The 83,178-nt window shown below is 73.5% G+C and carries 55 protein-coding genes, 1 tRNA gene and 2 pseudogenes; 40 read left to right on the top strand and 18 right to left on the bottom strand.

Annotation, left to right across the window (positions count from 1 at the left end):
* The coding region (locus D7318_RS09400) for a transposase (protein WP_183091485.1) at positions 1-299 on the top strand (299 nt) is incomplete at its 5' end.
* On the opposite strand, the gene D7318_RS34770 is transcribed toward D7318_RS09400, so the two are convergent.
* Together D7318_RS34770 and D7318_RS34765 are read right to left on the bottom strand one after the other, a co-directional pair.
* Entirely contained in the window at positions 296-700 is a 405-nt protein-coding gene (locus D7318_RS34770) for a WHG domain-containing protein (protein WP_230423574.1), read from the bottom strand. The genes D7318_RS09400 and D7318_RS34770 overlap by 4 nt on opposite strands.
* Positions 583-993 carry a TetR/AcrR family transcriptional regulator gene (locus tag D7318_RS34765; RefSeq protein WP_230423554.1) on the bottom strand — a complete coding sequence of 137 codons (411 nt, stop codon included), beginning with the start codon at positions 991-993 and terminating at the stop codon, positions 583-585. Before D7318_RS34765 ends, D7318_RS34770 begins: the two co-directional genes overlap by 118 nt.
* A gap of 187 nt (positions 994-1,180) precedes the next feature.
* Here D7318_RS34765 and D7318_RS09390 point away from each other — a divergent pair, with 187 nt between their 5' ends.
* From D7318_RS09390 to D7318_RS09380, 3 genes are all read left to right on the top strand, one after another.
* Positions 1,181-2,566 carry an EF-hand domain-containing protein gene (locus D7318_RS09390; RefSeq protein ID WP_120696404.1) on the top strand — a complete coding sequence of 462 codons (1,386 nt, stop codon included), beginning with the start codon at positions 1,181-1,183 and terminating at the stop codon, positions 2,564-2,566.
* Positions 2,567-3,808: 1,242 nt separating this feature from the next.
* Positions 3,809-5,680: a sialidase gene (locus D7318_RS09385; protein ID WP_120696403.1), complete on the top strand. Its 1,872-nt coding sequence runs from the start codon at positions 3,809-3,811 to the stop codon at positions 5,678-5,680.
* A 177-nt stretch (positions 5,681-5,857) separates the two neighbouring features.
* A complete protein-coding gene (locus D7318_RS09380) occupies positions 5,858-6,529 on the top strand; it encodes a lytic polysaccharide monooxygenase auxiliary activity family 9 protein (protein WP_120696402.1) in 672 nt (223 codons plus the stop codon).
* Positions 6,530-6,611: 82 nt separating this feature from the next.
* On the opposite strand, the pseudogene D7318_RS09375 reads toward D7318_RS09380, so the two are convergent.
* A pseudogene (locus D7318_RS09375) lies at positions 6,612-6,812 on the bottom strand (VOC family protein); the annotation flags it as partial.
* A 51-nt stretch (positions 6,813-6,863) separates the two neighbouring features.
* On the opposite strand from D7318_RS09375, the gene D7318_RS09370 reads away from it, so the two are divergent.
* The 5 genes from D7318_RS09370 (at position 6,864) to lysA (ending at position 11,180) form a co-directional block, all read left to right on the top strand.
* On the top strand, positions 6,864-7,682 hold the full coding sequence (locus D7318_RS09370) for an alpha/beta fold hydrolase (protein ID WP_120696401.1): 819 nt from the start codon (positions 6,864-6,866) through the stop codon (positions 7,680-7,682).
* A 30-nt stretch (positions 7,683-7,712) separates the two neighbouring features.
* Entirely contained in the window at positions 7,713-8,594 is an 882-nt protein-coding gene (locus D7318_RS09365) for an LLM class flavin-dependent oxidoreductase (RefSeq protein WP_120696400.1), read from the top strand.
* Positions 8,595-8,650: 56 nt separating this feature from the next.
* Positions 8,651-9,349 carry a GNAT family N-acetyltransferase gene (locus D7318_RS09360; protein WP_120696399.1) on the top strand — a complete coding sequence of 233 codons (699 nt, stop codon included), beginning with the start codon at positions 8,651-8,653 and terminating at the stop codon, positions 9,347-9,349.
* A gap of 168 nt (positions 9,350-9,517) precedes the next feature.
* Positions 9,518-9,841, top strand: a complete 324-nt coding sequence (locus tag D7318_RS09355) for an SAV_915 family protein (protein ID WP_120696398.1) — start codon at positions 9,518-9,520, stop codon at positions 9,839-9,841.
* Between the two features lie 16 nt (positions 9,842-9,857).
* A complete protein-coding gene (lysA, locus tag D7318_RS09350; protein WP_120696397.1) occupies positions 9,858-11,180 on the top strand; it encodes a diaminopimelate decarboxylase in 1,323 nt (440 codons plus the stop codon).
* Between the two features lie 16 nt (positions 11,181-11,196).
* On the opposite strand, the gene D7318_RS09345 is transcribed toward lysA, so the two are convergent.
* Positions 11,197-13,980, bottom strand: a complete 2,784-nt coding sequence (locus tag D7318_RS09345; RefSeq protein ID WP_120696396.1) for a tetratricopeptide repeat protein — start codon at positions 13,978-13,980, stop codon at positions 11,197-11,199.
* 154 nt (positions 13,981-14,134) lie between these two features.
* Between D7318_RS09345 and D7318_RS09340 the strand changes: the two genes are divergently transcribed.
* Together D7318_RS09340 and D7318_RS09335 are read left to right on the top strand one after the other, a co-directional pair.
* Positions 14,135-15,067, top strand: coding sequence for a hypothetical protein (locus D7318_RS09340; RefSeq protein ID WP_120696395.1), 933 nt, complete (start codon positions 14,135-14,137; stop codon positions 15,065-15,067).
* Between the two features lie 159 nt (positions 15,068-15,226).
* Complete coding sequence (locus D7318_RS09335; protein ID WP_120696394.1) at positions 15,227-16,186, top strand: hypothetical protein; 960 nt, start codon at positions 15,227-15,229, stop codon at positions 16,184-16,186.
* A 99-nt stretch (positions 16,187-16,285) separates the two neighbouring features.
* On the opposite strand, the gene D7318_RS09330 is transcribed toward D7318_RS09335, so the two are convergent.
* Positions 16,286-16,717, bottom strand: a complete 432-nt coding sequence (locus D7318_RS09330; RefSeq protein ID WP_120696393.1) for a nitroreductase family deazaflavin-dependent oxidoreductase — start codon at positions 16,715-16,717, stop codon at positions 16,286-16,288.
* 238 nt (positions 16,718-16,955) lie between these two features.
* On the opposite strand from D7318_RS09330, the gene D7318_RS09325 reads away from it, so the two are divergent.
* The 3 genes from D7318_RS09325 (at position 16,956) to D7318_RS09315 (ending at position 21,244) form a co-directional block, all read left to right on the top strand.
* Positions 16,956-18,191, top strand: a complete 1,236-nt coding sequence (locus tag D7318_RS09325) for a beta-ketoacyl-[acyl-carrier-protein] synthase family protein (protein WP_268987336.1) — start codon at positions 16,956-16,958, stop codon at positions 18,189-18,191.
* Between the two features lie 600 nt (positions 18,192-18,791).
* Positions 18,792-19,976, top strand: a complete 1,185-nt coding sequence (locus D7318_RS09320) for a ThuA domain-containing protein (RefSeq protein ID WP_408055462.1) — start codon at positions 18,792-18,794, stop codon at positions 19,974-19,976.
* Between the two features lie 344 nt (positions 19,977-20,320).
* Complete coding sequence (locus tag D7318_RS09315; protein WP_329604640.1) at positions 20,321-21,244, top strand: aminoglycoside phosphotransferase family protein; 924 nt, start codon at positions 20,321-20,323, stop codon at positions 21,242-21,244.
* Positions 21,245-21,340: 96 nt separating this feature from the next.
* Here D7318_RS09315 and D7318_RS09310 read toward each other — a convergent pair whose 3' ends face one another.
* From D7318_RS09310 to D7318_RS09295, 4 genes are read right to left on the bottom strand one after another with little or no spacing between them, the layout of a single operon-like run.
* On the bottom strand, positions 21,341-21,838 hold the full coding sequence (locus D7318_RS09310) for a hypothetical protein (RefSeq protein ID WP_120696389.1): 498 nt from the start codon (positions 21,836-21,838) through the stop codon (positions 21,341-21,343).
* 16 nt (positions 21,839-21,854) lie between these two features.
* Positions 21,855-23,996 carry a site-specific integrase gene (locus D7318_RS09305; protein ID WP_120696388.1) on the bottom strand — a complete coding sequence of 714 codons (2,142 nt, stop codon included), beginning with the start codon at positions 23,994-23,996 and terminating at the stop codon, positions 21,855-21,857.
* Positions 23,993-25,750, bottom strand: coding sequence for a hypothetical protein (locus tag D7318_RS09300; protein WP_120696387.1), 1,758 nt, complete (start codon positions 25,748-25,750; stop codon positions 23,993-23,995). The genes D7318_RS09305 and D7318_RS09300 overlap by 4 nt, the downstream gene beginning before the upstream one ends.
* On the bottom strand, positions 25,750-27,210 hold the full coding sequence (locus D7318_RS09295) for a site-specific integrase (RefSeq protein ID WP_120696386.1): 1,461 nt from the start codon (positions 27,208-27,210) through the stop codon (positions 25,750-25,752). The genes D7318_RS09300 and D7318_RS09295 overlap by 1 nt, the downstream gene beginning before the upstream one ends.
* Before the next feature lie 90 nt (positions 27,211-27,300).
* On the opposite strand from D7318_RS09295, the gene D7318_RS09290 reads away from it, so the two are divergent.
* The gene (locus D7318_RS09290; protein WP_268987337.1) at positions 27,301-27,891 is read left to right on the top strand and encodes a discoidin domain-containing protein; all 591 of its coding nucleotides are present in this window, start codon (positions 27,301-27,303) and stop codon (positions 27,889-27,891) included.
* Between the two features lie 126 nt (positions 27,892-28,017).
* On the opposite strand, the gene D7318_RS09285 is transcribed toward D7318_RS09290, so the two are convergent.
* A complete protein-coding gene (locus tag D7318_RS09285; protein WP_120696384.1) occupies positions 28,018-28,398 on the bottom strand; it encodes a DUF3140 domain-containing protein in 381 nt (126 codons plus the stop codon).
* 192 nt (positions 28,399-28,590) lie between these two features.
* Here D7318_RS09285 and D7318_RS09280 point away from each other — a divergent pair, with 192 nt between their 5' ends.
* The 9 genes from D7318_RS09280 to D7318_RS09240 all read left to right on the top strand — a co-directional run bounded on the left by D7318_RS09280 (position 28,591) and on the right by D7318_RS09240 (position 38,810).
* Positions 28,591-29,943 (top strand): erythromycin esterase family protein, encoded by a 1,353-nt coding sequence (locus D7318_RS09280; protein WP_230423553.1) that lies wholly within the window; start codon positions 28,591-28,593, stop codon positions 29,941-29,943.
* Between the two features lie 782 nt (positions 29,944-30,725).
* Positions 30,726-30,920: a hypothetical protein gene (locus tag D7318_RS09275; RefSeq protein WP_113688856.1), complete on the top strand. Its 195-nt coding sequence runs from the start codon at positions 30,726-30,728 to the stop codon at positions 30,918-30,920.
* A 128-nt stretch (positions 30,921-31,048) separates the two neighbouring features.
* A complete protein-coding gene (locus D7318_RS09270; protein WP_113688855.1) occupies positions 31,049-31,240 on the top strand; it encodes a hypothetical protein in 192 nt (63 codons plus the stop codon).
* A gap of 334 nt (positions 31,241-31,574) precedes the next feature.
* A complete protein-coding gene (locus tag D7318_RS09265) occupies positions 31,575-33,311 on the top strand; it encodes an alpha/beta fold hydrolase (protein WP_120696383.1) in 1,737 nt (578 codons plus the stop codon).
* Complete coding sequence (locus D7318_RS09260; RefSeq protein WP_120696382.1) at positions 33,308-33,886, top strand: hypothetical protein; 579 nt, start codon at positions 33,308-33,310, stop codon at positions 33,884-33,886. Before D7318_RS09265 ends, D7318_RS09260 begins: the two co-directional genes overlap by 4 nt.
* A gap of 54 nt (positions 33,887-33,940) precedes the next feature.
* Positions 33,941-34,711 (top strand): class I SAM-dependent methyltransferase, encoded by a 771-nt coding sequence (locus tag D7318_RS09255; protein ID WP_120696381.1) that lies wholly within the window; start codon positions 33,941-33,943, stop codon positions 34,709-34,711.
* Between the two features lie 18 nt (positions 34,712-34,729).
* Positions 34,730-36,481 (top strand): ABC transporter ATP-binding protein, encoded by a 1,752-nt coding sequence (locus tag D7318_RS09250; protein ID WP_120696380.1) that lies wholly within the window; start codon positions 34,730-34,732, stop codon positions 36,479-36,481.
* A complete protein-coding gene (locus tag D7318_RS09245; protein ID WP_120696379.1) occupies positions 36,478-37,962 on the top strand; it encodes a phytoene desaturase family protein in 1,485 nt (494 codons plus the stop codon). The genes D7318_RS09250 and D7318_RS09245 overlap by 4 nt, the downstream gene beginning before the upstream one ends.
* On the top strand, positions 37,959-38,810 hold the full coding sequence (locus D7318_RS09240) for a nuclear transport factor 2 family protein (RefSeq protein ID WP_120696378.1): 852 nt from the start codon (positions 37,959-37,961) through the stop codon (positions 38,808-38,810). Before D7318_RS09245 ends, D7318_RS09240 begins: the two co-directional genes overlap by 4 nt.
* A gap of 33 nt (positions 38,811-38,843) precedes the next feature.
* Here D7318_RS09240 and D7318_RS09235 read toward each other — a convergent pair whose 3' ends face one another.
* The gene (locus tag D7318_RS09235) at positions 38,844-39,668 is read right to left on the bottom strand and encodes a M23 family metallopeptidase (protein WP_408055461.1); all 825 of its coding nucleotides are present in this window, start codon (positions 39,666-39,668) and stop codon (positions 38,844-38,846) included.
* Positions 39,669-39,819: 151 nt separating this feature from the next.
* Between D7318_RS09235 and D7318_RS09230 the strand changes: the two genes are divergently transcribed.
* The 10 genes from D7318_RS09230 (at position 39,820) to D7318_RS09185 (ending at position 67,278) form a co-directional block, all read left to right on the top strand.
* Complete coding sequence (locus D7318_RS09230) at positions 39,820-40,872, top strand: 3-oxoacyl-ACP synthase (RefSeq protein ID WP_408055460.1); 1,053 nt, start codon at positions 39,820-39,822, stop codon at positions 40,870-40,872.
* A complete protein-coding gene (locus D7318_RS09225; protein ID WP_120696377.1) occupies positions 40,869-41,186 on the top strand; it encodes an acyl carrier protein in 318 nt (105 codons plus the stop codon). The genes D7318_RS09230 and D7318_RS09225 overlap by 4 nt, the downstream gene beginning before the upstream one ends.
* Positions 41,170-42,318, top strand: a complete 1,149-nt coding sequence (locus D7318_RS09220; RefSeq protein WP_120696376.1) for an acyl-CoA dehydrogenase family protein — start codon at positions 41,170-41,172, stop codon at positions 42,316-42,318. The genes D7318_RS09225 and D7318_RS09220 overlap by 17 nt, the downstream gene beginning before the upstream one ends.
* Positions 42,318-43,373, top strand: a complete 1,056-nt coding sequence (locus D7318_RS09215) for an HAD-IIIC family phosphatase (RefSeq protein WP_120696375.1) — start codon at positions 42,318-42,320, stop codon at positions 43,371-43,373. The genes D7318_RS09220 and D7318_RS09215 overlap by 1 nt, the downstream gene beginning before the upstream one ends.
* A 12-nt stretch (positions 43,374-43,385) precedes the next feature.
* The gene (locus D7318_RS09210) at positions 43,386-45,323 is read left to right on the top strand and encodes a non-ribosomal peptide synthetase (RefSeq protein WP_120696374.1); all 1,938 of its coding nucleotides are present in this window, start codon (positions 43,386-43,388) and stop codon (positions 45,321-45,323) included.
* Between the two features lie 42 nt (positions 45,324-45,365).
* Positions 45,366-49,865, top strand: a complete 4,500-nt coding sequence (locus D7318_RS09205; RefSeq protein ID WP_120696373.1) for a condensation domain-containing protein — start codon at positions 45,366-45,368, stop codon at positions 49,863-49,865.
* A 71-nt stretch (positions 49,866-49,936) separates the two neighbouring features.
* Complete coding sequence (locus D7318_RS09200) at positions 49,937-50,863, top strand: 3-hydroxyacyl-CoA dehydrogenase family protein (RefSeq protein ID WP_268987335.1); 927 nt, start codon at positions 49,937-49,939, stop codon at positions 50,861-50,863.
* Positions 50,856-57,785: a non-ribosomal peptide synthetase gene (locus D7318_RS09195; RefSeq protein ID WP_120696372.1), complete on the top strand. Its 6,930-nt coding sequence runs from the start codon at positions 50,856-50,858 to the stop codon at positions 57,783-57,785. The genes D7318_RS09200 and D7318_RS09195 overlap by 8 nt, the downstream gene beginning before the upstream one ends.
* Positions 57,782-67,072, top strand: a complete 9,291-nt coding sequence (locus D7318_RS09190) for a non-ribosomal peptide synthetase (RefSeq protein ID WP_120696371.1) — start codon at positions 57,782-57,784, stop codon at positions 67,070-67,072. Before D7318_RS09195 ends, D7318_RS09190 begins: the two co-directional genes overlap by 4 nt.
* The gene (locus D7318_RS09185) at positions 67,069-67,278 is read left to right on the top strand and encodes an MbtH family protein (protein ID WP_120696370.1); all 210 of its coding nucleotides are present in this window, start codon (positions 67,069-67,071) and stop codon (positions 67,276-67,278) included. Before D7318_RS09190 ends, D7318_RS09185 begins: the two co-directional genes overlap by 4 nt.
* Before the next feature lie 53 nt (positions 67,279-67,331).
* On the opposite strand, the gene D7318_RS09180 is transcribed toward D7318_RS09185, so the two are convergent.
* The 3 genes from D7318_RS09180 to D7318_RS09170 all read right to left on the bottom strand — a co-directional run bounded on the left by D7318_RS09180 (position 67,332) and on the right by D7318_RS09170 (position 70,150).
* The gene (locus D7318_RS09180) at positions 67,332-67,877 is read right to left on the bottom strand and encodes an ArsR/SmtB family transcription factor (protein WP_120696369.1); all 546 of its coding nucleotides are present in this window, start codon (positions 67,875-67,877) and stop codon (positions 67,332-67,334) included.
* A 109-nt stretch (positions 67,878-67,986) separates the two neighbouring features.
* Positions 67,987-69,294: a M14 family metallopeptidase gene (locus tag D7318_RS09175; protein WP_120696368.1), complete on the bottom strand. Its 1,308-nt coding sequence runs from the start codon at positions 69,292-69,294 to the stop codon at positions 67,987-67,989.
* A 109-nt stretch (positions 69,295-69,403) separates the two neighbouring features.
* Entirely contained in the window at positions 69,404-70,150 is a 747-nt protein-coding gene (locus tag D7318_RS09170; protein ID WP_183091615.1) for a DUF4232 domain-containing protein, read from the bottom strand.
* 173 nt (positions 70,151-70,323) lie between these two features.
* Between D7318_RS09170 and D7318_RS09165 the strand changes: the two genes are divergently transcribed.
* Positions 70,324-71,463: a helix-turn-helix domain-containing protein gene (locus D7318_RS09165; RefSeq protein WP_120696366.1), complete on the top strand. Its 1,140-nt coding sequence runs from the start codon at positions 70,324-70,326 to the stop codon at positions 71,461-71,463.
* 59 nt (positions 71,464-71,522) lie between these two features.
* Here the strand turns inward: D7318_RS09165 and D7318_RS09160 are convergent, their stop codons facing one another.
* Positions 71,523-71,774, bottom strand: a complete 252-nt coding sequence (locus tag D7318_RS09160) for a hypothetical protein (protein ID WP_120696365.1) — start codon at positions 71,772-71,774, stop codon at positions 71,523-71,525.
* Positions 71,775-71,976: 202 nt separating this feature from the next.
* On the opposite strand from D7318_RS09160, the pseudogene D7318_RS33820 reads away from it, so the two are divergent.
* Positions 71,977-73,617: pseudogene (locus tag D7318_RS33820) on the top strand (alpha/beta hydrolase); the annotation flags it as partial.
* A 101-nt stretch (positions 73,618-73,718) separates the two neighbouring features.
* Here the strand turns inward: D7318_RS33820 and D7318_RS33355 are convergent.
* Positions 73,719-74,960, bottom strand: a complete 1,242-nt coding sequence (locus tag D7318_RS33355) for a DMT family transporter (protein ID WP_220729564.1) — start codon at positions 74,958-74,960, stop codon at positions 73,719-73,721.
* A 1,283-nt stretch (positions 74,961-76,243) separates the two neighbouring features.
* Here D7318_RS33355 and D7318_RS09145 point away from each other — a divergent pair.
* Genes D7318_RS09145 through D7318_RS09135 form a run of 3 tightly spaced genes read left to right on the top strand, consistent with a single transcriptional unit; the run spans position 76,244 to position 79,563 of the window.
* On the top strand, positions 76,244-76,513 hold the full coding sequence (locus D7318_RS09145; protein ID WP_120696362.1) for a hypothetical protein: 270 nt from the start codon (positions 76,244-76,246) through the stop codon (positions 76,511-76,513).
* A complete protein-coding gene (locus D7318_RS09140) occupies positions 76,506-77,120 on the top strand; it encodes a DUF6879 family protein (RefSeq protein WP_120696361.1) in 615 nt (204 codons plus the stop codon). The genes D7318_RS09145 and D7318_RS09140 overlap by 8 nt, the downstream gene beginning before the upstream one ends.
* A 10-nt stretch (positions 77,121-77,130) precedes the next feature.
* Positions 77,131-79,563 (top strand): ATP-binding protein, encoded by a 2,433-nt coding sequence (locus D7318_RS09135; RefSeq protein ID WP_120696360.1) that lies wholly within the window; start codon positions 77,131-77,133, stop codon positions 79,561-79,563.
* On the opposite strand, the gene D7318_RS09130 is transcribed toward D7318_RS09135, so the two are convergent.
* Together D7318_RS09130 and D7318_RS09125 are read right to left on the bottom strand one after the other, a co-directional pair.
* Positions 79,538-80,374, bottom strand: coding sequence for a methionyl-tRNA formyltransferase (locus tag D7318_RS09130; protein ID WP_120696441.1), 837 nt, complete (start codon positions 80,372-80,374; stop codon positions 79,538-79,540). The two genes, D7318_RS09135 and D7318_RS09130, sit on opposite strands and share 26 nt — an antisense overlap.
* An 862-nt stretch (positions 80,375-81,236) precedes the next feature.
* Positions 81,237-81,312, bottom strand: a tRNA-Arg gene (locus D7318_RS09125).
* 249 nt (positions 81,313-81,561) lie between these two features.
* Between D7318_RS09125 and D7318_RS09120 the strand changes: the two genes are divergently transcribed.
* Positions 81,562-83,172, top strand: coding sequence for an ATP-binding protein (locus tag D7318_RS09120; RefSeq protein ID WP_120696359.1), 1,611 nt, complete (start codon positions 81,562-81,564; stop codon positions 83,170-83,172).
* Positions 83,173-83,178 lie beyond the last annotated feature (6 nt).

Below are 83,178 nucleotides of genomic sequence, written 5' to 3'. Positions count from 1 at the left end.
CCACCCACAAGACCCCCGCGATCAAGAAGTGGCTGCTGGCCCACCCCCGGTTCCACCTGCACTTCACACCGACCGGCTCGTCCTGGCTGAACCTTGTCGAGCGATGGTTCGCCGAACTGACCAACAAACAGATACGGCGTGGCGTTCACAGGTCCGTCCAGGCCCTGGAGAAAGACATCCGTAACTGGATCGCCGCCTGGAACACCGACCCGAAGCCCTATGTCTGGACGAAGAGCGCAGACGAGATCCTCGAACGCCTCGCCAGCTATCTGAACAGAATTCCTGACTCAGGACACTAGGGCGCGGCCCGCTCCAGCCCCAACGACCGGACCAGATCCAGCATTTCGGCGCGGTGCAGGGCGGCGGGGTTCCCGGCGACCGGATGGATGTGACCGTCGATCTCCAACGCCACAAGCCCGTGCATCCGCCCCCACACGCGCAGGGCGAGCGCCGCGGCGGCCGGGGGCACATCCGGGAGATCGGCCCGGATCTTGGCGACATAGCCGGGGTTGAGGTCGGACCACGCCATGTCTTCCGGCTGGTGGCGGCGGGCCTGGGGCCACGCGGCGGCCACGAGGCGGGTCAGCTCACGGCACACGCGGCGCGCCGTGCGGTCCACGGGGCCGTCCTCGGGCGGCCGGTAGCCGGGACGGGGTGGCCGTAGAACAGCCGGAAGCTCTCGGGGTGTTGGAGCGCCCACTCCCTCAACGCACCGCCCCACGCCAGGAGTCTGCCGCCCGGGTCGTTCTCCGGCACGGCGTTGCTCGCGCTCTCCAGCGCCTCGGCGAGCGAGGCGGCGATCCCGCTGATCAGCTCGGTGATCAGATCGTCCCTGGTCGGGAAGTAGCTGTAGATCGCGCGCGCGGTCATGCCCATCTCGCGCGCGATGCCGCGCAACGAGATCGCCCCTGGCCCCGCATCGGCCAGCTGCCGCAGCGCGATGGCCTTGATCTCCCGGGTCGTCTCCGCCCGCAGCCGCTCCCGGCGGCTCATGACGCCCCCGACGGCTTCGCACCGCCGGACTGAAGGGGCGGGCTCAACACCCTTGTCCCGAAGGGCTGTTCGCCCGAACGAGTGGTTTGGGGGCGATCGCGCCACCCCGCCCTTCGGCGGCGCGGTTGGGTGTGGCTGCGCGCCGCGGATCCTTCCTGGCGCCGCGGCCACACCCTGGGAGGCGTTCATGACCTATCCCGATTCATTGTTGCGGCGCACCCTCGGAGAGCGGCGCATCGCGCTGGTCGCCTGGCGGCTCCTCGTGCTCCAGGTCGCGCACCCCGCCGTCGCCGCGGGCATGAGCGACTGGTCCACCTACCGCGCCCACCCGTGGCGCCGCGTCCAGCACACGATGGACAGCGGGCGGCGGCTGTTCTTCGCCGACCTGGACTCGTTGCGGCGCGAGGTCGCGCGCCTCGACCGCGCGCACCGGCGCATCCACGGCACCGACGCCTCCGGCCGCGCGTACTCGGCGGAGGCGCCCGAGGTGCGCGTGTGGGTGCTCGTGACGCTCTACGAGGCGATGACCGCGCTGCGCCAGCTGTCGGGCAGGCCGTTCACCCCCGCCGAACTCGACGTGCTCTACGGGGAGTTCCGCGCCACGGTCGCCGAGTTCGGGCTGCCGGACGGCCTGTGGCCGCCGACCGCTGCCGATGTGCCCGGGTATGTCGAGCGCACCATCCGCGAACGCCTCGAGGACGGGCCCGAGGTCCGCCACCTGCTGTACGGCATCCTGCGCGAGGCGCCGCGCCCCGGGCGGCTCGGGCGCCTGGGGCCCGCGTGGCCGGTGCTGCGCGCGCTCACCGCGTGGACGGTGGCGACGTTGACCGTGGCCGATCTGCCGCCCGCCTTCCGCGAACGCTTCGGGATCGGGCGCGGGCGCCGCGCCGCCGCGCTGTCGTGGGCGGCCCACCGCGGGGCGCGGCACGTCATGACGCGGCTGCCGGACCGGTGGCGTTACCGCGTTCCGCCGGGCGCCGACGGCCCCGCCGTCCGCCACGCCCCCCGGCACCGCCGCGCCCGCGCACGGGTGCGCGACACGCGCCCCGCGCGGCTCGACGCGTTCTTCCGGCAGGTCATCGACCAGACGGGCGACGGGCGCATCGGCGTCGCCGACCTGCGGGCGATGGCCCATAACGTGTGCTGGCCACTGGAGTTGAGCGCCGAGCGCGAGAGCGAGGTCCACGCGGCGTTCGACACGTGGTGGCGGCAGATGAGCGCCACGATGGACGCCGACGGGGACGGGCGCATCACCCGCGCGGAGTTCGTGGCCGCCACGTTGGCCGGGGTCGACCGCGACCCCGAGTACCTCACGAAGGGGCTGCACGTCGCGGTGCGCGCGATGTTCCGCGCGGCGGACGCGGACGGCGGCGGCCACCTGTGCGCGGACGAATACCGCGCCCTCTTCGGCGGAACGCGGGTGCATCCGGCCGAACTCAACGATGGATTCCGCGAGTTGGATGTCGACGGCGATGGGCGGATCACGGAGGAGGAGTTTGTCCTGGCGTTCACGGGCTATTTCACCGGGGTGGGGGATTCGGTGCCGGGAGCGCGAATGTTCGGGCGGGCATAGGGGGTTGCACCTGCTCTGCGAGCGGCTGCGACGGCGGCTACGGGCTGGACGTCCTCCCGTTCGCCGTCTGCCGAGTGTCGGGTGTTGTGGTGGGTGCGGGTCAGGGCTGGCACCTACGGGGGAGGGGGCGTCGGGTGTGCGGCCGTCTCGGTAAACGGTCGGTCTCGTCGCTGGTTGGGACCGTTCGCCGAACGGGCGTGGCCGCGACGGTAGTTGGCGGCCGTTTTCCCGGTGGTCGGTTGCGGTGGCGCGCACCCTTCGGGCCTGCCCTGGCCGCCCGAAGCGTTTTCATTCTTGATGTCCGACGAGCTTATGTAGCGCGCCGGTGCTTATCCGCAGCTTATGCCGGGGCGGGTGCTCTTCTGAAACGGGGCACGTTCTGTTCAACACAAAGTGTGCCCTGTTTCAGAAGAGGTCCCGTCCCCGCGTAAGCGGGACATAAAGCCCGGCGGGCCCGCTGAACGAGGCGCGCCCCGGCCCCGGACCGGCCCGCTCCATAAGCTCAACGTGCGTGCGGTGAACGACGAGAGCGGCGGCCAGGGCAGGCCCGAAGGGTGCGCGCCACCCCAGCCGACCACGCAGAAGTCGGCCACCCGCAAACAGTCAGCGGCCGCGCCCGGCTGGCGAACGGCCCCCGCCCACAACGACACCTGCCGGTTACCGGGACGGCCGCTCACCCGACGCCCCCCTCCCGTAGGTGCCCATCGGTGACCCGCACTCCAGAAGACAGGACTCCGGCCGACGGCAAGAACCACCGGACCCTCGGCAGCCGCCTCACAGGTCACCCCAAAGAAGCAAGACCCCCCGCCGACGGCAAGAACCACCGGATCCTCGGCAGCCGCCTCACACGGCACCCCGCAGCAGCAGCCCCGGCAGCCGCCCCCACCCCAACCCCAAAGAAGCAAGACCCCCGGCCGACGGCAAGAACCCCCGGACCCTCGGCAGCCGCTGCACAAGGCACCCCGCAGCAGCAGCCCCCGGCAGCCGCCCCCACCCCACCCCAAAGAAGCAAGACCCCCGCCGACGGCAAGAACCACCCCTCCCCACCGCACCCCCACAACGCCGCACCCCCACACCCACCCGCACCCCAACGGCGAAGCCCCGCAGGGAAACTTGTTCCGGGACTCCCCGCCTCTCCTTGACAGCGCCCACCTGCGGCAACACACTCGGCGCCGGGACGAGAGAGCGCTCTCTCAGTTGAGCCGCGCGTCACCCCCACCCATCCGTCCCACAGGAGACCCCATGTGCCCAGCCATGGAAGAGAAGCCGCCGACGCCGCCCGCCCTGTCACGTCGGGCCGTGACCGGGCTCGGTGCGGCCGCGCTCGCCGCCGCGCCGTTGCTCGGTGTCGCCGCGGCCGGTCAGGCCGGCGCCGCCCCCACGCCGAGGGGGCGGGGCCGGTCCCTGCCGAGGGCCGCGGCAGACCCGTTCGACCCGGACTTCGGGCCCAACGTCCTGGTGTTCGACCCGGGGTTGAGCCAGGCCGAGATGCAGAGCCGCCTCGACGCCATCTCCGCGCAGATGCACACCAACCAGTTCGGCACCGAGCGCCACGCCGTCCTGCTGCGCCCGGGAAGCTACGACCTCGACATCAACCTCCGCTTCTACACTCAGATCCTGGGCCTCGGCCTTCACCCCGACGACGTCAACGTCAACGGCCACTGCCGCGTCGAGGCCGACTGGCTCCAGCAGGGTGACAACCCCGACAACCTCGGCAACGCCACCCAGAACTTCTGGCGCTGCGCCGAGAACTTCTCCGTCACCGTGCCGTCGGGCGAGATCGAACGTTGGGCCGTCTCCCAGGCCGCGCCCTACCGCCGCATGCATCTGCGGGGAATCGGCGCGCAGTTGTGGAACGGCTACGACGGCTGGGCCAGCGGCGGCCTGCTGGCCGACACACGAGTTGACGGGTTCGTGGAGTCCGGCTCGCAGCAGCAGTGGCTCACCCGCAACAGCGAACTCGGCGCCTGGAGCGGCTCCGTGTGGAACATGGTGTTCGTCGGCTCCCGCGGCGTTCCCGGCGACAACTTCCCCAACCCCTCGCACACCGTGGTCGGCGAGACGCCGGTGATCCGCGAGAAGCCGTTCCTGTATGTCGAAGGCTCGGGCGCGTACAGCGTGTTCGTGCCCGCGCTGCGCCGCAACGCCGTCGGCGTCAGCTGGGGCGGCGGCCAGCCCGCGGGGGAGTCGATCTCGCTGAGCGAGTTCACGATCGTGCACCCCGGCGACCCGGTCGCGGAGATCAACGCCGCGCTCCGGGCGGGTCAGCACCTGCTGTTCACGCCCGGCGTGCACCACCTGGACGGGGCGATCGAGGTCGACAACCCCGACACCGTTCTGCTGGGCCTGGGTCTGGCCACGCTCGTTCCCGACACCGGCCAGCCCGCCATCCGCGTCGCCGACGTGGACGGGGTGCGGCTCGCGGGGCTGCTGATCGACGCGGGCTCGGTCAACTCGCCCACCCTGCTGGAAGTTGGACCCGAGGGCGCGTCCGCGAGCCACGCGGACAACCCCGTGTCGCTGCACGACATGTTCTTCCGCGTCGGCGGCTCGCACGTCGGCCGCGCCACCGTCAGCCTCACCGTCAACAGCAACGACGTCATCGGCGACCACCTCTGGGTCTGGCGCGCCGACCACGGCAACTCCGGCACCTGGGGCTGGACGGTCAGCACGGGCCGCAACGGCGTGATCGTCAACGGCGACAACGTCACGATGTACGGCCTCTTCGTCGAGCACTACCAGGAGTACAACCTCATCTGGAACGGCAACGGCGGCCGCACGTACTTCTTCCAGAACGAGATGCCCTACGACCCGCCGGACCAGGCCGCGTGGGGATCGAGCGGCGGCGGCAGCCTCGGCTGGGCGTCGTACAAGGTGGCGGACTCGGTGACATCCCACGAGGCGTGGGGAGTCGGCGCCTACTGCTTCTTCAATGTCAACCCCGCTGTCACCGCGTCGCGCGGCTTCGAGGTGCCCGACAACGCGGGCGTCCGCTTCCACCACCTGGTCGCGGTCTCCCTCGGCGGCGTCGGCACGATCAACCGGGTGATCAACGAGAGCGGCGGCACGGCCAATACGGCCACCCAGGTGCAGTATTGGGTCAACCACCCGTAGACGGCGGCGGGTTGGCGGCGGTGGGCGCGCGTCGCCCACCGCCGCCGAGCGGGCGGACGTTTTCCGACCCGTTGATGGCGCACACGTTTCGGCGCTGTGTCATGGGGTAATGCCACGGTAATATGGGAGCGCTCCCATCCCGGAAGTCCCCACTGCCGGAATACGGAGACCGCAACGATGCATCTTCACGTCAACGCCGCGTCACCTCGCTGGGCCGTCCGCGCCCTGCTGGCCGCCCTGTCCGCGGCGCTGCTCGTCCTCACCCCGTGGAGCGGCGGGACCGCCTCCGCCCACGGCTCGGTCGTCGACCCCGCCTCCCGCAACTACGGCTGCTGGCAGCGCTGGGGCAGCGACCACCTGAACCCGGGCATGGCTCAGGAAGACCCGATGTGCTACCAGGCATGGCAGGACAACCCCAACGCCATGTGGAACTGGAACGGCCTCTACCGCAACAACGTCGGCGGGAACCACCAGGGCCAGGTTCCCAACGGCCAGCTGTGCAGCGGTGGCCGCACCGAGGGGGGCCGCTACAACTCCCTCGACACGGTGGGCAACTGGAAGAAGACCCAGGTGGGCGGCAACTTCACCATCCGCCTGGACGACCAGGCGAGCCACGGCGCCGACTACTTCCAGGTCTATGTGACCAGGCAGGGCTTCAACCCCAATACGCAGCCGCTGAGTTGGAGCAACCTGGAGCTGGTCGAGGAGACCGGCCGCTACGGCCCCGCGACGACGTACAACATCCCCGTGAGCGTCTCGGGCCGCAGCGGTGACCACATCGTGTACACGGTCTGGCAGGCCAGCCACATGGACCAGGTGTACTACCTGTGCAGCGACGTGACGTTCTGAGCCACCAGGCACCGGACGAACGCCACTGAGCCGCACCGCCCCAGGGCCCCGCCGGACACCCACGCGTCCGGCGGGGCTCGTGTCAGCGGTGGCTGAGCACGTTGACCACCCGGCCGTTGGGGTCGTGGACGAAGAACCGGCGCACGCCCCACTCCTCGTCCCGCAAGGGGTGCACGATCTCGGCGCCGCTTTCCCGCATGGCCGCGTAGGCCGCGTCGACGTCATCCACCTCGACGCTCATGTCGGGCGCGACCGGGGCGGTCCTGTCGCCGGTCATCAGCGTGTCCCCTCGACGGGTGTGCTCCCGGCCAGGGGTGTGTGGCAGGGTCGGGGGGTGTCTCAGCCTTTCGACGGTCGGGCCTCCGCCTTCGCCACCGCGCCCGACGGGACCCGTATCGCGTATCAAGTGGCGGGCGAGGGACCGCCGTTGCTGCTGCTGAGTGGGCAGTCCAACAGCCATCGGTGGTGGGATCCGGTGCGGGGCGGGTTCGAGGGCGCGTATCGCACCATCACCGTGGACCACCGGGGGACCGGGGCGAGTGACAAGCCCGATCGGCCTTACCGCACCGAGGAGATGGCCGAGGACGCGCTCGCGGTGCTGGATGCCGTCGGCGTTGAACGGGCCCATGTCTACGGCACGTCGATGGGCGGGCGCATCGCGCAGTGGCTGGCCGCGCGGCATCCGGAGCGGGTGCGCGGGCTGGTGCTCGGCTGCACGTCGCCGGGCGGCCGCCTCGCGGTGGAGCGCGGCGACGACGTCAGGGCGTCGCTGGGCGCGGCGGATCCGCGGGCGGTGTTGAGGGCGTTGCTCGCGCTCATGTACACGCCGGAGTGGCTGGCGTCGCACCGGGGCCCTTTCACCACGGTCGGCGACCCGGGGATGCCGCCGTTCGCCCGCCGCCGCCACCTGGGGGCGAGCAACCGGCACGACGCGTGGAACGTCCTGCCGTCGATCAGCGCGCCGACGCTCGTCGTGCACGGCACCGACGACCTGCTCAACCCGACGGCCAACGCGCCGCTGCTCGCCGGTCGAATCCCGGGCGCGCGGCTCGAGTTGATCCCGGGGGCGCGGCACGCGTACTTCGAGGAGTTCGCGGACGTGGCGACGCCGCTGGTGCTCGACTTCCTCGCCGGGGTGCCCGTCGACCGATGAGTTCGGCGGGCGCGCCAGGTCCCCAAGGGCATGAGCGTTCCACGCATCGGCTTCGGGCTTCCCACCTTCGGGCCCGACGCGGGTCCCGAGGGGGTGGTGACGGTCGCGGCGGCCGTTGAAGAGGCAGGTTTCCACAGTGTGTCGGTGACCGAGCGGTTGCTGCTGCCCACGCGTTCCGACGGGGCGAACGGGGCGAACGGGGCGGGGCTGCCCGCCCCGCATGTGTGGGAGCCGCTCGAGGTGCTGACGTGGGCGGCGGCGCACACGTTGCGCGTGCGGCTCCTCACGGCGGTCGTCAACGCCATCTTCCAGCCGCCGATCGTGCTGGCCAGACGCCTGGCCACGCTGGACCGGCTGTCGCGGGGCCGCCTCGACGCGGGCCTTGGGCAGGGCGGGGGCGGCACGCCGGAGACGGGGTTCGGCCTGGCCGAGGAGTTCGAGGCGGCCGGGGTGCCGCGCGGGCGGCGCGGGGCGGGGTTCGTCGAGCACATCGCGGCCATGCGGGCGTGCTGGGGCCCCGACCCGGTGGAGTTCGCGGGCGAGCGCTACCGGATCCCCGCGTCGCTGGTCGGCCCGAAGCCGTGGGGCGAGCGCGTGCCGGTCCTGCTCGGCGCGTTGACCCGCCCCACGGTCGAACGGGCCGCGCGCCTCGCCGACGGCGTGATCCTCGTGGTCGACGACTGGGCAAGGGCGCGCGAGCCCATCCGCTGGTACCGCGACGCGGGCGGCACGGGCTCCGTGGTGACGCCGCTCGCCAGGGATTACCCGGGGTCGTTCATCGACGCCGCGCTCTCCGACCTGGAGTGGGCGGCGGCCGAGGGCGTGGACGAGGTGCACTTCGCCCTCGGGCGCTCAGGGCTCCACCCCGAACGCCAGGCGGACCTGGTGCTGACGCTGGCCGAGCGGCTGTGACGGGCCGACCCGGCGGCGCGCTCAACGTCCCGGCCGTCACTCGCGTCTCATCAGACATGGGAATTCATGCCGTGGGCGAGGTCTGGGTGGCTGAGGCGGACGATCTGGACGCGGCGGCGGTCGCGCTGGGGGAGGCCGCGGTGGACGAGGAGGTGAGCCGCTGGGTCACCCCCGACGAGGCGGCGCGCAGGCGGCGCGCCACCGACGCCCGTGTGGACACGGCGCGTTGGCTGGACGGCGCGCGGCGCGGTGGCGCGCTGCTGCTGGTCGCGGGCGACGGCGGCGCGGTCGCGGGCCTGGCGCTGTGGCAGTGGGTGGACGGCGGCCAGGAGCCGGATGCGGCGGCGGCGGACGAGGAGGGCGACAACGGCGGCGAGGGCGGCGAGGGCGGCGAGGGCGCGGCGTCGCTCGCCGCGGTGTACGGGAGCGAGGGGCTGGCGCGCCTGGCGACGGTGGGCGAGCTGGTCGCGGCGCGCCACCCGGCGGACGAGCCGCACTGGTACCTGGCGCAGATGGCGGTCGTTCCGCACCAGCGCGGGCGCGGCCTGGGCGGCGCGCTGCTGCGGCACGGGCTCGACCGGGCGGACGGGGAGGGGCGCGCGGCGTATCTGGAGGCCAGCTCCCCGCGCAACCGCGCCCTGTACGCGCGCCATGGCTTCGACCCGCTGGGCGACCCGATCCCGCTGCCGGACGGCGGCCCCGTGCTCCAGCCGATGTGGCGCCCGGCGCGCAACGGCGGGGAGCGCCCTGCCTGAGGGGCGCGCGCCCCGCGCGCGACCCGGCGTGAGGGCGGCGTCAACGGTGGCGCGTCCGCCGTCAAGGACGTGTCATCGACCGGCTCATTCCGGGCGTACCCGGTGAAGCTTGACCGCACGGGCCGCCGAAACCGGCGGCCCGTCGACCGTCGAGCAGGGAGCCTCGATATGAACGACCTGGACGTGAACGACGACGAGCCCGCCGATCATGGGGCCCACGCCTGGCCCTACTACGTGCCCGTCAGGCCCGGTCCCTCGGGCTTCTCCACCGTCCGTACCTTCCGCACGCCGCTGGGCGAGCGCACCGTCGCGGCGTTCACCAGCGCCGAGCGCCTGACCGCCGCCCTCGGCCCTTGGCAGCGTTGGGCGACGCTGGGCGAGGACGCGCTGCGCGCGCTGGTCGCGCCCCTCGGCGTGCGCCGCCTCACCATCGACCCCCAGCTCTCGGCGCCCGCCGTGCGCGACGAGCCCCGCACCGCCGTCGCGGCGTGATGAGGAGAGACCCCTCATGATCACCGAACAGCCGGTGGCCCGGCACGGCGACCTCTCCGTCTGGCCGGATTCGGCGCGGTATGAAGAGGCCAGCCTCATGGTGGGCGGCGTCGGCCTCACCGAGATCGCCGAGCACTACGGCACCCCCACCTATGTTCTCGACGAGGCGGAGGTGCGCGGGCGCGCCCGCGCGTATCGCGAGGCGCTGCCCGACGCCGATGTCTACTACGCCGCGAAGGCGTTCCTGTGCCGCGCCCTGCTGCGCTGGCTCGACGAGGAGCGGCTCGGCCTCGACGTCTGCTCGGCTGGCGAGCTCGAGCTCGCCGTCGTCGCGGGCTTCCCGACCGAGCGGATGATCCTGCACGGCAACGCCAAGAGCCCGGACGACCTGCGCGCCGCCCTGCGCCTCGGCGTGGGCCGCATCGTCATCGACAACGCCGCGGAGATCCCGCGCCTCGCCACCCATGTGCCCACGGGCGCACGGCAGAAGGTGCTGGTCCGCGTGGTCCCAGGGGTGGCCGCTGGCAGCCACGAGAAGGTGCGCACCGGCACCGATGACCAGCAGTTCGGGATGTCGCTCGCGGATGGCTCGGTGCAGCACGCCATCGGTCGCGTCCTCGCCCAGCCCGAGCTCGAACTCATCGGCCTGCACTGCCACTTGGGCTCACAGATCACCAGCGTCAAGCCCTATCTGCTCGCGGTGCGCCGCCTGGTCGGGCTGCTCGCCCGCGTGCGTGACCGGCACGGGGTGACGCTGCCCGAGCTGAACGTCGGCGGCGGCCACGGCGTCGCCTACCGGACCGGCGACGAGGCGCTCGACCGGGTGGCCCTGGCCCGACGGATCAGGGAGGAGCTGCGCGCGGGCTGCGCCGCCAACGGTCTTGCCGTTCCACGCCTGGCCGTCGAGCCGGGGCGGGCGATCGTCGGCCCCGCGGGGGTGGTGATCTACCGGGTGCTCTCGGTGAAACGGACCGGCTCGCGGACGTTCGTCGCCGTCGACGGCGGCATGTCCGACAATCCGAGGCCCGCGCTGTACGGGGTGCGGTACGAGCCTCGGTTGATCGGGCGCCGTTCCACGGCGCGGGAGCGGCTGGTGACCGTGGTGGGGCGGCACTGCGAGGCGGGCGATGTGCTGGTGCCCGAGGCGCCGCTGCCGTGCGACATCCGCCCCGGCGACCTGCTCGCCATGCCGGTGGCGGGCGCGTATCACCTGTCGATGGCGGCGAGTTACAACCTGATCGGGCGCCCGCCCGTGGTCGCGGTCGCCGGGGGCCATGCCCGCCTGCTGGTCCGCCGCGAGTCCCTGGCCGACCTGCGCCACCGCGACATCGGGCTGTAGTCGGGCGGCAAGGGGGTCATGCTCCTTCGAGGCGGCGGGCCAGCGGGTCGAGGCGGGCGGCGTCGAGGGAGAGCAACCGGCCGAGCCCGCCGAGAAGTTCGAGGACATGGCTCGCGTGAGACGGGTCGGGCTCGGTGGCGAGGAAGCGGTCCAGATATCCGGCGGCGTCGGCCCACTCCGAGGCGGCACAGGCCAGCAGGAAGAGGTTGCCGAGGGCGGCGTCGTTCTCGCCGCCCGCCAGGGCCTCGAACAGGATCTCCCGTGCGGCGCGGGTGTGTTCGTCGGCCCCCGGGCGCCCGGCCAGCCGGTGGGCGATGCCCCGCAGGCCATGCGCCCAGGCGTTGCGCGGCTCCCGTTCAACGGCCTCCGCGAGGTCGGCAAGCGCCTCCTCGTACCGGCCGAGCATGAGCCGTGCCTCGCCCCGCCCGGCGTATGCCCAGTCGTCGGGGGCGAGCGCGAGCGCCCGGTCGTAGTCGGCCACGGCCTCGTCGAACTCCCCGCGTTCAAGGCGGAGATGGCCACGATCCGCAAGCAGCGACGCCTCGTCGGGGTCGGCCTCGACGGCTCGGTCGTAGACGGCGAGCGCCCCGTCGAGGTCGTCGATCCGCCAGAGGAACGAGGCCCGAGTGCCCAGGACTTCCGCGTCGCTCGGGTCAAGCTCGGCCGCCCGGTCGTGGTCGGCGTGCGCCTTGTCGAGCCGCCCCAACTTCTCGTGGACATAGGCGCGCAGGCTCAACGCCCGGGCGTTGTCGGGGGCGAGCGCGAGTGCCCGGTCGAAGCCGGTCAGCGCCTCCTCGTAACGGCCGAGGTGCCACAGGGACAAGGCCCGCCACAGCGGGGCCTCGGCGTCGTCGGGGTCGACCTCGGTGACGCGGTCCCAGGCGGCGATCGCCTCCTCGTGGCGTTCCAGGATGAAGAGGATCCGGGCGCGCAGGGTGAGGTTTAGGGAGTGGGGCGCGAGCCGAGCCGCCTCGTCGGCGTCCTCGAGCGCCTCCTCGGGGCGGCCGAGCCCGGCCAGGGCGGCGGCGCGGTTTCCCCAGGCCCAGTGCTGCGCGGGGTCGAGGCGGATGGCCACCGAGCAGTCGGCGATGGCCTGTTCGAGGGCGTCGACCCAACGGTGGTGCTGAGCGCGGACGACATGGGCCAGGGCCCGCACCGGCGGGGCGAGGCCGGGGGCCGCGATGAGGTGGGTGAGGGCGGCGATCACCTCGGCCGGGTCGTCCTCGCAGGTCAGCCGGTCGGCCCACATGGTCAGCAGGGAGCGTTCGGCGTCGTCGCCCGCTCGGCGCAGCAGGTCGGCCCAGCGGCGCAGCGCCGCCGCGCTCCTGTCGGCCGCGTGGACGGCCTCGGCGAGGGCGCCCGCGAGCGCCGCGTCCGGGTCCGCGCACAGGCGGTGGTAGGCCTCATGGCCGCGCAGCTCGCGCCAGTGGGAGCGGGACCAGTCGTCGCCCTCGGGGAACGCTGCCGCGCGCCGGGCCGCGAACGCCTCGGCCAGCGCGGTGTGTTGGGCCCTCCAGTGGCCCGGGGAGTGGGTGCGCTGGTGGCGCAGCATCAGGGCGCGCACGGTCTCGTGGTAGCGGAAGCGGCCCTCGCGGTGCTCCACGAACGGCAGGGCGCGCAGCCAGTCGTAGTGGTCGGCCGCCGCCTCGCTGGCCACGGCGCGGTAGACGTCCTCGTCGAGCTGGAGCGGCAGCGCGCAGTCCAGGGCCGCCGCGCGGCGGTCGGGGTCGGTGACCCACGTGAGGAATCGCCCCACGGCCGTCTCGGTCGGATCGGCGACCTCGCCGGGCGACGAGGGGTGGGGCTGGGCGAGCATGTCGAGCAGCACGGGCAGGCGCCCGGAGAGCCGCAGGATCAGCTCCACCGTGGGCTCGTCGGTCACGCCGCGCGCGGTGAGCAGCGCGCGGGCCTCCTCGTCGGTGAAGACGTCGAGCGGCACCTCGGCCGCCAGGTCCGCCCAGTCGCGCCAGTGGCCGCTGTCGGGCCTGCCCTGCCCGGAGATGACCATGGCGACATTGGGCTCGAGGGTGCCCAGGGTCTCCTCGTAGACGACCGTGCGCAGCCATGCGTCGAGCGTCGGGCCGACGCGCTCGTAGACGTCGAAGAAGAGGACGAGCAGGCTGTGTTCGCGGGCGACGGCCGCGAGGTCGGCCAGGAAGACGGGGGTCAGCGCGGCGAGCGGGTCGAGCACGAGCCGCACGTCGTCGTGCCCGCGCAGCCGCCCGGCGAGTGCGGAGCGCATCCGGTCGGTGCCCAGCGCCACGCTCGTGGGGTCGAGCGCCCCGGCGAGTGCGCCGATCCCGGGGAGCGCGCCGAGGCCGACCAGGGCGGCCTGGGTCGCGACCACGCTGCCCGCCGACGGTGACGGCACGGCGCCCGGGTCGCCGGGCGGTGGCTCGGTGGGCTGGCCGCGTTCCGCCTCGTGGAGCCGCTGCCGGTACTCGGCGAGCCGCTTGTCGAACGACCTCAACGGGCTTCCGGCACGCTTGAGTTGGTCGCTGATCGCCGCCATGGCCTCGATCGGGCCCCGCGTCTCGTCGGCCACCAGGGCGGTGAGGGCGCCGCGTTCGCGCGCCATGTGCTCCCACTGCCGCACGAGCGAGGTCTTGCCGACGCCGCCGTTGCCCCTGACGCGGTACAGGAACTGGAAGCCGGGGTCCGAGGGATCGCGCGCCAGATTGCCCCGGAACGCTTCTAACTCGCCCTGCCGCCCCACGAATCCGTCGCGCCTCCGGCGCCGGATCAGCTCCTGCCGTGTCAGCCGCCGCTCCGCCAACTGCCCGTCCCCCTCCCCGGCCATGGGCGCACCACGCTACCCAATGCGCCGCCTCCACGGGACCCGCGCGCCAGCCGCGCCTATACCCGGCCGGGGTATGCGTTTGGACTTGACTTATACCCTCGGGGGGTATTGGGTGAACGCCCGGAACGGAACACGGAACGAGGGAGAGGCAGCCATGAACACCGCGACCAGAGTGGGCGCCTTCGGGGCCGGGATCGTCCTGGCCTTCGGCGCGGCGTTCGGCCTCGGCCGCGTCGTCGACCCGGTGACCGAGGACGAGCCCGAGCCCGCCGCCCACGCCGCGGACCACGCCCCCGACGAGGGGAACGACGACGGGAACGGGGAGGCGCACGGCGACGGTCATGGCGAGCAGGCCGCGGCCGAGGCCCCCGGCGGGCTCCAGGTCTCCGAGCGCGGCTACACCCTGGCCCCGCCCGCCGAGGCCCTGCCCGCGGGCGAGGAGACCGACTTCCGCTTCCGCGTCCTCGGACCCGAGGGCGAGCCGCTGACGGCGTACGACACGAGCCATGAGAAGGACATGCACCTGATCGTGGTCCGCCGCGACCTCTCGGGGTTCCAGCACGTCCACCCGACGCTCGGCGAGGACGGCACCTGGAGCGTTCCGCTGACGTTCCCGGCCGGGGGCACCTACCGGGTCTTCGCCGACTTCGAGCCCGCGGGCGACGCGGACGGCGGGCTGACGCTGGGCGCCGACGTGGCCGTCGCGGGCGAGTACGCGCCCGAGCCGCTGCCCGAGCCCGCGCACACCGCGACCGTCGACGGATACACCGTCACCCTGGACGGCGCGTTGAACGAGGGCGAGGAGAGCGAGCTGACCCTCTCCGTCAGCAGGGAAGGGCGGCCGGTCACCGATATCGAGCCCTACCTCGGCGCCGATGGCCACTTGGTCGTGCTGCGCTCGGGCGACCTCGCGTATCTCCACGCCCACCCGGGCGAGTTGGCGGGCGGCCCGGACATCACGTTCCACACGCGGGCGCCAAGTGCCGGGACCTACCGCCTCTTTCTCGACTTCCAGCACGAAGGAGTCGTGCGCACCGCGGAGTTCACGGTGACCACGGGCGACCATGGGCACGGCGACGGCGCCTGAACGCCGGGCCGCTGCTTCGGCCCCGCCCGGGTGAGGCGTTGAACGGTCCCGATTGTTCCGTTCGGGTGGTCAGGGGGGTGTGGGTGCCTCTGATGGCTTCCGCGGCGATTTAGCATCCGTTCTGATCATGTCCAGAAGGATCGCCCGACGGGAGCAAGTGTGCGCACGCGTAGGAACACCGCAGGGAACGGTGGGTCGAGACGTCTTCTCGGCCGAGCCGCCGTCCTGATCGCCGCGGCCTCGGCCGCCGTCCTCCCGGGGGCGGGCACCGTGCTCGCGCAACCCGGCGGGGACCGGCCGATCCACTCCGTCCCCTCGGGCGACCTGCCCCAGCCCGCCCCCAGGACGGAGGTGATCTACGACTCGATCCCCGAGGAGCTTCCCCCGCACGTGGCGTCGCTCGGCTATCAGGCGACCGGCACGAGCGAGTTCGGTGACGAGGTGGGCTTCGGGTCCGAGGGGAACCGCAAGCTGAAGTCCATCGAGGTCGTGCTCTCCAGCTGGGCCTGCGAGGCGGGCCGCTGGAACACCACCGACTGCTTCTCCTCGCCCGACGTGACGTTCGACCACCCGATCACGATCAACGTCTACGAGGTCGACAACTCGGGCCCCACCCCCGTGCCCGGCACGCTGCTCGCCAGCCAGACCGACGTCGCCACCATCCCGTACCGCCCCTCCGCCAACCCCGTCAAGTGCACCGGAGTTGACGCGGGGCGGTGGTACGACGCGACGACCGGGACGTGCAACGACGGCATCGCCCACCCCGTCGTCTTCGACTTCGGCGGCACCCTGCTCCTGCCCGACGAGATCATCTGGACGGTGGCGTTCGACACCAGCAGCTACGGCGCCGAGCCCATCGGCACCGGCACCGCGTGCTTCGCCACCGCCCAGGGCTGCCCGTACGACGCGCTGAACGTCGGCGCCCAGACGTTCCCAGGCGCGCCCTACGCGGGCATCGACATCGAGGCGGACGCGGCGTTCCTCGACCCGGTCTCGGCGGCGTCCTACTGCGACGCGGGCGCGGGCGGCACCGGAGTCCTCCGCTGGGACGCGCCCTGCTGGGCCGACAACGGGCCACTCGCCAGGATCACGGCGACGGAGTTCGAGGGCAGGGAGTAAACGAGTAAACGAGTAAACGAGTAAACAAGGAGGAGTGGACAGGAAGGTTGACGGCGCGGACGAGCGGTCCGCGCCGTTTCCCCTTCTCGGGGGCGGCGCTCAGGAGCGCTCGAGGATGACGACCGGGATCTCGCGGGTGGTCTTCTTCTGGTAGGCGTCGTAGTCGGGCCAGATGTCCGCCATCAGCGGCCACAGGCGGGCGCGCTCCTCCGCCGTCGCCGTGCGGGCCGTCGCCGTGAACGCCTCGGCGCCGACCTGCACCTCGACCCGCGGCTCGGCCTCCAGGTTCAGGTACCAGGAGGGGTGGGCGGGCTTGCCGCCCTGCGAGCCGACGACCACATACGCGTCGCCGTCGCGGCCGTAGATGAGCGCGGTCCTGCGCAGCAGCCCTGACCTGCGGCCCTTGGTGGTGAGCAGCAGCGTGGGGGTCCCGCGCCACAGATGGCCCTCGCGGCCGCCGGACTCCACATAGACGCGGATGTGTTCCTTGACCCACTCGGTCGGGCTGTCGTGGACCTGGGCGTCTGCCATGGGGCGCCTCCTCGTTCTCGGTGTGCGGTGCTGTCGATCCGGGTGAACGCGCCCGGCGCGGCCCCCATTCCGCCGCCCGCCCCCGCTCCCCGGGGGGCCTCGGCCCGGGGTGCGGGGGCGGACGCAAAGCCGTGTCTCCGGTGGCCGCCTCCCGAGCCCGCTCTTACGCTACGTGAGCACACCACCACCAGGGATGACGACGCCTCGAACGGCTGTCGGCGCCACGGAAGGAGCCCTTGTGCCACCCTCCGCACACCCGGTCGCCGTGACCGGCATCGGCATGCTCACCCCGGCGGGGAACACTCCCGAGGAGACCTGGACGGGGCTGTGCCGCGGCAGGAGCCTGGCGCGCAGGGATCCCGTGCTCGCCGGGCTGCCGGTGGACATCTCGTGCCGGGTCGAGGGGTTCGACGCCGTCGCCGCGCACGGGCGGGTGACCGCCCGGCGCCTCGACCGCTTCGCCCATCTGGCCCTCGCGGCCGCCAGGGGCGCGGTCGCCGACGCCAAGCTCGACCCGGCCACGTGGTCGGGTGAACGGGTCGCGGTGATCCTGGGCGTCGGCAGCAACAGTCTGGAGACCTACGCCGAGGAGTTCGCCAGGCTCGCCGCGGGGCGCCCTGCCGCGGTCTCGCCGATGGCGCTGCCACGCAGCGTCCCCAACATGGTCGCCGGAACAGTGGCGATCGACCTCAACGCCCGCGGCCCCGGGTTCACGGTGGCCAGCGCGTGCGCGTCGGGGGCGACGGCGATCGGCGTGGCCCGCGACCTGCTGCTCGCCGGGGCGTGCGACATCGCGGTGGCGGGCGGCAGCGAGTCGGGGCGGGCGCGCATGACGGCCACGTGCTTCGCCCGGATGGGCGCCCTGTCCCGCCGCACCGCCGAACCCGAGGCCGCCGCCCGCCCTTTCGACGTCGAACGCGACGGCTTCGTGCTCGCCGAGGGCGCCGCGGCGCTCGTGCTGGAGCGCCAGGACCACGCCCTGCGCCGGGGCGCGCAGGCTCGCGCGCTCCTGCGCGGCTACGCGGCCACAAGCGACGCGCACCACCCGGTGGCGCCCGACCCCGAGGGCGCGGGCGCGGAACGTGCGCTGCGCGCCGCCCTGTCCGACGCCGGATGCGCCCCGCGCGACATCGGCCAGATCACCGCGCACGGCACGTCGACCCCGGCGGGGGACGCGGCCGAGGCGCTGGCGCTGCTGCGGGCGTTCGACGGCGCGCCGCCGCCGGTCACCGCGCCCAAGGGCGCGCTCGGCCACTGCCTCGGCGCGGCGGGCGCGATCGGCGCGGCGCTCACGGTGCTCGCGCTCGAACGCCAGGAGATCCCGCCCACCGCCAACCTCCGCGCCCAGGACCCGGCACTCGCGCTCGACGTCGTCACGGGCCACCGCCCCCGCCCGGCCCCGGTCGAGGCGGCGGTCTCGAACGCGTTCGGCTTCGGCGGCCAGAACGCGGTACTCGTACTCACGCGAGGCTAGTGCGCTGCGCGGCTGAGCCGTTGTGGTGCGGGTGCGCTGCGCGGCTGAGCCGTTGTGGTGCGGCCTGTGTTGTGGGGTGCGGTGACGGTGTGTCTCGGTGATGAGGGCCGTTCGCCGAACGCGGTGGCTGGGCACGGTCGTTGGCGGCCTCCATGTCGTGCGCCTTTGCGGGTGCGCGCACCCTTGGGAGAGCGCTCTCCAGCACACCTGAGGGGAGAGCGCTCTCCCGGGCGGCGTGCGCGTCGCCACGGGCCCACCGGAGCGGGGATCATCGGGCTTGGGAGAGCGCTCTCCGCCCCGCGGCGAACCGCCACCAGTGGAGAGCGCTCTCCCAGCCACCCGCTTCTCGGTCCCCCCGGGCGGGCCAGGTGTACGCCGCGTCCGCCGCGGCACTTTGTCCGGTCGGGAGATGAAGTCGGCCCGGATTCCGCCGAAGTGGTTCCGCGCGGGGGCGATCGTCGCTACCTTCGGTGGTGTACCGATCGGCGGCCGGGCCCCGGTCCCCCTCTCCGCCCCCGGCGCCGCCCCACCCGTGGCGCGACGGCGCGCGCCTGTGCAACTGCCGGATGAACAGCCCCCGTTGACTCACGGAGGACGCACGTGCACAGGAAACTCCGAAGGCTCTCCGCTGCCGTGATGGGCTCGTTGCTCGCCCTGACGGGCGCGCTCACCGCCCAGGCCCACGTTCCCGAGCGCGCCACCACCGAGGCGCCCGCGCCCGTGGCCGCGCCGCTGACCGATGTCCTGGTGTTCTCCAAGACCGCCGGATACCGGCACGACGCCATCCCCGCCGGGATCGCCGCCATCGAACGGCTGGGCGCCGACAACGGGTTCACCGTCACCGCCACCGAGGACGCGGGCGCGTTCACCCCCGACAACCTCGCCCGCTACCAGGCCGTCGTCTGGCTCTCCACCACGGGCGATGTCCTCGACGACGCCCAACAGGCCGCGTTCGAGGGCTACATGGCGGACGGCGGCGGCTATGTCGGCATCCACGCCGCGGCCGACACCGAGTACGACTGGCCCTGGTACGGCAGTCTTGTCGGCGCGTGGTTCGCGTCGCACCCCGCGACCCAGCAGGCCACCCTCGTCGTGGAGGACCGCTCCAACGACTCGACCTCCCACCTCCCCGAGCGCTGGACCCGCACCGACGAGTGGTACGACTACCGCGCCAACCCCCGGGAGAACGTAGGGGTGTTGGCCAGCCTCGACGAGTCGTCCTACTCCGGTGGCGCGATGGGCGGCGACCACCCCATCACGTGGTGCCACGACTACGGGGGCGGCCGCTCCTGGTACACCGGGCTCGGGCACACCGTCGAGTCCTACGCCGACCCCGCGTTCACCACGATGCTGCTCGGCGGGATCCGGATCGCCTCGGGCGCGCGGGCCGCCGACTGCCGTCCGGAGAGCGGCTACACGCCACTGTTCGACGGCACACAGGCCAGCCTCGACGCGTGGCGGCAGGCGGGCCCAGGGGGGTTCACGCTGGAGGACGGCACGCTCACGTCGTTCGGCGGCATGGGGCTGCTGTGGTACCCGGTCACGCCGTTCTCCGACTACTCGCTCAAGGTCGACTGGATGATGCCGGGCGACGACAACGGCGGGGTGTTCATCGGCTTCCCCGACCCGGGCGACGATCCGTGGGCGCCCGTGGACGCGGGCCATGAGATCCAGATCGACGCGAGCGACGCCGACCCGAGCCGCACCACGGGCAGCGTCTACAGCTTCGCCGCCCCCGACGCGGCGGCCCGCGACGCGGCGCTCAACCCCCCTGGGCCGTTGTGACGGCAGACCTCGTGTCCCATGCAGGTCATGTCGCTTTACGCGAGGGTCGAGAGTCCCTGTCGTGTCGCGCTGCAGCGAGGCATGTTGTCCCTTTGTCCTGCACGACTGCGTGACTGAGATCACGTCTGCGTGGGGGCCGCTACGTCAGCTGGAACGATAGGTGAAGGTGGGGGTTCTGGCACAGGGGCCTTCCATGTAGGGGGGTTGGGATCAGTTGCGGACGGCGAGGGGCCGTTCACGCGTGCCGCTGACCTGTGGTTTCCCAGCCCGCTCAAGGTCATTTCCCGGGCGCCTGGTGATTGTTCCCCGAAGCGGCCCCGCCTCCCGCGCGGAACGGCGTCGATATGCGTGTGCATGGCGGCAGTTCGGGGGTGCAAGCTACCGGGGTGAATATGGAAGAGGTCGGCGCACGGTTGGTAGGTCGATTCGGCCCCGGGGCCGAGGGGTGGCTCGCTGAGGTTCCGAACCTCGCTACGCGGCTGGCCGCGCGGTGGGGTTTCGTGCTCGGTGAACTGTTCGAGAGTGGAGCCTCCTCTGTCGTCTTGCGCTGTCAATGGCCTGACGGGAGGCCAGCAGTTCTAAAACTCAGTCCGGACCGGTCACTGTTGACCAAGCAGGAGGAGATGCTGCGCGTGTTCGCGCCGTCGGGTCGGGTGCCGACCGTACTGTCTGCCGACGCGGAGGCCGGGGCGATGGTGTTGGAGGAGGTCCTGCCCGGCACCGTGGCCGAGGACATGTCGCAGACGTCATTGCCGCAGCAGTGGGGAGAGTTGCTTGCCGCACTGCACGCTGTGGCCCCACCCGCGCACTGGCCACTGGATCTGCGCGGTCGGTTTGACGAAGCCTTCGTCCGGATCGGCCGACGGCTGTCCGAGCCAGCCATCGGCGCACGGATCGACCAGGCCGCGTGGCAGCGGGCGATACGGCGCTGTGAGGGGTTGCTGGACAGTCAGGCCAGGGTCGTATTGCTGCACGGCGATCTGCATCTCGGCAACGTCCTGGGCGGCGGCCCGTCGCGCGGTCTGATCGCGATCGACCCCAAGGCATGCGTGGGCGACCCATGCTTCGACGCCGTCGACTACGTGGTGGCGGGCGCCGGACAAGAGGGTGTCGAGGCCCGTTGCCAGCGGGTGGCGACCGCGTGCGGGCTCGATGGGGACCGGTTGTATGCCTGGAGCCGAGTGATCGCACCAATGGCAGCTATCGCACACCTCACCTATGACGGTCCAGAGCCCGTGATCGACGAACTACTCGCCCTGTCTCGCTGATCCCACGCGAGTATCAGTTCGGCCCGGCGAGGGAGTACGGCAGGCCATGCCGGCGGGCTCCCTCGCCGTGTTCGGACACGTCGATCGGCGTCAGGCTCAGCTGCACGATCCGTACGGGGCCCTGCCGGGACGGGCGGCGGGCAGGCGGCGGACGTTGCCGAGGGCTGCGGCCTGTTCCCGTAGACGCACGATCTCGTCGTGCTGTGCGGCCAAGCGGGAGACGGCGAGTTCCTTGAACGTTGTGAGCTCCGCAACGCACTCGTCCTGCTGAGCCAGACGTTCCTTGAGCTCGTCGACCTTGGCCTTGAGCCGCTCGATCTGCGAGATCCGCGGGTCGACGACTTCTCCGGCCTCCTGCAGAGTACGAAGGCGCCGCTCGAACTCTTCGGCGAGGTGCTGGTAGGGGCCGGGGCGGATGGTGCCGTCATGGTTCTTCTTCGGGTAGAACGCGGTGCGGGTCACGCCAGCTTCGGTGGCCAGTGTCTTCAGGTCGCAGCTGCCGCCGGGCGGGAGGTTACCCTTCAGGAGCCGGTCCATCGCGGCCCGGACAGCCTGCTCGTTGCGGGCGCGGGTCTCTGCGCTGATTCGAGCCATGAGGTGGGGTTTCTCCTTACGCAGCGGCGGCGTCGATCGAGGCCAGGACCTGCACGTCTCGGTCCAAGTCGGCTTGCAGTCGAGCCTTTTCGGTCTTGTGGTCGCGGCCGATCGATCCGATGAAGACCTGCTTGGTCCGCACGCTCTCGGCCCACACCGGGCGGTGGCAGGGATGGTGGGTGGCCTGCGGGCAGCGGGCGGAATCGCACATGCCCGCCAGCGGCTTCGTCGCGTTCGGTGTGCCGGCCAGCTTCAGGCACAACGCCTTGGAGGGGTCGATGAACCAGCAGTAGTTCGCCACCCCCAGGTGCAGGCCGCCGGCGACCTCGGTGAGGAGCGCTCTGACCTCCTGGTCGCTGCCGACGACCGTGGGGTCCTCGGCGGTAGCGCGGGCCAGCTTCCCGTCGACGCTGGCGAAGAAGCTGATCAGATCGCGGGCGCCGGGACCTGACGGCATCTCGCCCTGCTGGTAGCGTCGGTACTCGGCCAGCATGAGGTCCTTGTTACGCTCCGCCTCCTCGGCGTTGACCTCCGCGAGGAACTTGGCCTGTGCCCCGCCCGGACGGGCCGCATATCCTTCCGTTGTCACCACAGACAAGTGCTTGAGCTGCACCTTTGCGGCGAGCAGGCCACCGGGGTGGTAGGCGATCTCCAAGGCGAGTGTGCGCCTGAGCATCCTCGTTGTGAGTTGTCGCTCCGGGATCGGAGCCAGTCCCAGCGCCTGTCCCGCGGGGCCGTTGACCCACTGGCGGAACAGCGTGAAGCGGTCGTTGTCGAGTGGCGAGGTGAGCAGGGGATCACCGATCTCGGCGCCCGGGCCCAGGAGCTGCTCGGCGACTTCTGCCGCCTGGTATGCCTCCCAGATCACGACCCACTCGTCAGGCACACCGCCCAGAGGTTTTCCCTTGATGACTCGGCTCGCCAGCTTATACCTCTTCAGCCCCGGGCCGGCCTCGATCGGGGGGACGCGGCAACCCACATTCATCTCGCGCAGTTCGCTCTGGCGCATACCGGAGAGCGCCACGATGACCACGTGCGAGGCGGTCTTCACCACGCCGGTGAGCGCCCGCAGGCCGCGCTCGGAGAGCGGTTTTGACCAGGGTGCCTCGCCCTGGCCGTCGGCTCGCTCCACCATGTCGGCCCCGCGGCAGAACGGTTCCTCGATCCCGACGGCGTCCACCGCCTTTTCCAGGACGTCGCGCACCGACTCCAATATGGAGGGGCTGATCTCCCACCGGCCGGCTTCCGCGGCGAGGGCGTAGAGGTTGACCTTGCCCAACGGATCGTCCTTGCTGATCCACTTCCTGGTCTTGGCCCAGGTGACGTTCCGGTCGAAGGGACGTCGCTCTTCGACATGGCGGCGAATGACCGCCTCGAGTTCGCCCCGATCAATCCGTGCTGCGGGCAGCGATGCCCGGTGGGCGACATAGCGCCGCTTGGCGTCAAGTTCGCGCAGGAGGTGCGGGGCCAGGGTCTGGACGAGGTAGAGGGCTGCACCCAGGAGCGGCTGGAACGTCGGATCCGCGACCGGCGGCGTCTTGTTCGCGTTGCCGCTGGGCTTGCTGGTGGCCTGTCCCGCGAACGGCCGCAGCCCGGGGTGATAGCGGTCGGTGGTGAACAACTCGCTGTAACGGGCCAGGCCGGTGATCGTCAGCTCGACGGCTCTGCGGATGCTGGGGCGGTCGTGTGTCTTCTTGCCGTCGGGGCGGTGGGTGGCGCGATACTGGGCGAAAGACTTGCAGTGATGTTCAGTGACTTCGCCGAGCTCGGTGACCCCTTGGGCGGTCAGCCAGTTCAGCCACCGGACCAGTTCCAGCAGCTCGGCGTAGAGGCCGTTGACGACGCGGACCGTCCGGCTGGCGTACGGCAGCGTCCGTACGGCTTCGTGCCCGGGGGCCATCTGCGCGCCGATGTACTCCTTGGCCACCGTCTTCCACCGCTCATTGATGATCCCCGAGAAGTCCAGCCGCCTTGCGCACTTCGACACGTAGGCGGGGATGCCGATGACCTGGGTGAAGACCCAGACGTCGTCCTCGAAGACCGAGCGGGCCGCCCCGATAGGGAGGACGAAGTCGGCCAGGCCGCAGATGTCAGCCCCGGCGAAGGGCGACGGCACGGTTCCGGACAGCGGGACCCCGGGATGGGCGATGGTGCTCACAGGGTGCTCTCCTCGGGCAGGAGCGGTATCTCGGCGTCGGTGTCGGTGACGTGGGCAGCAGCCGCAGCGAGCTGCGTGGGGTCGTACTTGACCAGGACTTCCTCGATGTGCTGGGCGTAGTGGCCGAAGACGGCCATGAACTGCGCGGCGGGCATCTGCTGCCACTGCCGGGCGAAGAACGCCTTCATGCGCAGCAGGTTCGCCGCGTGCCGCGGCGTGAACAGAGCGAGTGGACACAGAAGGCACACCCAGGGGCGAGCCGGACACGGCTTTCCCTTCGGGCCGTGCACGCCGGCGGTCGGATCGGCGCAGGACGCCACGAACACATCTCGCTGCCCACCCACGAGCTCGGCGATCGCCCGATCATCCAACTCCAGTTCGCTGACCAGCTGCGGGAACTGACGGGCCAGGTCGGCGACTTGCTCGTCCGACAGCACCATGGGCGCTTGGCCCCGGCGGAGCAGATCGCCCTGGGCCTGCTCGACGATGTCCTCCAGGGCGCTCTTCTGGGCCTCGGTCATCGCGGACAGGTAGTGGTCGCCTTCCACTCCCGGTGTGTGGTTGGGGTCGATCGTCGAGCGCCGGCTGCCGATCCAGGAAGAGCGGTCCCGATGGGACTCGAACGTCGTGCGGATCCGGTGACGGTGCATCACGACCGGCGCCCCGTTGGCGTCGACCACCCCCGCGTCCCGGGACCAGTCGACGACGGTGGACTTGTAGGGGCGCCCGTACCTCCACGGCCCCAGGCCCTCGTCGCCCGCGCGACGCGAGGCGTAGGCGAGCCACAGCCACAGCCCGTTGCGCAGCCGCGGTGGGCAGAGCGACCTCGCCAGTTCGGCATACTCAAGCCACCGTTCCAACAGCCGCACGGCCTTGCTCGGCAGCGTGATGCTCTCCTCGGACGTACGGCCCTTGACATAGCGGACCAGCACCGCGTTGTCGCCGGCCCAGTCAAGGCCATCGACGCCCAGATCGGCGATGCCGTCCGGCACGATGCCGCTATACACGCCGAACAACACCTGGTAGGCGATGACGACGCGAGGGCTGGGGAAGAGCGCTTCGCGGGCTTCCACGAAGAATCGCTGGCGGTCACGGCCGATCCGATGGCGCATCTTCTCGTGCGAGATGTCGGCGCGTTCGCCCAACTCCCGGGTCGTCACCGGGCCGTGGTGCACCATGAACCAGAAGATGTTCTCTCTCGTCCAGCCGTGCACGTACGGGTCCTGGCCGGCTTCCGCCGTGGCTCTGGCCGCCCGGTACGCAGCCCATGACTCCTTGGCTATCCTGCGGGCTGCACGAGTCAGCCCTGCCCAGGCAACTTCGTCGTACGGCGGCAGCGGCTCACTGTTCGGATGCCGGTTGTAAAGACGCCCTCGGACAAGCTCCCGGATGTCCGGAGCCAGCACGGAGGTCTCAGCGTCCAGCGCGGCGAGCATGCGGCGGCTCTCCGACTCCCTTCGATTTCCCGCCTCCCACCACAGGGCTGCGAGTCCGGTGCGGGTCAGCTCGGCCACTCCGCCCCGATGACCACGCTTCTCCAGTTCGCCGACGAACCAGTCGATGGTCCCCTTGTACTTTTCCGCGGTCCGGTGCGAATCACCCGGGCCGTGTGGGTGCATGAGGTAGACCAGGCCCGTCAGCAACTCGCGGACCAGCACGGGGTTCACCGAGTCGTCGACGTTCAGGGTCGACGTGGTGCCGCGGGTGAACGTGCAGAACAGCCGCAGAGGGTTCTCCAGTATCTCCGCGGGCATCAGAAATCGTCCTCATCGAAGTCGTCGAACTCGGCATCGGCCTCGCGTTCGGCCCCGGCGAGCAGACCGTGGTCGTGGCCCGCGCGTTCGTATGCCTCGCGGTAGATCCGGGCGGTATCCAGGCGGCGGAGGTACACCTCCGTGGTGAGGGTGCTGGTATGACCGAGGAGGTCACGCAAGATCATCACCGGGTCGTTCTTGCGCAGGTAGAGCGCCAGGGCCGCGTCCGCGTCGGTGTCCCTGACAAGCTTCGCGACCTGGGCGTAGTAGCCGCCGATCAGCATCTCGAGTGTCCTGATCGCGAACGTATGACGGCATCGGTGAGGGGCCGTATGCGGGAAACGCGGATCGAATCGATCCCTGATCCGCTCCGAGGTCCGCTTGAAGACGGTCGGCCAGTCGCGAAACGGACTCCCGTCACTCTGTACGGCCAGCAGCATCGATCCGCCCTCCGGCCGGACCAGACACCGGCGTTCCCGCGGCGTCAACTCGGCCCACAGCACGCGCTCGCCCTCGGCCCGGCCACCGACCTCGTCTGCCTCGGTCACCACCAGAGGCGACCCCCACTTGGCCGGCGGTACCCATGACGAGCGAGCCACCGCCACGGCACGCTGCAGCCGCAAGTACTGGTGCAGCCGGGCGAGTGGGTCGTATGTCGTCCACGTGGTCCGGAACTTCCGACCCTTCGTGACTCCGGCCGGCACTGGCACCCAGATCGGCAGCTCTGTCCGGCGGGGCGGCAGCCGCGGAACCTCGCACTCCAGCATGTACGTGAACTCCTGCCGCCGCAGCCCGCTGGACAACACATAGCCACCCACTGCCGCGTTGCGTGCCGTCGTCCGGCCCCGGTAGAGGGCATCCTCGGCGCCGTCCGGGCGCAGACCGCCCAGCCCCTTCAGGAACGTGTCCTCGAAGTCCTTCTCGAAGTACTTGATCGTCACGTGGGGCTTCGGCGTCCGCCGCTTGGAGAGGTTCACCGACTGCAGGTGCACCTGATCGCCGTACGACGTGACGGCCTGCTTGTAGGTAAACGGCACCGCGGTCGTGAGTTCTTCGCCCTCGGCCCACCCATAGAACAGGGACAGGATGCTCATGTGCTGGTTCCAGGTGGATGCGGCGAACCGTTCCTTTAGCGGGCCGCACGCGCGGTGCACTGCGTAGGCGCTCAGGCCGCGCCTCAACTCGCTGCGGGTATCGAAGAGTTGGATGCCCCGGCCACCCAGGAAGATCGCCCAGTCCCGCACAACCCGAACGTAGGTCTCCCAGGAGTTCGGGGCCGGGCAGCCGTTCGCCGGGAGTTCCTGGGCCCACCGGTTGATCACGGTTGTGACGCGAGGGCCAGCCGAGTCCTCGAAGAGGAGGTCGTCGTCAAGCAGGATCGGCATCCGGTCCGGGATGACCGGCTGACTCGACAGCCCCCAGGACTCCCAGGTGGCAGAGGAGAAGAACGTCATCAGCATGGCGGGGACCGTACCTACGCGACTCAAGCGACTGCAAAGCGCAAACGCGCTGGTCACCAGGACGTGGGGCGGCAATGAGACGCTGCAGTTCTGCTCACAGAAGGCTCCTGGAACAGTTACGAGATCACCGTGCGGGGCCAGCGGATCGAGGTGTACCTCAACGGCGTGCGCGTCAACGAGTACACCAGCGCCCGCGACATCGCCCTCGGCCACATCGGCGTGCAGAACGACGGCGAGGGGCTCGACATCCACTACCGCGACATCCGGATCCGGCACGAAGGCGCGCAGTCGACCGACCTCGCGCGCGGCCGCCCCGTCGAGGTCACGAGCGTCGAGCCGGGCAGCGGGCACGTGGGCGCCAACGCGGTGGACGGCGACCCCGCCACCCGCTGGGGCAGCGCGTACGCCGACCCGCAGTCGATCACCGTCGACCTCGGCGCCGAACACGCCCTCACCGGCGTCCGGTTGGCGTGGGAGACCGCGTACGCCAGGGCGTACACGATCGAGACGTCGGTCGACGGCGTCACCTGGGAGACCGTCCACACCGCGACGGCGGGCGACGGGGGCCTGGACGAGATCGCGCTGGACGGCACCGTCGCGCGCCATGTGCGCCTCACGGGCACCGAACGCGCCACGCAGTGGGGCTACTCGCTGTGGGACCTCGCCGTGTTCGGCGACTGACCCCCGCACCGCGACCCCCGCGACCCCCGCGACGACCGCGACCCCCGCGACCACCACGGTCACCGCGACGGCCCACCGACCCGCCCCGGTCGCCCATCCGGGGCGGGTCGGCCGTGCGAGCGGCCCTCACCGCTGGTCGACGCGCGAGTACCCGTCGTCCGAGGCCAGGGGCTTGAGCGGGTCGTGACCCACGGTCATCAGGCGGTGACGCCAGTCGGCCGGGCCTGGCCTCGGGTCCAGGTCGTCCGTGCCGCGCTCCGCGGTGACGATGCCGACGACCTCGCGCATGACGTCGATGTCGTCGTCGGTGAGGTCCCTGCGGCGCTTGCCCAGGATCTCGAGCACCCCGCGCCCCGTGCGCGTCCCCGCCTGGTCGGGAAGCTCCTCGGAGTCCTCCCCCGCCGACAGGGTCATCAGCCAGTCGTTCAGCTCGCGCGAGGTCATGTTCACCACGGCCTGGAACTCGTTCCAGAGGTCGTCGAGGTCCCGCTCCGCGATGTCGGCCATGTCGATCTCCTTCCGTTCCGGCGCGGTGGGCACCGGGGCCCGCTGGCGTTCGGAGAGGCGTGCGCCGGGGCGCGGGTGCCCAGGCGTGCGCGGGTGAAACGGGTTACGCATGTGGCGTGCCGGGATACCCGGGGGTCGGCGGCGACCGCGGTGACCTCGGCGGCGACCGCGGTGACCGAGGAGGCATGGGCGATGGCACGCGGCATGGACGGATCCCCCGGGGGCATGGCGACGGCGGCGCGGGACGAGGCGTTCCCCCTGGCGGGTCCGCGCTCGCTCGATCCCCTGCTTGAGCGGATCGGCGACGCCAGGTATGTCGCGATCGGCGAGGCGTCGCACGGCACCGCCGACTTCTACCGGTGGCGCGCCGACCTCACGCGGCGGCTGATCGAGGAGAAGGGCTTCTCGTTCGTCGCGGTGGAGGGCGACTGGCCCGACTGCCACGTGCTGCACCAGAGCGTCACCGGGGCCCCTGGCGCGCCCGACGACCCGGCGGCGGTGCTCGACGCGTTCGAACGCTGGCCCCGGTGGATGTGGGCCAACACGGAGGTCGTGCGCTTCGCCCGGTGGTTGCGCGAGCACAACCTCGCCCTGCCGGAGGAGCGGCGCGTCGGCTTCCACGGGCTCGACGTCTACAGCCTGTGGGAGTCGTTGCACGCGGTGCTCGACCATGTGCGCGCGCACGACCCCGAGCACGAGGAGCGCGCGCTGGCCGCGTACCGCTGCTTCGAGCCCTACGCGGAGGACCCGCAGAGCTACGCGCTCTCCACGAGCCTGGTGCCCGAGGGCTGCCGGGACGAGGTCGCCGCCCTGCTCGCCCAGGCGCGCGCCCACGCCGAGCGCGAGCGCGCGGCGGCCGTGGGCGGGTCGCCGACGGAGTTCGCGGCGTGGCAGAACGCCGAGACGGTGGCCGGTGCGGAGCGTTACTACCGCGCGATGGTGGGGGGCGGGCCCGAGTCGTGGAACGTGCGCGACGCGCACATGGCCGACACCCTCGACCGGCTGATGGACCGCCAGGGACCCGGCGCGCGGGCGGTGATCTGGGAGCACAACACCCACATCGGCGACGCCCGCGCCACCGACATGGCCGACGCGGGGATGGTGAACGTCGGGCAGCTGCTGCGCGAGCGGCACGGGGCCGACGGCGTGGTGCTCGTCGGCCTCGGCACCTATCAGGGCACGGTCGTGGCCGCCGACGACTGGGGCCTGCCGCCCCGGGCGATGGCCATGCCACCGGCCAGGGCGGGCACGGTCGAGCGCCTGCTGCACGAGGCGTTGGGCGGCCGTTCCGCGCTCTTCGCGTGGAACGGCGACGGGAGCGTCGACGGGAACGGCGCGGCCTCGTGGCGCCGCGCGCCCCTCGACCACCGGGCGATCGGCGTCGTCTACCGCCCTGACACGGAGCGCTGGGGGAACTATGTGCCCACCGTGCTCGGCGACCGCTACGACGCCTTCCTGTATCTGGACCGCACACGCGCCCTTGACCCGCTGCACCGTTATGAGCACGGCAGGGGCGAGGAGGACACCTTCCCCTCCGGACAGTGACGGGGTGTGACCGCTCAACGGGCCTGCCGTGAACGGAGTGTGAAGCGTCGTCACACGGCGTGCCTCCGTCGCGTGAGGGGGCCCGTTCGCCCGGTTCCGGGGAGGGATCGGGGGGAAGGTCACGTTCCGGGGGCTACACGGCAATTTGCAGAAAATATCGCGTGAATCGGCCCGTTAAATCGTTCGCCGGTCAACCACCGGGCGCCGGGCGGCCGCAGAGGCGACATCGCGGGCAACTCGGGCATCAGGGGAAATCCACCGCGCAAAGTGATGCGCTTTCATGTCCGATTAACTCAGCGGCCACGCTTGGGCTTTGGAGGGTTGTACTAAACATTCGATCTTGTTGAGTGACATAGATCACATTGATCGAGGGGGGGTGGAAAAGGGTGCGACCTGTGTCCCAGACTCTTCCCCGGAGCGAGAAGAAGTGATCGCAAGGCACATGGTCGTCTCCGAGCGGGGAGTCTCTTTGCGGAATCTTTACGATGTGTAGATTTCGCCCGGTTGGCCGGGTGGGGCCCCGGTCCACGACGGGGGCGGATGTCCTGCGCATCCCAGTGAGCTGAACTGCCGCACCATCCTTGGGTCTTCGTGTGACGCGCGTAGCGCTCCCAAGGCCGCAAGGCATTTCCACCATCGCGCGACGGGCTTTTCTCCGGGCGTCGCGCGGTAAGGCAATTCCTTTCCGAGGACTTGCCTGGCGGGCCCCGCCAGGCATGGCCGGACCGCTCTTCGATCCGGCGTGCAACACCGGGTAAGAAAAAGACAGAAGGGGAGCTCCCATGGAGCAGAAGATCGCCTCGTTCATGAACGAGCAGCAGCTCGGTCCGATGGAGCAGGGCTACCAGGACGACGTCAAGTCGCCCGTTCTGGCCACTCCGGCGGCCGGCGTCGCCACCTGCTGGTACGTCGGCGGTGCCGTCGCCGGTGCCGCCTCCGTGGTCGGCGCGTACGTCTGCGGTGCCGTCTTCGGCTGATCGAGCCGTACGTGAGCGCACCACTGTCACATCACTGATTCCCTGCCGTTCCCGGACGGCGAAGGCACCCGCGGGTCTCGCGTGGGGCGTCGGCGGCGGGCGGGCGCGACAACAGAAGGAGAAACCACATGAGCAAGATCATCGAGAGTGTGGTCGCCGTGGCTCCCGAGGAGCTGTCGGACCAGACCACCGGTGAGTTCGGCGCCGTGATGCCGGTTCAGGCTACCCCCGGCCTCGTCGCCTTCGGCGTGGGCTTCGCCGGCGGCGCCGGTGTCGCGTGGCTCGGCGTGCAGGCCTACGAGGCCGGCATCAACGACTGAGTGAGCGCCACCTCTTGAGAAGCCGCGTCACCGGCTTCTGATCACCACCTCCCGGGCCCCGCTCCGGGAGCAGCGAGAGAGCTGTCGGGCCGCGGCGCAATCGCGGCCCGGCAGCCCCCCCACCTTACCTTCAGCCGGTTCGACGCGGAGGAACCGTCGTATGAAGCTGGTCAAGAAGATTGCCTCTTCGGTGTTCTCTCCGATTCCGATATCCCGGAATCGAGCGATAGCCATATCGGAACGTCTTGCCGCTCTCTCCAGTCTTTCTTCTTCCCTGGAATACCTGCATCAGCACAGGAATCTCGCTCCCGGCGGTCTGAACGACTGGGAGATCATGAAACAGACGCCGGAGAGCAAGATCCCGGCGATCCAGAAGCTCACCAACGCCGTCAGCGGCCGCAGGACCACGCTCGCCCTGCACGCGTCGCGCGTCGCGTGCAGCCTCGGCATGCTCCTGCCGGGCGACAGCAAGTGGCGCGGCCTCGGCAATCTTTACCTGGGCGCCACCACCACCGTGCTCCAGGCCCGCCACCGCTACGGCACCGACGGCTCGGACCAGGTCGCCACGCAGGTGCAGGCGGTCACGGGCCTGGCCAGGCTGTCCGACAGCTCGCAGGTCAAGGACGCCCTGATGTGGTACCTGGCGATCCAGGCCAACATGTCCTACGCCGCGTCGGGTTGGGCCAAGCTGGCGGGCACCAAGTGGCGGGACGGCTCGGCCCTGCCCGGGGTCATGCGCACCCGCACCTACGGCTGGGAGCGCGCCTACCGGCTGACGCAGCGTTACCCCAGGACCACCCAGGTGACGCAGCACGCCGTGCTCGCGATGGAGTGCCTCTTCCCCGTGGTCTACCTGGCCGGTGGGCGGCTGACCCGCCCGCTGATCGGCGCGGCCGGGAGCTTCCACGTCGCCAACGCGTTCGTCATGGGCCTCGGCCGTTTCATGACCGCCTTCCCCGCGATGCACCCCATGGTCGCCTACACCACCGCGCCCAAGACGTTCCCCGCGGTCGCCGACCGCGACGACCGGCTGGTCAAGACGGCGCTCCTGATGCTGGCCGGTGGCACCGCGGCCGTGGGGGTGCTGACGTCGCAGCGGCGCGCCCGCGCGGTGGCGGGCTGGCCCGCGACCCGCACGGTCACCACGCGCAACGGCAACGTGCTGACGTACGACACCGGCGGCAGGGACGGCGCGGGCCGCCCGCTTCTCGTCCTCAACCACGGACTCGCCTCCACCGCCGAGCACTACGCGTGGATCGTCGAGCGGCTGGCGTTCGACCTCGGGCATCCCGTGGTGACCTACTCGCGCGCGGGCTACGCCGCCAGCCGCCGCGTGCGCACCTCGCCCTACGGCATCCAGGAGTCCGTGGACGACCTGGTGGACCTGGTCCGCGAGATCGTGCCCGAGGGGCGCAAGGTGGTGCTCGTCGGGCACTCGCTCGGCGCCGAGCTGAACCGCCGCGCCGTGGAGCAGCTGGGCGACCAGGTGGCCGGGATGGTCTACCTCGACCCCACGCACCCCGGTGAGCTGGTGCGTTCATCGAGGCAGCGCAAGGGCAGCGAGCTGTTCACCGACTCCCTGACGGACCTGGCGCGTTGGACGAGGCTGGGCTTCGGCCCGCTGATGTCGCGCCCCCGCTGGGTGGACGACCTGCCGCACGCCTACCGGAAGAAGGCGTTCGCCCTCTACAGCGACTCCCGCCTGTGGGCCGCGGCCTCGCGCGAATGGGACGCGGTGCACGAGGAGTTCGCGGGGTTCGACGCGGAGCTCGCCCCGGTCCGTGCGCCGGGTCTCGTCGTCGCGGCGCAGGTGACCGTGGACATCGATCCCGACCAGCTGCTGATGTACCACGAGATCGCGCGCTCCCACCAGGCGGCCGACCGGTACGGCGAGGTCAAGGTCGTCGAACGCGCCGGGCACGACACGATCCTGACCGACGCGCGCCACGCCCGTTCCGCGGCCGACCTGATCGCGGCGTTCATGGACGAGCACGCGCCGGCGGACGACGCGGCGCCCACGGCGGAGATCGAGGGAACGGCGGTCCAGGGAAAGGTGGGTGAGAAGAAGTGAAGGTCACCGACTTCGTCAAGGAGGCGTTCACCGGACCCGGCGGCGTGACGCGAGCGGCGGGCGCGGCCCTGCTGGTGACGACGCTCGCCGCGCAGCATCCGCACCCCGCTTTCGAGGGGCTTCGGGAGAAGGACCTCTTCTCGCTCATCCCGAACTGGAAGTTCTTCGCGCCGAATCCCGCGACGCACGACTTCCACTATCTCTACCGCACGCTCGACGAGAACCGCGAGACGTCCGCGTGGATCGAGCTCGACCTGATCCAGACCCGCAGGCCGATCCAGGCGATCTGGTTCTCCTCGCGTCGGCGTGAGAAGGCGGTCTTCGACATCTGTAGCAGCATGTTGAAGTCCATCGCCAAGGGCGAGGACCCGACGGGATCGCCGCCCTTCAGGGTGCTCGCGGAATTCATCAGGAAGCAGATCAGGGAGGCGTCGAACGTCACCGACGTGCGCGGCTTCCAGCTCGCCATCGTCCGGGCCCCCGGGCATGACGAGAGCGAGGATCCCGAGGTGCTCTATGTCTCCACCTATCAGCCGATGATTCCGGTCTCGGTGCCCTTTCTCAAGGCCGCATGAAAGGTCGCGGGGCTCCCGCCGCGGGCGTTTCACCAACGAAGGAACGGAGAAGCCATGACGATCGCGGACATTGGCTACGGCAAACAGTTCGAGGGCTGGTACGACCGCATCTTCCAGGATGACGCGGCCACGCGCGCCGCGGTCGAAGGGCTGGCCGGGTTCCACCCCGATCCGGCCTCGGGCACGCTGGAGTTCGGCGTGGGGACCGGCCGGATCGCGTTGCCGTTGTCGCGCCGCGTCGGCCCGATCACCGGTGTGGACTCCTCGCAGGAGATGCTGGCGGCCCTGGAGAAGAAGGCAGCGGAGAAGAAGGCGGGGGACGGCGACGTCGCCGCCGAGCTCGGCGACATCAGGACCTACCGCGACGGCCGCGCCTACGGCCTGGTCTACTGCGTCTGCTCGACGCTCGCCCTGCTCCTCGACCCCGAGGGGCAGGGCCAGGCGATCGCCCGCGCCGCCGAACACCTGGCCCCCGGCGGCCGGTTGGTGGTCGAGACGCACAACCGCCCCGGCATCGTCGCGCAGCACGAGGGTCTGACGCGCACCACGCTCTTCGTGCCCTACCCCGAGCCGAACACCGGCATCCAGATGCACGCCACGCTGCTGATGGAGAACCAGATCTGGCATGTCTCCACGGTCTGGTTCGAGGCGGACGGCACCCACCGCATCGGCACCGAGACCGTGCGGCTGCTCACGCCCGACGAGGTGGACGGCTACGCGCGGGAGGCCGGGCTCGTCCCCGAGGGCCGGTACAGCGACTGGCAGGGGACCGACTACGTCCCCGCCGCGGGCCTGTTCATCACCTCCTACGTCAAGCCCGAGTGACGAACATCAGGGAGCCCCATGAACATCAGGGAGATAGTCCTCCGCCACCGGGGCCTGCTGATCGCCGGGATCGGCATGGGCCTGGTCGGCGCGGCGGCCACGCTGGCCCAGCCCTGGATGCTGGGGCGGCTGATCGAGGCCGTGGCGCTCGACAAGGCGATCGCCTGGCCCATCACGTTGATCGCGCTGTTCTTCATCGCGGACGCCGCGCTCAACGCCGGGCACGCCTACGCCATCGGGCGCGCGGGCGAGAACATCGTCTTCGACACCCGGCGGATCCTGGGCGGGCGCCTGCTGCGCAGCCAGATCCCGCACTTCTCGCGCCTGGAGCACGGGGACGTCTTCGCGCGCACCATCTCCGACACCTCCATCGCCTGCCTGGTCATCGCGCAGGCGCTCGCGCAGGTCGTCACGTCGGTGTTCATGCTGGTCGGCAGCGTCGTGCTGATGGCAAGGCTGGACTGGAAGCTGCTGCTCACCACGCTCGGCTGTCTCGGACTGGCCAGCGGCGTCGCGCTGTTCCTCGCCCGCCAGGTGCGCATCGCCGCCCTGCGCAACCGGGAGAACGTCGGCGCGTACGGCTCGGGGTTGCAGCGCGTGCTCGGCGCGATCACCACCGTCAAGGCGTCGCGCGCGGAGGAGCGGGAGACCGACGAGCTGGCCAGGCTCGCCGACCGGGCCAGGCAGAGCGGGATCAGGGTCACGGCGTTCAACTCCCTGCTCACGCCCGCGATGAACGTCGGCACCCAGCTCTCGCTCGCCGTCGTCATCTCGTGGGGCATGGCCCGCGTCGCCACCGGGTCGCTCTCGCCCGCCGACCTGACGTCGTTCGTGATGTACCTCTTCTACCTGGTGTCGCCGCTGGTGATGCTCTTCATGTCGATCGGCCAGATCCAGCAGGGCCGCGCCGCGATCCAGCGCGTGACCGAGCTGGGGACGATCCCGCAGGAGGAGAGCGAGGCGAACGAGGCGAACGCGGGCGCGAACGACGCGACGCCCCAGGCCGAGGGCGCGTCGGACGAGACGGCGCCCGCGGTGGCGTTCGACGGCGTGTCGTTCTCCTACCACGACGGCACGCCCGTGCTGCGGGACGTCTCGTTCTCCCTGCCGCGCCGCGGGCTGACCGCGATCGTCGGGCCCTCGGGCGCGGGGAAGACGACGACGTTCCAGCTCATCGAGCGCTTCCAGCGGCCCGACGCGGGCACGGTCAGCGTCGCGGGCCATGACATCGCCGCCCTGCCGCTGACCGAGCTCCGTTCGCTGGTCGGCTATGTCGAGCAGGACGCGCCGCTGCTGCGCGGCACCATCAGGCAGAACCTCACCTATGCCAACCCGGGGGCCGACGCCGCCGACATCGCCCGCGCGCTGCGCCTGGCCAGCCTGGACGACTTCGTCGCAGAGCTGCCCGAAGGGCTCGACACCGAGCTGGGCGAGCGCGGCGCGGGCCTGTCGGGCGGCCAGCGGCAGCGGCTCGCCATCGCCCGCACGCTGCTGCAACGCCCCGAGGTGATCCTGCTCGACGAGGTGACCGCGCACCTCGACAGCGACACCGAGGCCGCGCTGCGCGACGCGATGGCCGAGGCGGCCAACGAGTGCGCCGTGCTGGCCATCGCGCACCGCCTGTCGACGATTCGGCAGGCCGACCGGATCATCGTGCTCGAGGGGGGCCGCGTGCGCGCGATCGGCACCCACCAGGAGCTGATCGGGTCGGACGAGGTGTACCGGCGGCTCGCCAGCCAGCAGTTCGCCGCCGAGGACGCGCTGGCATGACGCGCGCCGACGTCGCCGTCGTCGGCAGCGGCCCCAACGGTCTCGCCGCCGCCGTCACCATGGCGCGCGCCGGGCTGACCGTGCGCGTCCACGAGCAGGCCGCCGCCTTCGGTGGCGGCCTGCGGGGCGAGGCGCTGTTCGACTCCCGTGTGTGGCACGACGTGTGCGCCGCCGTCCACCCGATGGCGGCGTCCTCGGCGTTCTTCAGGGAGTTCGACCTGGCGGCGCGCGGGGTGCGGCTGCTCCAGCCGCCCGTGGCCTACGGGCACCCGCTCGAAGGGCGGCCCGCCGCGCTCGCGCACCGCGATCTCGACGCGACGGCGGCGGGGCTCGGCCGGGACGGGCGGCGCTGGCGGCGGCTGATGGCCCCGCTGGTGCGGCACAGCTCCGGGGTGGCCGACTTCCTGCTGTCGGGCCAGCGTTCGCTGCCGCGCGACCTCGCCGTTCCGCCGCTGCTCGCCCCGCGCATGCTGAGCCATCTGCTGCGCGCGAACGGCCTGCGCACCGAGGAGGCCCGCGCGCTGCTCACCGGGGTCGCGGCGCACGCGGTGGGGCGGCTGCCCAGCGTGCCGTCCGGCGCGATCGCGCTGCTGCTCGGGCAGCTGGCGCACGCGAGCGGCTGGCCGCTGCCCGAGGGCGGCAGCGTCCGCATCGCCGAGGCGCTCGTGGCGGACCTGAGGGCGCACGGCGGGTCGGTGCACACCGGTCAACGGGTCACCGACCTGGCCGAGTTGGACGCCCAGGTCGTGCTGCTCGACACCACGCCGCGCGGCCTGCTCGCGCTGGCGGGCCACCGGCTGCCGCCGCGCCACCGCAGGGCGCTCGCCCGGTTCCGCTACGGGCCTGGCGCGGCCAAGGCCGACTTCCTGGTCGACGGGCCCATCCCGTGGGCCGATCCCGACGTGGGCCGCGCCGGGACGGTGCACCTGGGCGGCACGCGCGCCGAGACGCTCGCGGCCGAGCGCGCCGCCGCGCGGGGCGAGCCGACCGACGAGCCGTTCGTGCTGCTGGTCGACCCGGCCGTGACCGACCCGGGGCGCGCCGTGGGCGGGCGGCGCCCGGTGTGGGCGTACGCGCATGTGCCCAACGGCGACGCGCGCGACCCCGTTCCGCTGGTGACCCGCCGCATCGAGCGGTACGCGCCGGGGTTCGCGGACACGGTGGTCGCGGCGCGCGGGGTGTCGGCGGCCGCCTACGAGTCGTACAACCCCAACTACCCTGGGGGAGACATCGGCGCGGGCGCCATCACGCTCGCCCAGTCGGTGTTTCGGCCGACCCCCACCTGGAACCCTTACCGCACCCCGCTGCCCGGGGTGTATCTCTGCTCCGCCTCGACACCGCCAGGCCCCAGCGTGCACGGCATGTGCGGCTACTTCGCCGCCCGGGTAGCCCTCCGCAGGGAGTTCGGCATCACGACCGCGCCGCCCCTGGGTCCGAAGGGTGGCGTCACCCCCACCGAGACATCCGGGAGGACACCATGAGCACCGCTCACCGCCCCACCGCCGCCGAGGACTTCGCCGGCTACCTCCGCGCCTACAACGCCGATGTCGTCGACGGCTCCGAGCCGGTGGACGAGGTCTGGGACCGCTACCACGTGCCCGAGGGCGCCCACGAGGTCAACGGCCGGGCGTTCGACCGGGCCAAGACCCTCAAGGGCCTCGCCGCACGGCGCAAGCTGGGCGCGCCGTTCGAGCTGCACCTCCACGAGGTGGTGGTGGAGGGCCGCAGGGCCGCCGCCCGCTACACCCTGAGCACCCCGATGATCTGGCGGGTCACCACCGCGACCGAGGTGGCGGCGTTCGCCGAGATGGCCGAGGACGGGCGCGTGGCCCGTTCGTCGGCGTTCTCCGCGAGCCGCCCCGGCTGGGAGAGCGCCGACGCGAGCCTGCCCGCCGACAGCGGCTTCCGCGCCGAGCCGGGCAGCGCTCCCGCGCCGCCGCCCGCCCCCGGCGTCGAGCCGACCCCGGCGCAGGACCCGGCGCACTATCTGCGCGCCTACTACGCCGCCGGGTACGACCCCGACGTGCCGGTGGCGGAGGCCCACGACCGTTTCCACACGTTCGACGCGGTGCATCGCGTCGGGGGGCGGACGATGCAGCGCTCGGGCGTCCTGAGGTCCCTCGAGGACGCGCGCGGGCGCGGCCACACCTACCCCGTCGAGGTGCACGAGACGCTGCGCGAGGGCAACCGCTTCGCCGCCCGCTACGCCACGAGCCGCGGCGGGAACGCGGCGCGGCGCCAAGGGGTGTTCGCCTTCGGTGAGTTCGCGCCCGACGGCCGGGTCAGCGCGGTGCGGTTCCTGCTGGAGCCGGGGCATGGGGCGCGCTGAAAGGCGGCGGGGGGCGAAGGCCGAGGTGGCCGCTCAGGAGCGGTCGCCCGCGGCGTCCCTCGCGGGGACGAAGCACGTGTTGTCCTCGGGGACGCCCTGGTGCTCCCGGCCCTCGTCGTCCTGGTAACGCCAGCTGAAGCGGCGGCCGTGCGCCGAGGTGACATCGGGGCCGTCCATGAGCTGGAAGTGCAGGTGCGGCTCGGACGAGTTCCCGGAGTTGCCGCACTCGGCCAGCGGCTGCCCGGCCGTGACCCGGTCGCCCACGGCCACCGTGATCGAGCGGCGGCGCAGATGCGCGAAGACGGCGTACGCGCCGTCACCCAGGTCGAGGATCAGATGGTTGCCAAGCAGGTGACGGGGGGCGCCGAGCGAGCGCACGAAGGCCTCCCCGAGCACATAGAGCAGTCCGGCGAGGGAGGTCCTGGTCAGGTGGTCCCGCTGGGTGTCGACCGCGGCCACCACCGTGCCTGCCGCGGGGGCCGTCAGCGGCTCGCCGAACGACGGGTAGGACTCGGGCCGCCGCGTCAGGGGCCACAGCCACACGGGCTCGGGCGCCGGGCGCCTGGCCAGGTCGATGGCATAGGTCTGGGCGAGGTTGTGGGTGTGGCTCGGCACCTTGGTCGCGGGGCCGTTGCGCGCCATCCAGCGGCCGCCGACCGGCACGTCGAGGGCCAGCGGCGGTGCCTCGCCATCGGCGGGGGGGCGCTGCGCGCGGGTCATCAGCCTGCGCATCAGGAGCCCGACGAGCAGCAGGCCCACGCCGGTGAGCCACAGCGGCCCGATGCCCCGGCCGTTGACGACGACGCACACGGCGCCCGCGGCCATCACCAGGCCGTTGCGCTTCCAGAGGATCTGCACGATGAGGGCCTTCCGTGGGGCGAGCCGGGTCGTGGGGCCCCAGCATTCCAGACCCGGGGCCGCCTCCCCATCCTAAATTACGTACTTACGTATCTTCTATAAAAGCGGTAGTGTTCCCGTGTCCGAGCCTTGAAACGGGTGGGGAGCGCTTGTGAACGCTGTGGGCACGTTCCGCGCCGCGACACCGATCGCGGTCGACGCCGCGGGGTGGCACCTGCCGGACCGCACACGCGCCGTCGCCGAGCTCCCCGAGCTGGCCGACCTGCCGGAGGCGGACCGCCGCACATGCCTCAACCTCGGCATCGACACCGTGCTCGTCGACGACGAGCTGACCGCGGGCGACCTGGCCGAACACGCCGCCCGCGCCGCGCTTGAGCGGGCCGGGCTCGCGGCGGGCGAGCTCGGCGCGCTGATCGTGGTCGAGCCGCGCGCGCCCGAGACGTTGATCAGCTCGGACGCCACCCGCCTCCAGCACGCGCTCGGCGCGACGGAGGCCACCACGTTCACCGTCGGCGGCCTCGGCTGCGTCTCCGTCGCCCCCGCCCTGCTCGCGGCGCGCGGCCTGCTCGCCGCCGACCCCGGGCTGCGCCACGCGCTCGTCGTGCACGGCAGCAAGCCCGCGGGCCGGGGGCGCTACCGGCACCCGGTCACCGTCAACGGGGACAGCGGCCAGGCGCTGCTGCTCTCCCGCCCCGGCGAAGTCCCCGCCCCCGTAAGGGTGCTGGACCTGGTGCAGCGCACCAACGGCGCCTACTGGGACCTCTTCGGCCTCGACTACCGCGACCGGCCCACCGCCCAGTGGCGCGAGGAGTGCCGTGACCTGCCCGGCTACTCGTTCCGGCTCGCCATGGAGACACGGCGGCGCCTTTCCGCGCTGGTGGACGAGCTGCTGGCGCGCAACGGCCGCACGCGCGGCGACATCGCGGGCTGGGCCAGCCAGAACCTCTCGGCCGGTGGCCTCGCGTTCACCGAGGAGACCCTGGACGTCAAGCTCCTGCCGTCGTGCCGGGAGAACCTCCGCGGCTACGGCCACCTCGGCCCCAACGACATCTTCCTGAACCTGTGGACCGCCCTGGACCGCCGCGACCTCGCCGAGGGCGACCTGGCGGTCCTCGTCAACGTCAGCCCGGTGGCGGCCTGGAGCGTGCTGCTGGTCGAGATGGGCCCGCGGGGGCGCGGGCCGAGCCAGGGAGGCAACGCATGAGCCACGGCAGCGAACCGATCGCCGACGCGGCCCCCGGCGCGGGCGCGGAGCAGATCACCGAGGAGATCACCGGGTTCCTGACCGACGCGCTGCGGCGGCCGATCGGGCCCGACGACGACTACTTCGAACTCGGCCTGGTCGACTCGCTGTTCGCCCTCGAGCTGGTCACCTATGTCGAGCAGCGCTTCGCCCTCACCGTGGAGGTCGAGGACCTCGACCTCGACAGCTTCCGCACCGCGCACCGGCTCACCGAGTTCGTCCGCCGCAAGACGGGCGCCGACGCCGGGCGGCGGACCCATGTCGGCGACCACTGAGACCGCGGGCGCGCGGCTGGTCGCCGCCGCGGCCGGGTTCGCCGCCGCGTCACGCGACGCCGCCGCCGACTGGGACAGGGAAGGGCGCGTGCCCGACGGCGTGCGCCGCGACCTGGCCGCCACCGGGCTGCTCGCCGCCGACCTGCCCCCCGCGTACGGCGGCGCCGGGCTGACCCCCGCCGAGGTGGGCGAGGCCGCCGCCCACCTCGGCGGCGTGTGCAGCGCGCTGCGCGGCCTCCTCACCGTCCAGTCGATGGTCGCCGCCGCCCTGGCGCGCTGGGGCACCCGGGGCCAACGCGCCCACTGGCTGCCCGCGTTGGCCGAGGGGACGCTCACGGCCGGGTTCGCGGCCACCGAGGAGGGGGCGGGCAGCGCGCTCGGCGAGGTGGAGACCACCGTCGATGAGACCGCGGGCGGCGCCGCGCTCACCGTGACGGGCCGCAAGAAGTGGATCACCTTCGGGCAGGACGCTGACGTGCTGCTGGTGCTCGGGCGCACCGGGGGCAAGCCCGCCGCCGTGCTCGTCGAGACGGACAGGCCGGGCGTCACCCGCGAGCCGGTGCGCGGCCAACTGGGCATGCGCGCGGCCGGGATCGCCCATCTCACCCTGGACGCCGTACGGGTGCCCGCCGACCACCGGATCGCGCCGCCGGGCGCCGGGCTCTCCCACGTCGCCGCGACCGCGTTGGACCACGGCAGGTTCACGGTCGCCTGGGGCTGCGTCGGCATGGCCGAGGCGTGCGTCGCCGACGCCGCCGCCCACGCCGCCACGCGCGTCCAGGGCGGCGTGCCGCTCGGCGGGCACCAGGCCGTGGGGGCGCTGCTCGCCCGCATCGCCGTCGACGCCGCCGCCGCCCGCGAACTCGCCGCGCGCGCCGCCAGGTTCAGGGCCGGGGGCCAGGGGCGTGGGGTCACCGAGACGATCGTCGCCAAGTACGCCGCCGCCGACGCCGCCGCACGGGCCGGGCGCGACGCCGTGCAGATCCTCGGCGCCGCGGGGTGCGCGTCCGACAGCCGCGTCGGCCGCCACTACCGTGACGCCAAGATCATGGAGATCATCGAAGGAGCGCAGCAAGTGTCCGAACTCCACATAGCAGCCCACGTGATGCGCCGCTTCGGGGCGGGTGCCTGATGGCCGCGGAGGGTGTGCCGACCGTCAAGTGCCTGGTCTGGGACCTGGACGACACCGTGTGGGACGGCGTGGTGCTCGAGGGCGACGAGCCCGTGCCGTTCCCCCATGTGCCGGGCGTCCTACGGGCGTTGGACGAACGCGGCATCCTGCACGCCGTCGTCAGCCGCGGCGACCACGACGTGGCCACCGCGCACCTGGAGGCCCATGGCCTCGAGGAGTGGTTCTGCGCCGCGCGGATCGGCTGGGGCGCCAAGTCCGCGGCCCTTTCCAGGATCGCCGACGCGCTCAACATCGGCCTCGACACCGTCGCGTTCATCGACAACGACCCGGCCGAGCGCGCCGAGGTCGCCGCCGCGCTGCCCCTGGTCCGCTGCTACCCGGCCGAGGCGGCGGCCGACCTGCCCGAACGCCCCGAGTTCCGGCCCGCGCACGTCACCGCCGAGGCCGCGGGGCGCCGCCAGCTCTACCGGACCGAGTGGCGGCGGCGCAGGGCCGAGGAGGAGTCGGGCGGGGACCGGCGGGCGTTCCTCGCGTCGCTCGACCTCGTGATGGAGGTGGCCCCGGCCACGGAGGCCGACCTCGCCAGGGCCAGCGAGCTGACCGTGCGCACCCACCAGCTCAACAGCACCGGGCTCACCTACGACGAGGACGAGCTGCGCAAGCTCGCCGCGTCGCCCGACCACCAGGTCAGGCTGGCCCGGCTCACCGACCGCTTCGGCGACTACGGGATCATCGGCCTCTCCGTCACCGAACTCACGCCCGACGACGCGGTGTTACGGCTGCTGCTGATGTCCTGCCGGGTCGCGTCGCGCGGCGTCGGCGGCCTGCTGCTCGCCCATCTCGTCAGGGAGGCGCGCTCAGGGGGCCGCAGGGCCGTCGCCCACTTCCTGCCCACCTCGGTCAACCGCACCATGCTGGTCACCCTCCGCTTCGCCGGGTTCACACCGGTCGACGAGCCGTCGGCGGGCGGCGCGCCGCTGGTGCTCGCGGTCCCCGATGACCACCCCCTGCCCGAACTCGCCGGGCCCGCACGCCTGTTGATCAGGGACGCCTGAGGAGGCCGCGCCGTGACGCACCCGAGGTCGTTGCCCCTCCTGGACGCCTTCCGCGCCCAGGCCGCCCGCACCCCGCACGCCACCGCGCTCGTCATCGGCGACACCTCGCTGAGCTACCGCGCGCTCGACGACGCCTCGGCCGGGCTCGCCACGCTGCTGCGCCGCCACGGCACGCGCCCCGGCAGCAGCGTGTGCGTCCGCCTCGAACAGAGCGCCCTCGCCGTCGTCGCCGTGCTCGCCGCGCTCCGCGTCGGCGCCGCCTGGGCCGCCCTCGAGCCCGACCTGCCGCCGACCCGGCTGCGCGCCCTGCTGAACGACACCGACTGCGCCGTCGCGCTCGCCACCCGCGACGACCAGGACCTCGAGAACCTGCCGGACGCGCCGCCCGTGCTCGCCGCCGAGGACCTGGACATCGCCGCCCTGGCCGCGGCGGGGGCCGGGGCGGAGCCGCCCGCGGAGGTCCCCGAGAGCGCCCCCGCCTATCTCATCTACACCTCGGGATCGACCGGCACCCCCAAGGGCGTCGTGGTCAGCCGCGGCCAGCTGGCCGACTCCGTCGCCCCGCGCGGCGCGGTGTACGGGAGCGAGCCCTCGCTGTTCCTGATGGCGATGCGGCTGTCGTTCGACGGCATGCTCGCCGGGATGTTCTGGGCGTTCGGCCGCGGCCACACGCTGCTGCTGCCGACCGCCCGACAGCTGCGTCTCGCACCCGAGTTGGCCGCGCTGGCCCGCGCGCACCACGCCACGCACCTGATCGTGGTGCCCTCCTACTACCGGAGGTTGCTCGCCGACCCCGGCCAACTCCCCGACAGCCTCAGGCTGGTGGTCGTCGCGGGCGAGGTGTGCACGCCCGAGCTGGTGCGCGCCCACCGCGAACGCCTCCCCGGCACGCGGCTCGCCAACGAGTACGGGCCGACCGAGACCGTCGTCTCGTGCGTCGTGGCGGCGGACCCCGACCCCGCCGCCGAACGGATCCCCATCGGCCGCCCCTGGCCTGGCGCCACCGCCCATGTGCTGGACGAGCGGCTGCGCCCGGTGCCCGAAGGGGCCACGGGCGAGCTGTACATCGGCGGCGCGTATGTCGCCCTCGGCTACGCGCGCGCCCCCGGCCGCACGGCGGAGCGCTTCGTCGCCGACCCGTTCGGGCCGCCGGGCGCCCGCCTCTACCGCACGGGCGACCTCGCCCGCAGGGACGAGCGCGGCGCGCTGCACTACCACGGGCGCACCGACCACCAGGTCAAGATCCGGGGCGCGCGCGTGGAGTTGGGCGAGGTCGAGGCCGCGCTCGAGGCGCACCCCGCGGTCGACCAGGCCGTGGTGGTGCGGGTCGACGCGGGTGGCGAGGCGCCGCGGCTGATCGCGTTCCTCACCGCGGCCCCTGGCCATGTGCCGCCCGACGCACGGGAGTTGCGCAGGCACTGCCGGGCGTATCTGGTCGAGCAGGCGCTGCCGGGCCGGTTCGTCCCGCTGGAGCGGATGCCGCTCTCCTCCACGGGGAAGGCGGACCGCGCGGCGCTCGCCGCGCTCGTCCCCGCGGAGCCGTCGGGCGGCGCGAGGCCGCCGGGCCAGGAGCGCTGGACCGGCCATCAGCGGACCGTGTGGGACATGTGGGCCGAGGTGCTGGGCCACCGCGACGTGGGCCTCGAGGACAACTTCTTCGGCGTGGGCGGCAATTCGCTCAAGATCGTGGACCTCTACAGCCGCCTCGACGAGCGCTGGCCGGGGGCCGTGCGCGCGGGCGAGCTGTTCGACCTCATCACCGTCGCGGCCCAGGCGGGCACGATCACGGAACGGATGGGCCCCGACCCCGCCGACCCGGCCGCCCCCGCCCTCGACCCCGCCGACGCCCCCGCCGACGTTGCCGGTGCCGTCGCCGGTGCCGAGGAACGCCACGGGGCGCGGAGTCCGCGGGCGCCGGGGCGCCCCACCCCGGTCGCCTACGAGCTGTGACGGCGTGCCGCCGCATGAACGCCGCATGAACGGAGTGCTCCCATGACTGGTACAGGCCAGGCCGCCGCCGTCGCGGTCATCGGCGTCGCCACGCGCTTCCCCGAGGCCCCCGACCTGGCCGCGTTCCGCGCCAACCTGCGCGCGGGCCGCGACTCCGTGCGGCCGATCCCCGCCGCACGCGTGGAGTCGACCGGGCTCGATCCCGCGGGCGTCTACCCCGAGTTGGGCTATCTGGACCGGATCGACCTCTTCGACCACGAGTTCTTCGGCCTGTCACGGCGCGAGGCCGAGGTCACCGACCCCCAGCACCGGCTCGCGCTGCACCTCACCCAGGAGGCCATGGAGAACGCGGGTCACGCGCCGTCGGCGCTGCGCGACAGCACGACCGCGGTGATCTTCAGCTCGCCGAGCAACGGCTATCTGCCGCTGGTCACCGAGCCCGGCACGTTGAGCCTGATGGGCAACATCCCGTTCGCCCTGCCCGCCCGCATCGCCCACCTCTTCGGGCTCAACGGCCCCTGCTACGGCGTGGACACCGGCTGCAACGGCTCGCTCGTCGCCGTCCACCAGGGCTGCCGCGAGCTGCGCGACGGCGACGCCGACTACGCCGTGGTCGGCGGCGTCAGCCTGCGCCATGTCATCGCCCCCGCCGCCTCGGTCGCCGACTTCCCCGGCATCGCGTCGCCCACCGCGCGCTCCCGCGCGTTCGACGAGGCCGCCGACGGCGCGGGCGGCGGCGAGGGCGGCGCGGTGCTGCTGCTGACCACCCTCGAACGGGCCCTGGACGAGGGCGCGTTCATCCACGCCGTGCTGCGCGGCAGCGCCACCGCGCACAACGGCCGCCACTCCGCCACGATCGCCACGCCGAGCGCCCGCGCCCAGGCCGACGTCATCAGGCGCGCGTGGGACCGCGCGGGCCTCGACATCGCCACCGCGGGCTATGTGGAGGCGCACGGCTCGGGCACCAGGCTCGGCGACGCCGTCGAGGTCGAGGGCCTGGCGCTGGCGCGCCCGGGGGAGCGGCGCCCGCTCGCGGTCGGCTCGGTGAAGACCAACGTGGGCCACCTCGACCACGCCGCGGGCATCGCGGGCCTGGTCAAGACGATCCTCAGCGTGCGGCACGGCGAGCTGTACCCGACGCTGCACTTCAGGCGGCCCGCCGCCGAGGTGGACCTGGAAGGGGCGCGCCTCGACGTGGTCGCCGCGCTGCGGCCCTGGCGGCCCGATGGCGTACGGCGGGCCGGGGTCAGCTCGTTCAGCCTCGGCGGCGTCAACGCGCACGTGGTCGTCGAGGAGCCGCCGCCCGCGCCCGTCGCGCCGCCCGACGGGCGGCCCCTCGCGGTCGGCGTCTCGGCCCGCGGCGAGGCGGAGCTGGTGGCGCTCTGCGAGCGCCTGTCGGTCGAACTCCGCGACGGAGGACCGGCGTTGGCCGATGTGGCCTGGACGCTCAACGCGGGCCGCGACCACCACACCCACCGCGTGGGCGTGGTGGCCAGCCGGACCAGGGACCTCGCCGTCGGCCTCGCCGCCGCGGTCACCTGGCGGCGCCTCGACGGGGCGCGGCCCGGGCCCGCGGGGCCCGCGCCGCGCGTGGTGTTCCTGCTCTCGGGGGACGCCCAACCCCCCGCGGGCGTCGGCGAGTCGGCGCCGCTGCCCGCCGCGCTCCCGGTGCCGGAGGCCCACGCGGGCGCGGTGCGCGGGCAGTTGGCCGCGCACGCCGCGCTCGGGCGCGCCGGGATCGCGGCGGACGGGCTGATCAGCTCGGGCCTCTCCCGCTACGCGGTCCGCCACCTGAACGGCGCGCTGACCGCCGATGACACCGCGGAGCTCGCCGCCGCTTCGGGGCCTGGCGCGCCGCTGAGGCCCGAGCGGCTGCGCGCCGCCGCGGACGAGCAACTGGCCGCCGGGCCCGTGGTGTTCGTGGAGCTCGGCGCCCGTGGCGAGCTGAGCGACCTGCTCGCCGACCACGTGGCGGGCCGCGCGGGCGCCACGGTGCTCACCGCGGCGCCCGGCACCGACGGCGTGCTCGGGGTGCTGGCGCGGCTGTACGAGCTGGGGCTCGACCCCGACTGGGAGGCGCTGACCCCGGCGGCGCGGCGCGTTCCGCTGCCGGGGCACCCGTTCAGCGGCGTGCGCTGCTGGGCCCGCCCCGACGGCGAGATCCTGACCGCGCCGCCCGCTCTCCCGCCTGCCGCAACGCCCGCCGCGCCGCCGCCCGTTGAGCAGGCCCCCGTTCAACCCGCCGTCGCCGAGCCGGAGTCGGCCCCCGAGCAGGAGCCCGAGGCCCAGCCCCAGCCCCGGCCCGGGCCGGTCGGCGACGACGTGCTGCCCTGGCTGCGGCGGTCCCTCGCCGAGCTGCTCTACGCCGACGATGTCGCGCCCGACGACGACTACTTCGCCATCAACGGCAACTCGATCATCGCCCTGCTGCTCCTCGAGCGGGTCGAGCAGCGGTACGGCGTCAGCCTGCGGATGGTCGACGTCTACGACCACTCCGTCGTGGCCGACCTGGCCGCCGCCATCTCGGCCAAGCTGCCCGCGACCGCGGCGACCGGCGCCCCCGAGGCCGCCGAGGCTCCCGCGCGGGCCCCCGCGGCGACCGGCGACGCCGCCCTGCCGCCCATCCGCCGCGGCGGCGAGCCCGTGCTCTCCTACGGCCAGGAACGCATGTGGTTCCACCACCAGATGGACCCCGCGACCACCCTCTACAACCTCCCGGGCGCCGCCCGCCACCACGGCCCGATCGACCCCGAGGCGATGCGCCTCGCCTGGGAGGACCTGGCCGAGCGCCACGAGGCGCTGCGGTCGAACTTCGTGGCGGTGGACGGCCGGGCCACCCTGGTCATCCGGCCAGGGCTCGGCGACTTCTTCCGCTACGAGGACCTGACCGGGCAGCCCGACGCCGAGCACACGGCGCGCGCGATCATCCGCGTGGAGTCCGAACGCGTCCTGCACGTCGAACGCGACCCGCTCGTCCGCGTCACCCTGATCCGCCTCGCCCCCGACGACCACCTCTTCTGCTGGCTGACCCACCACGCGGTGAACGACGGCTGGGCGCCGCAGATCCTCATGGGCGAGCTGATGCGGTTCTACGCGGCGCGCTGCGAGGGCCGCGTGCACCGGTTCGACCCGCTGCCCGTGCAGTACCGCGACTACGCCCTGTGGCAGCGGGAGTTGATGGACAACGGGCTATTGGAGGGCGAACTCCGCTACTGGAGCGAGCACTTGAACGACCCGCCCGCCCTCGAGCTGCCCACCGACCGGCCGCGCGCCGCCCGCATGGACTTCGCGGGCGCCGCCCACGGCCTGACCATCCCGCCCGAACTGGTCACGCGGCTGCGGGCGTTGGGCGCGCGCGAGTCGGCCACCCTCTTCATGGTGCTGCTCACCGGGCTCAACGCGCTGCTCTCCCGCTGGTCGGGCCAGGACGACATCGTGATCGGCACCCCCACCATCGGCCGCACCCGGCCCGAACTGTGGGGCCTGCTCGGCTTCTTCAACAACACGATCGCGCTGCGCTCCGACCTCTCGGGCGACCCGACGTTCGCCCAGGTCCTGCGGCGTGTGCGCACCACCGTCATCGAGGGCCTGGAGAACCAGGAGATCCCCTTCGACGCGGTCGTGCGCGAGGTCGCCCCGCGCCGCGACCCCGGCAGGAACCCGATCTTCGACGTCATGTACGTGCACCAGACGCTGCCGCCGCACTTCGTGTTCGGCGAGAGCCTGTTCGGCCCGGCCGTGGACGAGGAGGGCGGGCCGCTCTTCCCCGGACTCCCGCCCGGCACCGCCAAGTTCGACATCTCGGTGGTGGTCGGGGAGCGCGCGGGCGCCGACGACCTGGACGTCGTGGTCGAGTACAGCACGCAGCTGTTCGAGCGGGACACGATCGCGGCCATGATGGACTCGCTGCTCGACCTGCTGTGGGCGGCCACGGGCGAGACGGACCCGCCGCTCTCCGCGCTGCCGGGGCGGCCCACCGCGCGGCACCCGGGCGCGGACGCGCGCTGGCGTGAACTCCTCGGCGGTATCGGGCCGTTCGCGCTGCCGACCGACCGGCCTCGCCCCCAGGGCGGCGGCGAGGGCGCGGTGGGGCGCCACGCGGTCCCGTTCCCCGCGGATCTCGCCGCGGCGCTCGGCCGCGACGGGCTGCTCGCCGCGCTCGCCACCCTGCTGACCGACCGCGCCGAGGCCGACGCGCTGCTGCTCGGCCTCGTCGGGGACCCCGGCGGGCCGCTGCCGCTGGTGATCGACGTCGCCGACGAGCCGTCGCTCACCGCGCTGAGCGAGCGGATCGCCCGGCTGCGCGCCGACGCGAGGGCGGCGCGACTCCCGGGCGGGCCACCGGCGTTCGACATCACCGTGGACCACGGCGGCGGCGCGGTGAGGGGCGGGGGCCCGCCGCCCGAGCTGCACTGGAGCGTCGCCGATGGCGAGCTCGCCGTCGAGTACAGGACCGAGCTGTTCGACGAGGCGACCGCGGTGGCCCTGGCCGACGACCTGATCGCCCTGGCACACGCCGCCGTCACCTCGTTCACCGACTGACACGTTCACCGACTGACCCTGGGGATCAGTCGACCGACCGTCACCGCACCGACCGGGAGGGAGGCCCACGCGTGGCCGAGAGCAAGGACAGTGAGCCGCTTGACACGACAGGGCTGCCGGTCGGCGTCGTCGGCGCCGGGACCATGGGGACCGGCGTGGCCCAGTGCTTCGCCGCGGCGGGGCACCCCGTGGTCGTGGTCGACCCCGACCCCGCGGCGCGCGCGGCCGGGCCCGAGCGCCTGCGCGCCGGGGTGCGCGCCGCCCGCCTGCTGCGCCGGAGCGCCGTGGGCCCGGTCGAGGAGCGGGTGACCTGGGCGGAGAAGCCGTCCGCGCTCTCCGGGGTCGGCTTCGTGGTGGAGTGCGGCCCCGAGCGGCTGCCGGTCAAGGAGGAGGTGCTGCGCGAGCTGGACCGGGTGTGCCCGCCCGAGGCGGCGTTCGCCTCGTGCACGTCGGCCATCCCGATCGCCCGCCTCGGCTCGTTCACCGCGCGGCCCTCGCGCGTCATCGGCACCCACTTCATGAACCCCGCGCCCCTCAAGGACACCGTCGAGGTCATCAGGTCACCGCACACGTCCGACGGCACCCTGGCGCTGACGGTCGGCCTCCTCGCCGGTCTCGGCAAGAAGGCGATCGTGGTCGGCGACGGCCCCGGCTTCGTCAGCAACCGCGTCCTGATGCTGACGGTCAACGAGGCCGCCGCCGTCGTGGCCGCGGGCACCGCCGACGCGGACACCGTCGACCGCGTCTTCCAGGACTGCTTCGGGCACCCCACGGGCCCGCTGCGGACGGCCGACCTCATCGGCCTCGACACCGTCATCGACACGCTCGTGGTGCTGCGCGAGCACACCGGCGACGAGCGCTTCACGCCGACGCCGCTGCTGGCGCGGCTGGTCGCCGACGGCAGCCTCGGCCGCAAGACGGGCCGAGGCTTCCACCCCTACCCGAGCCCCCGAGCCGCCGACCGGTCCCGGTCCGAAGGAGCTGGCAGCCATGTCTGAGCACCCCGTCGCCGAGGTCGTGGACATCCACGGGCCGGTGGATGTGACCGTGTTGCAGGACGCGATCCGCCGGGTCGTCGACGAGGCGGCGGCCGTGCGGCTGCGCGCCACAGGAGAGGCGACAGGGGCGCCCGCGTTCACCGAGGGCGGCGGGCTGCCGCTCACCCTGGTGGACCTCGAGGGCGAGGCCGACCCCGCCGCGGCGGCCGAGGCCTGGACCCGGGCCGAACTCGCCTCGGACGAACGGCACACGCGGTCCGCGCAGGCGCTCCTGCGGCTCGGCCCCGACCACCACAGGTGGTTCCACCGGCACCCGCGCGCCGCGCTCGACGCGTTCGGCGCCGCCCTGGTCAGCCGCCGCGCCGCCGAGGTCTACACGGCGCTGATCGAGGGCGCGTCGGCCGAGGACGGCGCCCTCGAGCCGCTGGAACGGTTCACCGCCGCCCTCGACGCGTACCCGGCCTCGCCCGAGCGCGAGGCGGACGCGGCGTACTGGCGCGAGCGCTTCGCCGACCGCCCCGAGCCGCTCGCGCTCCCGGCCCCCGACGGCGCCCCCGACGGCGCGGCCGACGGCGTGACAGGGACAACGGTCTCCGCGCCCGTCGCGCTCGACGCCGCCGACGCCGACCGGGTGCGCGCCTCGGCCCGTTACTGCGGCGCCCACCCGCGCGCCGTCCTGCTCGCCGCCGTCGCCGCCTATCTGCACCGGATGACCGGCGCCCGCGACGTGGTACTCGGCCTGCCGGTGGACGGCCGCCCCTGGCGGGGCGCGCAGCGCACCCCGGCCGCCGCCGAGGACGTCGCCGCGCTGCGCCTCGACGTCGGCCAGGGAACGCCGTTCGCCGCGCTCGTGCGGCAGGTCGGCGTCGAGGCGCGCAGGGCCCGGCGGCACCAGCGGTTCCGGCACGCCGAGGTGTGCCGCGAGCTCGGCCTCACCGGGCCCGACGCCCGCCTCTACGGCACCGTCGCGGATGTGCGCGAGCCCGTGTCGCCGCTGCGGTTCGGCGCGTGCCAGGCCGTCGCCCGCCGCGTGGGCGCGGAAGCGGCCGCCGACGCCCCCGACGCCGCCGATGTCGTGCGGATCGTGATCGAGGAGGACCAGGGCGGCACGCGCGTCCTGGTCGCCGGGCCCGCCGCACGGTACCCGCGCGCGGCCCTCGACGCGCACGCCCGGCGTTTCCGCACCCTGCTGGCCGCCGCTGTCGCCGCCCCTGGGCGCACGGTGGGCGCGTTGGACCTGCTGAGCGCCGGGGAGTCGGCCGCCGTCCGCGCCTGGGGCGGGCCCGCGCCGCGGCGTTCGGCCCCCGGCACGCTGACCGCCGTCCTCGACGCCGCCGCGCGGCGGACCCCCGACGCGATCGCCGTGCGGGACCGCGCGGGGCGCCTGACCTACCGCGAGCTGCACGAGCGCGCCAACCGCCTGGCCCGGCTGCTGATCAGCCGCGGCGCGGGGCCCGAGCGCGTGGTCGGGCTGCTGCTGCCGCGCTCGGCCGACGCGCTCGTGGCGATGCTGGCCGTCCTCAAGTCCGGTGCGGCGTACCTGCCGTTGGACCCGGCCTACCCGGCCGAGCGGCTGCGCTTCATGATCGGCGACGCCCGGCCCTCGTGCCTGGTCACCGACGCGGCGGGCGCGGCCCGCGACCTGGGCGACGCGCGCGGCGCCGTCGTCGTCCTCGACGACGCGCCCGTCGCCGCCGAGCTCGCGGCGACCGCCGCGCACGACGTCGCCGACGCCGAGCGCCACGCCCCGCTGCTGCCAGGGCACCCCGCCTATGTCATCTTCACGTCGGGTTCGACGGGCACGCCCAAGGGCGTCGTCGTCCCGCACCGCAACGTTCCGCCGCTGCTCGAGTGGGCCGAGGCCGAGCTGGGCGCGGCGGCGCTCGCGCACAGCCTCGCGGCCACGTCGTTCAGCTTCGACGTCTCGGTGGCCGAAGTGTTCGCACCGCTGGCCAACGGGGGCACGGTCGAGGTCGTCGGCAACCTCCTGTCGCTGCTCGACGACGAGCCGCCGCGCTGGTCGGGCGGCCTGGTGTGCGCGATCCCCTCGGTGCTCGGCAAGCTGCTCGAACGCACCGACCTCGACCTGTCGGCGCGGACGCTGGCCATGGCGGGGGAGGCGCTGCCCGCCTCGCTCGTCGCCCGGGTGACCACGACGATGCCGGGCACGCGGCTGCTCAACGTCTACGGACCGACCGAGGCCACCGTCTACGCCACCGCGTGGCGGGCCTGTGAGGAGGGCACGGAGGGGGCGCCGCCCATCGGGCGCCCGCTCGACCATGTCGCGGTCCGCGTGCTCGACGGCGCGCTCAGACCCGTGGAGCCGGGGCGGCCAGGGGAGCTGTACCTGGCCGGGGAGGGGATCGCCCGCGGCTATCTGGGGCGGCCAGGGCTGACCGCCGAGCGCTTCCCCGCCGACCCGTTCGGGCCTCCGGGGTCGCGCATGTACCGGACAGGCGACCTGGTCCGCTGGCGCGCGGACGGCCAACTCGACTTCCTGGGCCGGGTGGACGCCCAGGTCAAGATCAACGGCTTCCGCGTCGAGCTGGGCGAGATCGAGACCGCGCTCGCCCGGCACCCCGCGGTCGCCGAGGCGATGGCGGGTGTCCGGGGCGACCACGCGGGGGACGCGCGGCTGATCGCCTGGGCGGTCACCGCGGACGGCGCGGCGCCGCCCGAGCAGGGCGCGCTGCGGGCCTGGCTCGCCGAACGCCTCCCCGCCCATCTGGTCCCCGCCGAGATCCGCCCGACGGCCGCGCTGCCCCGCACCCCGAGCGGCAAGCTGGCCCGCGACACCGACCCCGCCGCCCTCGAAGCCCCGGCGTCCCCGGCGCCGACTCCCGTGCCCGCGGCGGCCGTTGAACGTTCGACCCCCGTCGTCGAACGGCCCGCGCCCGTCGTCGAACGGCCCGCGCCTGTCGTCCAGGAGCGGCAACAGGCCGCCGAGGAGCCCCAGGCGCGCGAGGACGTGGTCGCCGCCGCGTTCGCCGAGGTCCTGCGCGCCGCCGACGTGCCGCGCGACCAGAGCTTCTTCGACCTCGGCGGCGACAGCATCATGTCCATCCAACTGGTCAGCCGCCTGCGGCAGTCGGGCCTCGTCCTCACCCCGCAGGACGTCTTCGAGCACAAGACGGTCCAGGCGCTCGCCCAGGCGGCCAGGGAGACCACCCAGCGGACCACGGGCACCGACGTCGCCGCCGTCGGCGACGTGCCGCTCACCCCGATCGTGCACTGGCTGCGCGACCAGGGCGGGCCCATCGACGGCTTCCACCAGGCCGTGCTGCTGCGCGTGCCCGGCGGCCTGCGCCTGGAGTGGCTGACCGCCGCCGCGCAGGCGTTGATCGACCACCACGACGCGTTCAGGCTGCGCCTCGACCGCTCGCCGACCGGCTGGTCGCTCGACGTCAGGCCCACGGGCGCGGTGTCCGCCGCCTCGTGTGTGCGCCGGGTGCCGACCGAGGGCGCCACGGGCGACGACCTGGGGCGCGTGCTGGCCCGTGAGGTCAACCGCGCCAAGGAGGAGCTGGATGTGCGCGCGGGCCGGATGGTGCGCGTCGTGTGGTTCGACGCGGGGCCCTCGGAGCCGGGGCGGCTGCTGTTCATGGCCAACCACCTGGCCTGCGACGGCGTTTCGTGGCGCATCGTCGTGCCCGACCTGGTGGGCGCCTACCAGGACGCCGCCGAGGGGCGCCGCCCGCGCCTGCGCCCGGTCGAGACGTCGCTGCGCCACTGGAGCCGCGCCCTGAACGAGCAGGCGCGCTCCCCCGAGCGCCTCGCCGAACTCCCCCTGTGGGAGCGGATGTTGGCCGTGCCGGGGCCCCGCCTGGCCAAGCGCCCCCTCGACACCGCGCGCGACACCACGGGCCGGTCACGGTCGCGCACCGTGGTCTACGGCGCGGAACGGGCGCGGCACCTCTTCACCACCATCCCCGCCACGTTCCACTGCGAGATCAACGATGTGCTGCTGACCGCGCTCGCCCTCGCCGTCCAGCGCTGCCTCGGCACCTCGGACGACGTGGTGATCGACGTCGAGGGCCACGGCCGCGAGCCGGTCGTGCCAGGCGCCGATCTGTCGCGCACCGTCGGCTGGTTCACCAGCATGTACCCGGTCCGCCTCGCCCCCGGCGCCCCGCTCGCCGCCGACGCGCCGCCGAAGGGCGTCGAGCTCGGCCGCGCCCTGCGGCGGGTGAAGGAGCAGCTGCGCGAGATCCCCGACAAGGGCATCGGCTTCGGCATGCTCCGCCACCTCAACCCCGAGACCGGGCCCGCGCTGGCCGCCGCCGAGCCGCGGCACATCGGGTTCAACTACTTCGGCCGCTTCCTGCTGCCCGCCGACCACGGCGACGAGGACTGGTCGCCCGCGCCCGAGACCGGGATGACGGCGGGCGCCGACGCGGACATGCCGCTCGACCACCCGCTGTCGATCAACGCCCTGACCGAGGACGGCGCGGACGGCACCGGGCTGCGCATCGGGTTCTCCTGGGCGGCGGGGGCCGTCGACGACCCGCTGGTCGACCGGCTGATCGAGGCGTGGTTCGAGACGCTCGACGCGCTGGCCGCGCACGCCGTCGAGCCGGGGGCCGGGGGCCGCACGCCGTCCGACTTCCCGCTGGTCGGCCTCGACCAGGGGCACATCGAGTGGCTGGAGCGCGAACACCCGGGCCTGGACGAGATCCTGCCGGTCTCCTCGCTCCAGCAGGGCATGCTCTACCACCTGCTGCTCGGCGCGTTGAACGCCTCGGAGGACGGCGACCCGGGCGACGCGCCGCACTCGCTCTACACCGTGCAGTTCTGGCTGGAGCTCGACGGCGATCTCGACGCCGACGCGATGCGCGCCGCGGGACGCGCCCTGCTGGACCGGCACCGCAACCTCGGCGCCGCGTTCGTCCACACCGGGCTGCCCCAGCCGGTGCAGATCCTGCGGCCCGGCGTCGAGGCGCCGCTCGACGAGGTGGACCTGAGCGGGCTGCCGGAGGACCAGCGGGAGAGCGAGGCCGAACGCATCGTGGCGGGGGAGCGCGCCCGGCCCTACGACCCCGTGCGACCCCCGTTGCTGCGGCTGCTGCTGATCCGCCTCGGCGACGGGCGGTGCCGCCTGGTGCTCTCGACGCATCACATCCTGCTCGACGGCTGGTCGTTGCCGATCGTTCTCCAGGAGCTTTTCGCCCACTACGGCGCGATCGTGACCGGAACGCCGCACGGGCTGCCCGCGGGCACGCCGTTCCGCGAGTATCTGGGCTGGCTGTCCCGGGTGGACGAGCGGGCCGCCGAGTCGGCCTGGCGCACCGCGCTCGCCGGGGTGACCAGCACGCGGCTCGGCGACCCCGAGCCGGGCGAGCCGTTGCAGTCGCAGCACCTGCGGTTCGGCCTCGGCGAGGAGGTGACAAGGCCGCTCGTGGACACCGCGCGGCGGCACGGCGTGACCGTGGCGACCGTGCTCCAGGCGTGCTGGTCGATCGTGCTCGCCGAGGAGACGGGCCAGCGTGACGTCGTGTTCGGCACCGTCGTCTCGGGGCGCCCCGCCGAGCTGCCCGCCGTGGAGCGGATGGTGGGCCTCTTCATCAACACCGTGCCGACCCGGGTGCGGCTCGACCCCGACGAGTCGCTGAGTGACCTCTTCGTGAGGTTGCAGGCGGAGCAGGCCGCGCTCATGCCCTACCAGCACATCAGCCTCACCGACATCCGGCGCATCACGGACAGCGGCGACACGTTCGACACGATGATGTCGTTCGCCAACTACCCGTTCGAGGCACGGACGTTCGAGGAGCCCGTGCCGGGGCTCCGGGTGACCAGGGCGTTCGGCGACGACCGGCAGCACTACCCGCTCGGCCTCGTCCTCAGCCACCGCGGCGACGTCCTGCACCTCCAGGTCGAATACCGGCCGCACCTGGTCACGGCCGAGCGCGCGGGCGACCTCGCCGAGCGGTTCCTTGCGCTGCTGACGCGCACCGCGCAGGAGGCGCACCGCCCGCTCGCCGCTGTGCGCTCCACCGACGCGCCCGCCGAGACGGACGCCGCGGAGGCCGTGGCCGAACGCGGCGCCGAGCCCCAGGCGCCCGCCCTCGGCGGCGGCACCGGGGTGCTGCTGCCGCTGCGTGACGAGGGCGCGCGCCCGCCGCTGTTCTGTGTGCACCCGGCGGCCGGGATCGCGTGGTCCTACGCGGGTCTCACCGGGCCGCTCGGCGCCGACCAGCCGGTGTACGGGCTCCAGGCGCGCGGCCTCGACGGCTCGCGCGTGCTGCCGGGGTCGATCGCCGAGATGGCCGCCGACTATGTCGCCCGACTGCGCACCGTGCGGCCCACCGGCCCCTACCACCTGCTCGGCTGGTCGTTCGGCGGCCTCGTGGCGCACGAGATGGCCGTGCAGCTCCAGCGCGCGGGCGAACGGGTCGGCCTGCTCGCCGTGTTGGACGCGGTGCCGTCGCCGCGCCCTTCCGGTGGTGGCACTGCGGACCACGGGGGCGGGAACGGCGCCGAGCGGCCCGCGGTCGTCTTCGGGCCCGACCATGTGATGCGCACGGTCCTCGACTTCTTCGGCTACGACCCGGCCCTGTGGGCGGACGAGGAGCTGACCTACCCCCGCTTCCTCGAGATCGCCCGCGAACACACGGGCCTGCTGGCCACGTTCGACGAGGAGATGATCCAGACCATCTGCCGCGTCTACACCAACAACGCCGTCATCGCCCGCGACCACGTCCCCTCCCGCTACAGCGGCGACCTGCTGGTCTTCACCGCCCTCGAGACCTCGCCCGAGGTGGCCGCCGAGCAGTGGGGCCCCTATGTCGACGGCGGCAAGCCGGATGTGCGCGCGGTGGACAGCAGGCACGCCGAGATGGGCAGGCCGGGGCCGCTCGCCGAGATCGGCGAGCTGCTCGCCCCCGCGCTGCGCGCCCATGACACGGTGCCGGGCGTCCCCCGGTGACCGGGCCGCTGCCGCTGACGACGGCGCAGCGCGGCATCTGGGTGGGCTCAAGGCTCGCCGCGCCGGGGCGTTACCACGTGGGCGTGGCCCTCGACATCCGAGGGCCGCTCGACGCGGGGCTCTTCGAGGCGGCGTTCGCCGCCGCGGTCGCCGAGACCGGGCCGCTGCGGGCCAGGTTCGCGCTGGACCCGGTGGCGGGCTCCGCGGCGGGCTCGGTGGTGGGCTCCGCGGGGGAGGGCGAAGGCGAGCCGCGGCAGTGGGACGGGCCGCTGCCGCCGTGGCGCCTCGACGTGGTGGACCTGCGCGGCGAGCCGTTCCCCGCCGCGGCCGCGATGGCGTGGTCGCGCGCCGACGTGGCGCGCCCGTTCGACCTGGCCGCGGGGCCGCCGTTCCGCACCGCCCTGCTGCGGCTCGCCGACGCGCGGTACGTGTGGCACCTGGCCTGTCACCACCTGGTGCTCGACGGCGTCGGCAGCGCGCTGCTGACCCGCCGCGTCGCCAGGCTCTACGCCGCGCTCGAACGGGGCGAGCGGCCGACGCCGTCACCCCACCCGCCGGACGCGCTGCTGGCCGCCGAGCGCGCGTACCGCTCGTCGCCCGCCCTCGCCGATGACCGCGCGTTCTGGCACGCCAGGGTCGAGGGGCTCACGCCGTCGGCGGCTTCCGCCGGGGGCGGGCTCGCCGCGCGCGGCACCGCGCGCCTCCCCGCGGCTGGCCTTGCCGCGCTGCGGGCGACCGCGCGCCGCCTCGGCGCCCACTGGCCCGACGCGGTCACGGCCGCGGGGGCGCTGCTCGCGCACGCGCGCGCGGGCGGCGGCTCCGAGGTGGTGCTCGGGCTCCCGGTCGCGGGCCGCGACCGCGCGGCGGCCCGGCTGGCCGCGGGAACCGCGTCCAACGTCCTGCCGCTACGGCTGCCCCTCCACCCAGGGCGGGCGGCAGGGGAGCTGGTGCGGGCGGCGCGCGACGAGCTGGCGGCCGTCCTGCCGCACGGCAGGTACCGGCACGAGGACCTGCTGCGCGACCTCGGACTGACGGGCGGCGGGCGGGAGTTGTACGACGTCGCGGTCAATGTCCTGCCGTTCGGCTACGGCCGCGACTTCGCCGGGCGGCCCATGGCGATGCGCAACGTCGCCATCGGCCCGGTGCGCGAGCTGTCCCTCACCGTCTACCCGGACGAGGGGCACGGCGGCCTGCGCGTCGACGTGGACGCCGATCCGGCGCGTCACGACGCCCGCGCGGCGGCGGCCGAGGCGCGCCGCTGCGTCAGGCTGCTCGCCGCCCTCGCCGGGGACCCCGACAGGGCCGCGGGCCGCCTGCCGCACCTGTCGCGCGGCGAGCGCCGCGCCCTGGTGGCCCGCCCAACGGCCCCTGCGGAGACCGGACTCACCCTGCCCGGCCTCTTCGAACGCGCCGCCGCGCGCTTCCCCGACGCCCCGGCCGTCACGTTCGGCGGAACGGTCCTGCGCTACCGCGACCTCAACGCCCGCGCCAACCGCCTGGCCCGCGCCCTGGTCAGGCGCGGCGCGGCGCCCGAGCGCGCCGTCGCCGTTCAGCTGCCGCGCTCCGCCGACCTGGTGACCGCGCTGCTCGCCGTCGCCAAGTCGGGCGCGGCGGCCGTGCCGATCGACCCCGACTGGCCCGCCGAACGCGTCCGGCTGATCCTGGACGGCACCCGCCCGGTCTCGGTGCTCACGCCCGATGAGCTGGCCGCCGCGCTGGCCGAGCCCAACGCCGAGCCCGACGCCGCCCCCGACGCCGCCCCCGATCCCATGGCCGACCTCACCGACGCGGACCGGCGCGCCCCGCTCACGCCCGCGCACGCCGCCTATGTCATCCACACCTCGGGGTCCACGGGCCGCCCCAAGGGCGTGGTGGTCCCGCACCGCGGCCCGGTGGCGCTGCTGACCGAAGGGGCGCGGGAGTTCGGCTTCGGGCCCGGCGACGTGTGGACGCTCTTCCACTCGTGCGCCTTCGACTTCTCCGTGTGGGAGCTGTGGGGCGCGCTGACGCACGGGTGCCGTCTCGTGGTCGTCCCGCGCGATGTGGCCCGTTCGCCCCTGGCGTTCCTCGACCTGCTGGCCGCCGAGCGGGTCACGGTGCTCAACCAGACGCCCTCCGCGTTCGCCGCGCTCGACGCCGCCGACGCGGAAGACTCCGGGCGTGGGCGGCAACTGGCCCTGCGCTGGCTGCTGTTCGGCGGGGAAAAGCTCACGCCATCGGCCCTGCGCGGCTGGCACGCGCGGCACGGCGACCGCGCCCCCGCGGCCGTCAACCTGTACGGCATCACCGAGACCACCGTGCACACCACGCGCCTTGACCTCACCCCGGGCGACGCCGAAGGCCCCGGCGACGCCGAAGGCCCCCGCGACGCCGCACGCCCCGGCAGCCCGATCGGCACCGCGCTCCCCGGCGCCCGGGTGCATGTGCTCGACGCCCTGCTGCGCCCGGTGCCGCCAGGCGTCACGGGCGAGCTGTATGTCGGCGGCGAGGGCGTCGCCCGCGGCTACCTCGGCCAACCCGCCCTGACCGCGGGGAGGTTCGTGGCCGACCCCTTCGGCCCGCCGGGCTCGCGCCTCTACCGCTCGGGCGACCTGGCCCGCTGGGTGCCCCGGTGGACGCCGGACGGCGGGCTCGTCCACGGCCTCGCGTACCTGGGCCGCGTGGACGACCAGCTCAGCGTCCGCGGCCACCGCGTCGAGCCGGGCGAGATCGAGGCCGCGCTGCTCGCCGCCCCCGGCGTGGCCGCCGCCGCGGTCACCGCCGCGCCCGACCCGGCGGGCGGCGAGCCGCGGCTCGTCGGCCATGTCGTGCCCGACGGCACCAGCCCGGCCGATGACCTGCCCCAACGCCTGCGCGCCCGGCTGCGCGAGCGGCTGCCCGCGCACCTCGTCCCCGCCCTTCTGGTGACGCTGGACGCCCTGCCGCTCACCCCCAACGGCAAGCTCGACCGCGCCGCCCTCCCCGCGCCCGAGCGGGCGCCCGCCCCGGCGTTCACCACCGCGTTCACCACCCCGCTCGAACGCCAGCTCGCCGCCCTCTGTGCCGACCTCCTGGGCACCGGGCGCGTCGGCCCCGACGACAGCTTCTTCGACCTCGGCGGCGACAGCCTGCGCGCCGCCCGCCTGGCCGCCAGGGTGCGCGCCGCGGGCCACGCCGACCTCGACGTCCGCGACGTCTTCGAGCACCCCACGGTCGCCGCGCTCGCCGCCCACCTCGCCGCGCGCGCCCCCGCCCCCGGCGCCCCCGAACGGCCAAGCGCGCGCCCCGCGTCGCTGCCCCTGTCGTTCGGCCAGCGCCGCCTGTGGTTCCTGCACCGCCACGCCGGGGCCGACCGCGCCTACAACGTGCCGCTGACCGTGCGCCTCGACGGCGCCCCCGACCCGGCCGTCCTCGCCGCCGCCCTCGGCGACCTGACCGACCGCCACGAGGTCCTGCGCACCGTGATCCACGAGGAGGAAGGACACCCCCACCAGCGGATCCTCCCCCCGGCGGAGGGCCGCCCCGCCCTGGCCGAAACGGCCGTCGCCGCCGCCGAGTTGCCCGCCGCGCTGGCCGCCGCCGCCCGCCACGCCTTCCGGCTCGACCGCGAACCCCCGTTGCGCGCCGAGCTGTTCACCACCGAGACCGGCGAACGCACCCTGCTGCTCCTGCTGCACCACATCGCGTGCGACCACGCCTCGCTCGCCCCGCTCGCCGCCGATCTCGGCGCCGCCTACGCCGCCAGGCTGCGCGGCACCCCGTGGGATCTCCCCCAACTTCCATCGCAGTACGCCGACTTCGCGCTCGACCAGCGCGCGACCTTCGGGACCGAGGACGCCCGCACCCCGCACACCGAACGCCGCCTCGCCCACTGGACCCTGGCCCTCGAAGGGCTGCCCGACCGCATCGCGCTGCCCTTCGACCACGCCGCTCCGCCGACCGACGAGGGCGCCACCGTCACGTTCACCCTCCCCGCGGGGCCGCACCGGCGCCTGGCCGAGCTGGCCGCCGCCGAGCACGCCAGCCTGTTCATGGCCGTCCACACCGCGCTCGCCGCGCTGCTCACCCGCCTCGGCGCGGGCACCGACATCCCCGTCGCCACGGCCGTGTCCGACCGCCCAGAGCCCCGACTCGACGCGCTGGTCGGCTTCTTCGTCAACACCCTGGTGCTGCGCGCCGACACCTCGGGCGACCCGACGCTGCGCGAGCTGCTCGGCCGGGTCCGCGCGGCCGACCTGGCGGCGTTCGCCCACCAGGACGTGCCGTTCGAGCTGGTCGTCGAGGCGGTGCGGCCGCACAGGCCCGAGACCGGCTCGCCGCTCTTCCAGGTGATGCTCGTCGTCACCCCGCCCCCGCCCGACCGCCTCGAACTGCCCGGGCTGCGCGCCGAGATCGGCACCGTCGCCACCGGCACCGCCAAGTGCGACCTGGCGTTCAGCCTCCATGACCGCCGCGCCCCCGACGGCACGTTCCTCGGCCTCGACGGGCTGCTCGAATACCGCACCGGCCTCTTCGAGCCCGCCACCGCCCGGGCGCTGTGCGACCGCCTGGTCCGGCTGCTGACACTGCTCGCCGACGCCCCCGACACCCCGGTGCGCGGCGCCGACATCCTCGAACCGGCCGAGCGGGAACGCCTGTTGACCCACTGGGGCGCCACACCCCCGCGGGGCACCCGCGGGGGCGCGCGCAGCGTTCCCGAGCGCGTCGCCGAGCATGCGCGCCGGACGCCGCACGCCGTCGCGCTGCGTTCGGACGCCGAGACGCTCACCTATGCCGAGCTGGTGGCCAGGGCCGACGCGCTCGCCGCCCGCCTGGCCGCCGCTGGCGTGGGCCCCGAGACGCGGGTGGCGCTGCTCATGGAACGCGGCGTCGCCTACGCGGTGACCGCCCTCGCCGTCCTGCGGAGCGGCGGCTGCTATGTGCCGCTCGACTCCCGCGCGCCCCGCGCCCGCCAGGCCCGCGTCATCGCCGAGGCCCGGGCCGCGGTGCTGGTGGTCGGTCCGGGCATCGCCCAGGAGGCCAGGCCGCCAGGGGCCCCGCTCGTCATCGAACTCACCGACGCCGCCGCCGAGTTCACCGGCACCCCACCCCGCGTCCAGGTCCAGGCCGAACGCCTCGCCTGCGCCATCTTCACCTCGGGCTCCACCGGCGTCCCCAAGGGCGTCGCCATCACCCACGGCGACATCCTCGCCCTCGCCGACGACGCGTGCTTCGAGCCCACCACCGCCCGCCGCATGGTGATGCACTCGCCGCACTCGTTCGACGCCTCGACGTTGGAGCTGTGGGTGCCGCTCCTGGGCGGCGGCGAGGTCGTCATCGCCCCGCCCGGCGACCTCGACCTGCGCACCCTGCGCCGCCTCGTCGCCGAGACCCGCCCCACGGGCCTGTGGCTGACGGCCGGTCTCTTCCAGCTCGTCGCCGAGGAGGACCCGACCTGCCTGCGCGGCCTCGACACCGTGTGGACCGGCGGCGACGTCGTCCCGCCCCGCGCCGTCCGCGCCGTGCGACGGCACTGCCCCGGCGTCCAGGTCGTCAACGGCTACGGCCCCGCCGAGCTGACCACGGCCGCCTCATGGCACCGGGTCACCGAAGCCGACCTCGCCGAGCCCGCCGCGCGGCGCGGCATCCCGATCGGCCGCCCCCTCGACGGCGGGCGCGCCTATGTCCTCGACCCCGGGCTCCAGCCGGTGCCCGCCGGGGTGACGGGCGAGCTGTACCTGGCGGGCACCGGCGTCGCCCGCGGCTATCTGGGGCGGCCGACGCTGACGGCGGAACGGTTCGTGGCCGACCCGTTCGGGCCACCGGGCGCCCGCATGTACCGGACGGGCGACCTGGCGCGCTGGCTGCCCGACGGGACGCTGGCGTTCGGCGGCCGGGCCGACGGGCAGGTCAAGCTGCGCGGCTTCCGCATCGAGACCGACGAGGTCGCCACGGCGCTCGCCGGGCACGGCGGCGTCGGCCAGGCCGTCGTGGTGGTCCGCGAGGACAGGCCAGGCGAGAAGCGCCTCGTCGCCTACCTGGTGGCCGCCGATGGCGCGGAGGTCGACCTCGACGCGCTGCGCCGCCACGCCGCCGAGACCCTCCCCGACTACATGGTGCCCGCCGCCTGGGCCGTGCTCGACCGCGTGCCGCTCACCCGCAACGGCAAGCCCGACCGCGCCGCGCTGCCCGCCCCCGCCCCGCCCGCCCCCGGCGCCGCCCCGGAGGAGCGGGCCGATGAGCCCGCCGCGCCCACCACCGAGCGCGAGCGCGTCCTGCGCGACATCTTCGCCGAGCTGCTGCGGCTGCCCTCGATCGGCGTCCACGACGGCTTCTACGACTCCGGCGGCGACAGCATCATCGCCATCCAGCTCGTCAGCCGCGCCCACGACGCCGGGCTGCGGATCACCGTCAACGACGTCCTGCGCGCGCCCACGGTCGCCGGGCTCGCCGAGCGCGCCGAGGCCCGCGCCGCGAGGAACGCCCCCGACCCGGCAGGACCCGACGAGGGCTCAGGCCCCGTGCCGCTCACCCCGATCGTCCGCTGGTGGCTCGAACAGGGCGGCGACCGGCGTTCGTTCACCCAGCACATGGTGCTGCGCACCCCCGCGGGGCTCACCGTCGAACGGCTCACCGCGGCGCTCGGCGCGCTCGTCGAACGGCACGCCGCGCTGCGCCTGCGGCTGCGCGCCACCGCGGGGGAGTGGCGCCTCGACGCGCTACCGGCCGAGCGGGTCCCCGTGGCAGGACGCGTCACCCGCGTCGCCGCCGAAGGCCGCCCCGACGGCGACCTGCCGGGGCTGCTCGGCGACGCGCTCGACGCGGCACTCGACCGCCTCGACCCCGACGCGGGGCGCCTGGTCGCGGCGGCGTTCCTCGACCGCGGGCCCGAGCGCGACGGGCGGCTGCTGCTCGTCGTCCACCACCTCGCGATCGACGGCGTCTCCTGGCGCGTGCTGCTGCCCGAGCTGGCCGCCGCCGACCTGGCCATCGCCGAGGGCCGCGCCCCCGAGCCCGCCCCGCCGCCCGTCCCGTTCCCCGCGTGGGCGCGCACCCTGGCCGCGCAGGGCGCCGAAGGCCGCCGCCGCGGCGAACTACCGCTGTGGACCGAGGCGTTGGCCGAGCCCGACCCGCCGCTCGCCGACCCGCCCCCGCCGGGCGCCCCCGGCGCGGCGCGCGAGCTGGCCGTCACGCTGCCGCCGGGGCGGACCAGGCCGCTGCTCACCGAGGTGGGCGCGGCGTTCCACTGCGGCGTCGAGCCGGTGCTGCTCACCGGGCTCGCGCTCGCCGTCGAGGAGTGGCGCCGCCGCCGGGGGCGCCCCGCGAACGGCGGGCTGCTGCTCGACCTCGAGTCCCACGGGCGGCCCGACCTGCCCGACACCGACCTGTCGAGGACCGTGGGCTGGCTGACCGCCCTGTACCCGGTGCGGCTGCCGCCCACGGGCTGCGCGTGGACCGATGTGTGGACCGCCGCGCCCGCCCTCGGGCACGCCCTGACCCGGGTCAAGGAGCGGCTGCGGGCCGTCCCCGACCGGGGCATCGGCTACGGGATCCTGCGCCACCTCGACCCCGAGCCCGCGCCGGGGCTCCTCGGCCCCGCCGCCCCCGCGCTCGGCTTCAACTACCTGGGCCGCCTCGCCGCGGGGCCCGGCGTCGACTGGGGCATCGCCGACGAGCCCGCCGTCGCACGCCGGGGGCGCGCGCCCGAACGCCTCGGCTCCCACGCGCTCGACATCAACGCCGTCACCCTCGACGGCGAGGCGGGCCCCCGGCTCTCCGCGGTCCTCACCTGGACCGAAGGGCAGTTCACCGAGGCCGAGGTGCGGGCGCTGGCCGACCTGTGGTTCGCCGCGCTCGACTCCCTCGCGCTGCACGCCAGGACGCGGGGCGCCGGTGGCCGCAGCCCCTCCGACCTGCCGCTCGTCCGGCTCGACCAGGGCGAGATCGGCCACCTCGAACGCGCCTACCCGGGGCTCGACGACGTGCTGCCGCTCACCCCGCTCCAGGAGGGGCTGCTCTTCCACGCGCTCTACGCCCCGGCCGCGACCGACGTCTACCAGGCGCAGTTCGTGCTGCGGCTCGGCGGCCCCCTCGACCCCGCCGCCCTGCGGGCCGCCGCCACGGCCCTGCTCACCCGCCACCCCAACGTGCGGGCCGCGTTCGTCCACGAGGGGCTGCGCCACCCCGTCCAGGTCATCCCCGCGCCGCTCGCACCCGGGTGGCGCGAGCTCGACCTCACCCGGGTCGCCCCCGCGCGCCGCGAGCGGGTCTTCGACCGGCTGGCCCTGGCCGACCTGCGCCGCCGCTTCGCCGTGGACCGCCCGCCGCTGATCCGCTTCACCCTCACCCGCTGGGGCCCGGAGGAGCACCGGCTCGTGCTGACCAACCACCACCTGGTGCTCGACGGCTGGTCCGCGCCCCTGCTGATCCGCGAGCTGCTCGCGCTGCACGCCCACGGCGGCGCGGCCGACGCGCTCGAACGGGTCACCCCGTACCGCGACCACCTCGCGCTGCTCGCCACCCGCGACCGGGGCGCGGCCCGCGCGGCGTGGCGGGCCGCGCTCGCGGGCGTGGGCGAGCCGCCGCGCCTGACCGCGCCCGGCGTGGCCGTCCCGGAGCGGGGCGGCCCGACCACGCTGGGCGCGTCGCTGTCCGACACCGCGACCAAGGCGTTGCGCGGCCTGGGCGCCGAGGGCGTCACGCTCAACACCGTGGTCCAGGTGGCCTGGGGCCTGCTGCTCGCCCGCCGCTGCCGCGCGCTCGACGTGGTGTTCGGCACCACCGTCTCGGGGCGCCAGCCCGAGCTGCCCGGCATGGAGTCGATGATCGGATTGTTCATCAACACGCTGCCGGTGCGGGTGCGCCTCGACCCCGCCGAGACCGTGCGGGCCACGCTGCACCGGATACGCGACGAGCAGGCCCGGCTGCTCCCGCACTCCCACATCGGGCTGAGCGAGATCCAACGCGCCGTCGGGCGGCGGGAGTTGTTCGACACCCATGTGGTCTTCGAGAACTACCCGCTGGACCGCGTCGCCCTGGCGAGGCCCGCGTCGGGGCTGCGCCTGACCGGCGCCGAGGGCCGCGACGCGACCCACTACCCGCTCACGCTGGTGGCGTTCGCCGCCGACGAGACGCTGAGCCTGCGCCTCGACCACCTCCCTGGCGCGGTCGCGCCCGGGGAGGCCGATGCCATCGTGCGTGAGCTGACCCAGCTGCTCGAGGCCGTCGCCGCCGCCCCCGAGGCGCCGGTGACCGACCTCGTGCCCCGTGCCACCGTTGTCCCCGACAGCTCCGTTCCGATCACCACTCCCGGGAGGACCCCGCCATGACGAACCCCTTCGACGACCAGGACGGCGTCTTCCTCGTGCTGGTCAACGACGAGGGCCAGCACTCGCTCTGGCCCGAGTTCGCCGACGTCCCCGCGGGCTGGACCCGCGTCTTCGGCCCCGAGAGCCGGGCGGCCTGCCTGGCCCACATCGAGGAGGCGTGGACGGACATGCGCCCGAAGTCGCTGATCGAGGCGATGGGCGAGTAGCCGCGCACCGCGCGGCGACGACGCCCGCCGTCGCATGCCCGACGGCGGGCGGCCTAACGGCGGGCGGCCGTGATCATGATCAGTAGGGGGACCAGCCGCGTGGGTGGCACCTGGTAACGCCCCCGCGAGGTCGTCTCGAGCCAGCCGGTGGCCACCAACTGCCGTAGATGGTGGTAGATCTGACCGGTCGTGCCGAGCCCGTCGAGCTCCGTGAGCTCGGCGACCGCGCTGCGCCCCTCGAGCAGGGCCTGCATGAGTCGCAGCCGCACCGGCTGCCCCAGCGCGCCCAGCGTCTCGGCCAGCTCCGACCAGTCCGTGCCCAGCACGGCGTCGGTGGCGGCGGACCGTTCCCACTCCACCCGTTGGCCGCTCGGGACGACCACGGACCCGGCGAACAGGACCCCGCCGTGCTCCGCCTCCTCCAGGCGCTCCCTGAGGTGCGGCAGCGCCCAGTACGTGTCGGGGTAGCCGTCGGGCGACTCGGCCTCGGCCCCCGCGGTCCTCTCGCCGCCGAGCCTGGTCTCGAGCTCGGAGACCCGCCGGGTCAACTCGGCGACCTGCCAGGCCAGGACATCCCGGGACGGCGCGGACTCACTCATTACGCCACCCTAGCGCCGGTCACGCCCGTGGCACCCGTCCCACCGCCACCGCCCGCCCCACCGAGACCGGCCGTGGCGCGGCCGGTCACGGTGTGCGGCGCGGGGCGGCTCAGGCGGCGCAGTACTCTCCCTCGAGACCCGCGGCCCGGTAGGCGCAGTCCGCGTAGGACAGCAGCGTCAGCACGGCCTCCCTGTTGCGGCCGGTCTCCCGGTCGATCACGTCGCCCGGCGGGTAGAACCCGCCGCCGCCGCTCGACGTCGGGTACATCTCGAAGGTGAACGAGAAGATCCCCTGGTCCGCCCAGAGCCAGTCGTTGATCGTGCCGTCCGTGATGTAGAGGTCGCTCGACTGCTGCGGGGTGTAGCCGTTGCTGTCGGCCATCGCGGTGCCCAGCGCCTCGAACGCCGCCGCGTCGTCCGCGGTGAGCCCCGCCGCGGTGTCCGCGTAGGTGAAGCCGTAGGGCCACAGCACCAGCTCGCCATAGGTGTGGAAGTCGATGTGCGCGGTGATCTGCTGCTCGCCGCCGACCGCACGGCCGCGCACGAAGTCGGCGACGACGGTCGTCTCTGGGCCCGACTCGGGGGCGGCGCCCCGGTAGGTCTCGCTGCCGGGCGAGCCCGAGGAGCCGCCGCAACAGCCCCATTCATAGGCCCAGTTGCGGTTCAGGTCGGTGCCTGTGGAGGAGGAGCCCGCGTTGGGCTGCCGGTTCTTGCGCCAGCTGCGGAACGAGCCCGACTCCTGGTCGTAGACCTTGCCGTCCGGGTTGACCGAGGGGATCAGCCACACCTCGCGGCTGTCGAGGAGGGCGGTGATCTCCGGGTCGGTGCCGTACTGGGAGGTCAGCTCGCCCAGGGTGTAGAGCGCCATCTCGACGGTCAGGTGCTCGCGGGCGTGCTGGTTGTGGGTGAACAGCACCTCGGGCTCGTCCTCGTCGACGGCCACGTTCGCGCTGACCTTGACGGCGACGATGTCGCGGCCCTCGTGGGACTGGCCGATGACCTGGCTGCTCACCAGGTCGGGGTAGGCCGCCTCGGCCTCGGCGACGGCGGCGAGCGCCTCGCCGTAGGTGTGGTAGTCGCCTGGGGCGGCGGCGGTGATGGGGCCGCCGCGCTCGGTGGGCGTGGTGAGGGCGGTCAGCTCGTAGCCGAGGTCGGCGAGGCGTTCGGCGTGGGCCTCGTCCGCGGTGATCACCACGGACGAGGAGCGCACCTCGTCGATCGCGGTGCCGGTGCGGGCCAGGGCCGTGCGCGCGTCGGCCGTGGCCACGTCGCCGACCTCGTACTGCCTGACGGCCTCCGCCGCCGGGGCCCGGTCGTCGGGGGCCGCGGTGGCCTGCGCTCCGGTCGTGACGGCGAGGGCGAGGGTGAGAACGGTGGCGGCGATGGCGGTCCGCCTGCCGCGCGGGAATCTGCGCATGCGCATCTCCTGGGTGGGGGTGGCGCCATGATCGCGATAATGGCATGGTCAGGTCAATATGGCCTGGCCCCCCACCCGGCCCGCGCGGCGTGCGGCGGCCCGCCGCGCGTCACCAGAACAGCGCGGCGTCCAGCGACGTCTGCCAGTACGTGACCTGCGCCGAGGTGTCGATGTACACCTCGCCGCCGGGCAGCGGAACGTCCGTCAGCTCGCCGACGCCCTCGTCGTCGGCGTTCGCGAACTGCACGCCGAGACTCGTCGCGCGGTAGCCCTCCTCCTCACCCGTGGCGGTCGACGTGAGGATCCCGGCATAGGCGGTCTCGCCGGGCGCCAGCGTGACGACGGCCTGCGGCCTGCTGTCCTCGTACCGGGGGAGGGCGGCCTGGGCGTCGCCGAAGCGCAGGAACGGGCCGTGGAAGGCGGCGCACGTGTCGTCGCCTGTGTTGGTCACCCTGAGCAGCAGGTGGTTGATCGGCCGCTCGACCGGGGTGGCGGTCAGCTCGGTCGTCGCGTCCGCGCAGGGCGCGGCGCCCGCGTCGGCCGGGTCATCGCCGCCGCCCCCCGATGTTCCGCCGCCCCCCGACGTTCCGCCCCCCTGGGCCCCGCCGCCGGTGCTCCCCGTCTCGCCCTGCTCGCCCGTGTCACCCGTCTCTTCGGGGTTCTCGCCGCCCTCGGTGCCGCCCGACGCGTCGTCGGGCTCCCGGGGGGACTCCGCGCCCGGCGACCCGGTCGCCGAGTCGCCCGACGCGCCCGTCTCGTCGTCCTGGCAGGCGGTGAGCGTCAGCGCGAGCGTCGCGCCGAGTACGGCGACGGCGGCGCGGAGGCGGGTGCCGCGGCGCGGTGCGGTGGTGTTCATCGTGGTGCTGCTCTCTCGTCGTTCGCGTCGGATCGGCTGACCCGCCGGACCCGGTGGCCCGGACGACCGCAGCATGGATCGGCCGCCGTCCCACCCGCCAGCGAACGCGGACCGTTCGGGGGGGGTGGGACGGCCCGAACCGGGGTGAGCTGCGAGGATGTTGCCCGCATCGAATGCCGGGACGGGACGCGAGGGACGGGGGAACGGCGGTGCCGGACGCGGAGACCGCGGATCTTGCCGCGCTGCTCATCGAGCTGAAGAACCGTTCGGGGCTCAGCTACGGCGTCCTGGCGAAGCGGCTGCACATGAGTGCGTCGACGCTGCACCGCTACTGCCGGGGGGAGGCGCTGCCGCCGGAGTTCGGGACCGTGGAGCGGTTCGCCCGGCTGTGCCGGGCCACGCCCGACGAGCACGCGGAGCTGCACCGGCGGTGGATCGCCGCCGACACGGCGCGGCAGCGCGAGCGGAAGGGCCCGAGGCCGGTCCCCGACGGGCACCCGGGGCCGCCGCCCGAGCCGGTGGCGCCCGCGGCCGCCCCCGCCGGGCCACCCCCGCCCTCCCGCCGCCCCCGGCCACGGCTCGCGCTGGCCGCGGCGGGCGCCCTCGCCGTGGCGCTCGCGGTCGTCCTGGTCGCGACGCTCCTCACCGGGGGTGACGGTGACGGCGACGACGCCGCGGCCGGTGAACTCCCCGGCGCCCCCGCGCCGTTGGCCGTGGCCACCGTCCCGTACGCGTTCGACCAGTGCGAGGGCCGTTACCTCGTCGACCTGCCGCCCTCCCAGGTGCCGCCCCCGCCGACCGAGACGGACGCCCCTGGCTGGGCGCGCGCCCTCGATGCCGTCCCTGCCGGGCGGCAGAACGTGGAGCTCACCGTCCAGGGCACGGAGGACGTGACGGTCGTGCTGCGCGACCTGCGCGTCCGCGTCACGGAGAGCGGCGAGCCGCTGCCCTGGCAGCTCTACGGCGGCTACTCGGGGTGCGGCGGAGGGCCCGTGCGGACCACGGCGTTCGACGTGGACCTCGACGCCACCGCGCCGGGGCCCACGGCGGTGGCGGGGCAGGCCGACCTCCCCCTGTGGGTCGACGAGAACGAGCCGCTGGTCTTCCAGGTCGCCGCGCACACCGACGCCCAGGACGTCAGCTGGTACCTCGAGCTCGACTGGTCGAGCGGCGAACGTTCGGGCACCCTCCGCCTCGACGACGAGGGCGAGCCGTTCCGCACCAGCGCCGTGAGCGGCCAGACCGAGTGGGGCTACCTGATCGGCGGCACCGAGTGGTTCGACTCCGCCACGGGCGAGCCCGCCACCCCCTGATCCGCCACCCCCTGATCCGCCGCGAGGCGGCCGAGCGCGAACGCGGCCCGTGCCCCGTGTCAGGTGCCGCCTTGTGCGGGAGGCCGTCCCTTGCCGAACGCGCCTGTGGTGGCGTGGAACACGCCCATCGCCAGCACGCCGGTCGAGGCGGCGACATACATCGCCCAGCCCGCGACCAGATTGATCAGCGGCCCGTCGCCGAAGGGGGTCGGGAAGCGCTTCTTGGTGATGCCCCGGATGAAGTGAGGGGTGGCGTTGGCGGCGAGAACGCCCGCGAGCAGGCTCAGGAGGAAGCCGGGCCCTGTGGTCATCGCGGTCTCCCCCGCTGCCCGCTGCCGCTGAGTCCCCGAACCGCCAGCTCGACGAGCTGGCGCAGGCGCGCGTGGAGGACTCGTGGTTCCTCGCCCGCCTGGGCGATGAGGTCCATGGAGGTGCGTCGGTGGCAGCGCCTCAGGTCGTCCACGGGACCGGGCCAAGACGGGGGACACCGGCACGCACTACGACTTTCGTCTCATGGCCTCGACCCCGCGGCGGATGTCGGCGTCGGGGGGCCCGCCTAGCGTCGATGCCATGCCCCTTCCACCCCGCCAGGCCCGAGTGTCCCCGGTATCCCTACGGATCGCTGCCGTACCGGCCGCCGCGGCGCTGGCCCTGACCTGGCTCGCGGGCGGGAGCGGCACGGCCGCGACGGCGACGCCGGAGGACCCGGCCGCCGTCTCCGGCCCGTCCGTGCCCGCGTCCTTCCCCGACCCGGTCGACTGGGAGGAGTGCGGGACCGGCCTGGACTGCGCCACCGTCGAGGTACCGCTGGAGTACACCGACCCCGAAGGCGAGCGGATCCCGCTCGCCGTGACCCGCCACCGTGCCACCGATCCGGACCGACGTATCGGCAGCCTGTTCATCAACCCGGGCGGCCCGGGCGTACCGGCCACCGAGACGGTCGCCTCCATCGACGCCGCCAACGGCGCGGGCCCGTACTCACCCGACGTCGTCGCCCGGTTCGACGTCGTCGGCGTGGACCCGCGCGGCGTCGGTGAGTCCGGCGCCGTGCGCTGCCTCACCGACGCGCAGCGGGCCGAGCAGGCGACCGAGGACCGCGACCCGGCCATCCCCGGTGGGAAGCCGTTCGGCAGGCTTCTTCTCGACGCCCGCACCTTCACGGAGGGCTGCCTTGACCACCAGAGCCCCGAGTTCCTGGCGAGCCTGTCCACGGACAACGTGGCCCGGGACCTGGACCAGGTGCGCGCCGCGCTCGGCGAGGAGCGGATCACCTTCTACGGCGCGTCCTACGGCACGGTCGTGGGGCCCATGTACGCCACGCTGTTCCCTGACCGCGTCCGCCGGATGGTGATCGACGCCCCGGTCGACACCGACCTCTGGCAGAACGACCCGCTGCGGCTCCTCGACGACGTCGCGGTGTCCAACGAGGAGACGCTCGACGCCTGGTTCGAGACGTGCCGCGCCGAGGGTGTGGAGGTGTGCGCCTTCGGCGGCGGTGACCCGGAGGCAGCGTTCGACGCCCTGATCGCCGACCTGGAGGAGGAGCCGCTGGAGGTCCCGCCGGTCGAAGGGCTCACGCCGGGCGGCACGCTCGACGGCGCGATGGCGCTCGAGGGAGTGCGGGCCGCCGCGGGCCACCGGGTGCTCTGGCCCACGCTCACGGCGGGGCTGCTCGGCGCGCAGCAGGGCGACGGCACGTTCCTGCACTTCATGGTCGCGAACGTCACGGTGGCGCCGTTCGGCGGTCCGCTCGCGATCCTCCAGGAGCCGCACACCGGCGTCCGGTGCGCCGACTGGCCGGAGCTGGGCAGACTGTCCGAGCATCGTGCCGCGGCGAAGAGGATCGCCGAACGCGGCGAACGGCTCGGCGGCCGGGCCGCCTACAGTGCCCTCAACTGCGCGCTGTGGCCCGTCGACAACGAGGACCGGTTCACGCGTGAGCTCACCGGCGCGGGCGCCCCGCCGATCCTGGTGGTCGGCGGCCGCCTGGACAACGTCTCGCCGCACCACTGGGCCGAGGCCATGACCGAGCGCCTGGAGGGCGCGGTGCTGCTCACCCGCGAGGGCGTGGGCCACACCTCGTACCGCACCAGTGGCCCGTGCGTCGACGACGCGGTGGACGCCGCGCTCATCGACGGGACCCTCCCCGCCAACGGCACCGTCTGCGCCGTACCGCCTGGCACCACCCGGCCGCCCGCCCCACAAGCCGGGCCGCTCGCCGTCGGCGAGCCTGTTCTCGATGGCGTGGACGCGGATCATGGGCCCCGGCGACCGTTCGGCCGTATCTCCACCGTGGGCTGGTCGAGAGGCGGCGGCTCATGTTCCGGGTGCCTGGAGGTATACAGGCTGTCGAACGCCCCGGCGCCGTGGTGGAAGAAGGTGAGCGTCGGGCTCTCGTCCTCGTCCGCCTCCGTTCCTTCCGCGCCAGTGCTCGGCCAGGAACGGCGGGTCACGGTCCCTGGCGCCGCTGATACCGGCCCGGAGTACGCGAAGGCCGCCGTCGGCGTGGCGGGCGCGCTCACCCCCACCCGTGGCGGCGGTTGAGATGCCCTGGGGGCCTGACTCGGCAGCGGTGCGCCCCGGCGGTGTCTTCCGCGACGTCTCACCGCGGGCTCCCCGTCGCCGCCTCGCACCACGACCGTGACGCCGATGATGATCAGCAGGAGCCCCGGCAGGGCCGCTGGTTCGACGCTCTGCCCCATCAACCACCAGGCGGCGAGGGCGGCCACCGGAGTCTCCAGAAGGAGGACGGTGCTCATCGTGGTCGCCGATGTCCTGCCGAGGGCGAAGTTCATGGCGCCGAGCCCCAGGAGTTGGGGCAGAATGAGCAAGCCGAGCAGTGAGAGCTGCGTGCTCTGGTCGAAGCCGGTCAGGGGTATACCGGCCAGCCAGCAGACGATGAGGAGTTCCAGGCCGCAGATCAGCGATGTCACCGTCGAGTACAAGGGCGTGCTGAGGTCGGCGCGTGCCTTCTGGCTCAGGGCGGCGTAGCCGGCGCTGGTCACGGCTCCGGCGAGGGCCAGCAGATCGCCCAGCAGCGCCGTACCGCCGGACTGGATGTCGGGGCCGGCGGCCGCGAAGGCCCCCACGACGGCGATGACCAGGCCCATCCAGGTTCTCCGGGCGAACCTGATGCCCTGACCCGCGGCAATGAGGGCCTGCCAGACCGGCTGGGTCGCCACCAGTGCAGTGGATATCGCGACCGTGGTCATCCGCGTGCTCGTCATGAAAGCGGCGAAATGAAGAGCGAGTGAGGTGGCCGCGAGGAAGCTGAACACCATGGGCCGCCACTGTTCCCGGCGGAGCAGGGCGCGCTCGCGGCGTGCGACGCGCGCGGCTTCACGGCGTCGCAGGACCAGCAGGAGCACTCCGAGCGTGGCGAATCCCAGCGCGTTGCGCCAGAAGGCCATGGCGAGAGGTGAGGCGGTCGCTTGGGCTGTGAGGGGAGCGGTGGCCGAGATGGAGACCACGGCGACCGCCAGCGCGGTGACGGTCACGGGGTCGAACCTGGATCTCACGTGCTCGAACCGCCGTTCCGAGCTGGCCTGTTCGCGGTTGGTGGGGGAGTCGGTCGGCCATCGGGGACGGAACGGGAGGTCCGCCGGGGTAAGGGGGCGAGGATGTCAACGCCTGACGGGTCGTCGAACGGCGATGGCGCTGAAGCGGCCGCCCTGTTGGGTGGTGAAGTGGTCTCGCTCCGGTGGGGGAGTGATCCGGCGCCGGCGGTGGGTGCGATGGACCGGCGCCGGGTGAGGTCGTCGGCCTCCTGTGCCGGTGCGTGCGTGGTCGAGTTCAGCATGAGGAGCGTTTCCGGTTCGGCGGGGCGGTCGGGCGACCACCTCGCGATGTTCCCTCGCGGATCCTCTGGCACGAGGGAATCCACGATGAGGTCCGCGGTGTCGGGGACGGTTACCGGCTCGGGTGCGAGCCGTTGCGAAGAGCCGTGCCCGCCTGTGCGGCCAGCCAGGGCCCGGCCTGATCGTAGGACCACCCGTTGCTGGCCAGCAGGGAGACTTCCGCGTAGTCGCTTCGTCGACTTCGTGGGGGTGCGGACATGATCATTCCGTAGGTCATGAGTCGACTTCTCTGATGTGCCATGACCATATCCGAACGTCATTCCGGAGATCGGAGACGTCCTCTCCACAACCTGTCAAGCTATGAACGGTGTTGCTCGGGTTGGCGGCGCTTGGTGGGGTCGTTGATCCACGCCTGGCGGGGGACGCGTGGCGGCCCCGGCCGTCGGTTGAACCGTTGGGGGTGCCGTGCGTAGGCCGCGGCCAGGGTGGCGACGCGCTGCTCACGGACCGGTTCGGCGGTCCCAGGCACCCCCTGACCAGCGGCTTTACCCTCGGGGCTGTCATCCGCCCCGGAGGGCTCGCAACGCTTGCAAAGGACAGGGCGACGTCGCTCAGTCCGATGCAAGCCGTTATCCGCCCTCTGAAGGGCCATGGTTCGACGCCGTGGTGACCAGGGAGGTCGGCGAGCTCGTCCTGGAGTTGATCCGCTGACCGGTCAACGGCGGACTGCCTCTGATCGTTCTTGCACCGAGCACGGGGACGCGCCCGTCGCGGCGCTCTTCGGGGCGCCGCCAGTACACAGCCGTCAAGCCGACCGAACCGTAAGGCCGCACATGACGGAAAAGGCGGGCGGAGATGGCTGAAGGAGAGGCCTGGTTGCCATCGATGAGAGTGACACCATACGTTCAGGCGTACACGGTGGGCGATGTCGTCAACCCGCCCTGAGCTGGGGACGGCGGTCGCGCGGCACTGGAGGAGGAGACATGGCCGAGAAGTGGGAGGCTGATCCGGCGGCGGCGTTCGCGCGGCGATGGGGGAAGTCCTCGCATGAGTTGGGGCAGACCTCGGGGAACGCGAGCTGCCCTGATGTCTGGGAGTTGGACAACGGGGACGTTGCCGTGATCGGCACCGACCTGACCCTCTCCTACGAGGGACGGCTGCCCGAGGGGGTGAGCGTCGACCCCGGTGAGCGGCTGGTGATCATCCCGCGGGCGACGATCATCGCGGCCAAGGCGGACATCCCGGATGCCTAGCCTGCTGGACGGCGCCACAGGCGAGCTCATGCCGCTCGACGCCTACTACGCCGACTTCGAAGCACACTTCTGGCACAGCGCTGACCTGGGGTTCTGGAAAATGGAGCGTCAGCAGACGTTCCAGGAGCCCGGCTACGACAGTTGGGAGGCGTTCGCCCGTGGTGACTGGGAGGAGTCGCTGCGGTTGCTGGAGGCAGGGCGGCCGGACATGGCGGAGTACCACCGCAAGGCCGAGCGGCGCGGGTTCGTGCCGCGGCGGATCCGGGTGGTCCAGGAGCCGTTGAGCGCCTACATGTGGTGGGAGTTGCACGCGCTGCGGATCCGGGAGGAGTGCGGCGGCCCGGTTCATGTCATCGACGTGGACAAGGTCGCCGAGTACGAGGTCGACGGGCCGCTGCCGGAGATCTACACGCTCGGCTCCCGCGTGATGTACGAGGCGGTCTACGACGCGCGGGGCGTGCTGGAAGCCGCGCGGAAATATGTCGACCCGGACCTCATCGTGCGGTGTCAGGCGTTCATCGAGGAACTTTTCCGGGCCGGGGAGCCGCTGTCGGGCTGGTTCGACCAGCATGTCGCGCACCTGCCGCCTCCACCGGCCCAGATCTAGCGATGTGGCGATGGGCGACACGTCGGGGCACATCAACCGGGTCGAGGGCCGGACCGCCGCGCACAGTGTCGTTCAGGCCCGGGACATCGACGGCGGGGTGCACATTCATCAGCCCCCCGAGCGCCCCCCGGCGGTGATCCCGCACCAGCTCCGCGGAGGAATACGGCACTTCGTCAACCGCTCCCGAGAACTGTCCCGGCTGGGCACCCTCATCGCGGATCACGGCGCCGAGCCGCACGCGTCGCGCGTGGCGGTCATCACGGGTACCGCTGGCGTCGGCAAGACCACGCTCGCGTTGCACTGGGCCCATGCCATCCGGTCGTATTTCCCGGGCGGCGAGCTGTACGCCAACCTGCGTGGCTACACCGCCGACTCCCCGATGTCGTCGGATGAGGTCCTCGGTCGTTTCCTGGAAGACCTCGGCATGTCCGCAACGCAGGTGCCGACCGCGCGCGACCGGCGGGAGACCCTGTTCCGTTCCCTCATGGCGGACCGCCGCATGCTGGTCTTCCTCGACAACGCCGCCGACAGCGCTCATGTACGGCCGCTGCTGCCGGGAACCGCCGCATCCCTGGTGCTCATCACCAGCCGCGACGACCTCACCGCCCTGGTGACGCAGCACGACGCGGTGCGCGTGCGGGTGACGACATTTCCGACCACGGACGCCGTCGCGTTGCTGCGCGCCACCACAGCCGATGACCGGCCCGGCGACCAGGGCTCCGACCTGACGGAGCTGGCGCGGATGTGCGGAGGGCTTCCGCTGGCGTTGCGCATCGCCGCGGAACGCGCGGCGGGCTGGCCGACGATGCCGCTGGGCGAGTTGATCGACGAGCTGCGCGACGAGACGGCACGGTGGACCGTACTCACCGCCGATCCCGAGGAAGGGCCTGAGGAGGGAACCGACGCGATGCGCAGCGTGTTCGAGTGGTCCTACCGGGCGCTGCCCGCCCCCGCGGCCCGGCTGTTCCGGCTGCTCGGGCTCCATCCGGGCAACGAGTTCGGGCTCGCGGCCGTTGCCAGCCTCGCCGCCCTCGAGCCAGCCCGCGCTCGTGCGCTGCTGGAGACCCTGGTCCGCGCCCACCTGGTTCAGCGGCGCCCGGGGGAGCGGTATGAGCTCCACGACCTGCTGCGGGCGTACGCCCGCGAGCTGGTGCGGCGGGAGGAGAGCGAAGCGGACCGGTCCGCCATCCTCGCGCGCGCTCTCGCCTGGTACCTGCGCACGGCGGACGCGGCGCAGCGGGCCATCGCGCCCCACGACCGTTGCGCCCTCGACGACCACGCCCCGGCCTCGGCGGCCGCGCTCACCTTCGACGACTACGAGTCCGCGTTCCGGTGGTACCAGGCGGAGTCCGCCAACCTGGTGGCCGCCACCCGCGTCGCCGCGGACGCTGGCTTCCCCGGGATCGCGTGGCGGCTGGCCGTGGCGTTGCGGGCGATCCACATGCACCACAACGCGTTCGACGCCTGGGGCACCACCGCCCGGATCGCCCTCGACGCCGCGCGGGCGTCGGGCGAGGAGATCGGGGAGGCGGAGGCGCTGGAGAACCTGGGCAAGGTGGCGTTCCAGGCTTCGCGGCTGGAGGAGGCCGAGGAATGCCACCGGGGCGCGCTGGCCATCCGTCGGCGGATCGGCGATCGGCACGGCACGGCGGTGTCGGTCAACGCTCTCGGTCTCCTCGGGCTCCGTCGTCGGCGACTGGACGAAGCGGAAGCCCACTTCACCGAAGCCGTGGAGATCTTCCGCGACCTCGACGACCGGCGCTGGAAGGCCCTGATGCGCGGCAACCTCGCGGAAACCCTGTGCGAACTCGGCCGCGCCGAGGAGGCCCGCGCGATCGTCGAGCACGCGCTGGCCGACTTCCGCGAGTTGGGGGACCACTCCGGCGAGGGCAACGCGCTGTGGCTGCTCAGCTGGGCCCGACGCGCATCGGGCGACCCCGAGGCGGCCGCTCGCGCGATCGCCGACGCCCTGTCCATCGCCGCGGAGGAGGACAACCAGCTCTGGCGGGCACACTGGCTGGCCGAGTCAGCACGCGTCGAGCTCTCCCGGGGCAACCCGGAGGCCGCCCTACGACTGGCCCACGAGTCAGCAGCCATGCAACGCGGCCTCGGCGACAGCGCCCGTGAAGCCGCCGCCCTGGACAGCGCGGGCGAAGCGTGCCAAGCCCTCGGCCGCTTCGACGAAGCCGCCGACCTCCACCGCCGCGCCATCGTCACCTACCGCGACCTCGATGCCCAGTGGCGCCTCGCCAACGCCCTGGCGCACCTGGCCACCGCGCTCGACCCGCTCGGCGAGGACGAGCAGGCTCGTGCCGCTCGGGAAGAGGCGCTGAGCCTGTTGACCGCGTTCGACGACCCGCGGGCCGTCGCGCTGACCCACCGTCTGGCCGCCCACCTCGGCGACGGCGATCGGCCCATCACTCCGCGGGCTCGGAAGCAGTGATCCACACCGGGCCGTCCGCGCAGTCCAGGCGAGGCCCATCAGCGGGGGCCAGACTCGTACCCAAGACCTTCAGCCGCCGTCCCGCGACGGTGACGGCCGGGCCCAGGCCCGGGCCCATGTAGCGGAAGGTCCTCACCTGGTTGTGCACCTCACGCGCCGTCTTCGAGGTGTCCACGACGAAGAACGCCGACTCCATCAACCCGGCGTGACTCACCCCCTCCTTCGGCTGCGGTTCACCAGCCGAAGGGTCCGTCACGCGTTCCAAGGCGGCGGCCACCACACGACGCAGCACCACGGACAACTCATCCCACAGGCTCTCGGGGGTCACGTCGTCGGGAATCGGAACCCCGTCCTCCTGGGCGAGGACGGGACCCGCGTCGAACTCCTCGTTCATGCGGTGGGCCGTCACCCCCAGGTCGGGATCGCCGTTCCGGATCGCCCACAACACCGGTGCGGGGCCTCGATACTTGGGGAGCATCGAACAGTGGACGTTGACCATGCCATGGCGCGGGATGCGCAGAACGGACCGAGGCAGGCGCCACGAGAACCCGTAACAGACGACAAGATCAAGACCGTAGCCGCGCAGGGCCGCGCCCAGCCCCTCGGAACTGCCCGGCACCAACAGATCCACCCCCGCTGGCAGTTCGGCCGTGATCCGGCCCACGACCTCGCCAGCTCCCTCGTCGGTCGCCGACCTCGGGCGCATGGACCGGGAGTAGGCGTAGACGACGGGATCGTGCCCTGCGGCGACACATGTCTCGCGTAGAGCGGCGAACTCCCGCACACCGAACGAGATCAAGCCGATACGCATGCCATCCGCCACGCGAGGCAGCATAGCGACGGGCGCCCGCTTCCCCGGACGGGAATCCCGCCGACGCGCGGATTCCGGCAGCGCACGTAACGGTCGAAGCCGCCATCCCCCTGTGCGTTGAGCGCCCCTTCTGGTGGTGATCGGCTGTGGTCGCCTGGCGCATGACGGTATCGTCGTCCGCACCACCCGCTTCCCGGGCCTCGTCGACTCCCTGACGGTCGGCCTCCCTCGCGGCGGCCCGGCGAGATCACCCCATCTGACCTGCACCGATGCACTACCGCCGACTCGCTGCACAACCCAGCCCGAGCCACTGCCCCAGGCACCCCCTGACCAGCGGCTTTCCCCTCGGGGCCGTCATCAGCCCCGGAGGGCTCGCAACACCGGCCCATGCGCCGCTCAGCGATCCCCGGGGCCTGGCCGTCATCAGCCCCGGAGGGCTCGCAACACGTCAGTAACTTACTGACGCCCCCAGGGTGGGGGTGCCGCTATCGGCCCTGGAGGGATAGCAACGCGCCAGCGGGGGAGGCCGGGCCGGTGGGCGCGGGGTCCTCATCGCCCCTGAGAGGGCTCGCAACGGGAGTCCAGGGGTGTCGGGGCAGCGCTCGTTCCTGTTCTGCTCCATCTGCGACCGACGCGTGTTCGGTAAGAACACCCGTCGGGCGGTGTGAGATCGCGGCGCTGCCCGACGCCCTTCGCAGGCGCATGTTCGAGGCATTCCGGCTCCAGATCCACTACGACAAGCGCACCAATGAGGCACACTGTCGTGTCATCCTCTGTGCTGACACCGTGGCCACGACAGCCAAGCCCCCCCAAGACGCCATGGACGCCACGCCGCCCGATACGGTGTCGCTTCCCATCGGTGTGGTGCCCCCGGCAGGACTCGAACCTGCGGCCAAGCGCTTAGAAGGCGCCTGCTCTATCCGCTGAGCTACGGGGGCCGGTATCGGTCAGGGCGTGGGACGGTGCCCCCTCGTGACCTCGCCGCGCACAGGATAGAGCGTCGAGGGGGTGGTCCCGGTTGCTTCACGGCAACACCGTCCTGTGGAGATCCAGTGAAGCCGCCCTGATAATCGCAGGCGGCCGCGGAGCGCGCAGCGGTTTTGGTGGCTCCCGGAGGGGGTGTTGCGCACTCGTTATCCCAAAGGCCGGGGGTCGGGTGTCCGGCTTGGGGCGCGTTCGGGCGGAATATGCTTGGGAAACAGCGCCAAATTGGGCATTCTGCGCATGTGGCGATCTTGGACGCACGGCCCGAGCTGCTGGACGCGCTGACCCTGCTGAGGGAGCGGCTCGCTGCCGCGCGCTTCCCGCTCGAGCTGCCGGGCGCCGAACGGGCCAGACGCTCGTCCGCCGAGCTGCTGTCCCAGCTCGACGGCTATCTGCTGCCCCGGCTGCGCCAGCCCGACGCCCCGCTGCTCGCCGTCATCGGGGGGTCCACGGGGGCGGGGAAGTCCACCCTCGTCAACTCCCTCGTCGGACGCCGCGTCAGCGAGGCCGGGGTGCTGCGCCCCACCACCAGGACGCCGGTGCTCGTGTGCCACCCCGAGGACCAGGGGTGGTTCGCGGGCCGCCGCGTCCTGCCGCAGCTCGGGCGGGTGTGCGGACCCCGGCACGAGGGCGAGGGGCGGCCCGCGCTCTCCGTCGTCACCACGCGCGCCCTGCCCGCGGGGCTCGCCCTCCTCGACGCCCCCGACATCGACTCGCTCGTCGCGGGCAACCGCGACCTCGCCGCCGACCTCTTCTGCGCCGCCGACATCTGGGTCCTCGTCACCACCGCCTCCCGCTACGCCGACGCCGTCCCGTGGCACCTGCTGCGCAGCGCGCGCGAGTACGACGTCACCCTCGCCACCGTCCTCGACCGCGTGCCGCACCAGATCGCCGCCGAGGTCGCCCGCCACTACGGCGCCCTGCTCGAACGCGCCGGGCTCGGCTCGGTCCCGCGCTTCACCGTTCCCGAACTCCCCGAGTCCGCCGGTGGTTCGGGCCTGCTGCCCGCCACCGCCGTGGCCGGGCTGCGCGCGTGGCTCGGGCAGCGCGCCCAGGACCCCGCCGCCCGCGCCGACGCCGTCACCCGCACCGCCAGGGGCGCGATCTCCTCGCTGCGCGCCCGGGTCGCGGAGCTCGCGGGCGCGAGCGCCGCCCAGTACGCCGCCGCGGTGCGCCTCGGCCAGCGCCTCGACGACGCCTACGCCGAGGCCGAACAGCGCGTGCGGGCCTGCCTCAAGGAGGGCGGGCTGCTCACGGGCGAGACCCGCGCCCTGTGGCTGGCGTTCCCCGACGACGCGAGCGGCGATGAGCTCCTCGAGGCGCTCGGCCAGTCGCTCGCCGGGCTGCTCGTCGAGGCCGTCTCCGCCGCCGACGAGCGGACCACCGCCGCGTGGGCCGACGAGCCGGGCGCGCCCGCGGGCGGCCTGGACGAGGACGGGGGCGTGGCGGAACGCGTCGGGGTGCTCGCGCGGCGGCTGCGGCGCTGCCTCGAGGACCTCGCCGTCGAGGCCAGGATCGCCGCGGGCGCGCGCGACGACGGCGACGACGGGGAGACCGCGGCGCTGCTCGCGTCCTCCCTGCTCGGCGGCCGGTCGGGCGCCATCGCCCAGCAGTCGCTCGCCGGCATGCTCGGCCCCCGCCACGCCTCGCGGCTGCGCGAGGACGGCGCCAGGCAGCTGCGCGCCTGCGTGGACCGGGTGCTCACCGCGGAGCGCAAGCGCCGCGGCGCGCCCCTGCACTCCCTCACCATCACCGCCGAACCCCAGGTCGAGCTGATCGCGGCGCTGTCCTCCGTACGGGCCCTGCACGCCTGAGGCCCC

This window comes from Streptomyces radicis, from assembly GCF_003626575.1.
GTDB lineage: Bacteria > Actinomycetota > Actinomycetes > Streptomycetales > Streptomycetaceae > Streptomyces > Streptomyces radicis.
Note: the sequence above shows the minus strand (reverse complement) of the source record. Positions and strands in the feature narration are given on the sequence as shown.

What these genes read in the sequence shown, in the direction of transcription:
- D7318_RS09330 (WP_120696393.1), bottom strand. Translation starts at nt 16,717, where the DNA reads ATGGCAGACGCCCAGGTCCACGACAGCCCGACCGAGTGGGTCAAGGAA.
- D7318_RS09220 (WP_120696376.1), top strand. Translation starts at nt 41,170, where the DNA reads ATGTCGGCGACCACTGAGACCGCGGGCGCGCGGCTGGTCGCCGCCGCG.
- D7318_RS09145 (WP_120696362.1), top strand. Translation starts at nt 76,244, where the DNA reads ATGGCCGAGAAGTGGGAGGCTGATCCGGCGGCGGCGTTCGCGCGGCGA.
- D7318_RS09215 (WP_120696375.1), top strand. Translation starts at nt 42,318, where the DNA reads ATGGCCGCGGAGGGTGTGCCGACCGTCAAGTGCCTGGTCTGGGACCTG.
- D7318_RS09360 (WP_120696399.1), top strand. Translation starts at nt 8,651, where the DNA reads ATGGGAATTCATGCCGTGGGCGAGGTCTGGGTGGCTGAGGCGGACGAT.
- D7318_RS09205 (WP_120696373.1), top strand. Translation starts at nt 45,366, where the DNA reads ATGACTGGTACAGGCCAGGCCGCCGCCGTCGCGGTCATCGGCGTCGCC.
- D7318_RS09340 (WP_120696395.1), top strand. Translation starts at nt 14,135, where the DNA reads ATGAACACCGCGACCAGAGTGGGCGCCTTCGGGGCCGGGATCGTCCTG.
- D7318_RS09295 (WP_120696386.1), bottom strand. Translation starts at nt 27,210, where the DNA reads ATGCTGATGACGTTCTTCTCCTCTGCCACCTGGGAGTCCTGGGGGCTG.
- D7318_RS09140 (WP_120696361.1), top strand. Translation starts at nt 76,506, where the DNA reads ATGCCTAGCCTGCTGGACGGCGCCACAGGCGAGCTCATGCCGCTCGAC.
- D7318_RS09275 (WP_113688856.1), top strand. Translation starts at nt 30,726, where the DNA reads ATGGAGCAGAAGATCGCCTCGTTCATGAACGAGCAGCAGCTCGGTCCG.
- D7318_RS09250 (WP_120696380.1), top strand. Translation starts at nt 34,730, where the DNA reads ATGAACATCAGGGAGATAGTCCTCCGCCACCGGGGCCTGCTGATCGCC.
- D7318_RS09255 (WP_120696381.1), top strand. Translation starts at nt 33,941, where the DNA reads ATGACGATCGCGGACATTGGCTACGGCAAACAGTTCGAGGGCTGGTAC.
- D7318_RS09315 (WP_329604640.1), top strand. Translation starts at nt 20,321, where the DNA reads ATGCGTGTGCATGGCGGCAGTTCGGGGGTGCAAGCTACCGGGGTGAAT.
- D7318_RS09380 (WP_120696402.1), top strand. Translation starts at nt 5,858, where the DNA reads ATGCATCTTCACGTCAACGCCGCGTCACCTCGCTGGGCCGTCCGCGCC.
- D7318_RS34765 (WP_230423554.1), bottom strand. Translation starts at nt 993, where the DNA reads ATGAGCCGCCGGGAGCGGCTGCGGGCGGAGACGACCCGGGAGATCAAG.
- D7318_RS09185 (WP_120696370.1), top strand. Translation starts at nt 67,069, where the DNA reads ATGACGAACCCCTTCGACGACCAGGACGGCGTCTTCCTCGTGCTGGTC.
- D7318_RS09175 (WP_120696368.1), bottom strand. Translation starts at nt 69,294, where the DNA reads ATGCGCAGATTCCCGCGCGGCAGGCGGACCGCCATCGCCGCCACCGTT.
- D7318_RS09240 (WP_120696378.1), top strand. Translation starts at nt 37,959, where the DNA reads ATGAGCACCGCTCACCGCCCCACCGCCGCCGAGGACTTCGCCGGCTAC.
- D7318_RS09355 (WP_120696398.1), top strand. Translation starts at nt 9,518, where the DNA reads ATGAACGACCTGGACGTGAACGACGACGAGCCCGCCGATCATGGGGCC.
- D7318_RS09270 (WP_113688855.1), top strand. Translation starts at nt 31,049, where the DNA reads ATGAGCAAGATCATCGAGAGTGTGGTCGCCGTGGCTCCCGAGGAGCTG.
- D7318_RS09280 (WP_230423553.1), top strand. Translation starts at nt 28,591, where the DNA reads ATGGCACGCGGCATGGACGGATCCCCCGGGGGCATGGCGACGGCGGCG.
- D7318_RS09345 (WP_120696396.1), bottom strand. Translation starts at nt 13,980, where the DNA reads ATGGCCGGGGAGGGGGACGGGCAGTTGGCGGAGCGGCGGCTGACACGG.
- D7318_RS09195 (WP_120696372.1), top strand. Translation starts at nt 50,856, where the DNA reads ATGTCTGAGCACCCCGTCGCCGAGGTCGTGGACATCCACGGGCCGGTG.
- D7318_RS09385 (WP_120696403.1), top strand. Translation starts at nt 3,809, where the DNA reads ATGTGCCCAGCCATGGAAGAGAAGCCGCCGACGCCGCCCGCCCTGTCA.
- D7318_RS09390 (WP_120696404.1), top strand. Translation starts at nt 1,181, where the DNA reads ATGACCTATCCCGATTCATTGTTGCGGCGCACCCTCGGAGAGCGGCGC.
- D7318_RS09245 (WP_120696379.1), top strand. Translation starts at nt 36,478, where the DNA reads ATGACGCGCGCCGACGTCGCCGTCGTCGGCAGCGGCCCCAACGGTCTC.
- D7318_RS09130 (WP_120696441.1), bottom strand. Translation starts at nt 80,374, where the DNA reads ATGCGTATCGGCTTGATCTCGTTCGGTGTGCGGGAGTTCGCCGCTCTA.
- D7318_RS09165 (WP_120696366.1), top strand. Translation starts at nt 70,324, where the DNA reads ATGCCGGGACGGGACGCGAGGGACGGGGGAACGGCGGTGCCGGACGCG.
- D7318_RS09285 (WP_120696384.1), bottom strand. Translation starts at nt 28,398, where the DNA reads ATGGCCGACATCGCGGAGCGGGACCTCGACGACCTCTGGAACGAGTTC.
- D7318_RS09160 (WP_120696365.1), bottom strand. Translation starts at nt 71,774, where the DNA reads ATGACCACAGGGCCCGGCTTCCTCCTGAGCCTGCTCGCGGGCGTTCTC.
- D7318_RS09180 (WP_120696369.1), bottom strand. Translation starts at nt 67,877, where the DNA reads ATGAGTGAGTCCGCGCCGTCCCGGGATGTCCTGGCCTGGCAGGTCGCC.
- D7318_RS09135 (WP_120696360.1), top strand. Translation starts at nt 77,131, where the DNA reads ATGGGCGACACGTCGGGGCACATCAACCGGGTCGAGGGCCGGACCGCC.
- D7318_RS09310 (WP_120696389.1), bottom strand. Translation starts at nt 21,838, where the DNA reads ATGGCTCGAATCAGCGCAGAGACCCGCGCCCGCAACGAGCAGGCTGTC.
- D7318_RS09365 (WP_120696400.1), top strand. Translation starts at nt 7,713, where the DNA reads ATGAGCGTTCCACGCATCGGCTTCGGGCTTCCCACCTTCGGGCCCGAC.
- D7318_RS09170 (WP_183091615.1), bottom strand. Translation starts at nt 70,150, where the DNA reads ATGAACACCACCGCACCGCGCCGCGGCACCCGCCTCCGCGCCGCCGTC.
- lysA (WP_120696397.1), top strand. Translation starts at nt 9,858, where the DNA reads ATGATCACCGAACAGCCGGTGGCCCGGCACGGCGACCTCTCCGTCTGG.
- D7318_RS09120 (WP_120696359.1), top strand. Translation starts at nt 81,562, where the DNA reads ATGCTTGGGAAACAGCGCCAAATTGGGCATTCTGCGCATGTGGCGATC.
- D7318_RS09300 (WP_120696387.1), bottom strand. Translation starts at nt 25,750, where the DNA reads ATGCCCGCGGAGATACTGGAGAACCCTCTGCGGCTGTTCTGCACGTTC.
- D7318_RS09225 (WP_120696377.1), top strand. Translation starts at nt 40,869, where the DNA reads ATGAGCCACGGCAGCGAACCGATCGCCGACGCGGCCCCCGGCGCGGGC.
- D7318_RS09265 (WP_120696383.1), top strand. Translation starts at nt 31,575, where the DNA reads ATGAAACAGACGCCGGAGAGCAAGATCCCGGCGATCCAGAAGCTCACC.